A 110,760-nucleotide genomic window follows, 5' to 3' on the forward strand; every position below is an offset into this window, starting at 1 on the left:
GTTAAGTGCCGTAGCGCCGATGGTACTGCGTCTTAAGACGTGGGAGAGTAGGTCATCGCCAAACCTAATAAGTTCCTGATATTAAGTATCTCTCGACGATGAACAGAATAACAAAACCGCCGCAGCTTTAAAGCTGCGGCGGTTTTGCTTTGTAAAACTACTCTTTTTTCGAGTTGTTATGACGCCCGGTTACTGCGCCTGCGGCTTCCCATCCGCTTGACCCCGCCCAACGCCCTGTCACAGTGACGTCAAAGTCGGCGGCTGGGAGGCAGGACATGGATATTGAGACGCTTTTTGGGCTGGAGGGGAAAACCGCGCTGATCACTGGCGGCGCCACGGGCATCGGGCGCATGGCGGCTGAGGCATTGGTACGGGCGGGCGCGCGGGTTTTGCTGGCCAGCCGGACCGGAGAGGCCTGCCAAGCCGTCGCGGAGGAGTTGAATGCGCTAGGCGCCCGGGGCAGTGCCGAAGGTTTCGCCGGTGATGTCGGCAGCGAAGGGGGCGTTGACGCGCTTGTGGCCGAGGTTCAGGCGCGCGGCGACCGGCTGCATATTCTCATGAACAACGCGGGCGTGACATGGGGCGCGCCGCTGGGGCAATTCCCCTTCCGGGCATGGGAAAAGGTCATGGACGTGAATGTTGCCGGCCTTTTCGATTTGACGCAAAAGCTGCTGCCGCTGCTACGGTCCGGGGCCACGGCGGATGATCCGGCACGGGTCGTAAATGTAGGCTCGGTCATGGGCGAGCGCGAGATGGGCGACGGAGCCTATAGCTACGCCGCCTCCAAAGCGGCGGTGATCCACCTGAGTAAAATCCTCGCCAAGGAACTGGCCGGGGAGGGGATCACAGTGAACGCGCTGGCGCCCGGGCCATTTGTGTCGCGTATGACGGCCTTCGCCACCCAAGATGAGACCACACGAGAAGCCGTGGGCAATGATGTCCCGCTTGGCCGTGTCGGCCGCGATGAAGATATCGCGGGCTGTATGCTGTTTCTCTGCGGGCGCGGCGGGGCCTATGTCACCGGGGCGGTGATCCCGGTTAGCGGCGGCATCAACGTGATGTCAGGCCCCAATATTTTTGAAAGAGCATTGTCATGACCAATACGAAAGTTCAGACGGAGAGCGCCCATGCGTGACGATAGCCATTTACCCCAAGCCCTGCGCGGGCTGCGCCTGCCGCTGGTCGCCTCACCCATGTTCATCCTTTCGGGGCCTGAGTTGGTTATCGCACAGTGTAAGGCTGGGATCGTCGGGTCTTTCCCGGCATTGAATGCCCGCGAGGCCGAGGGCGAGCGGCCGCTGCTTGATGCGTGGTTGACCCAGATCACCGAGGCTTTGGACAAGCACAATCAAGAGAACCCGGACCGGCCTGCGGCGCCTTTTGCGGTGAACCAGATCGTGCACCGGTCTAACAGCCGGTTGGAGCGCGACCTTGAAATTTGCGTAAAGCATCGGGTGCCGATCTGGATCACCTCACTCGGCGCGCGGGTGGAGGTTAACGAGGCCGCGCATTCCTGTGGCGGCGTGGTCCTGCATGACATCATTAACAACCGCTTTGCCCGGAAGGCGATTGAGAAGGGCGCCGATGGGCTGATCGCCGTGGCCGCCGGGGCCGGGGGGCACGCGGGGCCACAGTCTCCCTTTGCGTTGATCCGCGAAATTCGCGAATGGTTCGATGGCCCGCTTCTGCTCTCGGGGGCTTTGGCCACGGGCGAGGGGCTCTTGGCCGCGCGCGCTATGGGGGCGGATTTGGGCTATATGGGCTCGGCCTTTATCGCCACGCGTGAGGCCAACGCCGTGCCGGGTTACAAAGACATGATCGTGGCTGGCGGCGCGGATGACATCGTGATCTCCTCGCTCTTCACCGGGGTCTCGGGCAACTATCTGCGGCCTTCGATTGAGGCGGCGGGGATGGACCCGGACAATCTGCCATCGGCGGATGCCTCTTCAATGGACTTCGGCTCCGGCTCCTCCAAGCCCAAAGCGTGGAAGGAGATTTGGGGCGCGGGGCAGGGCATCGGCGCGGTCAAGCAGATCGGCGGGGTGGCTGAACTGGTGGATCGGATCGAAGCGGAATACCGCGCCGCCGGTGCCCGGTTGGCCGCGGAGTTTGCGCAATGAGCACGGATACACAAACCTTGGATGAGGCGGCGGTCTGCCGCTGGTTGGAAGCAAACCTGCCGGGCTTTGCCGGGCCGCTTGAAGTGACCAAGTTTCAGGCGGGCCAATCGAACCCCACCTTCCTGCTCTCGACCCCTGCGCATGACTATGTTCTGCGCCGCAAGCCCCCGGGAACGCTGTTGAAATCTGCCCATGCAGTCGACAGGGAGTTTCGGGTGCAACGGGCATTGGCCGACAGTCAGGTGCCGGTCGCGCGGATGCATCTGCTCTGTGAGGATGAGAGCGTCATCGGCTCGATGTTCTATGTCATGGACCATGTTCCGGGCCGCAATTTCAACGATCCGACCCTGCCGGAACTCACCCCGGCGGAGCGCGGCGCGGTCGTGGATGAGATGAACGGGGTGCTGGCCGCCTTGCATGAGGTCGATATCGACGCGGTTGGCCTGTCGGACTACGGCCCGCCGGGCAACTATTTTGAGCGGCAGGTGGGGCGCTGGTCAAAGCAGTACCGCGCGTCCGAGACAGAGCCACAGCCCGATATGGATGCGCTGATGCAGCGCTTGAGCACGGAGGTGCCCGAGGATGACGGGCAGCGCACGCTGGTGCACGGGGACTACCGCATCGACAATATGATCTTTGATACCCATGGCACGGCCTGCCGCGCGGTTTTGGATTGGGAGCTTTCCACAATCGGTCACCCCTTTGCCGATCTCGCCGCCGTCATCATGCAATGGCAGATGCCCGTAGGGACCGAGGGGCGCGGCTTGGCCGGGGTGGACCGCAAGGCGCTTGGCCTGCCGGCCGATGCGGAGTTTATCGCCGCCTATTGCCGCAGGCGCGGGCTGAAGGGGATCGACAACTTCGGCTATCACCTCGCCTTTTGCTTTTTCCGCATGGCCGCCATCATCCAAGGCGTGCTGAAACGCGCGTTGGAAGGCAATGCCTCAAACCCCGAATATGGGCTGAAATTGGGGCAATATGTCCCGGTTTTTGCGCGCCACGGGCTAGAGGCGCTGGATCGCGATCGCTGACCGGGCAGCAAGGCTTTTGGTGCTTGAGCTTTGGGACGAAAACCTGTTGCTAGGGCCGGAACACCCGGCCTGAAAGGATGACCCATGACAAATGCTGCGCGGCAATTGCTTGATCTGTTGGATATCGAACAGCTTGAGGTCGATCTGTTTCGGGGCACGGGCGCGGGGGGCGAGACCTCGATGCGGATCTTTGGCGGCCATGTCATCGCGCAGGCGTTGATGGCCGCTTATCGCACGGTGCCCGAGCGCGCATGCCATTCGCTTCATGCCTATTTCATCCGGCCCGGGGATCCGAAGATACCGGTGATCTATCAGGTCGACCGCGCCCGGGATGGGGGTAGTTTCACGACCCGGCGGGTGGTGGCGATCCAGCATGGCAAGCAGATCCTGAACCTGTCGGCGTCTTTCCAGGTGGAGGAAGAGGGGTTTGACTGGCAGCATGAGATGCCGCAGGTTTCCGCCCCCGAAAACTGGCCGGACCGACCTGAGTTGCGCTCGGCTTTTGCCGAGAAGCTGCCCGAAAAATATCGTGGGGACTTTCTGCGCGAGCGACCCATCGAGATCCGGGAGGTCGAGCCACGCGATTTCATGACGCCCGAAAAGGTCGACGACCGCAACTACCTGTGGTTCCGCATGGCCGCGGCCGAAGGCCAGAACCCGGTCATGCAGCACGCGCTTTTGGCCTATGCCTCTGACATGAACCTGCTGGGCTCGTCGCTGCGACCCCATGGGCTGACGTGGTTTCAGGGCAAGGTGATGACGGCAAGTCTGGATCACGCCATGTGGTTTCATGCGCCGATCCGGTTCGATGAATGGCATCTTTACGCACTGGATGCGCCCTTTACCGGTGGGGCGCGCGGGTTCAATCGCGGGATGATCTACAATCAGAATGGTCAGCTGGTGGCGAGCGTGGCGCAAGAGGGGCTGCTGCGGCCGATACGGCCTAAGGGTGAAAGCTAAAAGCGGAGCGTTCTAGCCGTCGTTCGGTCCCCCGAACCGCCGGTTCAGCTTGCGCATTCCACCAATCCAGCGCTCATAGTCCTGCGCCTTTCCGCGCATATAGTCGCGGACCTGCGGATGCGGCAGCACCAGAAACACCTCATCGCGGATCGCCTGCACGCAGGCGTCGGCCACGGGTTCCGGCTCAAGCATGCCGTCGATCGCGGCGACATGATCCTCCAGCCCGCGCATCATTTCGGTCCGCACCGCCTGCGGGCAAAGCACAGAAACCTTGATCCCATCATCGCCATAAGTCATCGCCAACCATTCAGCGAGGCCAACGGCGGCGTGTTTCGTCACCCCGTAAGGCGCGGCCCCGACCTGATTGAGCAGACCCGCCGCCGAGGCGGTGTTAAGCAAATAGCCTCCGCCCCGCGCGCGCATCAGCGGCACCAAATGCCGCGCGGCGCGCACATGGCTCATCACGTTGAGCTCCCAGATGCGCTGCCAATCGGCATCCGGCACCTCGACCCCGCCCTCGACCGAGATGCCAGCGTTGGAGCAGAATAGATCAATCGGCCCGATGTCACGCTCAACGGTTTCGATCAGCTGGGCGATCTCGGCCTCGCGTGCGACATCGATGCGAAAGCCCGTGCCGCCAACCTCGGCCGCCGTCGCCTCGGCCCCCGGGCCATCGATATCCACACAGACCAGATGCGCTGGCGCCTCCTTGGCAAAGCGCAGGACCATGGCCCGCCCAATGCCGCTGGCCGCCCCGGTGATGACGATGACGCGTCCCTCGAGGTCCATATTAGCTGTCGCCGTCAGAGCCGCGCGTGTTCGACGCCTGAAACGCCTTCACCTCGGCCCGCGCGATGACCTGATGGTGCACCTCGTCCGGCCCATCGGCAAAGCGCAGAGCGCGCTGCCACGTGTACATGCCCGACAGCGGGCTCCACTGGCTCATCCCCGTGGCGCCATGCACCTGCATCGAGGCGTCGATGATCTCGCAGGCTTTTTCCGGCACCAGCGCCTTGATCATGCTGACCCAGATGCGGGCCTCTTTGTTGCCCAAGACATCCATCGCCTTGGCCGCTTTCAGCACCATCAGCCGCATCGCTTCGATGTCGATCCGCGCGCGGCTGATGGTTTCCATGTTCTTGCCAAGGTCGATGATTTTCTTGCCGAATGCCTCACGGCCCAGCCCGCGCTCAATCATCAGGTCCAGCGCTTTTTCCGCCGACCCGATGGAGCGCATGCAGTGGTGAATCCGCCCCGGTCCAAGCCGCACCTGACTGATCTCGAACCCGCGCCCTTCGCCCCAAAGCACGTTCTCACGCGGCACGCGCACATCGGTAAAGCGGATGTGCATATGCCCGTGCGGCGCATCGTCATGGCCAAAGACATGCATCGGGCCAAGGATCTCCACCCCCGGCGTGTCCATCGGCACGAGGATCTGGCTCTGCTGGCGGAAGGTTTCAGCCTCGGGCGAGGTTTTCACCATGACGATCATAATCTTACAGCGCGGATCGCCCGCACCGGAGATATAGAATTTCTCGCCATTGATGACCCAGTCGTCGCCATCCAAAACCGCGCTGGTCGAGATATTCCGTGCATCAGAGGAGGCCACATCAGGCTCTGTCATCGCAAAAGCAGAGCGGATTTCGCCCGCGAGCAGGGGCTTCAGCCATTGCTCTTTTTGCTCAGGCGTGCCGACACGCTCCAGCACCTCCATATTGCCGGTATCGGGCGCCGAGCAGTTCAGCGTTTCCGGGGCCAGCGGGCTTTTGCCCAGTTCAGCGGCGATATAGGCGTAATCAAGGTTCGCCAGCCCTTCGCCCGTCTCGGCATTGGGCAAAAAGAAGTTCCACAACCCCGCTTCTCGCGCCTTCTGCTTGGCCCCATCGAGCAATTCCAATTGACCCGGCGCATAGGACCAACGGTCGGCGCGGCCTTCGCCAAGGCGAAAAAACTCCTCGGTGATCGGATCGACATTCTCGCGGATGTGCTTGGTAACAGCGGCCAAAAGCGGCTTGGCCTTTTCCGACATTTCGAGATTGTTCATGTCCAAAGTCTGATCGATCATCCTATGCTCCCGGTGATGATGGTTCGCGGTGCCGCCCGGCTCCTCCGCTGGGCGTTCCTTTGGGGCGAGCCTATGCAATCGTTGCAGGCTTGCCAATCACGGGCAGGGGGCACCACGCTTTACGCCGCGTCATTACGGCGTTGAAACCCGCGCGCAGGCGCTTAAGTTCAGCATATGACAGATGCATTGATCAAAGACGTTCTCACCCGCACCCGCCGCATCGCGGTGGTCGGCGTATCCCCCAACCCGGCGCGGCCCAGCCACTATGTCGCTGAATATCTTGCACAAAAAGGGTATGATGTGGTGCCAGTGAACCCCGTGCACGCGGGCAAAGAAGTCTTCGGCAAGACCATCGTCGCGACATTGGCCGAGATTGATCCGCCGGTGCAGATGGTGGATATTTTCCGCCGGTCCGAGGATGTGCCCCCCGTCGTGGATGAGGCGCTCGCGGCGTTTCCCGATCTGGAAACGATCTGGATGCAAATGGGGATCACCAATGCCGAAGCCGCGGCCAAGGCCGAAGCCCGCGGCGTGGATGTGATTCAAGACCGCTGCCCCAAGGTTGAAATCCCGCGCCTGCTGGGCTGAGCCTAGTTTCGCGCGGCCTTTTCTGCGATGCCCGATGTCGACTGGCGCCGCGCCAGTTCGTCCAACACATCGCTAAGCGGCACATCACGCGCCGCCAGCATGACGAGCAGGTGATAGAGCACATCCGCCGCTTCCGAGGTGAGCCCCTTCGGATCGTTCTTTACCGCCTCGATGATCGCCTCAACCGCTTCTTCGCCAAACTTCTCGGCACATTTTTCGGGCCCTTTGGCCAGCAATTGCGCCGTCCAACTGCTTGAGGGATCAGCGCTTTTCCGGCTCAGGATGGTGGCGTAAAGGTCATCAAGCGTCATGAAAGCCTCATTGGAATGCCTGCTGCGGCCATATGCTGCTTGGCCTCATGCACGGTGTATTCGCCGAAATGAAAGATCGACGCCGCCAGCACCGCCGATGCGCCGCCTTCGATCACCCCATCAACGAGGTGATCCAGATTGCCGACCCCGCCCGAAGCAATCACTGGCACCGAAACCGCATCGGAAATGGCGCGGGTCAACGGCAGGTTGAAGCCCTGTTTGGTGCCATCGCGGTCCATGGATGTCAGCAGAATTTCCCCCGCGCCCTTGGCCGCCACGGTGTGCGCAAATTCGACCGCGTCGATGCCCGTGGACTTGCGCCCGCCATGGGTGAAAATCTCCCATTTGCCGGGGCTGACCGTCTTGGCATCAATGGCGCAGACGATGCACTGGCTGCCGAAATGATCCGCCGCTTCGGCAATCACATCCGGGTTCGCCACGGCGGCGGAGTTAAAGCTGACCTTGTCGGCCCCCGCCAAAAGCAGCGCCCGCACATCTGCCACGGTCCGCACACCACCGCCCACGGTCAGCGGGATGTAGCAATGCTCGGCCGTGCGGGTCACCAGATCGAACATCGTGCCGCGGTTTTCATGGGTGGCATGGATATCGAGGAAACAGAGCTCATCCGCACCCGCCGCATCATAGGCGATGGCGGCATCCACCGGATCGCCCGCATCGCGCAGGCCGACAAAGTTCACGCCCTTGACCACGCGCCCATCGGCCACGTCGAGACAGGGGATGATGCGGGTCTTCAGCATGGCTCAGCCCTTCAACATCTTCATGGCTTCGGTCAAATCGATCGCGCCGTCGTAAAGCGCCCGACCCGAGATCGCCCCCTCGATCACCCCGGTGTCGCGCAGCGCCGCTAGATCTTCGAGCGACGAGACCCCACCCGAGGCGATCACCGGGATCGAAACCGCCCGCGCCAGATCGGCCGTCGCCTCGACATTCGGCCCACCCATCGCGCCATCGCGCATGATATCGGTATAGATAATCGCGGCCACGCCCGCGTCTTCAAAGGATTTCGCGAGATCGGTGGCCATGACATCGGTCTCCGTCGCCCAGCCCTTGGTCGCAACCCGGCCGCCCCGTGCATCGATTCCCACGGCAACATGACCGGGGAAGGCGGCGGCGGCCTCGCGGACCAGTTCAGGGTTTTCTACAGCAACGGTGCCCAGAATAACCCGGGCCAAGCCCTTATCCAGCCAGCTTTCGATCGTCGCCATATCGCGAATGCCACCGCCCAATTGCGCAGGCACCTTGCAGGCTTTCAAAATTGCCTCGACCGGGGCGGCATTCACCGGTGTTCCGGCAAAGGCGCCATTAAGATCAACCAGATGCAGCCATTCGCAGCCCGCCTCGACAAAACTCAACGCCTGGGCGGCAGGGTCGTCATTGAAAACGGTGGCGCGGTCCATATCGCCATGCACGAGGCGCACGGCCTGACCGTCTTTGAGATCAATAGCGGGGTAGAGGATCATGGCCGGGCCCTTGTTTTGAACGTTGGCTTCCTTTTGCACGTCGCCAAGGATTTTGCAACGCGACCCTAGGTCAGTCTTGCCCGAAAGAACGTTGTGTCTAACACTAAACCCAGATCGGGAGGAGAGATCATGAAACAGTTTTTTGCAGCGGCCCTTTTGGGCCTTGGCCTGACAGGTGCCGCCCATGCGGCGGATCCAGCCGTCGGTACTTGGCAAACGCAGGTGGATGACGGCGCCTATGCCCATGTGAAAATGGCCCCCTGCGGCGGGGCGATCTGCGGCACCATCGCGCGCACGTTCAACGACAGCGGTGAGTATAAATCACCCAATATCGGCAAAACGCTTGTCATCGATATGAAGCCTCAGGGCGGCGGCAAATACGCCGGTAAAGTATGGCGCCCTTCGAACGGCAAAATCTATATCGGCAAGATGGACGTCTCGGGCAAATCGCTTAAACTTTCGGGCTGCGTCGCGGGCGGGCTGATCTGTTCGAAACAGACCTGGGCGCGCATTAAGTAAAGCCGCTGCATCAATACCTAAGTCAGAAGGCGCGAGGAACGATCTCCGCGCCTTCTTTGCGTTTTGCGGAAGGCAAGGGCAGCGCAGAGGTATTTGTAAAAGGATGAAGTTAAAGAGGGTCTTTCTTCAACTTCATCCTTTCTTAAATACCGTCCGACGCTTGAACAAGCGCGGCGCTGGTTAAGGCGTCCAGTTCAGAAAGTTCGAGATCAGCCGCAGGCCGGTGGTCTGGCTTTTTTCCGGGTGAAACTGCATGCCCAGCATCGTATCGCGGCCGATGACAGCGGTGACCTCGCCGCCGTAATCGACATGGGCCAGCCGTTCGGCAGGGTCTGCTACAGCCATGTGGTAGCTGTGCACGAAATAGGTGTGATCACCGGTGTGCAACCCGTTGAAGACCGCATGGTCATGATCGATCACCAAGTCGTTCCAGCCCATGTGGGGGACTTTGAGTTTCGGGTCCGCGGGGTTGATCTGGGTCACCTCTCCGCCGATCCAGCCCAATCCCGGGGTGTCTTTGTACTCGCGGCCCATGCTGGCCATCAGTTGCATACCGACACAGATGCCGAGGAAGGGCCGGCCCTTTTCTTCGACCGCTTCGACCATGGCGTCATAGAGGCCACCGGCGCCTTTCAGCGCTGCCATGCAGGCCGGGAAGGCGCCATCGCCGGGCAGCACCAGACGGTCGGCGCGGGCGACGACCTCGGCGTCTGAGGTCACGGTGACTTCGCCTGCGTCATTTTCACGGGCCATACGCTCAAAGGCTTTGTGGGCCGAGTGCAGGTTGCCGGATTCGTAGTCGATGATTGCTGTCAGCATTGGCTTACAAGGCGCCCTTCGTCGAGGGGATGGCATCCGCTTTGCACGGGTCGGTTTCAAGCGCCTCGCGCAGGGCGCGGGCGACGGATTTAAAGGCCGCTTCGGCGATGTGGTGGCTGTTGAACCCGTGCAGCGCGTCGACATGCAGGGTGATGCCGCCGTGGGTGCTGAGCGCTTGGAAGAACTCACGCACCAGTTCGGTGTCGAATGTGCCGATGCTGCTGGTGGGGAAATCCACGTTCCAGATCAGAAACGGCCGTGCAGAGAGGTCGAGCGCGCAGCGGATTTGCGCGTCGTCCATGGCCAGCAGGCAAGACCCGTAGCGGCGGATGCCGCGTTTGTCGCCGAGCGCTTGGGTCAGTGCTTGGCCCAGCGTGATGCCTACGTCTTCGACCGTGTGGTGATCATCGATGTGCAGATCGCCTTTGGCGCGCACGGTGATATCGATCAGCGAGTGGCGCGACAATTGGTCGAGCATATGGTCAAAGAAACCCACGCCGGTCTCATTGTCATAGCGGCCACTGCCGTCGAGATTGATCTCGACCGTGATGTCGGTTTCGGCGGTGGTGCGGGTCAGGGTGCTGCGACGCATGGGGCATCTCCGAAGGCAATTGCTGCGCCCTTATAGCAGGGCATGCCGCCGCGCCAAGCCCAAGCGGTGAAGCACCTTTAGCCGGGGCTGACGCGATCGGGGATTGCGGGGGCAGGGCCCATATGTCAGCTTGAACCAAATCCCAGAAAGAGGCGCGACATGACCACCTGCGTATTCATCCAGATCCGCTGCCGACCGGGCACGACCTATCGTGTGGCCGAGGAAATCGCCTTGCGCGAAATCCATTCCGAGCTTTATTCCACCTCTGGTGAATATGACCTGCTGATGAAGCTTTATATCCCCAAGGGGGAGGATGTGGGCGTTTACATCAACGACAACCTCTTGGACATCGAAGGCATTGAGCGATCCTTGACCACGATGACCTTCAAGGTCTTTTGAGGTGCCGCGCAGGTTCTCTCTAACGGCGGTTTCGGTTTTTGCTTTGTCCCTTGGCGCGCTGGCCCATCCCGGCATGGCGACAGCGGACACACGGATCTATGAGGGGCGCGAGGCCGCCGCTTTGCGCTGCGCCAACACGCTGGCCCTGACGGCTGTGGCGCTTTCTTCGGCGGAGCTGATCGGCGAGGGGGAGAAAAACGTGATGCTGGGCGTCACCGTGCGCATCCTTGACCGCCATGTTGAGGGCAGTTGGGCCCAGAAACGTGCGGCGATGGAGGTGATGCGCGACCGGCGCAGCGTACCGGACACATTGGAGGATTACCGCCGCATCGCCGAGCGTTGTCTGGTGCAATTCCCCATCAACTGAATGCAAAAACCCGCCGGTGAGGCGGGTTTTTATGAGGTCTCTTTTGGCTCAATGCGCGGCGGAGACGGAGGGTTTCTCGGGCGGGGCGGTGTCGAGTTTCACCTTCTGGCGCATTGCCACACGGCGAATGGCGCGGTCAAATGTCTTTCTGACCCGCTGGGTGCGGCTGGCATTGGGCTGGATCGGGCCGCCCACGGAAAGCATTACCGACAGCGGGCTGTTGTCATCATAGCGCAGGTCCATCCCGTCAAGCTCACCTTGAATGAGCACTTCGATCTCGGGCCATGCGGGCAGGCTGTCGCCGGTCACGATGCACAGCAGCGTGCCAGACCCATTGTGGGTCATCAGCAGTTGCGGGCAATCGACCACTCGCGCGATCGCTTGGGCGGCAGAGGTAACGGCGCGGGCGAATTCGCGGGTGTTGCAGGTCGCGTAAAGCTCATCGATATGTTCGATCTTCACGGCGAAGACCTGACAGATATCAAGGTGTTGGCGCGACAGTTGTGACAGGTAATTGCCCAAAGAGAAGGGCAGCACCAACTGCTCGACCCCGTTGATATGCACAGGATCGGCCAGCGCAAAATCATGGGCGCCGGGCTCTCCTGCTTCTTTCAGATGACGCGGGTCAAGGCGCGGGGCACGCTGGGTGTTTTCCAACATCCGCTCGGCGATATGCACGCGGGTTGCGATGTCTTTTACATCGAAAGGTTTGGTCACATAGTCGTTGGCCCCAGCGGCAAAAGCGCTTTCGATCGCGGTCGCGTCGGCGCGCGAGGTCACCATCAAGATCGGCGTGTCTTGATAAGTCTCTAGCACGCGGATGCGGCGGCACAGGGTGATGCCGTCCATTTCTGGCATTTCGATATCCAAGAGCAGACAATCAAAATGGTCTTTGGTGTTTTCGAGCAGTTCCAAAGCGGCAGCGCCTGACTCGGCCAGTGTCAGATAGGGATAATCAGCTTCGCGGAAAACGACGGGCAGCAATTCGCGAATGAAAGGGTCATCGTCAACGGCAAGAATTTTCATTTTTGGCACCTCTTTCGTGGGGCAGACGGGCAGTCCGGGTGTCTTAATAATCTGTTCACATTTAGTCGCATAAACCCGGCGAAATTGTGACGTTGCTGCACTAATAGCTTGTTCCGTTCCGTTAATTATTAACCATATTTTGAAGTTCCGCGAAACCATTGAATTTGCAGCCTGGGGCCGCCGCTCCCTCTTGTTTTCCCGCATCGCGGGAGGTGATTTGGCGGATACCGTGCGGAATTCTGGGCGCAGAGAGTCGGAATAAAGAGCCAAAACGGGGCGAGAATATGCGGTTCTTGTGATCCTGGGGGCTTTTGCGCTGCGACTCGCCTTCACGCTTGGGTGATCGAGAGAAACTTTATTGGATGTCGTGCGTTGCGCGCCGTTGCCGCCTACCGCCGCAGTCTGCTCGGCTGAGGCAGGAACCGTGAGGGGGGCCATGTTGATGCGCTTGCTGGGCGATATCTTGGCGGAATTTCTGCAAGCGCCGCGCTAGCTGCAGGCGAGCGACGTTTTCGTCATTCCCCCGGGGATGGTGGCGCACTTTGCCCACTGGTCGCCCGACCTCGAATTGATTGAAGCCGGGCTACGCGGCGATTTCTCGACACCTCTCTTAGCCTAAGCGCGCGGCGACCTCAGTCTGCACCTTTTCGGCAGCGGCCTCTTTCACAGGGCCGTAGCCGCGGATCTCCATCGGTGCGGAAAGTACCGCGAGCGCCTCGTCATGGGGCAGGGCCGGGGCCTTGGCCATGACCGCCTCGTACCAGTCGATCAGCCCGACCTCCAGCTTGCGATCAGCGCCATAGCTGAACGGGTCGGCCCATGTGCCGCGCAGGGGTTTCATCGCGGCCAATAGGTCAAAGGCACGCCCCATCCACGGGCCAAACTTGCGCTTGTTGGGGCGTCCGCGGCCATCGCGGCCGGTGGGCCATGCGGGCGGGGCGAGGTGGTAGTGCACCTTGTAGTCGCCCTCGAAACTATCGGCGATGCGATCCTCAAAACCGCTTTGGCGGTGCAGGCGGGCGACCTCGTATTCGTCCTTGTAGGCCATGAGTTTGAACAGCGATTTCGCCGCGGCGCGCAGCAGGTCGTCCGACCCCTGCGGCACCTTCGATGCCAGCGCGTCAAGCTTTTCCTTGTAGCGCTGGGCATAGGCAACGTTCTGGTAGCCGGTGAGGAACTCCATCCGCCGCGCGATCAAGCTGTCGACACTGTCATCGGGCGCGGGCGCCGGGGCAAAATGCGCCTCAATCGCCTCGGGGTTTGCGGCCATGACCCGGCCAAAGCCAAAGGCGGCGCGGTTCTTGTCGGGCACCACGCCATTCAACTCGATCGCCTGCTCCAACGCGGTGAGCGAGACCGGCACAAGCCCCTTCTGCCACGCATAGCCCAGCATCATCACATTGGCGAAGACCGCGTCGCCCATCAGCTTTTCGGCCATGGCGTTGGCGTCAAAGGCACTGAGGTTCTCAGCTCCCACAGCCTGCGCGATAACCGCTTCGCGGTCGTCGATGCGCAACTCCGCGTCGCGGTTGAGCACCAGATCGCCGGTCGGCATCTCGGCGCGGTTAAGCACGATCCGCGTGCCGCGCCGGTAGTGGGCCGAGGCTTTGGGCGCGGAGCTGACCACCATGTCGCAGCCGATAACCGCGTCGGCGCCGCCCTGATCGATGCGCACCTGATGCACGTCCTCGGGGGTTTGGGCGAGCCGCACATAGCCCAGCACGGTGCCGAATTTCTGTGCAAAGCCGGTGAAGTCCAGCACGCTGGAGCCCAGCCCTTCGAGATGCGCCGCCATGGTGATGAGCGCGCCCACGGTGACAACGCCGGTGCCGCCGACGCCGGTCACCAGCAGGTTAAAGGGCTGGTCGAGTTGGGGCAGTTCAGGCATCGGCAGCTGCGCCGAAAGGCCCGCCACGTCCAGCCCGGCCCCAGAGCGTTTGCGGCGGTTGCCGCCCTCGACGGTGACGAAAGAGGGGCAGAACCCATTGAGACAGGAGTAATCCTTGTTACAGGTCGATTGGTTGATCTGCCGCTTCGTGCCGAACTCAGTTTTCTTCGACTCAACGCTTAGGCAATTGGATTCCAACGAACAATCGCCGCAGCCCTCGCAGACCAGATCGTTGATCATGACGAATTTCTTAGGGTCGTCCATCAACCCGCGCTTGCGCTTGCGGCGTTTCTCGGTGGCGCAGGTCTGCTCGTAGATCAGCACTGTGACGCCCGGAATATCGCGCAGCTCGCGCTGTACGCGGTCAAGCGCGCTGCGGTGATCAAATGTAGTGCCGGCAGGGAAATCACCCTTCTGCAACAGTTCGGGCCGGTCCGAGACCAGCGCGATCCGCGCCACGCCTTCTGCGCGGCAGGCCTGCGCGATGGCGGCGACAGAGACAGGGCCATCGACAGGCTGCCCGCCGGTCATGGCAACGGCGTCGTTGTAGAGGATCTTGTAGGTGATGTTCGTCTTTGCCGCGACCGCTTGGCGGATGGCGAGCGAGCCGGAGTGGTACCAAGTGCCCTCGCCAAGGTTTTGGAACACGTGTTTGCCTCCGTTGAACATCGAGGTTGCGATCCACGGCACGCCTTCGCCGCCCATCTGGGCAAAACCGGCCGTCTCGCGGTCCATCCACGAGGCCATGACATGGCAGCCGATGCCGGAGTTGGCCTTTGACCCTTCGGGCAGTTTGGTCGAGGAGTTATGTGGGCAGCCCGAACAGAAGTAAGGCGTGCGGGTGGCGCCGGGGACGTTTAGCAGCACGGGCGGCTGGTCAGTCAGGGCACGGGCCTTTTCCAGCAGGTTCTCTTCGGGGAAGAAGGCATTGAGCCGCGCGGCAATAATCGGCAGCAGTTTGAGCGGCGACAGCTCGCCAGTCCAAGGCACTAACTCCTCAAGGTTTTCGTCATGTTTGCCCGCCATCCGCGCGGGTTTGGAGCCGGGCCAGTCATAGAATGCCTCCTTGAACTGGCTTTCGATGATGCCGCGTTTCTCTTCAATCACAAGCACTTCGCGCTTGCCCTTCACGAAGTCGAGCGCATCGTCCAGCGCCAGCGGCCAGACCATGCCGATCTTGTAGATGTCGATGCCGAGGCGGCGGCAGGCAGCCTGATCAAGGCCCAGAAGCCGCAGCGCTTCCATCGTGTCGAGGTGGCCCTTGCCGGTGGTCACGATGCCGAAAGAGGCGTCCTGCGTGTCGTAGATATGCCGGTCAATGGGATTGGCGCGCATGAAGGCCTGCACCGCGTCGAGCTTGTGGTGCAGCCGCGTCTCGATCTCGGGGGAGGGGAGATCGCCCAACCGCACATGCAGCCCGCCCGGAGGCGCGGTGTAGTCAGGCTGGTTGAACACGCGGTCGGGCGTCAGCGTCACCGATGCGCCGCTTTCCACGGTTTCCGAGATTGCCTTGAAACCCACCCAAGTGCCCGAGAAGCGTGAAAGCGCGATGCCGTATTCGCCGAACGCCTGATATTCGGCCACGCTTGCTGGGTTCAGCGTTGGCATGAACCACGACATGAAGCCCACGTCGGACTGATGTGGCATGGAGGACGAGACGCAGCCGTGATCGTCGCCCGCCACCACCAAAACGCCGCCCTTGGGCGCGGAGCCGTAAGCGTTGCCATGTTTCAGCGCGTCGCCCGAACGGTCCACCCCCGGCCCCTTGCCGTACCACATGGAAAAGACGCCCTCGACCTCCGCCTGTGGGTCGAGGTGGGCCTGTTGCGCCCCCAAGACCGCGGTGGCACCGAGGTCTTCGTTCACTGCGGGCAGGAACTTCACCCCCGCCTTGGCCACCCGGTCTTTGATGCGCCAGTATTCCAGATCGAGCCCGCCCAAGGGGGAGCCGCGGTAACCTGAAACGAAACCGGCGGTGTTCAGCCCCGCCTCGCGATCACGGCGGGCCTGATCCAGCATGATGCGCACCAACGCCTGCGTCCCGGTCAGGAAAACGCGGCCTTCGGTCTGATCATAGCGGTCGTCGAGTTTATAAGTGGTAAATTCGCGCGGTTGGTCTGTCATGGGGGTCTCCTCACTTGGGAGTATACCGCAGGGGGTCCGAATTTTGGCTCCGGTTTTGCTGGAGAAATGGGTGAAATCCGGGTAATTTATCCATCAAAGTTCCGTTTGGTGAGGGAATTAACCAATGAGTGAAATGGATGCGACAGACCGCCAGCTTGTGTTTCTGCTCCAGCAGGATTCGCGGCTGCCCAATGCGCAACTTGCCGAAAAGCTGAATATTTCCGCCTCTGCCTGCTGGCGGCGGGTCAAGGCGTTGGAGCAGGCGGGGGTGATCAAACGCTATGCCGCGGTGGTCGATCCAAAGGCGATGGGGCTGGGGTTTGAAGCGATGGTGCATGTGCATCTGACCCGGCATGATGCCTCGGCTCTTGCCAGTTTCATCCGTGCGATCCAAAGCCGGACGGAGGTGACGGAGTGTTTCGCCACCACGGGCCAAGCGGATTATCACCTGCGCGTTCTTTGCCGCGATATCGACGCCTATAACGCCTTTTTGGAAAGCTTTTTGTTCCTGCACCCGGCGGTCAATTCGGCCACCACCAATGTGATCTTGCGGCAGATCAAATCCGACGCGCCGATCACCGGCTGAAATGAACGCCGCGTGCCCCATTGGCGAAACGCGCGTGAAGCTGCGGTGTCTTTCTGAAATGGACATTTGACGCCTGCGTGCTCCATATAGACCCAAGTGATTAACCTCGAAGGAGAGACCCATGATGAGAACCCGTGCCGCCGTTGCCGTGGAAGCTGGCAAACCGCTTGAAATCATGGAGGTGAACCTTGAAGGGCCGAAACGCGGCGAGGTCTTGGTTGAGATCAAGGCAACCGGCCTGTGCCACACCGATGAATTCACCCGCTCGGGCGACGACCCCGAAGGCATCTTCCCCGCGATCCTCGGCCACGAAGGCGCGGGCGTGGTGTTGGAAGTCGGCGAAGGCGTGACCACGCTGGAGCCGGGCGACCATGTGATCCCGCTCTACACACCCGAGTGCCGCGAATGCGAATACTGCCTGTCGGGCAAAACCAACCTGTGCCAAAAAATCCGCGTGACCCAAGGCCAAGGCCTGCTGCCCGACGGCACAACGCGGTTTTCGATGCTCGATGGCACGCCGATCCACCACTATATGGGCTGCTCAACCTTTGCCAACCACACCGTGGTGCCGGAAATCGCGCTGGCCAAGGTCCGCAAAGACGCGCCCTTTGATAAAATTTGCTACATCGGTTGCGGCGTGACCACGGGCATCGGTGCGGTGATCAACACGGCCAAGGTCGAACTGGGCGCGCGCTGCGTGGTCTTTGGGCTGGGCGGCATCGGGTTGAACGTGATCCAAGGGCTGCGGATGGCAGGTGCGGATCAGATCGTCGGTGTTGATCTTAACGACGACAAGGAAGAGGTCGGGCGCTATTTCGGGATGACCGATTTCGTGAATCCCAAGAGCGTCGAGGGCGATCTGGTGGCGCATCTGGTCGAGGTGACCAAAGGCGGCGCGGATTATTCCTTTGACGCGACCGGCAACACCAAAGTCATGCGCGACGCGCTGGAATGCGCCCACAAGGGCTGGGGCGAAAGCATCATCATCGGCGTGGCACCTGCGGGGGCCGAGATTTCGACGCGGCCATTCCAATTGGTGACGGGCCGGGTTTGGCGCGGGACCGCCTTTGGCGGGGCCAAGGGGCGGACGGATGTGCCCAAGATCGTTGATTGGTACATGAGCGGCAAAATCGAAATCGACCCGATGATCACGCACAAGCTGACGCTGGATCAGATCAACGAAGGCTTTGAACTGATGCACAAAGGTGAATCGATCCGCGCGGTCGTCGAGTTCTAAACGATGGGCTGGAGGGCTGCGCGCTCTCCAGCCTAAACCTCTGCCGCGAGGGAGAGGAACTGGTCGACATTCATATAGGTCTCGACATGATCGGCCAGCGCGTCGAGCGCATCCTCCACGCCGTTTTCAAAGTCCAGCGACGAGGTCACGCCGAAACCGCTGAGATAGGCGCGGCGAAAGGCGTCTGAGCTGAAAATTCCATGCATATAGCAGCCCTGCACCCGGCCAGAGGGGGAGGCCGCGCCCTCAGCCGTGCCGTCGAAGGTGAGCCAAGCGCGGACGCAATCGGGGCCTGTGGTTTCGCCGATGTGGATTTCATAGCCCGTGAGATCGGTGCCACTGGCGGGGTGCTGGCCGGATTTTTCAGCCAAATGTTTCAGTGGGGCCATCGTCGTCTCAACGTCCAGATGCCCCAGCCCCGCCACCCGCGCTGCCGGGCCTTCAATGCCCTGCGGGTCGGTGATGGTCTTGCCCAACATCTGATAGCCACCGCACAGCCCCAGCACGTGGCCGCCCCGCCGGATATGCGCGGCAAGGTCGATGTCCCACCCCTCAGCTCGGAAAGCTTCGAGGTCGGAGATGGTTGATTTGCTGCCGACCATCAGCACCAGATCGGCGTCGGCGGGCAGGGGGCTGCCGGGCATGATCATCCGCAGGTCAACGCCGGGCTCGGCGGCCAATGGGTCGAGGTCATCGAAATTGGCGATGCGCGGCAGACGGGGCACGGCGATCACACAGCCTGAGCCACCGGAGCGGGCGCGGGCGGGCAGGTCCATCACATCTTCGGCGGGCAGGCGGTGCGCGGCGTCGAACCACGGGATCACGCCAAGGCTGGGCCAGCCGGTGCGCGCGGCGATGTCGTCGCGACCTGCATCAAAAAGGCTCCGGTCGCCGCGGAATTTATTGACGGCAAAGCCCCGGATCAGCGCGTTGTCTTCGGCATTAAGCACCGCCTGCGTCCCGACGATCTGCGCGATCACCCCGCCACGGTCGATGTCGCCCATCAGCACCACCGACACCCCGGCGGCGCGGGCAAAGCCCATGTTGGCGATATCGCCCGCGCGTAGATTGGTCTCTGCCGGAGAACCTGCGCCTTCGATCACGATTAGATCGCAGTTTTCGGCCAAGCGGTGAAAGGATTGCAGCACGGCGGGCATCAGACTGGCTTTGTTACGCCCAAACTCTCGCGCCTCTTGCTGGCCTGCGATCTGGCCTTGCACCACGACCTGCGCACCCGTGGCGCTTTGGGGTTTCAATAGCACCGGATTCATGTCCGTATGCGGCCCCACGCCAGCGGCGCGGGCTTGCAGCGCCTGCGCACGGCCAATCTCGCCCCCGTCTTCGGTGACGGCGGCGTTGTTGGACATGTTCTGCGGTTTGAACGGGCGCACGCGCAGCCCGCGACGGGTGCAGGCGCGGATCAATCCGGCAACGATCATCGACTTGCCGACATTGCTGCCGGTGCCCTGTATCATGATGGCTTTGGTCATGTCATTCTGCCCCTGTTTCGCGCAAACTGGCCCAAAATGAGCGAAGGGGAAAGAGCCGCGATGAACACGCCTGCACATTTGCTTTTGGGCGCTGCCGTGATGGGGCGGGAAGGGGCCAAGCCGTTGATCTGGGCGGCGCTCGCCGGAGCGTTGCTGCCGGACTTGTCGCTCTATCTGATGGCGGGCTTTGCGCTCTATGTCCAAGGGCTGCCGGGGAGTGTGGTCTTTGGGGAGCTTTACTATTCCAATCTCTGGCAGACGATTTTTTCGATAGATAATTCATTCATCGTCTGGGGCGCACTATTGGCGCTGGCAGTCTGGCGGGAGGCGGGCTGGGCCGTGGCGCTGACGGGGGCGGCGCTGCTGCATCTGATGTTCGACCTGCCGCTGCACCACGATGACGGGCGGGCGCATTTCTGGCCACTAACGGGGTGGATATTCGAAAGCCCGGTCAGTTATTGGGATGTGCGTCACGGCGCGGGCTGGGTCGCTCCGATTGAGGCGCTGGTCAGCACCCTTGCCGCCATTACGCTGTGGTGGCGCAGGCCCGGCTGGGTGCTCTCTTGCCTGACGTTGGCGCTGCTGCTGGCCGAGGGGCTGGCCCTGCGCAACTGGATCTTCTTTTTCGGAGCAGACTGACCGCGAGCGAAACAGCAGACACAAAAAAACGCAGCCCGAAGGCTGCGTCAATTGCTCCGCTTGGCGGATATTCTCAGGCGGCTTCGGCCTGCAGCGCGGCATTGCGGCGCTCGGACTCTTCGCGCGACAGGGCGACGGAGGTCCGCACGCCTTTGCCGACAAATTCCATCAGGCCTTCGACGACCCGCTCATTGGGGTCGATCCCGGCGCAGCTCAGCACTTCGCGGCCATCGCGCGAACGGGCCCAGCGGGCGATCTGTTCTGGGCCGTTGCCATATTTCTTGTCGTCGGCAATTGCGTCATCCAAAGCAGCAAGCACCACAGCAGCAAAGAGCTTGCGTGCGCGGTTGCCTTGCTCGTTGTTGAAAGCGGTGCCATCAACGAAATCTTTCATCTCGTCGTCCTTTCGATTATTCTTGCTCTTGTCATTCGGGCGTGGAGGCCCTTATGACGGATATCCTTTGATTCGGATACCTCTATTTAGCATACCTCCCATGCAGCTTGCGCATATCTAGTTGCCGCAGCGACGCCCGGATATCGCCCGCTTGCAGGGGACCATCCCTCCCGATATAGAGCCGGTCATCTTATCATCAACCTTATGTCGTGGTTTTGTCACATGCCCAAGATTAACGGAAACGAGATCCGCCCCGGAAACGTCCTTGAACATAACGGTGGCCTTTGGGCGGCCGTGAAGGTCGATCACGTGAAGCCCGGCAAGGGCGGTGCCTTTGCCCAAGTCGAAATGCGCAACCTGCGCAACGGCTCCAAATTGAACGAACGCTTCCGCTCTGCGGACAAGGTCGAGCGCGTGCGTCTGGAGCAAAAAGACCAGCAATTTCTGTATGAAGACGACGGTATGCTGGTGGTAATGGACACCGAAACCTATGAGCAGGTGCAGCTTGACGCCGAGCTTCTGGGCGACACGCGCCCCTTCCTGCAAGACGGCATGATGATCGTGGTCGAGTACCATGAGGCCGAGGCGCTGAACGCCCGTCTGCCGCAAAAAGTGGTCTGCAACATTGCCGAGACCGAGCCGGTCGTCAAAGGCCAGACAGCAGCGAATTCCTTCAAGCCGGCCATTCTGGAAAACGGAGTGAAGATCTCTGTTCCGCCCTTCGTGGGGCAGGACGAAGCGATCGTGGTGAACACCGAAACCATGGAATATGTCGAACGCGCTTGACGCAACGTCATCCAACGTAAGCTAGATCAGCCCCGGTTTTGCCGGGGCTTTTTCTTGTTTTGGGGCGCTCAGGTGGCAGGGCCGGGCCAAGTGACCTGCGCCTCATCCGCCTGCATCGGCCCTTTGGCGCGGTCAAACCGCAGATGCGCCAGCGCTTGGTTCCCCGCTTGAGTGAACAGCGTGCCGGCCGGTTTGCCATCTGCCGTGATCGCCGTGCCCGGCGCGGCGGTGCCGCTAACCTCGACCCGCGTCAGCCCCTTGCGCAATTCGGTCTTGTGCTTCATCCGCGCCGTGACCTCTTGGCCGACATAGCAGCCCTTGCGGAAGTCGAGCCCGTTGATCCGATCGAGCCCGGCTTCGAGGATAAACGTATCCGGGGTCAGTTCCACGCCAGTTTCAGGGATCAGATGCGCCACGCGCAGGGCGTTCCAATCGGTCGTGTCATCTGTCTGCGGTGTGTCGCGATAGGCGCGCCAACCCATTTCCGGGTGACGCGGGTCGGCCACAGCATCTTCGGGTGCGGGGCCGGTGCCACGGTGCAGGTGCAGATCGGTCGGCTCAATCGTCACCTTGGCGCGCAGCTTATACATCGACAGCCGTTGGCTCAGCATGTCGCCAAGGCTTTCGTCCACATCAAGGAGAACGCTATCGCCGTCAGCGATCAGAAAGAAATCAGCCATATATTTGCCCTGCGGCGTCAGCAGGGCGGCATAGACCGGGCCTTGGTCCAGTTTGCCAACGTCATTGGTCACGATGCCTTGCAGGAAGTCGCGGGTGTCGGGGCCGGAGAGGCGCAGAATGCGGCGCGTGGTCATGCGGTTGTCCTTTGATTGCTGGCCATGACATATAACCTGTCAAACCCATCCAAAAGGGGCAACCATGCGCGCGCCGATCTCTGTCGTCATTCCCAGTCTCAATGCAGCCGCCGCGCTGCCTGCCTGCCTTGCTGCGCTTGTCGAAGGCTTGCAGGCCGGGCTGATCCGCGAGGTGATCCTAAGCGATTGCGGGTCGTCAGATGGCACGCCTCAGCTGGCCGAAGGCTGGGGGGCCGAGGTGATCTCAGGCGCGCCCTCCCGCGGCGGGCAGTTGCGGCGCGGATGCGAGGCGGCGCAGGGGGAGTGGCTCTTGGTGCTGCACGCCGACACGGTGCTGGCGCCGGGGTGGACCGATGCGGTGCAGGATCACATGGCCCGCGGGCCAGGGGCTGCGGGGTGGTTTCGTCTGCGGTTCGATCAGCGCGGGCTGGCGCCGCGGTTGGTCGCGGGCTGGGCGAACCTGCGCAGCGCTTGTGGCTTGCCCTATGGCGATCAGGGGCTGCTGCTGCCGCGCGCGCTTTATGACGCGGTCGGCGGTTACCCCGATCAGCTGCTGATGGAGGATGTCGCACTGGCCCGCGCCCTGCGGGGCCGTTTGGCGCGGCTCGAAGGCATTGCCGTGACCAGTGCCGAGAAATACCGCCGTCAGGGCTGGCTGCGCCGCGGCGGGCGCAACCTTTGGACGCTGATGCGCTATGCAATGGGCGCCAGCCCCAACGCCCTTGCGGAAAGCTATCGGCGGTCGTGAAAAAGGGCGCGGGTTGCCCCCACGCCCCTGCTCTCAGTTAAAGAACACCGCCCCGATCCGTTGGAGCAGATTGGGCTGGCGCGCCCTTTCGCGGCGCTTTTTCGCAGAGAGGGCGCTGAGGCCGCGTGCATCCGACACCGTCTTTCCGTCGCGGAATTGCAGGCGGTAAAGGTCGGCATAGATGCCGCCGCGCTCCATCAATTCGTCGTGGGTGCCTTCATCGGTAACTTGGCCACGGTCCATCACCACGATCTTATCCGCGCTGCGGATGGTCGAGAGCCGATGCGCGATGACGATGGTGGTGCGCCCCTTGGCGAGCCGATCAAGCGCGTCCTGCACAACCTGTTCAGATTGCGCATCCAAGGCGCTGGTGGCCTCGTCCAACAGCAGGATAGGCGTGTCGCGCAGCAGGGCGCGGGCGATCACCACACGCTGACGCTGCCCGCCCGACAGGGCTGAGCCGCGCGGGCCGACGCGGGTCTCTAGCCCCTGTTCAAGCTGCGGCAGGAAATCGGCCACATGGGCGGCTTTCAGCACCCGGTCGAGTTCTTCGTCGCTGACGTTTTCGCGGCCCAGCACGATATTCTCGCGCAGGGTCTCATCAAACAACAGCGCCTCTTGCGTCACGACAGAAAACAGGCCGCGCAGGTCCGGGATGGTCATCGACGTGGTGTCGACCCCGCCGATCTGAACCGTGCCGCTTTGTGGATCGACCAACCGCGTGAGCAGGTTGAAAATGGTCGATTTCCCCGCGCCCGAGGCGCCGACAAGGGCGGTCGTATGGCCCGCTTGCGCGGTCAGGTTCAACGCATTCAGCACCTTCGTATCACCGTAGGAGAGCGAAACATCCGCCAAGGCAACGTCAGGCGGACCATCGGGCGCGGCCACGGGCTTGGCCGGGCTGCGCAGGTGCAAGGGCGCGTCGAGCAGCTCCTTGATCCGCTCCAGCGCGGCGGCGGCCATCTGCCACAGGCCGCTGATCGCGCCGAGACGGCGCAGGGGGGAGAACATGAACCCGAGCGAGGTAAAGAAAGTCATGAACTCGCCAATGGTCTTGTTGCCCGCGATGATCTCGGACCCGCCATAGACGATCACGGCCATGAACCCGATGCCTGACATGATGTCGATCATCGCCGGGATCGCGGAATTGCCAAAGGCGGCGCGAACTTCGGTGCGAATAAAAGTGCGCGTCAACTCGCGGTATTGTCGGGCTTGATAGTCTTCCAGCGCGTTGAGTTTGATCTGCACGATGCCGTGAAAGACCTCGTCCAGACGTGTCGACAGGCTGGCGCCGATGTCGCGCGCCTCACGCGAGCGGGCGCGGACGAAGCGCTGGGCGATGGCGGCAGGCAGCACCATCAGCGGCACACCGACCATCGCCAGAAGTGCCCAGATCGGATCAATCGCAATGGCGACACCCATTAGGATCACCAGCCCCACCAGATCGCGCCCCGCGCCGGTGATCACCGCGCGCCAGACATCGCTGACCGCGTTCACATCCGATTGCACGCGCTGCACAAGAAAACCGGGCGGGTGGTTCTGGTGAAATGCACCATCCTGCTGCATCATCCGGTCCAACAGGTCGATGCGCAGATCCGCCGCCGTGCGTTGCGCCACGCGGGTCAGCAGTACCTTCTGCACCACCGTGGCCAGCGCGCGCAGCGCAAAGATCGCCACCAGCACCAGCCCCACCCAGACCAGCGCACCTTGGTCGCCGCCAACAAAGACACGGTCGAACATCGGCTCCATCAGCTTGGCCAGCACGCCCAAGGTCGAGCCTTCAATGATCATGAAGATCACCGCGATGGCCATCAGGCCGGTGTGTTTCTTTAGATAGTCATGCCAAAGCCAACGCATCAACTGCGCGGAGGTGTAACTGTCATCATTCATGCCGGTGCCTGATCCTTTTGGGCAGTCGGATCCCGTGTACGAAAGCAGGGGAGGCAGGGCAAGCCGTAGCGCGGGCTGCGCCAAGCGCAGATCGGGAGGGTTCCTCGCCAGTGGGAGACCTTCACGGGCGCGGCTTACCTGGCGTCCGATCGCGTGTTGACCCCGGCCCGGCGGGCAGTAAGCTGCGCCCGACCGCAGCCCGGTCGCGCATTTTCAATACGGCAGCCAATATCATGACAAAGCAGAATAAACTCGTCCAAGGTCGTTCATACCTTGCCATTCCCGGCCCCTCGGTCATGCCCGACGCGGTGCTGAGCGCGATGCACCGCGCCGCCCCCAATATCTATGAGGGTGAGTTGGTTGAGATGATGCCGGCACTGGCGGCTGATTTGAAACGTGTGGCGCGTACAGATCGTCATGTGGCGATGTATATCAGCAACGGCCACGGCGCTTGGGAGGCCGCGCTGAGCAATGTCATAGCACCGGGCGACCGCGTGCTGGTCTTGGCCACGGGGCGTTTCGGCCATGGCTGGGCCGAGATGGCAACGGGGCTGGGGGCGGAGGTGGATATCCTCGACTTTGGCCGCAACGCGCCGGTCGATCTGGCGCAGGTGGCGGAGCGTTTGAAGGCCGACACGGGCCACCAGATCAAGGCGGTGATGGCGGTGCACGTCGACACGTCAAGCTCGGTGCGCAACGATGTCCCCGGCCTGCGCCGTCTGTTGGATGAAGTGGACCATCCCGCGCTTTTGATGGCCGATTGCATCGCCTCGCTCGGGTGCGAGCGGTTCGAGATGGACGCTTGGGGCGTCGATGTCATGGTCACGGCCTCGCAGAAGGGGCTGATGGTGCCGCCGGGCATGGCGTTTGTTTTCTTCAACGATCGGGCCGAGGAAGCCCGCGCACGACTGCCGCGGGTGAGCCGCTATTGGGATTGGTCGCCGCGCGCCCATGCAGAGGAGTTCTATCAATACCACGGCGGCACCGCGCCCACGCATCACCTTTATGGTCTGCGGGCCGCCCTTGACATGATCCATGAAGAGGGGATCGAGCAGGTCTGGCAGCGCCATGCCACCTTGGCCCGCGCGGTTTGGGCGGCCTGCGAGGCATGGTCGGCCGAAGGCAGCCTGCGGTTCAACATCGAAGACCGCGCCCTGCGCAGTCATGCCGTCACCGCCCTGCGGCTGCAGGCGCCCCATGCGACAGAGTTGCGCGATTGGGTGCAGAGCAATCTGGGGCTGACACTGGGCGTGGGGCTGGGCATGGCCCTGCCCGGACAGCCTGCGTGGCATGGTTTTTTCCGCCTTGGCCATATGGGCCATGTGAACGGCCATATGATCATGGGCCTGCTCGGCGGGATCGAAGCCGGGCTTTCGGCGCTAAAGATCAACCACGGGCCCGGCGCGCTGCAGGCGGCGGCGGAGGTGATCGGCGGGGCCTAGGCCCCGCGCGCTTCGGACAAAGCGCTGGGCAATGCGGCGGCGAAGTGATCCAGTTCCTCAGCCGTGCTGCAACTGATGCGGATGCAGCGGTTTTGCGGCGCGGCAAAGGGCATCCGCACAAAGATGCCCCGCGCCACTAGGGCATCCAGCACCGCCTTGGCGAAGGCGCCATCGCCGCCACAGTCGATCGCGACGAAATTGGCCGCGGAGGGCAGGGTGCTCAGCCCGTTCTTTTCAGCGATTTGAGCGATCCTGTCGCGGGCTTCGGCGATCTGGGTCTGAACTCGCTTAAGGTAGTCTTGATCCTGCACCGCCGCCAAGGCACCCGCTTGCGCCGCGCGGTTCAGGCCAAAGTGATTGCGAACCTTGTGAAAGGCCGTGATCAACTCGGTCGCTGCAATCGCATAGCCGATCCGCGCCCCGGCGAGGCCATAGGCTTTGGAGAAGGTCCGCATCCGGATCACCCGCGGGTCATCGGCGGAAAGCTGGGGTGCTGTGCCCTCAGGTGCGCATTCGATATAGGCCTCGTCCAGCAAAAGCAGGCTGCCTTGGGGCAGATCGTCAAGCGCGCGTTGCAGTACTGCACCCTCATGCCAAGTGCCCATCGGATTGTCGGGATTGGCGAGGTAGACGAGCTTGGCGTCAACCTCTGCCGCCTTGGCGAAAAGCGCCGCCGGGTCTTCGTGATCGTCGCGGTAGGGCACTTTGTGCAGCACGCCGCCAAAGCCCGCAACATGGTAGTTAAAGGTTGGGTAAGCGCCTTCCGAGGTCACCACCGCATCGCCTTCGTCCACCAGCAGACGGACGAGATAGCCCAGCAGCCCGTCGATGCCTTCGCCAACGATGATATTGTCGGGCGTGATGCCGTGCAGCTCGGCCAGTGCCGCGCGCAGCTCCACGCTTTCGGAATCGCCGTATTTCCACATCTCCGTCTCAGCCATGGCTGCGATGGCGCGGGGCGAAGGGCCAAAGACGTTTTCATTGGCACCGAGCCGCGCTTTGAAGGGGCGGCCTAGGCTGCGCTCTTGCGCTTCGGGGCCCACGAAGGGGACGTTGGCGGGCAGGCGTTCGGCGAGGGGGGTGAGGCGTGCATATGTCATGCGCCAAGGTGTAGGGTTGCGCCGTTGGGAGGGCAAGGGTCGCAGCGCCTGCCGCCACGTTTTGCTGGTGCCGCGCGTTGATCTGCGCTGAACTGCGCCAAACATTCAGGAGAACAGCCATGCCCCGCGTCACCACCCGGATCGAAGACCATATCGCCCATGTGATCCTCACCCGTGCCGACAAGATGAATGCCGTGGATGATGAGATGATCGAAGCGATCATCGCGGCAGGGCAGGAGGTTGCGGCTTCGGATGCCCGCGTGGTGGTGTTGTCGGGCGAGGGCAAAGGTTTTTGCGCGGGCATCGATATTGGCGGGCTCTCGGGGATGCTGGGGCAGGACGTCGAGGCGTTGATCATGCCGCGCACCCACGGGGAGGGGACGACGAACAAGTGGCAAGAAGTCTCGATGGTGTGGCACCGGCTGGAGATCCCGGTGATCGCGGCGCTGCATGGGGTGGTCTATGGGGCCGGAATGCAATTGGCGCTGGGCGCGGATATTCGCATTGCCGCGCCGGGTACCAAGCTCGCGGTGATGGAGATGAAATGGGGCATTGTGCCGGATATGGGCGGCATGGTGTTGCTGCCGCGGTTGGTGCGCTCGGATGTGCTGCGGCGGTTGACCTATACAGCGGTTCCGGTGGATGCGGCGCAGGCGGAACGCTGGGGGCTGGTGACCGAACTCGCCGATGATCCGCAGGCAGCGGCTTTGGAACTGGCGCAGGTGATTGCGGGGAAGGGGCCGAATGCCGTGCGTGCCGCCAAGCGGTTGATTGGATACGCGGAATCCGGGGCTTCGGATGTGGATGTACTGGAGGCGGAGTCGCGCGAGCAGGCGGCATTGTTGGGCAAGCCAGAGCAGATGGAGGTGATCGCGGCGGAGTTTGGCAAGCGGCCTGCGGTGTTTAAGTAGGCTGGCAAGCGCGGCGTTAGCATCGCGCACCACAGCCCGGAATCAAGGCCGTAAGGCCGCCGGGCAGCGCCAGACCGCCCGGACGGGCTGGCGCTTTTGCAATCGCGGCGATGTCCTGAAAGCTGATCATATGAGCGGCAGGGATAAACTGCCCCACTGAGAAGTGGCGAGCGCCATCCCGCGGTCTGGCGCTGCCCGGCTCGCGTGACGTTTTTGGCGTGGCAGCTAAACCGCCACGCCCTCAACCTCAGCCCAGTTCAGCCAGCCGGTCCAGTGCCGCCTGCAACTGATCCGCCTCTTCCTGACGCGCGTCCAGATTGGCCTGCGCCTCTGCGACGACCTCTTCTGGGGCGGAGGCTGCGAATTTAGGGTTGTTCAATCGCCCCTTCAGCCCGCCGATTTCTTTGCCCAGCTTATCGAGCGACTTTTGCAGACGCGCCTTCTCGGCGTCGATGTCGATCAACCCGGCCAGTGGCAGGCCAAAGCTGGCCCCCGGTGCCGCAATCGACACGGTGCCTTTGGGGAAGCTCTCGGCACGCTCAATGCTCTCGACCCGCGCGAGACGTTTGATCATTACCTCGTTGCGGTCCCATGCGCCTTGGGCGGCGTCGTCCATCTCTGTCACCAGCATCGGCACCTTCAGCCCGGCGGGCACATGCATCTGCTGACGCGCAGAGCGGATGCTTTCGATCAGGCCGATCACCCAGTTCAGTTCCCGGTCTGCCTCTGCGTCCAGCAGATCGGCGGTGGTGTAGGTCGGCCAATCGGTCAGGGCGAGCAGTTGGTCGCGCTTGGTGGTGGTCTGCCACAGCTCTTCGGTAATGAAGGGCATGATCGGGTGCAGCAGCACCAGACATTGCTCCAACACCCAAGCCATCGTCGCGCGGGTCTCTTCGGCCTCGGGCGCGTCGTCTTGCAACAGCGGCTTGGAAAGCTCCACATACCAGTCGCAGACCTTGCCCCAGACAAAGGCATAAAGCGCATTGGCCGCGTCGTTGAAACGGAAGTTTCCAAGCGCCACGTCGACCTCTTCGCGGATGCGGGCGGTCTCGCCCACGATCCATTTGTTCAGCGTGGCCTGCGGCTGCGGCATCGCGGCGGGCATGCTGTCGAAGACGTTGTTCATCTCGGCAAAGCGGTGGGCGTTCCAGAGTTTAGTGCCGAAATTGCGATAGCCCGCGATGCGCTGGGTGCTGAGCTTCAGGTCACGCCCCATGGCGGCCATGGAGGTCAGCGTGAAGCGCACAGCGTCCGCGCCGTAATCGTCGATTAACTCCAGCGGGTCGAGCACGTTGCCCAAGCTTTTCGACATCTTCTTGCCCTTCTCGTCGCGCACCAGCGCGTGGACATAGACGGTGTCGAAGGGCTTTTGATCGACCACGGCGTATTGCATCATCATCATTCGGGCGACCCAGAAGAAGATGATGTCAAAGCCGGTGACCAGCACGGAGGTGGGGAAGTATTTTTCCAGCTCCGATGTCTGCTCGGGCCAGCCCAGCGTGCCGATGGGCCAGAGGCCGGAGGAGAACCAGGTGTCGAGCACGTCGGGGTCGCGGCGCAGGGTCTTGCCGGGTGCCATCGCTTGCGCTTCGGCCTCGGTCGGTGCGCAGTATTCGTTGCCTTCGTCGTCGAACCACACCGGGATCTGATGCCCCCACCACAGTTGACGCGAGATGCACCAGGGCTCGATGTTCTCTAGCCAGTGGAAATATACCTTGCGGTCCTGCTCGGGCAGAATCGTGACTTCGCCAGAGCGCACCGCGTCGATGGCGGGCTGCACGATCTTGTCGGTGGCGACGAACCACTGGTCGGTCAGCATCGGTTCGATCACCACTTTGGAGCGGTCGCCGAAGGGCTGCATGATCTTCTTGGCCTCCACCAGCGGCACGAGGTTCTCTTCCTCGGTGCGCATCTCGCCGCCCTCGCCGGGCTCAACGGGGGCTTTCTTGGCGGCACGGCCAAGTCGGGGGTCGGTTGCCTCGGTCATCACGGCGAGGCCCTCGGCGGTCACGTCCTCGACCACGCGCTTGCGGGCCTCGAAACGGTCGAGACCGCGATAGGCGTCCGGCACGAGGTTGATCTCGGTCGCGTCCTCGGGGGCGGTTTCCGACCCGTCGGCAAACGCCTGGGCGCGGGCGGCGGCCTGATCGTAGGGCAAGCCATCGGCGCGCATCTGGCCTTGGGTGTCCATCAGGGCATAAAGCGGGATGCCGTTGCGCTTGGCGACCCCGTAGTCGTTGAAGTCATGTGCACCGGTGATCTTTACCGCACCGGAGCCGAAGTTTTTGTCCGGGTATTCGTCGGTGATGATCGGGATCAGGCGGCGTTGCTCTTTCGGGCCAACGGGTATTTCGCAGAGTTTTCCGACGATTGAGGCATAACGCTCATCCGATGGATGAACTGCGACCGCGCCGTCGCCCAGCATGGTTTCGGGCCGTGTGGTGGCGATGGAGATATAGTCGCGGGTTTCTTCGAACAGCACGTTTCCGTCCTCGTCCTTCTCGACGTAGGTATAGGTCGCACCACCCGCGAGGGGGTATTTGAAGTGCCACATGTGGCCGTCAACCTCGGTGCTTTCCACCTCAAGGTCCGAGATCGCGGTCTCGAAATGCGGGTCCCAGTTGACCAGCCGCTTGCCGCGGTAGATCAGCCCCTTGTTGTACATATCCACGAAGACCTTGATGACGGCATCGTGGAAATTGCCCTCTTCGCCTTCGGGCGCACCCGGCGCGCCGGACATGGTGAAGGCGTTGCGCGACCAGTCGCAGGAGGCACCAAGACGGCGCAGCTGGTCGATGATCGTGCCGCCAGATTTCTGCTTCTGCTCCCAGACCTTGGCAGTAAACGCCTCACGGCCCAACTCGCGGCGGCCGGGCTGGCCTGTGGCGGCCAGTTCACGCTCCACTACCATCTGCGTGGCGATGCCCGCGTGGTCTTGGCCCGGCTGCCAGAGGGTGTCGAACCCCTGCATCCGGTGCCAGCGCACCAAAATATCCTGCAGCGTGTTGTTAAAAGCATGCCCCATGTGCAGCGAGCCGGTGACATTCGGCGGCGGGATCATCACCGAGAAATGCTCGTCACGTTGCGCATTTGCGCCCGCTTTGAACGCGCCCTTGGTCTCCCAATCGGCGTAGATGCGGCTTTCCGCCTCGGCGGCGTTGAAGGTCTTTTCGAGTGCCATGGTCATGATCCCTTTTGTTGCGCCCCGTTTAGCGGTCTGGTGCGGTGAGGGAAAGACCCCTGACAGAAGGCTGTGGGCGACGCGGGGTAGGGTCAGCCGCGCCTGTCGATCTTGGTACTGAGGTGAATGAGGCTTTCGCTGCCCTTCACGCCGCGCGTCTCGCCGATCCGGTCGAGGGTTTCGTCCAGTTCCTGAGTGGTCTGGGCTGCGATCTGCACCAGCAAGTCAAAGCGGCCCGAAGTGGTGTGGACGACCTGCACGCCGGGCAGGCTGCGCAACCGGGCCAACACGGCGGGACCGGCGCGCAGTTCGATGTTGACCAGAGCCGTGGCATGAAGCGGGGCGCGGGCGGCTTCACCCAATCGCAGGGTGTAGCCGACGATGGCACCGCTGCGCTCTAGCCGCTCAAGCCGGGCCTGAACGGTGGTGCGGGCAAGCCCGAGACTACGGGCAAGATCAGCGACCGGCAGGCGGGCGTTGGATTGAAGTGCCGCGATCAAAGCGCGATCTGTATCGTCAAGTTGATGTGCCATGTCGTCATTCTGCCTGAAGTTTCTGTCACTCTAGGCGGTTTGACACGATGAATCGACCAAAATTCGCGGTTCACTGGGGAAAAGCAAACAAGAGGCCATCATGCAGCATACCGCCCCCCTTTCAGCTACGCCCGCCGCCTATCTGGCGAAACACAGTCCCGACTCGCCGGTGCTGTTCCTTGCCCCTTCGGTGCTGCAAGCCACGGCGCGGCGATTTCAGGCGGACTTCGACGGGTTGGTGACCTATGCGGTCAAAGCCAATGACCGACCCGAGGTGCTGTCGAACCTCGTGGCGGCGGGCATCACCAGTTTCGATGTGGCGTCCCCGGCCGAGATGGCGGCAGTCCGCGCGGTCTGCCCGAAAGCGGTGCTGCATTACAACAACCCTGTCCGCTCGGCGGCAGAGGTTCAGGCCGGGATCGCGGCGGGCGTCTATAGCTGGTCAATCGACGATATGTCGGAACTGGCCAAGCTGCGCGACGTGCCGCGCTACAATGAAGTGGCGGTGCGCTTTGCCTTGCCGGTAAAGGGTGCGGCCTATGATTTCGGGTCGAAATTCGGCGCGGCCCCTGAGCAGGCGGCGGAGCTGTTGCGCGCGGTGGCTGAGATGGGGTTCACTCCGTCCATGTGTTTCCACCCCGGCACGCAGTGCAATGATCCGCAGGCTTGGGTGCAATATGTCCATGCGGCGGCGGATATTCTGCGGATGGCGGGTGTCTCGATCAAACGGATGAACATCGGCGGTGGTTTTGCCGTAGACCGTGGATTTGACGCGCCGGATCACCGGGCGGTTTTTGCCGCGGTGAAGGCGGCGCTTGCCGAGAGTTTTGGCACGGATGCGCCCTCGCTTCTTTGCGAGCCGGGGCGGGCGATGGTTGCCGATGCCGCCGTGCTGGCGACCCGTATCAAGGGGATGCGCAACGCTGGGCGGACCTTGTTCTTGAATGACGGTATCTATGGCGGTCTGCCCGATCTGCGGGACATGGGCCTGTCTGGGCTGGTGGATGTGGTCGGCCCTGAGGGGGCGCTGCGCCAAGGGGCGCCGACACCGCGCGTGGTCTTTGGCCCGACTTGCGATTCGTTGGACCGTTTGCCCGACGGCCTGCCATTGCCTGAGGATGCGCAGACCGGGGATTATCTGCTGTTCGGCGGAATGGGGGCATATTCCATCGCCATGTCGACCGCCTTTAATGGCTATGGGCTGGCGGGCATCACGCTTGTTTCTGACCTTGGGGCCGCGCCCAAACGCAAGGCGGCCTGAGCCTCTGGACACTGGCGGTTCGCCCGCTACTGTTGGGCTGGAATAGGCAGGGCAGCAGGGGCAGCGTCAGATGGAAAAGTTCGGGAAAAGCCAGCCGGTCAAACGGGTGGAAGACCACCGTTTCCTGACCGGCGAGGGCCGCTATGTCGATGACATCGCACCCCGGGACGCACTGCAGGGCGTCTTTTTCCGCGCGCCCGTGGCCCATGGGGTGATCACCGAATTGGACGTGAGCGATGCCCGCGAAGCGGAGGGCGTGCATCTGGTGCTGACCTGCGCCGATCTAGAAGCGGCGGGAATGAACATCGCTTTGCCCCATACGGTTGTTGATAACCGCGACGGCAGCAAAGGGGCCGCACCTTTGCGGCCAATCCTCGCGAAAGACCGGGTGCGCTATGTTGGCGAACCGGTGGCGTTGATTGTGGCCGAAACCCTGCAACAGGCGCGCGACGCTGCCGAGTTGATCCTATTCGACGCAGATGACCTGCCTGCCAAGATGGACATCGCCCCCGGTGGCGAGACATTGCACGCCGAGGCCCCCGACAACCGCGCCTTTGACTGGGGCATGGGAGATGAGGCCAAGGTTGAGGCGGCATTTGCCAAGGCTGCGCGCCGCGTCAAGCTGGAGGTCGGCGACAACCGCATCATCGTCAATTCGATGGAACCACGCGGATGCTATGCGGAATGGGCCGATGGCCGGTTGCATGTGGCGCTGGGCGGGCAAGGGGTCTGGGCGCATAAGAACTTCTTTGTCAAAGCCTTTGGCCTCGGCGAAGACAACGTGCGCGTGACCAATCCCGATGTCGGCGGCGGCTTTGGCATGAAGGCGATGACGTACCCTGAGTATTTTTGCATCGCCCAAGCCGCACGGGCGCTGGGCCGTCCGGTGCGCTGGATGTCGGAGCGGACTGAGGCGATGCTGACCGACAATGGCGGGCGCGATCTGGTGTCATGGGCCGAATTCGCCTTTGACGAAAACCACAAGATTACTGCCTACCGTGTCGACACGCGCTGCAACCTCGGGGCCTATAACAGCCAGTTTGGCCAGCCGATCCAGTCGACGCTGTTCTCTAAGGTTTTGATGGGCGTTTATGACGTGCAAGACACCTATCTGCATGTCGAGGGCTATTACACCAACACTGTGCAGGTCGACGCCTATCGCGGTGCAGGGCGACCCGAGGCGATCTATGTGCTGGAGCGTCTGATGGACCGCGCGGCCCGAGAGTTGGGCGTCGATCCGTGGGAACTGCGGCGGATCAACTTCATCAAACCGGATCAGTTTCCCTATACCACCGCCACCGGAGAGCTTTACGACGTGGGCGATTTCGCGCGCTTGCTGACCCGCGCGGGCGAAGAGGCCGACCGCGCGGGGTTCACCGCCCGCCGTACTGCGGACGCCAAACGCGGCCTGCTGCGGGGGCAGGGTTTGTGTTACTATATCGAAAGCATTCTAGGCGATCCTTCCGAAGGGGCCAAAGTGGTCTTTGAGGAGGATGGCAGCGTGGCGATCTATGTCGGCACCCAAAGCAACGGACAGGGGCATGAAACGGTCTATGCGCAGTTTCTGTCGGATCAGACTGGGATTCCGGCGGAGCGGATCCGCGTTGTGCAGGGCGATAGTGACTTGATTAAAAAGGGCGGCGGCACGGGCGGCTCTCGTTCGGTTACCACGCAGAACACGGCGACCTTAACGACCGTGGCGAAAATTACAGAAGTGTTTACGGCGTTCTTGGCCGATGAGCTGGGGGTGGACGCGGGCGATATTTCCTTCGACGACGAACGCTTCCGCGCCGAAGGGTCAAACGTCACGCCCACAATGCTGGAAGTGGCCGAGATGGCCCGTGCCAAGGGCCGGGATGATCTGCTGACCCATGATGAACGCGCCAGCCTGCCGGGGCGCAGCTACCCTAATGGGGCGCATGTGGCCGAGGTGGTGATTGATCCTGAGACGGGCGTGGTCACACTCGACCGCTACACGGTGGTCGACGATTTTGGCAATCTGATCAACCCGATGCTTGCCGAAGGGCAGGTACATGGCGGGGTCGCTCAAGGCATCGGCCAAGCGGTGCAAGAACGGGTGGTCTATGACCAAGACGGCCAGCTGTTGACCGCCTCCTTCATGGATTACGCCATGCCCCGCGCCGCCGACCTGCCGATGATCTCTTTCACGTCTGAGCCTGTTCCCTCGACCGCCAATGCCATGGGCATGAAGGGCTGCGGCGAGGCTGGGACTGTGGGCGCGCTGGCGGCGGTGTCGAACGCGGTGCAGGATGCGCTTTGGGAACGCGGTGTGCGGCAGGCGGATATGCCTTTCACCCCGCATAGGGTCTGGGAGATGCTGCAAGGTGCCGCAATCGCAGCCGAGTAAAAGCCTGTTCCAACGGCTCTTTGGGCGTTTATGGCGACGGCCTGAAAGTGACTTCGGCCCGCGCCGGGGGGCGGTGACCCATGTCATTATCCTTGATGGGACCATGTCTTCGCTCGAACTGGGGCGAGAGACCAACGCTGGCATCGCCTATAGCCTGTGCCGCGAGATGGGCAGTGCCCTGTCGATCTACTACGAGCCGGGTCTGCAATGGCGCGATTGGCGCAGCGCGCGCGATGTGATCATGGGGCGCGGGATCAATCGCCAGATCCGCCGCGCCTATGGCTATCTCGCCTCGCGCTATCGGCCCGGAGACCGGATTTTCCTGATGGGTTATTCGCGTGGCGGCTATGCCGTGCGTTCGCTCGCCGGGGTGATCGACCGGGTGGGCCTTCTGCGCGCCGAGGTCGCGACAGAGCGTAACATTCGCGATGTCTACCGCCATTACGAGGCGCATCATCTGAGCAAGGCGGGCGAATTGTTTGCGCGGGCCAACTGCCACCCCGAGGTAGAGATCGAGGCGATCGGCGTTTGGGATACGGTCAAATCGCTGGGCCTGAACGCGCCGCTGTTCTGGCGGTTCTCGCAGCCGCTGCACATGTTCCACAACCACGATCTGAGCCGCAATGTGAAGAACGGCTTTCAGGCGCTGGCGCTGAACGAAACCCGTGTCGCCTATGCCCCGGTGATGTGGACCACGCCCGAGGGCTATGCCGGGCGGCTTGAGCAGGTTTGGTTTCCGGGAACCCACGGCGATGTCGGCGGGCAGTTGGGCGGTGATGAGGCCGCGCGTCCCTTGGCAAATATCCCGCTGGTCTGGCTGTTGTCGCGGATGGAAGACAGTGGTCTGCCGCTCCCCGACGGCTGGGCCACACGCTTTGATCAAGACCCCGCTGCGCCCTCCATCGGGCGCTGGCGCGGCTATGGCAAAATGCTTGTCACCCGCCGCCGCCGTCTGGTGGGCGCGGACCCGTCAGAGCGGCTGCACGAAAGCGTGGACCAGCGCCGTGCCCACGCCGAGCCGCAGCCGGGGCTTCTGGCGCGGATGCAGGGGGTGATCTCCAGCCTTTAGCTGCCCTTGCGGTCCGAGGGGTGATTGACCCCGTCGCTATAGGGCAGCGGCTCCATCTCCCAAGGCAAGACCCCTTCGATTGCGCCGAGGTTCACGCCGCATTCATCAGGGTTCGAGCGGCGGCGGTGGTGGGTATAGATGCCACAGGTCTTGCAGAAGTAATGCTGCGCCGTATGGGTGCCCCATGTATAAAGCGTGAGGTTCTCGGCGCCTTTCAACAGGGTCACAGTCTCGGCCAGTGCCGTCACCGTGGCCGCCGCGCGACGGCGACAGAACGTACAGGTGCAGCGCGAGGCCGAGGCCAGACCGCGCGGGAACAAAGCTTCGATCAGCACCGCCCCACAATGGCAGGAGGCGCGGCGGGTTTCTGAGGTTTCGGTCATTTGCGTCTCACTTTCGGGATGCGACTTTCGCTGAGGTCATAGTCGGCGGCGGCATGGGGCGGGTGGCCGTCGGTCTGTCGCCAAAAGGCGAAACCGCCGCGGCGTAGCCAAAGCGGCAGGGTCAGAACCAGCCCCGCGATAAACCCGCCTGCATGGGCCCAATAGGCCACGCCGCCGGTGCCCGGTGTGGCACCGATGCCGCCGATAAATTGCATACCGAACCACAGGCCCAGCATGATCCAAGCCGGGATCGCGAAGATGCGGAAAAACACGATTAGGATCACCAGAATATCCACTTTGGCACGGGGGAACAGCAGCAAATAGCCCCCCATGACCCCCGCAATCGCGCCTGAGGCGCCGACCATGGGCACCCATGAGAGCGGCTCTGTCACGACTTGGCCCAGCCCCGCCGCGATGCCGCAGGCAAGGTAGAACAGCAGGTAGCGCCCGTGGCCCATCTCATCCTCGACATTGTCGCCGAAGATCCACAGAAACAGCATGTTGCCGGCCAGATGCATCCAACCGCCATGCAGAAATTGCGAGGTGATGAGGCCGAAATACCCCTCTCCATGGCTCAGCCGCGCGGGCAGCAGGGCGTAGGTGTAATAGAACTCCCCCAAGGCACGCTCATCCGCCATCAGCGACAGGGAAGACAGGAATACCCCGATGTTCACCGCCATCAGCGCATAGGTGACATAGGGTGTGCGGCCCGAGGGGTTATGATCGCGGATCGGGAACATGCGGGCCAGCCTTTGCCAAGTCGCGCGCAGCGTCAAGCGGCACGGGGGGAACTTGCATGTTTAGCTGCGCCCGCCGGGGCGTCTGTCAAGCAGAACCGAGCAAATCCCGCGCGATCCGCTCAAAAATACCCGCGCCGATAGGGATCAGATCATCGGGGAAATCGTAATCGGGATTGTGCAGCGCGGCATAATCCTCTCCCAGGCCAAGGCAGAGCATCGCTGCTTTTGCATCGCGGCCGAACAGGCCGAAATCCTCAGAAGCGCGCATCGGCAGGTTTCTCTGCCCGTGCGACACGCCAAGCGCGTTCATCGCCGTGGCGGCGATGTCATAGGCTTCGGGGTGATTGATTGAGGCGGCGAAGTGGTCGGACTCTGCGAATTCCGCCTTCAGCCCATGGGCCTTTGCGCTGCGGGTGACCTCGGCGCGCAGGGCGGCTTCGATCTCGGCCAGCGCGTCGTCACGGGTGCTGCGCAGCGTGGCGTAGAGCACCGCTTCGCCGGGGGCGATGCCAAAGGTCGGCTCGCCCATGCGCAGGTGGGTGAGGGTGACAAGGCGGAAGTCATCGTCGAGCGGTCCGCCGGGGCCGAGGGCTTGCAGCGCCGGGATCAACTTGGCCAGCGCCACGGCGGGCGATCTGCCGTCCTCGGGGCTGGCGGCATGGGCGGTCTTGCCGCTGAGAGTCAGGGCGATGCCCTTGGAGGCGCAATTGATCAGGGCGGGGGCTGTATCCACATGGCCAAAGGGGCGGCCCGGCTCCACATGGATGGCAAAGGCATAATCGGCGGCGATCTCGGCATAGGCCGGGTCGTTGACCACGGCGCGTGCGCCGCTGCCGTCTTCTTCGGCGGGTTGAAACATCAGCACCACGCGGCCCTTTGCAACCGGTTGCCGCGCGACCAATCGCCCAAGCGCCAGCAGCATGGTCATATGCCCGTCATGCCCGCAGACATGGCTTTTGCCCGGCACTTTCGACACCCATGGGATGTCATGTTCTTCGGGGATCGGCAGGGCGTCTAGCTCAGCGCGAAACAGCACCGTGGGGCCGGGCGTGCCGCTGTCAAAGACCGCTGCAACACCATGCCCGCCCAGACCCGTCAGAATGCGGGTCGGGGCGAGTTTCTTCAATTCCGCCGCAATGGTCCTTGCGGTCTCAATCTCTTCGCCCGAGATTTCGGGGTATTGGTGGAGCGCCCTGCGAAACTGCGTCAGGTCTTCAATGTCGCTGTTCGTCAGCATGGCGCTCCTCCATTTTCGCGTCTTATCTTAGGCCATCATGCCCAAGAGCTGTGCATTGCCGCCCGAAGCGGTGGTGTCAACACAGACGTGACGCTCGGCCCGGACTCGCGCGGTGTCGGGCAGGCCGCGCAGCAGTGGGATGATTGCGCCGTCCCGGGCCGCGAGTGCTTGGTCAATCTGCCGTGCGGTGGCGTCATCACCCCACCAGAGCACGCCGCCATAGGCTGGGCCGGTGGTCAGCGCATCGGGATTGATCCGGCCCGAGGCCGTGACCGCGACACCACCAAGCGCGCGCACGGCTTTGGCTTGCGCGGCAGCCGTTTCTGCCCCCGGTCCCATGCACAACAGCGCGGGGCGGGGCAGGGTCGAGAGGCGATTGCTCTCCCCGGTCGGACCGGGCATCGATTGGGTTTCCAGCACAGTCGGCTGATGCGCGGGAAGGGCGGGGAGCTTGGCCTCTGCGCTGTCCCATGTGCCAGCGGCGTCCTGATGGTCAGGTGCCGAGAAACGCGGCAGATAGTTCGGCCCGCCCGCCTTTGGTCCGGTGCCCGAAAGCCCCTCGCCGCCGAAGGGCTGGCTGCCGACGATGGCGCCAATCTGGTTGCGGTTGACGTAGATGTTGCCCGCCTCGATCCGTTCCGAGACATGCTGCACCCGGTCGTCGATGCGGGTGTGCAGACCAAAGGTGAGCCCGTAGCCTGTGGCATTGATCGCGTCGATCACGGCGTCGAGTTCGTGGCTTTTGAAGGTCGCGACATGCAGCACGGGGCCGAAAATCTCGCGTTTCATCTCGCTGATGCTGCCCACCCGCAGGATCGCCGGGCCGACGAAAGTGCCGCCCTCGGGGGCCGTCATCTCGGCGATCAGCCGCCCCTCGGCGCGGGCCGCTTCGATATGATCCACGATTGTCTTGCGCGCCTGCGCGTCGATCACCGGGCCGACATCGGTCGACAGGTGCCACGGATCGCCCATGTTCAGCGCCTGCATGGCCCCCGTCAGCATACGGATCAGATCGTCGGCGATATCCTCTTGCACATAGAGGCAGCGCACGGCGGAACAGCGTTGGCCCGCGGATTGAAAAGCGCTTTCGACGATGGCCTGAACGGCCTGCTCGGGCAGAGCGGTGCTGTCGACGATCATCGCGTTGAGGCCACCGGTCTCGGCAATCAATGGGGTGCCGGGGGCGCAGTGTTCGGCCATATTGGCGCGGATGCGCAGGGCAGTGGCGGTGGAGCCGGTGAAGGCCACACCATTCACGCGGGCATCGCCGGTCAGCGCCGCGCCGACCTTGCCGCCACCCGGCAGGAGTTGCAGCGCGGAACGCGGCACACCGGCGTCATGCAGCACTTCGACAGCGAGCTTGGCGATCAGCGGGGTTTGCTCCGCTGGTTTGGCCAGCACGGCATTGCCAGCCGCCAGCGCCGCCGTGACCTGCCCGCAGAAGATCGCCAGCGGGAAGTTCCACGGGGAGATGCAGGTGAAGATGCCCGCGGGCGGGGTGTTGGTGGCTTGGCCCGCGTAGTAGCGCAGGAAGTCCACCGCCTCGCGCAGTTCGGCCACGCAGTCGGGCATGCCTTTCCCGGCCTCACGGGCGAGGATGGCGAAGATCTCGCCGTAGCGGTCCTCCAGCATATCGGCGGCTCGCAAAAGCGCTGCGCGGCGCGAGTCGAGCGGGGCGTCCCAAAGCGCGGCATTGTCCAGCGCCGTGGCGACATCGGCCTCAGATGCCGGTTGCACCGTGCCGGGGGAGGTTCCGCCGGTCGGGTTGCTAACGGTCTCTTCCGCCTCTGGATTGGCCTCGCCTGCAAGGATCGGGGCAGCGTTCCATGTGGCATCGGCGAAGGGGGCGCGGGCCTCTTCGATGGCGGCAAGCGTCGGGGTGTGGGCCAGATCGAAACCCCGCGCATTGGCGCGTTGTGGCTGGAACACGTCCGGGCCTTTCGGGATGGTCGGCGCGCTGTCTTGCAACTGGTCAAACGGGTCGGCGGCCACCACTTCGGGCGGCACGTTTTCGTCAACGATCTGGTTCACGAAGCTGGAGTTCGCGCCGTTCTCAAGCAAACGCCGCACCAGATAGGCCAGCAGATCGCGGTGCGCGCCCACGGGGGCATAGATACGGCAGCGGGTGCCGTGTTTCTCCATCACGATGTCATGCAGGGTCTCGCCCATGCCGTGCAGGCGCTGGAATTCATAGGCCTCGGGATCGTCGGCCATATGCAGCACGGCGGCGACAGTATGGGCGTTGTGCGTGGCGAATTGCGGGTAGATGCGGTCGGTCATGTTCAGCAGTTTGCGGGCGTTGGCGATATAGCTCACATCGGTCGCCGCCTTGCGGGTGAAGACCGGGAAACCGTCGATGCCTTCGACTTGCGCCTGCTTGATCTCGGTGTCCCAATAGGCGCCCTTGACCAGACGGACCATGATGCGCCGATCGTGACGTTTGGCCATGTCATAAAGCGTGTCGAGCACCACGCCCGCGCGCGGGCCATAGGCCTGCACCACGATGCCGAAGCCGTCCCAACCCGCCAGCGCAGGCTCAGCCATGACCGTGTCGATCACTTCGAGCGAGAGCGCGAGGCGATCGGCTTCTTCGGCGTCGATGTTCAGGCCCATGCCCGCGGATTTCGCCAAGAGCGCCAGCGCCCGCAGACGCGGCACCAGATCACGCATCACCGCCTTTTCCTGCGCCAATTCATAGCGTGGGTGCAGGGCCGAGAGCTTGACCGAGATGCCGGGGTTCTTGCGGATATCATCATGGGTGCAGGCATCAGCAATGGCCGAGATCGCACGGGAATAGCTGAGGTGATAGCGTTTCGCGTCCGCCTCGGTCCGGGCCGCTTCGCCCAGCATGTCGTAGCTGTAAGTGAAACCCTTTTTCTCCATCCCCTTGGCGCGTTTCATTGCCGCCTGAATGTCTTCGCCCAAGACGAACTGACGGCCCATCTCGCGCATGGCGCGGCTGACGGCGGTGCGGATCACCGGCTCGCCCAGACGTTTGATCGCGGCACGCAAATGGCGCACCGGGCCGGGCTGGTCATCATCAAGCACGCGGCCCGTCAGCATCAGCGCCCATGTGGAGGCATTCACCAAGCTGGAGGTCGAATGCCCCATGTGGCGGCCCCAGTCCGAAGGGGCGATTTTGTCTTCAATCAGCGCGTCGATGGTCTCTGCATCCGGCACCCGCAGCAGCGCCTCGGCGAGACACATCAGCGCCACGCCTTCGTCGGTGCTGAGACCGTATTCAGCGAGGAAGACCTCCATCATCCCCGGCGCGGAGGTGCCGCGAATGTCACGGACAAGACCCGCCGCATAGGCGGTGATCTGGGCGCGATCTTCGGCAGAGAGATTGGCCTGCGCCTTGAGCTCGGTCAGCAGCGCATCCGGGTCGGCATAGGTGCGCGCGTCGATGGTTTGGCGAAGGGCGGGGGCGTGATCGAGGGGCATGGCAAGCTCCAGTTGATGTTTGACCCAGAATACCCGATGATCGGCGGGATATTCGACTGAAGGTATTCCATAACTCGGTCGATCCGACTGAAGTATGGGGTGATCACATGGCAAATGAACTTTTCGATCTGGACCGGTTCGACAGCGCGATTCTATCGGTGCTGGCCGAGGATGGCCGCATCAGCATCACCGACCTTGCCCGCCGCATTGGCCTGTCGAAATCACCCACCCAAGCGCGCCTGCGCCGGTTGGAGGAAAGCGGCGTGATCCTCGGCTACCGCGCGCTTTTGGATCCGATCCGGCTGGGGCTCGATCATGTGGCCTTTGTCGAGGTCCGGTTGAACGACACGCGCGAGGCGGCGCTGCGGGCCTTCAACGTCGCCGTCGCCAAGGTGCCAGAGATCGAACAGGCGCATATGATCGCCAGCCATTTCGATTATCTGATCAAGATTCGCACACGGAACATGTCGGAATATCGCCGCTTTCTGGGGGAGGTCATCTCAACCCTGCCGCATGTGGCCAGCACCTCGACCTATGTGGCGATGGAGGCGGTGAAAGAAACCATGCTGGCCGATACGGCCTAAACCGTGGGCCGGGGCATTCCCCCATTTACACCGCTCACGTGATGCTTATTGTGCGCCCCGATGCGGGCGTGATGGAATGGTAGACATACCAGACTTAAAATCTGTTGGGGCGTAGCCCCGTGTGGGTTCGAGTCCCACCGCCCGCACCACTTTTTTCAAAGGCTTAGCTTGCTCGGGCCAGCGTCGCAGGTTCCGCCATCTGCGTGGCGCCGGGGATGAAAACGGTAAAGATCGTGCCCTGACCGAGCGTGCTTTTAACCGTAATGTCCCCGCCATGCGCGAGCGCCAGTTTCTTGCAGATCGCCAGTCCCAGACCTGTGCCGCCTTCGGCGCGGTCGTCGGCGTCTTCGATCTGGGTGAAGGCTTCGAAAATGCGGTCGAAGTCCTGCGCGGCGATGCCGACGCCATTGTCTTCGACCTCAAAAATGAACCCGCCTGCCTGCATCCGGGCGCGTAGGTAGATGTCACGTGCCTTGGAGAATTTCAGTGCATTGCCGACGATATGGCCGAACAGTTGCAGGCAGCGGCGGCGGTCGGCGGTAACGGTGAGCGGGGGGGTGTCGATATGCAGCGTGGCCGTCTTGTCATGCGCCGCCCCATGGTGCTGCTCGACCACTTCCACCAGCAAGATGCGCGCATCAAAGGGGGCTTTATCCAGCGCGAGGTCGTTCAACTCCATATTCGTGTAATCGAGGATGTCGTTGATAATGGTCAGCAATTGACCGCCCGCGAATTTGATGCGCTGACCGTAGAGTTCCGCCTGATCGCCCATCTTGGTGAAATGCTCTGATGCCGGTTTCTCCTCCGGTTCGAGCTTAGCAAGGTTGTGACGCTTGAGTTCCGACAGGAAGCTGGCATAGCCGATGACGATGGTCAGCGGGGTGCGCAATTCGTGGCTGAGCACGCTCATGAATTCCGATTTCGCGCGGCTGGCGCTTTCGGCGGCATCGCGGGCCTGACGCAGTTCCTCGACACTTTCGTTGCGGGTCCGGTTTTCGACCACATAGCTGAAAAGCGCGGCCAGCGCGATGATGGCGGCGGTTCCGGCGATAATCAGCGCGATGAGCCGGTATTCGACAGGATTGGCATAGAGAGGCTGCGCGGCGAGCGGCGTCACCTGAAAGGCGGCCATGCCTGTGAAATGCAATAGGATAATGGCCAAGGCCAAGAGCCCGGTCATCCATAGCACGCTGCCCTTTCCGCCACGGCCGGCGGCCCCGAGCGCAAGGGTGGCGAGAATCACCGCGATGATCACAGAGGCGGCCAGATAGCCCATGTCCCATTGGATGGTGCCCTGCACGCGATAGGCGATCATACCGGTGTAATGCATGGCCGAGATTGCCAGTCCGAAGATCGTCCCCCCCAAAACCGTGGCGCGGCGTGATTTTAACAAGCCTGCGATGACGACACCCAAGATCGATCCAACAATGGCGATGATCAGGGACAGGAAAGTCAGGGAGAAATGGAAGGTTGCTGGTGCGTCAAGCTGATAGGCGAGGATCGCGATGAAATGGGTGCACCAGATCGTGACCCCGGCAGTCATCGCGGTCAAATAGCACCAGATCATTGCCTGAGCACGCGGCTGCTCAAGCACATGCTGATAAAGCCGCGACACCACCCAGCTGCCAAAAATGCAAAGCAGCGCCGCCAGCAGGACGAGTCCGAGGTCGTGATCATGATGAATAGTGTGGGCGACCCGGAACATCTTAATCCTATCAAATACTAAGATTTAGTTAAATGCTGGCCGAATAAGGCCAAAATAAGGCCCTCGCAAGTTCACACTGTGCTGACGTTTTAACCCGCTCTTAAGAGCATGGCGCTAAGTCTCGGTCCTGATGGGAATTGGAACGGGCTGAGGAAAAGGCGGGGGTATGTTCGGATTAAAGGAGCGGGTGAGGTCGTCTAACCCCTTGCGTCGATTTGTTTTTCGGCTGCGGCACCGTGTCGGGGAGTTGATTGGTCGGGCGCAGCAGCGTCCTGCGTTTGGGCGGGGGAGGCAGTGCGAGAGCAAGCAGGTTTCGCGCAAGGACATAACGGGTTCTGACGGGGGGCTTACCTCGGGGCAATTCCCGCTTATCTCCATCGTTTTCGCGGCGGAGCGGCGCATGTTTAGGCACGATCCCGATGGCCTCGCAGGCCGGGCAGCGTCCAAGGCGCGGCGTTGCGGGGGGCTTTTCACATCTTTCGGTCATGTTACGCCGACGGGGGCTGAAGGTGCGCGCATCCTTTCCAACGTCAAAGTCGATATGGCTGAAATCGAAGTGGACTTTGCGCCGGACGGGCGCGTGCGCCACGCGAATGGGGCGGCCTGCGGCGTCACCTACGGGCTGGGGGATTGTCTGAACGGGCAGCATATCTACGATCTCTTTGGCCCAAGGCTTTGCGATGGGGCTGAGATCGGCAAGCTTTGGACGCAGGTCCTGCGGGGGCAGTGTCCGCGGGGGCGTTTTCAGATGCACCCGGGAGAGGACACGGCCCGGATCGTCGACGGACAGTTCAGCGCGGCGTGCGGCCCGGACGGGCGCGTTCAAACCATCCGGTTTCGGGGCTTGGAAGCAGCGGCGAACGATGTAGGACCGGTGCGGGCGTTGGGGAAGGGGGCTTCGCGGCGCGCCATGGGCAGCTAGCCACGAATGCTCAATAGCCCAATAAGAAACAGCGGCGACCTATGCGGCGCCGCTGATCCGTTGATTTTGATTAATCCCGCTTGCCGGCGAAGCGTTCAGACCAGCTTTCACGGTCCTCATCGCTGATTTTGGCAAAAAGCACCTCTGGCACGTCAAAGCCATGACCGGGGGCTAGTTTGCCGAAGGCCGCTGGCACATCATCGGGCCAAGGCATGTCTTCGACCTTCATCGCGTCGAGCATCGAGGCCGAAGCCGCAGGGATGAAGGGGGCCGATAGCACCGCGTAGAGCGGGATCAGGTTCAGCGCCAGCCGCACCTGTGCCGCCGCTTTGTCGGGGTCGGTCTTGAAGGTGGTCCAAGGTGCTTGGGCCTGCAGGTATTCGTTGCCCGCCGCCCAGATACCGCGCAGTTCGGCGGCGGATTTACGGACTTCCATTGCCTCCATCAGCGCCTCGTAACGCGCGACGCGGGCGGTGATGTCTTCGATCAGGGCGTGCTCTGCCTCGCCGTATTCCCCAGCCTCTGGAACGGCTTCGCCAAATTTGGAGCGGCAGAATTTGGTGATGCGGCTGACGAAATTGCCCAGCACGTCTGCCAAGTCTTTGTTCACCGAGGCTTGGAAGTTTTCCCAAGTGAATTCGGCATCCGACGTCTCGGGCGCGTGGCTGAGCAGCCACCAGCGCCAATAATCCGCGGGTAGGATCTCCAACGCCTGATCCATAAAGACCCCGCGCCCGCGCGAGGTAGAGAACTGACCGCCGTCGTAATTCAAATAGTTGAAGGATTTGATGTAATCCACCAGCTTCCACGGCTCGCCCGAGCCCTTGATCGTGGCCGGAAAGCTGAGCGTGTGGAAGGGTACGTTGTCCTTGCCCATGAACTGGGTATAGCGCACGTCGTCTGCGCCCTTGTCGGTGCGCCACCAGCTTTCCCAGTCAGACCCTTTGCCCGTATCGACCCATTCCTGCGCGCAGGCGATATATTCGATGGGCGCGTCGAACCAGACGTAGAAGACCTTGCCTTCCATGCCCGGCCAATCCTCATCGCCGCGCTTCACCGGAACGCCCCAGCTCAGGTCGCGGGTGATGCCACGGTCCTGCAGCCCATCGCCGTCATGCAGCCATTTCTTGGCGATGGAGGTGGTCAGCACGGGCCAATCGGTCTTGGAATTGATCCAGTCGTCCAGCTCATCCTTCAGCTTGCTCTGGCGCAGGAACAGATGCTTGGTCTCGCGCATTTCCAGATCGGTCGCGCCCGAGATGGTGGAGCGCGGATTGATCAGGTCTTCTGGGTCAAGCTGCTTGGTGCAGTTGTCACATTGATCGCCGCGCGCGTCCTCGAACCCGCAGTTGGGGCAGGTGCCCTCGACATAGCGGTCGGGCAGGAAGCGGCCATCGGTGGGGGAGTAAATCTGGCGCTGCGAGACTTCTTCGATCAGCCCCTGATCCGCCAGTGCGCCCGCGAAATGCTGGGTCAGCTTCCGGTTTTGCGGGCTGGAAGAACGGCCAAAGTGGTCAAACGACAGGCCAAAGCCTTCGGCGATGCGGGCCTGTGTTTCATACATCTCGGCGCAGTATTCCTCGACCGGTTTGCCCGCTTTGGCGGCGGCGAGTTCGGCAGGGGTGCCGTGTTCGTCGGTGGCGCAGAGGAACAGAACATCCTGCCCCCGGCCACGCTGGTAGCGCGCATAGAGGTCGGCAGGCAGCTGGCTGCCCACAAGGTTACCCAGATGTTTGATCCCGTTGATATAGGGGATGGCGGAGGTGATGAGGTGGCGTGTCATATCAATATTCCCGGTGCTTGGCGCAGCCTTATCGCAAGGGCTGCGCTGTTGCCAGCAAAAGACGGGATCGGCTAGTCGCGGTCTCGGGTGCGGCCCAGCAAGCGCCCGATAAGGAAGGTGGTCCGGGGGGCATAGACATAGGGCGTACGCTCTGTGCGTGTGGGCCGGGCGCGCATCCGGGCAAGGCCGAAGATCACCAAAACCCCATGCGCCGCCGCGATCATCGCAAATAGCGCCGATGCGCCAAAGCCGTCAATCAGCACAGAGGCGAGGTAGGGCGCGCCGATGGCCCCCACGGCAAAGAAAAACATCAATGCGGCCGAAAGTTCGACCCGTTCGTCGGAACTGGCAAAGTCGTGCGCATGCGCGGCAGAGACGGAATAGATCGGAAAGGTCGTGGCCCCGAACAACCCTGCTGAGATCATGATCCCCTGTGTGCCATAGCCCGCGCCCATCACCGTGATCGCGCAGCCTGCCATGGACGCCACCGACAACCAGATCAACACCCAGCGGCGGTCGTATTTGTCGGCGAGAATCCCCATCGGATATTGCGCCAGCGCGCCGCCAAGCACGAAAGCGGCAAGGAACCAAGCGATCTGTGGGGCGCTAAGGCCCACCTCTTGCCCGTAGATCGGCCCGACCATCCGGAACGACGCGCTTGAGACCGCCGCCACCACAACCCCCGCCGCCGCCAAGGGCGAACGGTCAAAGGCGAGCCGGGGCCGAAGCCTTGGTTGGTTGGGTGTCTCTGGCGGGCGGACTTTGGTCAGCGTCAGGGGCAAAAGTGCGGCACAGCAGCCGATGGCGAGCAGATTATACGAGACATATGACGCCGGGGCGAGCACGCCGACGATCAACTGCGCGGCGAGCGAACCGCTCATGTCGACCACCCGGTAAACCCCCATGGTGCGCCCGCGCGTCTCATTGGTGACCTTGGCCTGCATCCACGCCTCGATCACCGTATAGCAACCCGCCACGCACATCCCCGAAGCCACCCGCATCAGCCCCCATGCGTAGGGGTCCACCACCATCATATGCGCCATCAACCCGATCGACCCGGCGGCGGTGAAGGCGGCAAAGGCGCGGCTGTGGCCGACGCTGCCCATCAGCCGCGGGGCCCACCAGCAGCCGATGAAAAACCCCAGAAAATGCGCTGAGCCGAGCATGCCGATTTCCTGACGGCTAAACCCAAGCTGCACGCCAGAAAGCACGTCGATAGGCCCCACACCCCCGGTGGAGAGTTGCAAAAGGATGACCGAGAAAAACAGGGCGGCGAAGGAAATGAGCAGGCGCATGAGGGCACATTGCGTCCATTGCTGCCCGAACGGAAGCGCGAATGCGCCGGGTCCGCATTTTTGCCGGGGCCGTGGGATTGGCGCTTGGCAATTGCCCTTGCGAAGGCCGGGCAGGCGGCTAGGTTGCGGGCAAATCAAAAGCGAGGACCAGACGATGAAGATGAACAAGCTCGGCTCAAGCGATATCGAGGTCTCGCATTTCTGTCTGGGCTCCATGACATGGGGCACCCAGAACACCGCCGAAGAGGGCCACGCGCAGATCGACCGCGCGCTCGACGCCGGGATCAACTTCATCGACACGGCCGAGATGTACCCCGTAAACCCGATCAGCGCCGAGACGATTGGCCGGACGGAAGAGATCATCGGCCAGTGGTTTGCCCGCGACAAGCGCCGCGATGAGGTGGTCTTGGCCAGCAAACATTCCGGCGAGGGGATGCAACATGCCCGCAATGGTGCTCCGATTTCATCCGACACGATCCCCGGTGCCATCGAAGGGTCGCTGAAGCGGTTGCAGACGGATTACATCGACCTCTACCAATTCCACTGGCCCAACCGCGGTAGCTATATGTTCCGCAAGAACTGGACCTTTGACCCGTCCGGTCAGAACCGGGCCGAGACCATTGCTCATATGGAAGATGCCCTCGGCGCGCTCCAGCGCGAGGTCGAGCGCGGCACGATCCGCGCCTTTGGTTTGAGCAACGAAAGCGCCTGGGGGCTGACGCAATGGGCTGCCGTGGCTGAGCGCACGGGCGGGCCGCGCCCGATCTCGGTGCAGAACGAATATTCGCTGATGTGCCGTTTGGCGGATACGGATGTGTCGGAAACATGTGTGAACGAACAGATCGACATGCTGTCTTTCTCGCCGCTCGCCGCCGGGTTGCTGACCGGGAAATATCAGGGTGGCAAAGTGCCCGCCGGATCGCGCCTCTCGCTGAACGAAGATTTGGGGGGCCGCGTCACACCCCGCGCCTTTGAGGCGGTTGCCGCCTACCTTGATGTGGCGCAGAAACATGGGCTCGACCCGGTGCAGATGGCGCTGGCGTGGTGCGCGACGCGGCCCTTCATGGGCTCGGTGATCTTTGGCGCGACCAGCCTTGCGCAGCTTGATGTGGCGCTTGGCGGGGCCGACCTGACCCTGAGCGATGAGGTGATGGCCGATCTCGATGCGGCGCATAAATCCCATCCGATGCCCTATTGATGGGCCGTTTCGCATCTTCTGGGGCGCGCCGTGTCGCTGTGCTGGTGTTGCTTGGCGCACTGGCCGCCTGCAACCGCAGCGCACCGCCGCCCGCGCAGACCGGCTTTCGCAATGCCGAGGCGCTGATCGGGGCCACCAGCCGCTATGACGCGGCGCGATTTGGCGGTGATTGGCAGGTCCGGGCGGCCTTTCCCAATGATGCCAATCTGCGCGCGGTGACCTTTGCGCCGCAGGGGCCAACGCTGATCGAGCACCGCCAATCCTGTGATGCTGCTGGAATCTGCACCGACCGCCGTGATCTCTGGGCGCTGAGCGAAGAGGGTCCGGCGCGCTATACCATGCGCGCCGCCGTGGGCGGGGCCGAACGTGCGTTCTGGGTGCTTTGGGTCGATGAGGGGTTCCGCACCGCCGTCATCGGCAGCCCCGAGGGGGGGTACGGCTGGATCCTTGACCGTCGGGCGACAGGCGGCGAAGACCGGATCACCGCGGCGCAAGAGATTTTAGATTTCAACGGCTACGACCTCAGTGCGCTGCAAATGAGGCGCTGACCACGACGGCGCTGGCACTGCCGCCCGGCTTCGGCCTATAGGCTGTTATGGACAGTATTTTCGCGCCCGATCTGTGGGTCCTCGTCACCCTTGCCGCCGCCACGTTTCAAACCGGGCGCTTCATGCTGCAAAAGCATTTGGCGACCGATACGCTGTCGGCGGGCGGGGCGACGTTTTCGCGGTTTCTCTACTCTGCGCCCTTCATCGCGCTGCTGTTGCCACTCTATCTGGGCCTTAGCGGGCAGGCGCTGCCGGCGCTAGGGCCGGGGTTCTGGCTTTACGGAGCGATGGGCGGCACGGCGCAGATCTTGGCGACGGTCTGCGTGGTGCTGCTGTTCAAGCAACGCAACTTTGCCGTCGGCATCACCTTTAAGAAGACCGAAGTGATCCAGACTGTGTTGGTGGGCTGGATCGTGCTGGGCGAAGGTGTCTCGGGCGCGGGGTTTGCCGCCATTGCACTTGGCGTGGTGGGGCTGCTGCTTCTGTCCGGCGGAGCCGAGGCCAAGGGGCTGCGGTTGGCCGATCTGCGCAACCGCGCGGCGGGGCTGGGGATCGCTTCGGGTTTTTTGTTCGCCATCTCGGCGGTTTGCTATCGCGGCGCATCGCTGGCCGTGGTCTCTGACGATCCGCTGCTGCGCGCGGGCGTGACGCTGGCGGCGGTGGTGCTGATGCAGACGCTGATCATGGCCGTCTGGCTGCGGCTGCGCGAACCGGGACAGATGCGCCGGGTTTGGGCGGCGCGGCGGGTGGCGGTCTGGATTGGGCTGACCTCGATGGGTGGCTCGCTGTGCTGGTTCATCGCCTTCACCCTGCAAAACGCGGCCTATGTGAAGGCTTTGGGGCAGGTGGAGCTGATGTTGAGTATCGCGGCCTCGACCCTGTTCTTCCGCGAAAGAATCTCGCGCAGGGAATGGGCGGGGATGGCCGTGCTGGCGCTGTCGATCCTAGTGCTGGTGCTGGCGACTTAACCCGTCATCGGGCGGCCATGCAGACGCAGGAACAGGCTCTCTTCGTCATTGTTTTTGAAAAACGGGACCGAGGCGGGCGGATTGGTATCGCGTGCGCGCGCGGCGACTTCGGCCAGCACGACCTCGGTGATGAAGGGCATGTCAAACGACCGCGCCTGGCTGAGCGGCACCCATTGCAGATGCGAAAGCTCATCACAGGCGGCGTCGAAATCATCCGGATCGCTGGCAATATCTTCGGCATCGACCAAAAAGAACCGCGCATCAAAGCGGCGCGGACGGCCCGGAGGCGTCAGCGCGCGAAACACGAATTGCAGGGCAGAGGCGTCGGGCAGATGGCCGGTGGCGGCAAAGGTCTGCCAATCGGGGGGCACGTCGCCACCCCACGCGCCCTTACGGCCCAGCACCAGACCGGTCTCTTCCCACAACTCACGAATGGCGGCGACGGCGATGGCATGGGCCAAGGACGGTTCGGCATCGTCGCAGAGCCTGCCGTGACAGAGCGCGTTCACCGGCGCGGCCAGCGGCACCTGCGCATCGGTCGCATCGACTGCACCGCCGGGAAAAACGAACTTATTGGGCATGAACGCCGCCTTCGCGCCACGTTGCCCCATCAGGATATGCGGGGTCACATGGCGGTCACGCAGCACGATCACTGTGGCGGCGTTGCGGATTTTGGTCTTGTCTATGGTCATGCGGCGATGCTCCGGCGGTCAGGGGCCGAAGGGCGGGCCGCGCTAGGTGGTGGCGCCGAAGCCGCCCATCCTTTTGGCCCATTGAAAGCCGATCATGGCCCCCTTCAGTCTAGGCAGAAGGTAGAGGGACAGCGCCGTGCAGCCAACCGCAAAAATGGTGAACAGGGTCAAAGGCTCGGGTCGCCAGACCACAAAGGCGATGTGCAGCCCCGGTGCCAGCAGGTGACCGACCAGCAGAATGGTCAGATAGGCCGGGCCATCATCGGCGCGGTGGTGATGAAACTCTTGGCGGCAGACCGCACAGTCGTCGTTCACCTTAAGATAGCCGTGCAACAGTTGCCCGCCCCCGCAAGAGGGGCATTTGCCACGCCAGCCGCGCAGCATGGCGGGCAGGCGGGGCCGCTCTTCGCTGTCTTGCGTTTCGGCAGTGTCGGGGGCCAATTGCTGGGTCTGTGACATGGGGGTGATCCTTTGGTTAAGGGGTAGATGCAGGCTGGGGCGTGAAAAGAAAAGACTTGAGGCTGCCGTTGCGGCGCCATGTCGCGCAGGGGGCGGGGCATTGCCGACTTTTTCAAAAAACTTCGGGTTCGAGCGACGGAAGTTCTGGCGCCAGCCGTTTGACCCTGTGATCGCGGCGCAAAAGCGTGAGACGGTCTTTAAAAAACGAGGAGTATCAAGATGACCATTCGTACCAATATGAAGATCGCAGCCCTCAGCGGATTGTTGGCCATCGGAGCCGTCGCCGCCACCGCGCAGCCAAGCGGGCAGGACCGGTTCCAGCAGCTTGACAGCGACGGCAACGGCGAGATCACACAGGCAGAATTTCAGGCCCACGCCGAGGCGCGTTTCGCCAAGGTTGACGCCGATGGCGACGGTTTCGTGACCAGCGAAGAGCTGAAAGCCGCAGGCGAGGCACGCAAGGCCGAGCGTTCGGCCAAGATGCTGGAGCGGTTCGACACCGATGGCAACGGCAGCCTTGACGCCTCTGAACTGGAAGCCATGGGCGACAAACGCGGTGACAAGCGCGACGGCAAAAAGGACGGCAAGCGCGGTCACAAAGGCGGCGAGCACATGATCGAGCGTATGGACGCCAATGACGACGGCAAGCTGTCGATGGAAGAGATGACGCAGCGCCACGACTCCGCCAAGATGTTCGAGCGTCTGGACAAGGACGAAAACGGCAGCATCAGCGCCGAAGAGTTTGAAGCGGCGAAGAAAATGCATGGCAAGCGGCACGGCAAGGGCCACAAGATGGACCATGACAAGCCGCAGCGCGACTAAATGATGCGCCGGGCGCGCTTGATCAAGGCGCGCCCGGGCCTTAGCGATGGACGGGATGCAGGATTTGTCCGACGAGCAGCACGATGCGGATGCCGAGTTGTTGCAGCGCTACGCCAGTGGCGATGCGGCGGCGGCGCGGCTGTTGACGGCCCGGCTGGTGCCGCGCATTCACGGCCATGCGCTGCGGGTGCTCGGCGACCGGGCCGAGGCCGAAGACGTGGCCCAAGAAGCGATGCTGCGGCTGTGGCGTCAGGCGCCAAAGTGGCGCGCAGGTGAGGCCAAGGTCACCACATGGCTTTACCGCGTCGTGGCCAACCTTTGCACTGACCGTCTGCGCCGCCGTGGCGCGGGGGCGGCAGGGCTTGATGATGTGGCCGAGCCGGTCGATCCGACGCCGGGTGCCGCACAGAAGATGCAGCAGGCCGCCCGTGTAGACGCGCTGCAACAGGCGCTGGCCAGCCTGCCCGACCGGCAGCGTCAGGCGGTGGTGCTGCGCCACATTGACGGTATGGCAAACCCCGAAATTGCCGAAGTCTTGGGCATTGGGGTCGAAGCGGTGGAGAGCCTGACCGCACGGGGCAAACGGGCGTTGGCCGCGCAGCTATCTGCGCAACGGGACGCATTGGGGTTTGAAAATGAATGACTTTGACGACGCATTGAGTGATGGGGCACTGGAAAATTTCTTTGCCGCAGCCCGGGCCAATCCGCCACAGGTCTCTGCCGATCTGCAAGCACGGGTTCTGGCCGATGCCGAAACGCATATGCCCAAAGCAGCGCGCCAGCCGTGGCACCAAGCACTTTGGCAGCTTTTGGGCGGCGCGGCGGGGCTAAGCGGTCTTGCCACTGCCGCGGCGGTTGGGGTTTGGGTCGGCGTTGCCCCGCCGGAGGGCATGCCGGATCTCGCCGGGCAATTCGTCTCCGGCACATGGACCGCCGAGGCATTGGACACGGGCGAAGCCGATACAGGCACAGAACTGGGTGGTTTTGGCTGGGACATGGAGGAAAGTTGAGATGACACAGGTTCCCACACCACGGCGCAAGCGACTGATGCGCTTGGCGCTTGGTCTGTCGCTGGCGCTGAACGTAATGATCCTCGGCGCGCTTGGCGGTGCGATGTGGCGTCATGGCGGGCCGGGGCCGCGCGGCGATGGCGATCTGCCGGGGCTGCGCAGCTATGCTTCGCCCTATGTGCAGGCGCTGCCGCCCGAAGCGCGGCGCGATCTGCACGGCAAGATGCGCAGCAGCGGCAAGGCGCATCACCTCGACCGGGCGGCACGGCGTGCGCTTTATGACGAGATGCTTGCCGCGCTGCGGGCAGAGCCGTTTCAGGCGGATGTGGCCGCGGCGGTGCTCGCCGCGCAAGGAGAGGCGGCGGCCAGTGTTCAAACGGTAGCCCATAACGCATGGCTGGCCGAGGTCAGCGCGATGGATGCCGCCGCCCGCAAGGCCTATGCCGACAAGCTGCAAGAGCGGTTGCAAGCCGGGCACGCCCGCAAAAAAGACAAGCGCGAGGGCAAGGCTGAGCGTTAATCGGGGCAGGGTGCCCCCGGGCGCGCGGTCTTGCCCTTTGCGGGACGGCGGGCTAGGCCGAGGGCGAATGAAATCGGCAGGCGGCGGCAGGCAAGCGGCCCCATTGCCCCTCAGAAAGCCCGGCCGATGACCGATACCCCCCAGACGATGCACAGTGGCGCGGAAACCGTGCTGGCCAGGGCCAAAGCCTCTCCGGCGCGGCGCGGGGTGGGGCTTTTGTCGCTGGCGGGGCTGGGGCTGTTGCTGATCTATTCCGCGCTCACCCGCTCGCCCGATCCGGGGTGGCAGATCGCGCTGGTGCTGGTGGGGCTGGGGTTCATCGGCATTGCCGAATTGATGCGCCGTTCAACCGCCAGCGGCGTGGAGCTCACCAATGAGGCGCTGCGCGATGCCGATGGCCGGGTGATCGTCCGCATCGACGAAATCGCCCGCATCGATCAAGGGGCTTTCGCGGTCAAACCCTCAAACGGTTTCCTGCTCAAGACCAACCGCCGCGTGGCGCGGGGCTGGCGCTTGGGCCTGTGGTGGAGCCTTGGCCGCCGTATTGGTGTTGGTGGCATGACCCCGGCCAATGAGACCAAGCTGATCGCCGAGATCATCCGCGCCAAATTGGCCGAGCGTGACGCAGCTTAACCGTCCGACCAAACCGTGCGCGGCGCATAGCGCGGACGGGTGAAGACGAAGTTATAGATATCGCGGCGCTCCAGCCCGGTTTTGAACAGTGGCTCGAAATCGCGCCATGTTTCGACCAAGGTGACACGTTCGTTGTTGGGCATCACCGGCAACTTGTCATGCCAATCGCGCACGTCATCGCTGGTCAGAGGGGTGGGGGTGCCGCGCACCTGCGACCAATCCGTATGGTAGCGGTTGTTGGCCTCATCATACCAAATCGAGCTGACCCGCATGTCGGTCTGTCCTGTGCCACGGGTGAGATATTCGAAAAGCTGCTGCATTCCTTGCAGGTAGGCTGGGTCAATCGCCTGCGTCTCTCGCGAGATGGCATCGCCCACGGTATAGGCCGCCGTCTGGTTGAGGTTGTACATGCGGAAGGTGTCAAAGGTCGAATACATGGCCAGATAGGCCCAAAACATCAGCGGCAGCATGATCACCGTTTCAACGGCGATCGAGCCGTCTTCGCGCCCTTTGAACCGGGCCAGCAGAGAGATGAGCGCACGCATCAGTTCGGCTCCTGTACGAAGGCCGCGCTTGAGACCATGGAAACACGGCCCGCGCCGTCTTTCTCAAGGGCATAGCCTAGGCCGGTGGTCGGAAAGAATGGTTTAAAACGGGCGCAGGCGCGCAGCAGCATCAGCTGATGCTCCACCCCGAGGGACCAGCCGCGCACCGGTTTGGGGTCTTCAGAGGTGTCGACGCAATCGGGTGACTGGTCGAAACTTGCAAAATTGCGCGGGTCCACTCGGATCATCTCAAGGCGCAGAGTGTCGCTGCAGTCTTCCAAAAAAATCGCCGATTCACAGATCTTGTCCTTGATGGTCTGATGCGTCATCGGCGTGTTAGTGTTCAGCCGGACATAGCGCACCGTCATGTCCAAGCCCCGATCAAGAAGCATGTGGCGGATGGCGTAAAAGCTCATTTCGACCGACATGAGCAGACAGCCAAAGAGCAGCGGCGACAGGATGGCGAATTCAATCAGCATCGCCGATCCGTCCTCATCGCCGCGAAACCGGCGCCATGCTTTGATGCTGCGTTGTATCATTGCGTCAGCCTCAACTGGTTGATTTGCCGGGCGATAGCCTCAAAAGCACTGACGATCTCGACCCCTTCGACGCGGAAGAAATGGCTGTCGGAAGAGGCGCAGTTTTTCATGACCGACGCGCCGTGGTCGGTCACTTCAAAGCCGATCGACCAGATCACGATGCCCTTGGCCTTGGCCGCGTCGCAGATGTTGTCCAGCAGGGTGTCGGCCCGCGAGGCGGTGTATTTGGTGTAATACCAGCGGTATTGCTCGCTTGAGCGGACATTGCGGTTGAGCCACCAATAAAAGGGGTAATCGCTCCAGTGGCGGTAGTGGTCCATGTTGGCATAGACCTGCGGGTTGATCCGGCGGGTGGTCACGTTCACGCCGTCAGTCATCAGGATCACTGTCTTAAGCGTCTCGATATCATCATAGGCCGCCGGGCGATCTTGAAATGCAGCCTCGCCGCCAATGGCCTGATTGATCGCCCGGAAGGACGGGTCAAGCAGGGCCACGCCCCATTTCATCCCCAGATGGATGGCAGTATTCGCGCGGGGCTGGAAATTTGAGATACGGGCCTTCAGCGCGGCGGCGTTCTGCGAGAAGGCGGCCACCTCTTCATAGCTTTGTTTCGGGCAGCCGGGATTATAGATGTTGTCATAGCGCCCGGTGTTCTCGCGGTCATAGCCGTTCCAGCTATATCCCGCCTCGAAGTGCTGCATATGCTCATAGCTGCGGGTCTGGCTGATGGCGGTAAGGTCAAATTCGCTGTCGTCAAAGTCGACGCAGTGCGAAAAGGTGTGCAGTTGGGTGACATTCAGTTCATTCATGATGTCCTGCCCGACGTTCACCTGCGCGGTATAGGGCACCACCGAGATTGAGATCAGATCGGCGTTTTCGGGTTTGATCACCGTGTCGATGAAGGCATCGCTTGCATCGTGGAGGTTGGCCATTTTGCCGTTCTCCCGCATGGAGCCGGAGATATCGAGCACCATGGAAATCTCGACCTTGTTCACCTTTTCCTCGGCTTGGGATTTGGCGGGGACCCTCAGGCTGTCTTGGCCGAATTTGCTCATGAACATGGTGTTCAGGGTGTGGGAGGCATCGACCGTAACGCGGCGGTAGTTCAGCCCTTCTTCGACCGTGACGCTTGAGACATATTCGGCCAGCCCTGCCTTGTCGAAATAGTCGCGGGCCACAGCTTCAGGGCTGAGCGTCTGATCAAGGTCCGCTGCCGCCAGCACGGCGCGATCGGCCACGGCCTGCACCCGAGAGCGTTCACGTTCGTGGCGCATCAGGTCCACCCCGACACCGCCCAAAAGGATCATCAACAGGATCATCAGAATGGCGAAAAGCGTGACCAACCCGTCTTCTTCCCGCGCAAACCGCCAAAGCAGCGCGGCCAGGGGCCGCGGGGAACGTTCCGAACTGTGAGATGTTTCGCGCATCGTCATCAACCTTTCTTCCTGTGGCGTCCTGCGGGCACCAAAGGGAATGGGCGGCATTTGCCTTGCTCTTGTTGTGCTGCGGGAAAGTGTCCAGAGTTTGGCGCATCTGGGGCAATAGGCAGCGTTCGGGGCAGGTTTTCATGGAAATGACCCCCCTAATGTTGGCTGATTTCCACCGAACGGGGAGGGCGTGTTTCCCGGCCCTACCCACGGTTGATAAAGTTTTGCAAATCGCGCTGAATTAGGTCGCACCCTGTCATGAGGCGTCCTACGGTGCGGCAGCATGCCCCTAGGGCAGCCAGATGAGTCGCGCCCCGCAACAGAGGTAACGCGGCCAGACAAGAAGAGGAGAGACCGATGAATCCAGCCAATGAGCCGAGTTTCCGCGACAGTGTGGACCTGATGTTCAACCGCGCGGTCGCGCTGATGGATTTGCCACCCGGTCTTGAAGAGAAAATCCGCGTCTGCAACGCCACCTACACGGTGCGTTTCGGCGTCCGCCTGCGGGGCCGTATGCATACTTTCACCGGCTACCGCTCGGTGCATTCGGAACATATGGAGCCCGTGAAGGGCGGCATTCGCTACTCCATGGCCGTGAACCAGAACGAGGTCGAAGCGCTGGCGGCGCTGATGACCTATAAATGCGCCTTGGTCGAAGCGCCCTTTGGCGGCTCCAAGGGCGGGCTCTGCATTGATCCGCGCGACTACGACGAGCATGAGCTAGAGCTGATCACCCGGCGTTTTGCCTATGAGCTGATCAAACGCGACATGATCAATCCCGCGCAGAACGTGCCCGCCCCCGACATGGGCACTGGCGAGCGTGAGATGGCGTGGATCGCGGATCAATACAAACGCATGAACACCACCGACATCAACGGTGTCGCCTGTGTCACCGGCAAGCCGATCAACGCGGGCGGCATCCAAGGCCGGACCGAGGCGACGGGCCGGGGCGTGCAATATGCGTTGCAAGCCTTCTTCCGTGATCCCGAGGGCCTGAAGAAAGCCGGTCTGAGCGGTAAGCTTGAGGGCAAGCGGGTCATCATTCAGGGTCTCGGCAATGTGGGCTATCACGCCGCCAAGTTCCTGAGCGAAGAGGATGGCGCAAAGATCACCGCGATCATCGAACGCGATGGCGCGCTGCACAGCGAGGACGGGCTGAACGTCGAAGCCGTGCACAAGTGGATCGAAAAGCACGGCAGCATCAAAGGCTACGCTGACGCGAAGTTTGAGGAAGATGGCGCCAAGTTTCTGGAAGCGGAATGCGATATCTTGATCCCTGCCGCGCTTGAAGGTGTCATCAACCTCAGCAATGCCGAGCGTATCCAAGCGCCGCTGATCATCGAGGCCGCCAATGGCCCTGTGACCGCCGGAGCGGATGAGGTGCTGCGCAAGAAGGGCACGGTCATCGTGCCGGATATGTATGCCAACGCGGGCGGTGTGACGGTCTCGTATTTCGAGTGGGTCAAGAACCTTAGCCACATCCGCTTTGGCCGTATGCAGCGCCGCGCCGAGGAATCGCGTCACCAACTGGTGGTGGATGAGCTTGAGCGGCTGAGCGCGGACAAGCAACTGGGGTGGACCCTAAGCCCGAACTTCAAAGAGAAGTACCTGCGCGGCGCGGGCGAGTTGGAGCTGGTCCGCTCTGGCTTGGACGACACGATGCGCACGGCCTATGAGGCGATGGCGCATGTCTGGCACAGCCGCGACGATGTCGATGACCTGCGCACGGCCGCCTATCTGGTCTCGATTGAAAAGGTCGCGGCAAGCTATCACGCCAAGGGGCTTTGAGGGGGCTTGTTTCCCTTTAAGTGAACGAAAAGGGGCGCAGTGCGCCCCTTTTTGCTGAGCGGGCCCACGATGGGGGCGGAGGGCGTTTTCGGTCATTGATACTTGCGCCCCAAGTTGCTTGACTGCGGCAAGACCGGGGGAGGCGAATGATGCGATTTTCAGGACTGCGGGTGTTGCGCGAAGGTTTGACCGGCAATCGCGGTTGGACAGCGCAGTGGCGCGATCCAGAGCCGCAGGCGGAATATGACGCGGTGATCATCGGGGGCGGCGGCCATGGGCTGAGCACGGCCTATTACCTCGCCAAGAACCACGGGATGACGAATATCGCGGTGCTTGAAAAAGGCTACCTCGGCGGGGGGAACGTGGGGCGCAACACGACCGTGGTGCGGGGCAATTACTTTTTGCCGGGCAATTCCGAGTTCTACAGCCATTCGCTGAAGCTCTGGGAGGGGCTGTCGGAAGAGTTGAACTATAACGTCATGTTCAGCCAGCGCGGCGTGATCACCCTGTTTCACTCCGACGCGCAGCGCGATGCTTCGGCCCGGCGGGGCAATGCGATTATCAATCAAGGCGACGATGCGGAATTGCTCGACCGCGACGGCCTGCGCAAACTGCTGCCCTATCTGGATTACGACAATGGCCGCTTTCCGATCCATGGCGGGCTGCTGCACCGGCGTGGCGGCACCGCACGGCATGATGCAGTGGCGTGGGGCTATGCCCGTGGCGCGGACCAGCGCGGCGTCGATCTGATCCAGCAATGCGAGGTCACCGGCATCGACATTAAGAACGGCAAGGTGCGCGGCGTGCAAACCACCCGCGGGCCGATACGGGCCAAGAAGGTGGCGATCGTCACAGCGGGGCGCTCGGGCCAAGTCGCCGCGATGGCCGGGATGCGCCTGCCGATTGAAAGCCATGTCTTGCAGGCCTTCGTGACCGAAGGGTTAAAGCCGGTGATTGACCACGTGGTGAGCTTCGGCATGGGGCATTTCTATATCAGCCAATCGGACAAGGGCGGTTTGGTCTTTGGCGGCGATCTGGATTTCTACGCCTCCTATGCGCAACGGGGCAATCTGCCGATGATGGAGCATGTGATGGAGGCGGGGATGACCCTGATGCCGATGCTCGGCAAGGCCCGCGTGCTGCGTTCTTGGGGTGGGATCATGGACATGACCCCCGATGGCAGCCCGATCATCGACAAGACCGATACGCAAGGTTTGTTCATCGATTGCGGCTGGTGTTACGGCGGCTTCAAAGCGGTGCCCGCCTCGGGCTATGCGCTGGCGCATTTGATGGCGACCGGCCAGCCCCATGAGACGGCGGCGGGCTTTAGGCTCGACCGCTTCCGCTCGGGCGAAGGTCTGATGGATGAAGAGGCCACCGGGTCTCAGCATAACTTGCATTGAGGGAGGGCGACCATGCGGATTGAATGCCCCATTTGCGGCAGCCGGGACCGGCGAGAGTTCTATTATCGCGGCGACGCCATCGCCTTGGCGCGGCCAGCACCCGAGGCCGGGGATGATCTCTGGGACGGCTACCTCCACCTGCGCGACAACCCGGCAGGGCAGACGCGCGACCTGTGGCAGCATGAGAGCGGTTGCGGCGCGTGGCTGGTCGTCACCCGCAATACGGTGACCCATGTGGTGCAGGCCGTGGAACTGGCATCGGATGTGAAAAGGGCCATGGCATGAGGATCGCAGGGCGCGGATTGATCGACCGAAACAAGCCGGTCAGTTTCACCTTCGACGGGCGGCGCTATGACGGCTTTGCGGGCGATACGGTCGCCTCGGCCATGCTGGCGAACGGGCAGCGGCTGATGGGGCGGTCGTTCAAATGCCACCGCCTGCGCGGGGTACTCAGTGCGGGCAGCGAAGAGCCGAACGCGCTGGTGACCACAGGTGTCGGTCCCGCGTCAGAGCCCAACGTCCGCGCTACGATGCAAGAGATTTACGAGGGGCTGGCGGTGCGCAGCCAGAACGCTTGGCCGAGCCTTGATTTTGATATGATGGCGGTAAACGACCTTGGCGCGCCTTTTCTGGGGGCGGGGTTCTATTACAAGACCTTCATGTGGCCGCGCAGGTTCTGGCGGCGCGTTTATGAGCCGGTGATCCGCCGTGCTGCGGGGCATGGTCGGCTGAGCGGTCAACCCAATGCCGACGCCTATGAGAAAGCCTATGGCTTTTGCGACCTCTTGGTCATCGGCGCGGGGCCAGCTGGTCTGATGGCGGCGCTGACGGCTGCGCGGTCCGGGGCAGATGTGATCCTCGCGGATGAGGATGCGCTGATGGGCGGGCGGCTTAACTGTGAGAGCGAGAGCATCGACGGCCAGCCGGGTCACGCTTGGGCCGCAGGCGTAGTTGCGGAACTTGCAGCGATGGACAACGTCCGCCTGATGCCGCGCACCACGGTCACCGGGGCCTATGACGGCGGCATGTTCGGCGCGCTCGAACGGGTCAACCAACACCGCGCGCGGCGGGGCGAAGGTGCACCACTGGAGTGTTTCTGGCGCATCGCGGCCAAGCAATCCATCCTCGCGACGGGCGCGTTAGAGCGCCCCGTGGCCTTCGCCAACAACGACCGCCCCGGCATCATGACGGCCGGTGCCGTGCGGGCCTATCTGAATCGCTGGGGCGTGGCACCGGGCAAGCAAGTGGCGGTTTTCGGCAACAACGACGACGCGCATCGCACCGCCTGCGATCTGGCTGCGGCGGGGGTGCATGTCGCCGCATTGATCGACAGCCGCGAGGGGGTCAGCGTCGATGGCGCGGATTTCCCGGTGCTGCGCGGGGCCGTGGTCTGCAACGCTTCGGGCCGCAAGGAATTGGAGGCCGTGACCATCCGCACGGCGGGCGGAGAGCACAAGATACAGGCCGACTGTCTGGCCATGTCGGGGGGCTGGAATCCTTCGGTGCATCTGACCTGTCATCTGAGCGGGCGGCCGACGTGGGAACCAGCGATCCACGCCTTCGTGCCAACCCCCGGCGCGGTGCCGGGGATGCATGTGGCGGGGGCGTGCAATGGTACCTTCTCGACTCACGGCTGCCTTGCAGCGGGTGTGGCAGCGGCCGGGGACGCGCTGGAGGCGTTGAGCCGCAAAGCAGAGGCCGTGGACCTTCCACGGGCCGATGATGCGCCATACACTCTCAAACCCCTCTGGGCGGTGCCGAGCAAGGGCCGGGCGTGGCTCGATTTTCAGAACGATGTCTGCGTGAAAGACGTGCAGCAGGCGGCGGCGGAGAACTTTCGCTCGGTTGAGCATATGAAGCGCTACACGACGCAGGGCATGGCGCCGGATCAGGGCAAAAGCTCCAACGTCGCGGCGCTGGCGGTGCTGGCCGATGCGACGGGGCGTGGGATTGCCGAGACGGGCACGACCACCTTCCGCCCGCCCTATACCCCGGTTGCGATTGCAGCGATGGGCGCGGGCGGGCAGGGCAAGGGCTTTGCGCCTGAGCGGCTGACCACCAGCCATGCCGCCAGCCTCGCGATGAACGCGCCAATGGTGGAGGCGGGGCTGTGGTACCGCCCCAGCTATTTCCCGCGCGGGCAGGAACGCAACTGGCGGCAGTCCTGTGACCGCGAGGTTGGATTTGTGCGTAAGGCGGTTGGGGTCTGCGATGTCTCGACCTTGGGCAAGATCGACATTCAGGGGCCGGATGCGGCCAAGCTGCTGGATCTGGTTTATGCCAATACCTTCAGCACATTGAAGGTCGGTAAGGTGCGCTATGGGCTGATGCTGCGTGAGGACGGTTTCGTCATGGATGATGGCACCTGCGCGCGTTTGGGCGAAGCGCATTTCCTGATGACCACCACCACGGGTGCAGCAGGCGAAGTGATGCGGCATCTGGAATTCGTCACCCAATGTCTGCACCCCGAGTGGCAGGTGAAACTGACCTCGGTCACTGAACATTGGGCGCAGTTCGCTGTGGCAGGACCGAAGTCGCGCGAATTGCTGAATGGGCTGCTGGAGCAGCAGGTCGACAACGAGAGCTTTCCCTTTATGGCCTGCGGCGATGTGCGGCTCGGCGGGGTTGAGGCGCGGCTGTTTCGCATCTCGTTCTCCGGTGAACATGCCTATGAAATCGCGGTGCCCGCGCGCTTTGGTGCGGCGCTGTTCGATCTGCTGGTGGCGCGGGCCGAGGCGCTGGAGGGCGGCGCCTACGGGATGGAGGCGCTCAACGTGTTGCGGCTGGAAAAGGGCCATATCACCCATGCCGAGATCGATGGCCGCGCCACGGCGGGCGACATCGGCATGGAGCGGATGGTGTCGGACGCGAAGGATTGTATCGGCAAGACCATGTCGGAACGCCCCGGCCTGCGCGATCCGGAGCGGGGGCAGTTGGTGGGGCTGCGGCCCGTGGGCGCGGTGAAACAGTTGACGGCTGGGGCGTTTTTGTTTGAGGCCGGAGCCGAGGCAAGCCGCGAGAATGCGCAGGGGCATACGACCTCGGTCGGCTTTTCACCGGATATCGGCACCTTTATCGGGCTGGGCTTGGTCACACGGGGCCGCCAGCGGCACGGTGAAGTGATGCGCATGGTCGATCACCTGCGCGAGATAGAGGCCGAAGTGGAGATCTGCGCCCCGGTCTTTGTCGACCCCGAAGGAGGGCGCGCCCGTGGTTGAATTGAAACCGCAATCGCCCTTTGGCGACCTGCTCCCGTTAAAGATTGGCGGCATGACGGTGGCGGCCTGTGACATGGGTCAGTTGACCGTCTTGGGCGCGTTCGATCGCGCGGGCCTGTCAGAGGCGCTTGAAGCGGCCCATGGCCTCGCCTTGCCGGACCCGCTACGCAGCACCGCCAAGGGCGATGCCCGCTGCCTGTGGTTTGGTCGGGACGAAGCGCTGCTCGTCGGTGTTGCGCCGGGCGAGGCGCTGATGAAACATGCAGCGCTCGTCGATGTCTCAGACGGCTGGGCGGTGGCGGAATTGCAGGGGCCGGGGGCCGAGGATGTGCTGGCGCGGTTGGTCCCTGTCGATCTGCGCAGTGCGACGTTCAAACCCGGCCAAACCCTGCGCAGCCAGTTGCGCGAGATACCCGCCTCAATCACCCGCACCGACACCGGGTTTCTATTGTTGGTCTATCGGTCGATGGCTGCCACTTTGGTGCAGGAGTTGCGCCGCGCTATGGAAGCGGTGGCGTCGCGGCGCTAGGTTGTCCGGCGGGGGCCCGAATCCCCGTTTGGCAAACAACGGAGCATAGACATGAACAGAACGATTTTGGCCGCATTGGCCGCGATGAGCATGGCGGTCTCGGGCCCGGCGCTGGCAGCCTCGAAAAAAGAAGACAGCTGTATGCATCAGGCCGCCGTGGTCGCCGCCGTGCAGCAGGCGCGGCTTGACCGGGTGAAGGAACGCGAAGTGCCCGCCGCCGTGAAGGCCAAGGCGACATGGCCCGAGAGCTTTAACACCGCGATCCCGCTGGTGACTCCTTGGGTTTATGAAATGAAAATGCGCGACGTGAAAAAGAACGATCTCTCCGCCGCGTGGAAAGAAATGTGCCTCGCGCAGTAAGTTAACAAAGACCATGCCGGGCAGGGGCGCTGCTCGGCATGGAAGGGCGCTTTGCCGCCCGTGGCTGACCTGCCTCCTCTGGACTCTGATCCGCCCCGCCCGGTATATGAAGTCATGAGCCTGCCCCCTGGATTTTTGGAAGAACTGCGTGACCGCGCCAGCCTGTCTCAGGTGGTGGGGCGCAAGGTCATATGGGACAACCGAAAGTCCAATCAGGGCAAGGGCGACATGTGGGCGCCATGCCCTTTCCATCAGGAAAAATCCGCCAGCTTTCACGTCGATGACCGCAAGGGTTTCTACTATTGCTTTGGTTGTCACGCGAAGGGGGATGCGATCTCTTTCGTGCGCGAAACCGAGAATGTGAGCTTTATGGAGGCGGTAGAGATCATCGCCCGTGAAGTCGGCATGCCGGTGCCCAAGCAAGACCCGCGCGCGCAGGCCAAGGCCGACAAACGCACGCAATTGGCTGAGGTGATGGAGCAGGCAGTGCAGTGGTTCCGCATGCAATTGCGCACCGGCGCGGCGGGGGCAGCGCGGGATTATCTGGCCAAGCGCGGTCTCTCGGAACAGGCGCAGGCGCATTGGGAGATCGGCTTTGCGCCGAACGGTTGGCAGGGGCTTTGGGATGCGCTCAAATCCAAGGGTGTCGCGGATGAGTTGATCCTCGGGGCGGGGCTGGCCAAGCCGTCGTCCAAGGGGGGCAAACCCTATGACACTTTCCGGGGCCGGATCATGTTCCCGATCCGCGATGCCCGGGGCCGGGCGATTGCTTTTGGCGGTCGCGCGATGGACCCGGAGGATAAGGCGAAATACCTTAACTCGCCTGAGACGGAACTCTTCGACAAGGGCCGCAGCCTTTACAACGTGAAAGACGCCCGCGCCGCTGCAGGTCGGGGACAGCCGCTGATCGTGGCCGAAGGCTATATGGATGTGATTGCCCTGCACGGGGCGGGGTTCGAGGGGGCCGTGGCCCCGCTTGGCACTGCGATTACCGAGAACCAGTTGCAGATGCTTTGGCGGATCGCGCCTGAGCCGATCATCACGCTGGATGGCGACGCGGCGGGCCAGCGTGCGGCGCTTCGGCTGATCGATCTGGCGCTTCCGCTGCTAGAGGCCGGGCAAAGTCTGCGTTTCGCGGTGATGCCCGAGGGGCAAGACCCCGACGATCTGCTGCGGGCCCAAGGGGCCGGGGCCCTGCAAAAGCTTTTGGACAGCGCCCTGCCCATGGTGCGCCTGCTGTGGCAGCGCGAGACCGAGGGCAAGGTCTTTGACAGCCCCGAACGAAAAGCGGCGCTGGATAAAAGTCTGCGTGAAAAGATTAAACTTATCCGCGATCCGTCGATCCGCAGCCACTATGGGCAAGAGATCAAAGACCTGCGGTGGGACCTCTTCCGCCCGCAAAAACAGCGCCCTGATTTCCGCCCCGTGGGCGGCAGGGGCTCGGGCAAAGGCGGGGGCAAAGGGGGCAAGGGTGCTCCATGGGGCGCGCCGCTGGCGCCTTTGGCGAGTACGAAAGCCTCGGCCCTCGTGGCGATGAGCGATGAACAGGTGGGCATGCACCTGCGCGAGGCGGTGATCCTCGTGGCCCTCGTGGACTGCCCGCAATTGGTCGAGACATTCGAGACCGGGTTGGAGGCGATGCGCTGCGATGATCCCGACCACGCCCGGCTGCGCGATCTTCTGCTGCGCTTTGGCCACGCGGGCCAAGAGACGCTGCGCGATGAGATTTCCTATGCCATCGGCTGGGAGACACTTGAAAACATGAAGGGGCAACGCCACGTTGCCATCACGCCCTGCATTCGCAATCCCGGCAACGTGGACATGACCCGCCTGACCGTGGCCGAGGAACTGGCCAAGCTGGATGCCGCCCGTGGGCTGAACGAAGAGATTGCCGAAGCCGTCGAAGACCTCAGTGGCCCGGCGGACGAGGGGGTAACCTGGCGTCTGAGCGAAGCGGCCCGCGCCGCCGACCTTGCCCGCCGCAGCGCGCAGGAAGAAAGCAACGGGGAATTCGACGTGGGCGACAACGGCATGACCATGGACCGCGATGAACGCAGCGCACTGGATGCGCTCTTGGGAACGATTAAATATGAGAAGTCGAAGGGTCGCGGATGAGGCATCAGCGTGGCCCATTTGCAGGACTTTTTGAAAATGCTGGGCAACGGGTTTAAGAATCACCAATAACCCCGCATGATTCGGAAAACCGAATCGTCTGCGGATGATTCGCGCTGACGCGCTGAAGGAGCATGAGATGGCTGCCAAAGATACGAATGACGACGCAAAGAGCAACGATTCAGAGGCTGGCCACTCGCTCGACATGAGCCAAGCCGCCGTGAAGAAGATGATCGGTGAGGCCCGCGAGAAGGGCTATATCACCTATGATCAGCTCAACACGGTGCTGCCGCCCGATCAGGTAAGCTCGGAACAGATCGAAGACGTGATGTCGATGCTGTCGGAAATGGGCATCAACATCATCGAAGACGAAGAGGCCGAAGAGGAAGAGAACAAAGGCTCGACCGAAGTCACGACCACCGAGTCCAACCGTGATGTGGCGCTGTCCTCTGGCACCTCTGAAAAGCTCGACCGCACCGATGACCCGGTCCGCATGTACCTGCGCGAGATGGGCAGCGTTGAGTTGCTTAGCCGTGAGGGCGAGATCGCCATCGCCAAGCGGATCGAGGCCGGCCGTAACACGATGATCGCGGGGCTTTGCGAAAGCCCGCTGACGTTTCAGGCGATCACCATCTGGCGCGACGAACTTCTGTCCGAAGACATTCTGCTGCGCGACGTGATCGACCTTGAGGCGACTTTTGGCACGCAGATGGGCGATGAGGAAGAAACCACGCCGGTCGTGGCCCCTGCCGCCGGGACCGAGACCAAGAGCGAAGAAGCCAAGCCCGAGTACGACGCCGACGGCAACCCGATCTCATCCGACGACGACGACGATGAGGACGAACAGGCCAACATGAGCCTTGCGGCCATGGAAGCGGCGCTGAAGCCTCAGGTTCTCGAAGCGCTCGACATCATCGCCGACGACTACGAAAAGCTCAGCGCGATGCAGGACAGCCGTATCTCGGCCACGCTGAACGAAGACGGGTCTTTCACCAAAGATCAGGAAGCGATGTACCAAAAGCTGCGGTCCGAGATCGTGCTGTTGGTGAATGAACTGCACCTGCACAACAACCGTATCGAAGCCCTGATCGACCAGCTTTACGGCATCAACCGCCGCATCATGCAGATCGACAGCGCGATGGTGAAGCTCGCCGACCAAGCGCGCATCAACCGCAAGGAGTTCGTCGACAACTACCGCGGCTACGAGCTTGATCCCAACTGGATGGAGCGGATGGCCGAAAAGTCCGGTCGCGGCTGGCAGATGTTCATCGAACGCTCCTCCGACAAGGTCGAAGAATTGCGCGCTGACATGGCGCAGGTCGGTCAGTATGTCGGTCTTGATATCTCTGAATTCCGCCGCATCGTGCAGCAGGTCCAGAAGGGCGAAAAAGAAGCCCGTCAGGCCAAGAAGGAAATGGTCGAAGCGAACCTGCGCCTCGTCATCTCCATCGCCAAGAAGTACACGAACCGCGGCTTGCAATTCCTTGATCTCATTCAGGAAGGTAACATCGGCCTGATGAAGGCCGTGGATAAGTTCGAGTACCGCCGCGGCTACAAGTTCTCCACCTATGCAACGTGGTGGATCCGGCAGGCGATCACCCGTTCGATCGCGGATCAGGCGCGCACCATCCGTATTCCGGTGCATATGATCGAGACGATCAACAAGCTGGTTCGGACGGGTCGCCAGATGCTGCACGAAATCGGCCGCGAGCCGACGCCGGAAGAACTGGCCGAGAAGCTGCAGATGCCGCTCGAAAAGGTCCGCAAGGTGATGAAGATCGCCAAGGAGCCGATCTCGCTCGAGACGCCCATCGGCGATGAGGAAGACAGCCAACTGGGCGATTTCATCGAGGACAAGAATGCCGTGCTGCCGCTCGACAGCGCAATTCAGGAAAACCTCAAAGAGACCACGACACGCGTGCTGTCCTCGCTCACCCCGCGGGAGGAGAGGGTTTTGCGGATGCGGTTTGGCATCGGCATGAACACCGACCACACGCTTGAAGAAGTCGGTCAGCAGTTCTCGGTCACCCGCGAACGTATTCGCCAGATCGAAGCCAAGGCATTGCGCAAGCTCAAACATCCGAGCCGCTCGCGCAAGCTGCGCAGCTTCCTTGATCAATAATGCAAAACGCGGCCCCGGTGGCCGCGTTTTCTTTTGTGGGGGCAGGGCCTTTGACCCGCTGCCCGTGCCGCTTACATCAAGAGGGTATCCCAAGAAGGTTCCCATGATGCGCAAAACTGTCCTCACCCTTCTGTGCTTGGTGCTGCCGCTCCAAGCTGCCGCACAGGCTCACCGAGCCGAGAACCGGCTGATCGTCGTGCCCCTCACCGCGCAGGAGTTCGAGGTGATCGAAGACCACGGCGCAGGCGCGCGTCACATCTGGTGCGCCGCGGCGGAGTTTGCGCAGGACGTTCTGGGCCTCCCGCGGGGGGAGCGGCTCTATATCAAAACACCCCGCGGCCCGTCGGTGAGCGGCGTGGGCCGCTCTGGCGTCGTTTACACCACCAATCCTGAGCGGGTGAGCGGCGACAGGGGGCAGTCCTATTCCGTCACGATCAACCGCGCCGGAGAGAACCTGCCCAGCCACCATGCGCGCCAGTTCTGTTTGGACCACCTGATCGAGTTAGAAGATTTCTAAAGCCACCCTCTGACCCAGACCGTTGCCTACGCGGCACCTCGGGCCTATCCTGCGGGGGATGTTGCGGTGGATCAATCTCATGCGTCTCGTTCTTGCCAGCCTGTTTTTGACCCTCGGCGTTGGCCAAGCCGCTGCCCATTGCGGCGCGGGCAGCACCACGGTTTTGAGCTGTACGACCGGCAGGGGCACCAAGCAATTGGATGTCTGTATCACCGGGGATCGCGTAACCTATCGCTTTGGCCCTCACACCGCACCTGACCTGAGGTTGAGCGCATCGATTAAGGAGGTCGCGCATCAGCCTTGGCCGGGGATTGGTCGCGCCATTTGGGAGAGCACGACCTTTCGCAACGGCGCGTTTTCCTATGAGGTCTACGGCGCATACGACAAGATTGATCAAACCAGCAATGGCGGTGTGACAGTGACCGAGCAGGGCCGCGAGATCGCAGCGCTTACCTGCGATAGCGGCACGGCGGAACTGGGGCTCTTTGCGCTCAGCGACGCGAAACAGGCGGCGGGCCGATGCTGGGATGCCGACGCGCAAAAATGGGGAGCCTGCTAAGATGCAGACTGTATTTACCGTCGAAACGCGCGGTCAGGCGCTCTACGAATTCACCGATGAGGTCGCCCGCTGGCTTGCCGGGCAGGGCGATGGGCTGCTGACGCTGCTCGTGCGGCACACCTCTGCCTCGCTGTTGATCCAAGAGAACGCCGATCCGGATGTGCAGCGCGACCTTCTGGCCTATTTCGCGCGGCTGGTGCCGCCTGCGGATGCGCCGCAAATGGGCTATCTCACGCATTTGTTGGAAGGGCCGGATGACATGCCTGCGCATATCAAAGCCTCGGTGCTGCCTGTCAGCCTCAGCATCCCCGTGGCGCGGGGGCGGATGATGTTGGGGACATGGCAGGGCATCTATCTGTTCGAGCACCGCAACGCCCCGCATCAGCGGCAGATCGCGGCGCATTTCCGGCCCGACTGACGCCGGACCGGACCGGGCTTAGCCCGTCGGCATCAGATGGATTTCACGCACCGCCGCCCGCGCAGGGGCGTCGAGGGCATGCATCACGGCATTTGCCACGTCCTCGGGTTGCAGCTTGTCGGGCTTGGCCTCATCGAAAAAGGCGGTATCGACCATGCCGGGGGATACGACCATGCAACGGCCACCCCATTCGGCCATCTCATCCGCCAGATTGCCCGCGAAACCGTGGATGAACCATTTGGTGGCGCTATAAATCGAGCCTTGGATATGGCGCCGTCCTGCGGCAGAGCCGGTGACGACATATTGCCCGGTCGTTTTGCGCAGATGCGGCATGGCGGCATGAGCGGTATAGAGCGCGCCCATGATATTGAGGTCCACCATCGCCTTCCAATCCTGCGGATCGCCTTTTTCGGTCCCTGCAGGGCTGGTGCCACGTCCGGCATTGGCGAATGCCGCATCGACCCCGCCAAAGTGATCGGCGAGCTTGTCGAGCGCCTGTTTCTGCGCGTCGTAATCGGTGGCGTCGCCCACGAGCACCAGCGCCTGATCGCCAATCTCATCGGCGAGGGCGTTTAGTTTCTCTTCGCTGCGGGCGAATAGGCCGATGTTCCAGCCCGCCTTCGCTGCGGCTCGCGCGGTGGCCGCGCCGATCCCGCTGGAGGCACCGGTGAGGAAAAGTGTCTTGGTCATAGCATGCTCCGTTTATGTCCTTGGCTGACCAACGCCCGGGCATGGCGTTGGGTCCATGACACATTTTTGAACGCAACATCTAGCTGTGGAAATCTTCTCTACCCAAAACCTCGCGGCTCCCCTATAAGTTTTGACAAGAGGGCCGCGCGCCCCACAAGTGAGGCAGGATTAAGAGGGGGACGGCCCATGCGCTGCCCGTTTTGCGGAAATATCGACACTCAAGTGAAAGACAGCCGCCCGGCCGAGGATCACGTCTCGATCCGGCGCAGACGGTTCTGCCCGGCCTGCGGGGGGCGCTTTACCACTTATGAACGGGTACAACTGCGCGATCTTGTGGTGATCAAGACCTCCGGCAAACGCGAAGACTTTGACCGCGACAAGCTGGAACGCTCGATCCGCATCTCCATGCAAAAGCGCCCCATCGATCCCGAACGTATCGATCAGATGATCTCTGGCATCGTGCGGCGGTTGGAAAGCATGGGCGAGACCGACATCAGCTCGAAACATATCGGCGAGATCGTGATGGAGGCGCTGGCTCGGATCGACACGGTCGCCTATGTGCGTTTTGCCTCTGTTTACAAGAACTTCCAAGCCGCGGATGATTTCGATAAATTCGTTCAAGAACTGCGGCCCGACGCCCTGCCGGAAGAGTGACCGGCGATCGGGTGAGCGACGCGCGGTTCATGGCGCTGGCGCTGTCCTTGGGGCGGCGCGGGCAGGGCAATGTTTGGCCCAACCCGGCGGTCGGCTGTGTGATTGCGCAAGGCACCCGGATCGTTGGGCGCGGCTGGACCCAGCCCGGCGGGCGCCCCCATGCAGAGCCGCAGGCGTTGGTGCAGGCGGGCGCTGCGGCACGCGGGGCGACGGTCTATGTCACGCTTGAGCCCTGTTCCCACCATGGCAAAACACCGCCCTGCGCACAGGCGCTGATCGACGCGGGCGTGGCGCGGGTGGTGATCGCGACGCAGGACGATGACGCGCGGGTGAACGGACGCGGCATCGCGATGTTGCGCGCGGCGGGGATCGAGGTTTCGGTAGGTCTGCACGAAGACGCGGCCCGTGCGGATAACGCCGGTTTTTTCTGCCGCACCGATTTGGGCCGCCCGATGCTGACGCTGAAGCTGGCCAATTCCTTTGACGGGCGCATCGCCACCGGCACGGGCGAGAGCCAGTGGATCACCGACGCCCCGGCGCGGCGGCTAACCCATGCCATGCGCGCGCGACACGACGCGGTGATGGTCGGGGCAGGCACCGCGCGCAAGGACGATCCAAGCCTCACGGTGCGCGGTCTTGGTGTCGCCCAGCAACCGGCCCGCGTCGTCGTCTCGCGCAGGCTTGATCTGCCGCTGATGGGGCAATTGGCGCGGACGGCGGCAGAGGTGCCGTTGATCCTCTGCCATGGCACGGATGCCGATCCGGCCTTGGTGAAAGCGTGGTCCGATCTGGGGGCCACGATGCTGCCCTGCGCCGCGCGGGGGGCGCAATTGAACCCCAGCGACATGTTGCGGCAACTGGCAAGCCACGGGCTCACCCGTATCTTCTGCGAGGGCGGCAGCGCCTTGGCCGCGTCCTTGATTGAGGCGGATTTGGTCGACCGGCTGGTGGGCTTTACCGCCGGGCTGGTGATCGGCGCCGAAGGTCTGCCGGGGATCGGAGCGCTTGGCCTCTCGCGGCTGGCCGAGGCGCCGCGCTTTGCCCTGCAATCGAGCCAGCAGATCGGCCCGGACTTGCTGCACGTTTGGCGTCGGAACGCGGCCGACTAAACGCTACCGCCGCCAGAGGTGGCTCTGACTGGCAAAGGCCCCTTGAAGTTTCGACAGCAGCCGATTGCCCAGCCCGGCGCGGGGCAGGCTGCCAGAGGCCAGCCGTTCGACCACCACTTCGACGGGGCAGGGCAGGCCGCTTAGCGGATCGCGGTAGCGCGGGTAATCAATGAGGGCGGCATGAACCAGCCCTTCCAAGGTCGGTTGCGCCCGGCGGCGGGGCGGCACATCGCCCCGGTCTTCGGTCAGCCCCCAGCCTGCGTAGAAAGGCGCGCCGAGGGTCACCACCGGCACGCGCCGCAGCAGGGCTTCGAACCCCAAGAGCGAGGTCATGGTCCAAACCGCATCGACTTGGCCCAAAAGCGCCATCGGGTCGGCGTTGTGGAGGATAAGATCGGCGTCATGCGCCTCGGTCGCGCCCTTGCGCAGGCCCGCTTCGACATCGGGGTGGGGTTTGTAGAGGATCACGGCATCCGGGTTGGCGGCACGGGCGGCGGCCAACAAGGCCGCGTTGCTGCGCACGGCTTCGGTGCCCGTGAGGATCGAAGCGTCATCTTCCACCTGTCCAGGCACAAGGATCCGGCGGCCCGGGGGCAGGTCGGGTGCGGCGCCGCCAAGGTTGTATTTGCTCAGCCCCGCGCCGGTGAGCCTGTCGATCAGCGCGCGGGCGCGGGCCAGTTGATCGGGGCGCAGCTCAGCGCGTTTCCCGATCCATTTCTCCAGACGGCTTGGCCCTTGGGGGTCGTAGTAGATGCCCAGATCATCGCAGACCAGCGACAGCGGCGGGACCAGTTCGGCCCCCAGCCCGCGTGAGCGCAGAAACCCGTCTTCGACCCGCATGGCACCCTGGGGCGCGGTCTCTGCCTTGCTGGCCCAGACCATGGCGCGGCGGGGCGGCTCGGGGGCTTCTGCCGCGCCTTTGCGAAAGCGAAGCGGCGTTGACGCGCCAAAGAATTGCTGCAGCGGACGGCGCTTCCACAGGCGCATGCCCCAAGCGTCCCAACCAGGGTGATCCTCCCGCCACGCGCGGGCCTGAGCTGTGATCGCGGCAAGGGCGGTCTCGAAACTGCCGAGCCGGTCGCGGTAGGGGTCGTACCACGTGGGATAGAGGATCATCGCCGCCGCAAAGAGTTGCGCGCGGCTAAGGCGGCGCTGGCGGCGTTGGACGGGGAATTCATCTTCCGTCAGCCCCCAACCGGCATAGAAGGGCTGGCCGAAGACGCGCGGCCTGTGACCGGCAAAGATCGCCTCGAACCCCATTTGAGAGGACACAGTATAGACGCCGACAGCGCCTTCGAACAACGCCCAAGGGCTGATGGGATCGGTCAGCAGGGTGATCCGGTCGTTGGTATCCTCGGGGCCGAAATGCCCGGCGCGATAACCCTGCGCCGTTTCAGGGTGGCTTTTGATGATGACCCGCGCGCCGGGATGCTCTTCTTGCGCGAAGACGAGCATTTCCAGAAACCGGGCGCGATCCGCGCCCGAAGCGGTGACCGAAGCGTCGCCGCGGGTCTGGTCGATCACCAGCACATAGCCCGGTTCAGGGGCAGGGGTGCCGAGGTCAAAGCCCGCGTATTTGGTCAGATGCGCCTCGGCCATCTGCGCCATACCGCCCCGCGCGCGGTCCAGTAGGGCGGTGTTGTCCAGCGGATGATGGGCCAGCAGGTCTTCAAGGTCAGAGGGCTGGGCAGGGTCGAAATGCGCGCCCCGGCTGTCGATCAGCAGGCCCAAGGGAGGCTCTCCGGCGCGGCCGGGGTGGAGGGAGCGCAGCCAAGCGTCCTCCACACGGATCACCGGCACGCCGCGTTTTGCCGCCATGGCCAAACCGCGATGCGCGGTGGGGGAGTTGCCCCAGACTGCCACGGCATCATCGGGGCCGGGCAGGCCGATGCGCAGGGAATGGCCCGACAGATGCAGGATGCGGCGCAGACGGCGCTGCGTCAGAAATCCGCCGTTATATACGAAAAGCCGCCGGCTCCTTTCGGGACCGGCGGCGGGGTATGGGTCAGCTTCAAAGGCCACCGGGGTGGATCATTCAGAAAGTGAGGTGATGCTGTCCGCCGACCCTGCCGTGCCTGTGATGGCCGAGATCACCTTGCTCCACTGGGTGAAGGGCGCTTCGGTGACATAGATCGTGTCACCGTCGCGGATTACAAAGTCACGGGCCATGAACATGCCGTTGGGTTTGGTCAGATCGGTCACATAGACCAAACGCTGCGCGCCGGTCAGATCACTGCGGCCCAACACCTGCTCGGCGACCTCTTCAGGCTCATTGCGGAAGACGAAAACGCCGGTGGGATCAGCCGAGATCGGGCTCAGCCCGCCAACCTGCGCGATGCCTTCCAAAAGCGAGAGGTTCTGCGATTCAAAGGGCACGCGGGCCTGACCGCCGGTGGCGCCAAGGGCGGTGAAAGAACGTGTGTCTTCCTCGACCAGAATGCGGTCGCCGGGGCGCAGTGCGATATCAAGCTCGGGGTGGTCATAGAGGTCTTGGAACCAGATTTTGCCGCGCTGCCCGCCGCGGATCACGGTGACTTGCGCGATTTCGGGAATGATGGTCACACCGCCTGCGCGGGCCAACATGGCGGCCAGCGTACGGGTGGGGCGCTCGATCGGATAGACGCCCTGCGCGCCGATGGAGCCAATCAGCGACACGGTTGAGCCATCGCCAGCCGCGCGGCGCACTTCGACCTGTGGGTCGGGGGTCTGTTCGCCCAATTTTTGGGTAATGATGCGGCGGATGGCCTCGGGTGTGTTGCCCGCAGCACGGATGCGGCCCGCGTAGGGAATAAAGATAAAGCCTGCGCCATCGACCTGCACTTCTTCGAGCAGGGTGGCAGGCGCGCCTTCGACGCCGAGAAGCGGATCATCCACGTTCTCGTACACGGTGATGCCAAGGATGTCGCCCGGTTGGATCGTGTCAGAGCCGACCCGACCTGCGTTTTTAAAGCTTTCGGAAAAGCCAAGCGCGGGGGCCACGGCGGTGGCACGGGTAACGCGGTCGTTCACGCTGACGACAAAGGCGTCGCCCTCGCGTTGAACGGAGCCTGCATAGATTTGCCGCTTGTTCGGCCCGACCTGCGGCAAACCGCAAGATGAGATGACGGCCACTGCCGCCAGTGCTGCGACGGGACGCGCCCACCGGAAAGATACGGATTTCACTGCCCGGTCTCCTCGACCTGAAATATCTGCCTCGAAATCGCCAATTGTTTTGGCGTATTACTTTACAACTTAGCGCAGCCTAACGAAAAAATCTACAGGCCGGAATGGGTTAACTCAGGTGACGACCCGCAACTGTTGCCGAGGGGCCGCGGTGCCCTGTTCCAGTGCGTCATATGGATCGTCGGGCGCGAGCATCATATCGACCACTTGGCGCAGCAACTGACGTCGCCCACGCGCGGCATAGAACCCGCCGGGAACCTGAGAAGTTTCAAGGAGATAGCGGCGGTAGTCCTTATAGGCGAGGTTGTCGGGGCGGCTGGCCGCGGCAAAGAAATCCGGCAAAGGCTGGTCCGACACGAACTCTGGCTGGGAATAAACCGCCCGGCCAAAGACCTTGAGGGGGATGCCACGCCAAAGCACCTGTTGCCCGGCGGTAGAGTTCACTGTCACAGCACTGCGCGTGTCATTCAAAAGCTGTGCCAGCTTGCCGCCGCGGACGAAATGCACCCGGTCTGAAACGCCGAAGGCACGCGCCAGCCGTTTGACATCGCGCCGCATGGGCACGCGGCCATCTTCCAGCGGATGCGCCTTGATGACGAGGTGGTGGTGCTGCGGCGCGCCCTTGGCAAAGCCTTCGATCACCAGCTCTAGGAAATCGGCCATCGTGTCGAAGGGCGAGTGCTTCTGGAAAGAGGAATCATGCTCTAGTTGCAGCAACGCCAGATGATAGGGAAACCCGCCCAGCCGGATTTTGAGCGTAGACAGCAGGCGGTCAGCGGCCAGCACCGGCATCAGCAGCAGGCGCTTGAGGTAGAGGCGGAATTCCTTGGTCACCGGCAGGCTGCGGTGCGGTTTGAAATTGCGGTAATCGCCATTTCGGAACATCACGAACCAATGGTAAAGCGCGCCGTAAAAGATGTGGTGCCGCATGTCGCCCCAGTGGCCGGGGGGCAGGGGGGCTTCCATGTCCGAGCGTGCCAGCGCTGCCTGCATCTGCGGAATGGTCATCTCCATTAGGCGCGAATTGCCGTTTGAGCCGCCGCGCTCATAGGTGACCCAATAGGGCCGCATATAGCCTTCCTCGAAAACATGCACGGTGATGCCGCGGCGCTTGGCCTCGGCCACGGCTTCGGCGTGGATCGGACGGGTGTCGCCATAAAGCACGATGTCGGTGACCTGTTTTTGCTCCAACAGGGTGGCGAAAACGCTAGGCCAGTCCTCTACCGTGCCGCGATAGGGGATGTAGGTCGACGGATGAAACCAAAAGGCCCGGTCGCCCGCGTTGAAGCCCACACGCCAAACTTCGGCCCCCGCCCGGCGCAGCATCTTGCCCAGACTGTTAAAGAAAGGCCCATGCGGGCCTTGCAGGAACAGGAAGGTGCGGGCGGGTGCAGCGGTCACGGTCATACGGGTCCTAAGTCGGCATGGTTTACCCTTAACCACCATATAATAGGGGCGACAATGTGGCGTCACCCGCTCTTGCCTGTGGCGGTGCGCGGGTTTACCACTGCGCCAAACTGCAAAGGAGCCTATCCATGTTCACCGGCATTATCACAGACGTTGGCAGCGTGACCAAGCTGGAGCAGGAAGGCGACCTGCGCGCGCGCATTCAGACCGGCTATGACACCAGCAGCATCGACATGGGCGCGTCAATCGCCAGCGACGGGGTCTGCCTGACGGTCGTGGGGCTGGGCGACGATTGGTACGAGGTGCAGATCAGCGCCGAGACGGTGGCCAAGACCAACCTTGGCCAGCATTGGGCCGAGGGGCGCCGCGTGAACCTTGAGCGCGCGCTGAAGGTGGGCGATGAGTTGGGCGGGCATATCGTGTCGGGCCATGTTGATGGCGTGGCCGAGATCATCGAGATGAAAGATGAGGGCGACAGCACCCGCGTGACACTTCGCGCGCCGAAAGAACTGGCGCGGTTTATCGCGCAAAAGGGCTCGGTCGCGTTAAATGGTACATCGCTCACGGTAAATGACGTCGACGGCTGTGATTTTGGTATCAACTTCATTCCGCATACCAAGGAAGTCACCACTTGGGGCGATGCCAAGGTCGGCGATCTGGTCAACCTCGAAATCGACACGCTGGCGCGGTATGTGGCACGTCTGAACGAGATGTAACGCAGCGCCCTTCGGGGCACGCTCTGGCCAAGCGGCGCAGGTCAGGCTATGAGCCGGGCAACAGATAGATGGAAAGCAGCCGATGCAATTTGACAAACCTGGACCGGTCGAGACAGGGCTGAGCGACGCGATTTCTCCGATTGAAGACATCATCGAAGACGCGCGCCAAGGCCGCATGTTCATTCTGGTGGACCATGAGGACCGCGAGAATGAAGGTGATTTGGTGATCCCGGCGCAGTTTGCCGATGCCGCGGCGATCAATTTTATGGCGACCCACGGACGCGGGCTGATTTGCTTGCCGATGACCTCGGCGCGGGTCGATCATCTGGGCTTGCCGATGATGGCGGTGAACAACTCCTCGCGGCATGAAACGGCCTTTACCGTCAGCATCGAAGCGCGCGAAGGCGTGAGCACGGGTATTTCTGCGGCAGACCGTGCGTTGACCGTGGCGGTGGCGATCTCTGAGCAAGCAGGCTCGGCAGATATTGCCACCCCCGGCCATGTCTTCCCGCTGCGCGCCCGCGATGGTGGCGTGCTGGTGCGGGCAGGGCATACCGAAGCAGCCGTGGATATTTCGCGGCTTGCTGGCCTGCATCCTTCGGGCGTGATCTGCGAGATCATGAAAGACGATGGCGAAATGGCCCGTCTGCCTGATTTGGTGGAATTTGCGGCTGAGCATGGCCTCAAAATCGGCACGATCAGCGACCTGATCACCTACCGCCACAAACATGACAACCTGCTGGTGGAGCGTGACAGCCGCACCGTGACCTCGGCCTATGGCGGCGACTGGCAAATGCGTGTTTTCTCTGACGAAATCACGGGCACTGATCACGTGGTGCTGACCAAGGGCGATATCTCGACCCCCGAGCCGGTGCTGATCCGGACCCATGCGATCAACGCGCTGGAAGATATCCTCGGTCTTGGCCCCAGCCCGGCGGATGAATTGCCCCGCGCGATGCAGATCATCGCCGATGAAGGGCGCGGCGCTGTCGTGCTGTTCCGGGATCCCTATCCGCGCCTGCGGCTGGATGCCGAAGATGACGAGCGTCCGCGCACCATCAAACGCACCGGGCTGGGCGCGCAGATCCTGTCGTCGATGGGCCTGCATGAGCTTGTCCTGCTGACCGACAATCCCGACACGCGCTATCTGGGCCTTGATGCCTATGCGCTGGAAATCGTGGGCACCCGACCCATCACCACGGAGTAAGACCATGGCTTCCGCTGAAGAACACACTATCCTGCCGCGCCCCGCGTTCGACGAACCGGTTAAGCTGCTGATCGTCGTTTCGCCCTATTATTCGGACATCGCGAATGGCATGTTGACCGGCGCCAAGGCCGAGCTTGAGGCCGCAGGTGCCACCTATGAGGTCGTTGAGATGCCCGGCGCGCTGGAGATCCCCACCGCCATCGGCATCTCCGACCGGGGCAGCAATTTCGACGGCTATGTCGCTTTGGGGTGCGTGATCCGGGGCGAGACCACACACTACGAGACCGTCTGCAACGACAGCAGCCGCGCCTTGCAACTGCTTGGCCTGCAAGGGCTTTGCATCGGCAATGGCATCCTGACGGTCGAGAACAAGAAACAAGCCGAAGTCCGCGCCGACCCTGCGGGGCAAAACAAAGGTGGCGGTGCGGCGGCTGCGGCCTTGCATCTTATCGCGCTCGCTCGTAAATGGGGCCGCCAGAGCAAGGGCATCGGGTTCAAGCCATTCGGGCAGGACACCTTGATGGCCGGCGACACGGACGGATCAAACATCGCATGACCAGCAACGCGCTTTCGGGCAATCAGAAACGTAAGATGAAGTCGGCCTCGCGGCTCTATGCCGTGCAGGCGCTGTTCCAGATGGAACATTCCGCGCAGACGGTCGATGTCGTGCGTCACGAGTTCATCGACCACCGTTTTGGTGCTGTCTATGAGGGCGACGAAATGCAGGAGGGGGATGTGGATCACTTCTCTCGCGTGCTGGAAGATGCGGTGAACTATCAGGCTCCGATCGACCAGATGGCCAACCGTGCCATCGTCGCCAAATGGGCCATCGCCCGGATCGACCCGACCCTGCGCGCGCTGTTCCGCGCCGCGGGTGCCGAGCTCCGCCATGACGATACGCCGCCGCGCGTGGTGATCAAGGAATACGTCGACGTGGCCCATTCGTTCTTCCCCGAAGGGCGCGAGCCGAGCTTTGTGAACGCGGTGCTCGACCATATGGCCCGAGAGGCCCGTCCCGAAGCGTTTTAAGCGCAAGGGAAAGTGGCCCCGAGGGGCCATCAACCACATCATTATCTTGGGAAAAGTGACGGGAACCGCGCCTGCCGCTGCTGTTTTATATTCCCGAGGACCTGTATGTACAGGTGGGCGCCAGGTAACCGAACCAGGGCTCGGACAGAGCCAGCTCCCTCGGATTTGCTTAAGGCCACTGGAATGTAACGTTCACGAACAGGGCAGAACCCGTCGACCCCCGATGTAGGGTCCATGGGGGGCTGCGGCAAGGGGGCGAAGGTGGATTTGCGAAACTTCTGCGCTCCGCTCAGTCCTCAGAAGGGATAAAGCCATAGCGGCGCAACTCTTCCGGCAGCAGTACGTAGATTTCATCGGGCGGGGTGACCAGCGCATGTTGCATCACCAGCGGGTCTACCCCCATGTCATCCAGATAGCGCATCACCTCGCCTTGGCCGCGCTGGATATCCTCCACGGCGACAAAGGCAGGCAGAATCGTGCTTTCGCCGAAGTAATGCTGGTGCACCCCGACCGAGGCGCTGTCGGGGACCCTGCGTGCCTCGCCTGCGGCCAGCAGGTAGGGGCAGGCGGAATAGCAGATGTCGCCCTCACGCAGCGCGGTGTCGAACCCTTCGCGGCGCAGGTAGCGGCCCAGTTCCAGCGCATCGCGGACCGACCCGCCGGGGGAGTTGAGATAGATTTCCTCGGGCGCGGGGGAAATCTCGGCCAGTTGCTTGGCGATCCGCTCTGCATCGCCTGCCTCGATGGCGCCTTCCAGCAATGCCGCGCGACCGCCAGAGACGGGCGTGAGGATCAGCCGGTCGGGCAGGGCGGTATCGGGCATCGGCTGGCCGGGATTTGGCGCGCGTTCAGGGCGAAAGCGGCGGGTCTGGTCGCCGGGGCGGATGGGCTCTGTCAGTTCCGGTGCACGCGTGCCAAAGCCGGGCAGGCGCAGCCCCTCGCCCAAATCGCCCCAGAACAGCAGCACCGCAAGGCCCAGTTGAAAGATCAGCACGCCGATTAGCACCCGCCCCACGATGGGCGGGCGGCGGGTGCCTTCCAGTTTCTCCGAAGTCTCCTCGCTCATGTGCTTTTGATCGGCGTGACATGGCCGGGGGCGTCTTCGCGCGCGCCCTCATCGGGTGCAGGAGCGGCTTCGGCGGCGGGGCGTTTGTGGGCGGGGCTTTCTTGCATCGCCACATCGACATCGCGCACGGCGGCCAGTGCTGCGCGCAGCTCGGCAAGGGTCAACGTGTCTTCGACCGCGGCCCCCTCGCGGCCAGAGCGGATAGCACCTTGGGTAATGGCGAGGATCATCACCAGCACGGCGGGCAATAGGTCAATCGCAATCGCTCCGGCCCAAGAAGGCACGAAGTTGCGCGCATAGAGGATCACCGCATCGGCGCTGGAAATCGGCGTATAGGTCGTGTCGGCGGCGGGTGGCATGGCCTGCACATCCTGCGCCGCGCGTTCCAATGTCGCCGCGCGCTGCGCCAGCACTTCGAGCACCGAGGTGATCGTTGCGCCCTGCGCGCCGCGCTGTTCTTCGTTGCTGCCGTCCAGTTCCGGCAGCACGACGGAGGCGGCCAGATCCTGCGCCGCGCGTTCAACCAGTGGTGCGACCGAGAGTTGCCGCAGACGGGTGATCAGACCGGCAAGGCGCACGGCCTGTTCGGAAAATTCGACCGAGCGTGCTTGAACCGGGCCGGGCTCAACGGTCAGCGCGCGCATCCGGCTGAGGATCTGGTTGCCCTCGGCGAAGGCGTCATTCACCAGCGGGGTCTGCGTGGCGATCTGCGCCTCTAGCCCTGCCAATTCCGCCGATTTCTGACGCAGGACGCGGAATACCGCGCCGCGCCCGGCAAGGCCCGAAAGGCTGCCTGCGGCCTCTTGTTCGCTCAGGTCCTCAAAACTCTGTCTGACCCGCGCCACGTCACGCTCAAGCCCTTGGGCAGAAAGGGCGATTTCATGGGTGCGCTCTAGCGCGCCTTGGTAGTCTTGCACCGTCTCGGCGAGATGCTGTTCGACCGCCGCCGACCCAGCCAGCGCCGCGGCGTTCAGCCAACTCGACATCGCGATGATCGCCACGGAGCCGAGGCCCATGGCCCCCAAAAGCCCCATCCGCGCCCGTGTCGTGCGCACGGCGGGGAAGAGCCGCAGCAGATAGGACCAAAAGACGAAGATACCGACCGAAACCGCCACGGAATAGGCGATCGCGGCAAAGGCCGACATGGCGCCGTTGTCATCGAGCAGCGAGGACACGCCAAGGTAGGTGTAGATACCCGAGGCCACGGCCAAAACGCCAAGCGCCGTGCCAGAGAATGTGTCGAGCCATGTCAAATGGCCCTCCAACTCACGGGCATAGCGCACCCCGCGCGCCTGTGTCTCACTCATCGGTTCGCGTTGTGCCATGGGCCCCCCTCGCTTTGCTTGTTTGAAGATAGGGGGTTGTGGGGAAAATACCAAACTTTCCGGTTCGGGCTCTTGCGAATGTTCACTAAATGTTCATATTTGTCCCTATGATGGAAAACGAGATACGACAGTTCCAACCCGGTCAGCTTCTGGCGCGGGGGGTGATGCGGCATTTGGCCGATCTGGGTTTCGCCTCTGTTGAGGAACTGGTGCCAAGGCGCGGCCTGCGGGTGGACGTGATGGCACTTGGCCCCAAGGGGGAGATTTGGATCGTCGAATGTAAATCCTGCCGCGCCGATTTTATGGGTGATGCAAAATGGGAGGGCTATTTGGAATGGGGGGACCGGTTCTTTTGGGCCGTCGACAGTGATTTTCCGGTCGAGCTGCTGCCAGAGAAAAGCGGCCTTATCATCGGTGACGCCTATGGGGCCGAGATTGTTCGGATGAGCGATGAGACCAAGCTTGCGCCCGCCCGGCGCAAGGTGATGGTGCAAAAGTTCGCGACCCATGCCGCCCGGCGCCTGCACCGGCTGCGCGATCCAGATATGGCGCCGAACTGGTCTTGATTGTGGGGCCGGGCGCTGTTCGTGCTTCGAAAGTAGTGCCTTGGCAGAGCGCTGGAATGACGCAATGCTCTGCGGCTACCGCTCCCTCAAAGGGGCTTAACGCCCTTTTTTGTCCGCGCGGTTCGCAGCGGCCATGATTTCTTCGGCGATTTCGCGGGCTTCTTCGGGCGTGAAATCCATCGGGATTTCAACGCCGTCCCCTTCGACAAATAGGCGGACCATGCCTTTGTCGGTCGGGCCGATTTGCAGGTTTGCTTCGATGTCGCGTTCGGTGTCGATGCCCATGGGAGCCTCCGGTTTGGTGGGGCTTATCGCTAGCGCGGCGTGCCGGAAAAGGCAAGAGATCTTGCGGTGTTGCGGGGCTTTGGGGGGCGGGATTCCGCGAGGTGCCGATGCGTGTAGGAAACGCTGACCCACTATGCCGCGCGTGGTGGGCTACACTGTCGTCTTCTGGCCCACCTCTGAACTGAAACGACTGAACAAGGCGCGGTGCAAGGGCAGGGGCGCAAGAACCCGCGGACAGCCACCGAAGTTTCCCCCGGAAAAGGCGACGATCGGGATGGCGCAAAAATTCTGCCGAAAACCGATCATTCTTCTGTCCCTGAGGTCTTGCATTCCTCCGCCACGGGCGCTAAATCCGCCCCAGTGCCGCCTTAGCTCAGTTGGTTAGAGCGCTTGATTGTGGATCAAGAGGTCCCTGGTTCGAGACCAGGAGGTGGTACCACCCCCCCCCTTCTTAGTACTTCGGTCACCCCGTCCGGTGAAGCTGATCCTTGGTTGTGAAGGCTGGCAGCGCAGTGCCGCGCTGGCGTTTCCACCTTAACCCATAGTTAATTTTAGCTTTTTCTGGAACGTTCTCCCTGATCTTTCGTTGTGACTACAGCAATGAACGAAAGAGGAGATAGACATGAAAACGCTCACAGCCAGCACCCTTGCCCTGACACTCGCAGGGACCGCCGCTTTCGCCGAGACCCATATGGTCGACCATTCCAACCTCGACAGCACGGCGATGAACGAGATGCGCGGCGATCTGATCCGCTCGCGCGATATCACCGGTGGCGAGATCTATACCATCAACGAAGCCAGCGACGAATGGAGCCCCAACACGGCATATTCCGAAATTGGCGCCGACTGGAACGAGATCGGTGAGATCGAAGACATCGTGCTGTCCAAAAACGGCCAGATGGTCGGTATCGTAGCCGAAGTCGGTGGTTTCCTCGATATCGGTGACAAACATGTCATGATTTCGACGCCCGACGTGAACCTCGTGGCGGTGGACGATCAAACCTATGCCTATGTTACCCGCCTGAGCGAAGAAGAACTGGAGGCGCTGCCCAGCGTTGACGAAGGTTTCTGGGACTGATTTGACCGGTTAACTTTTTAAGGTAAGAGTACTGACCCCGGCGTGGCACTGTCCACGCCGGGGTTTTTTGTGAATGGGATTAGCCTAGCTTCATCACGATGCAGGTGGTTGAGCCAGTGGCATAGAGTTTGCCATCCTCGACCCCGCGTATTTCTCCATGCGCCACACCGGTGGAGCGGCCTACGTGATCGGTCACGCCGATGCAGTCGATCTCCATCCCCAAGGGCAGGCCGCGCAGGATATTAATCTTGTATTCCAAAGTGGTATAGACCGAGCCGCGTGGGACTTTTGTCATCACCGCGCAGGCCATCGCCGAATCGAGCAGCGTGCCGTACCAGCCACCATGCACAGTGCCCATCGGATTGGTCATGGCGAAGCTCGGCGCGCCGCGAAAAACGATGCGGCCTTCTTCGACCGAATGCAGCGCATAGCCCATGGTCTGGCCGATGGGCGGGCCGGGGTTGGTGCCGTCGAGGATGGCCTGCATGAACTCCAGCCCCGACAGTTTCAGGGCCTCGGATTGGGACAAAAGGTCAGCAGGGCTTTGGGCGATGCGGGGCATGGTCTTCTCCGGCAGATGAATTTTGCCGGAGGATACGCCCGAGGGGGGCAGGGGCAAGCCCCTGCGCCCGAGGTGCTAAGTTTACGCGACGTCCGACAGACCAACCTGCGGTGTCACACCGATGGCGCGGCAAACATCGCGGGTCAGTTCGGCGCGGTTGAGCGTGTAGAAATGCAGTGCGTCCACGCCTTCATCGATCAACTCGCTGCACAGTTCGGTGCACATGGCTTGGGCCAGCAGGTCATGACGGTCATCGCGGATCGCCGCTTCATAGGCTTGGTCGACCCATTCCGGGATGGGCGTGCCACATTTGACGGCGAATTTGCGGGCCGAGGTCCAGTTGACCACTGGCAGGATGCCCGGCGTGATCGGCTTGTCGATGCCCGCTTTGACGCAGGCGTCGCGGAAGCGCAGGAAGGTTTCGGCCTCAAAGAAGAACTGGGTCAGCGCCTCGTCCGCGCCCGCGTCGAACTTGCGTTTCAGCCAATCGATATTGGCCTGCTGGTCCGCCGCTTCGGGGTGCGGGTCGGGGTAGGCGCCCACGCGGATGGTGAATTTGCCGGTTTTTGCCAGCGCCTCAATCAACTCGCAGCTATCGGCAAAACCTTCTGGATGCGGCTCGAACTTGTCGCTGCCCGCCTGCGGATCGCCGCGCAGGGCGACGATGTCTTTGATGCCCGCTTCGGCGAATTTATCGGCGACGTCCATGGTTTCCGCGCGGCTGGCCCCCACGCAGGTCAAATGCCCGGCGACCGGCAGGCCGGAGGTACGGTGCAGCACATGTGCCGAATCATGGGTCAGATCCCGGGTCGTGCCACCCGCGCCATAGGTAACCGAGAAGAAACGCGGCGCCAGTGGGGCCAGCGCCTGAGCTGCATCCCACAGTTTGAACGCCGCGCCGACGGTGCGGGGCGGGAAGACTTCGAAGGAAACGGCAGGCGTGGTCATGGAGAGATCCTTTTGGCGGTTTCACGTCTTGTCTCACATCTAGCCTTGTGAGACAAACTCATAACATTCATCTTGAACATGAGTAATGCCTCACATGCATATTGAGTTCCGTCACCTGCGCACAATCAAGGCCATTCACGAAGCGGGCGGGCTGGCCCGCGCGGCGGATCAGATGAATATCACGCAATCGGCGTTAAGTCATCAGGTGAAGGGCTTGGAGGATCAGGCCGGGGTTGAGTTGTTTGTCCGGCGCTCAAAACCGTTGAAGCTGTCGCCCGCCGGGCAGAGGCTTTTGAAGCTGGCGCAGCAGGTCTTGCCGCAGGTCGAAGCCTTGCAAGATGAATTCTCGGGGCTGCGGGCAGGCAGCACGGGGCGGATGCATATTGCCATTGAATGCCACGCCTGTTTCGAGTGGCTTTTCCCGGTGTTGGAGCAGTTCCGGCGGCATTGGCAGGATGTGGATGTCGATATCCGCCCCGGTCTGGCCTTTGACGCGCTGCCCGCTCTGCTGCGCGAAGAGGTTGATCTGGTGGTGTCGTCCGATCCCGAAGAACTGCCGGGGGTCGAGTTTGTCGAACTCTTTGATTACAATCCGGTTTTCGTGGCGTCGCAAAGCCACCCTCTGGCTGAGAAACCCTTTGTCGAGGCGGCTGATTTTCGGGGTGAGACGCTCATTACCTATCCGGTGGAACGGACGCGACTGGATGTGTTCAGCCAGTTGTTGATCCCCGCCAAGGTCGAGCCTGCGGCGATCCGGCAGGTCGAGCTAACGGCAGTGATCTTGCTGCTGGTGGCGTCCAATCGCGGGGTGTCGGTCCTGCCCGATTGGGTGGTGCGCGAGGTGAAATATTCATCGGATTATGTCACGCGGCCTTTGACGGCACAGGGCATAACGCGGCGGCTTTATGCGGCGGTGCGCAAGGATGATCTGGGCAAACCGTTTATGGATGAGTTGTTGAAACTGGCCGGGCAAGAGGCGCGGAAGTTGCAGCGGGCCTAGGCGGCGTTCTGAGGGGCAGCGCCTCCCCGGAGGGGGGCGGGAAGGCGATGGCCCGGCGCCTGCGGCTTGATTCCGGGCCAAAGGTAGGCGCAAGGCTTACTTCACCTTAACGATAGCCTTGCCAGTATTGCCGCCATTCAGCATGTCGATGAACGCCTGCGGCGCATTCTCCAGCCCCTCGGTGATGTCCTCTTTCACCTTTACACGTCCATCCGCGACCATCGGGGCCACCTCGCGGTGGAACTCCGGCATGCGGTTCCAGTGGTTCGAGATGATGAAGCCGCGCACAGTGAGGAAATTCACCAAAATTGTCCGCCACAGCCGCGGCGCGGTGAGGCCAGCCCCTTCGGCGTCGGCACCAAGCCCGCCTGCGTTATACCACGCGATCATGCCGCAAAGCGGGATACGGCCATGCGGGTTCATCAGCGGCAGTACTGCATCAAGCACTTTGCCACCGACGTTTTCGTAATAGATATCAATGCCATCCGGCGCGGCTTCTTTCAGCGCGGCGCGCAGGGATTTGGCGTCGGCATAGGCGCGGTGGTCAAGGCAGACGTCAAAGCCGAAGTCGCGCGTGGCGATTTCGCATTTCTCGGCCCCGCCCGCGATGCCGACGGTGCGCAGCCCTTTGGCCTTGGCCAATTGTCCCACGATCGACCCGACAGGCCCGGTGGCCGCCGCGACGACAAGCGTCTCACCCTCTTTCGGCTGGCCGATTTCGTTCAAACCATACCACCCCGTCAGCCCGGGCATCCCCAGCACACCAAGCGAGGCGGTGATCGGTACGGCTTCGGCGTCGACTTTTTGACACTGTTTGGCCGGGGCAACGCCGTGGGTCGCCCAGCCAAAGGCACCAAAGGCAAAATCGCCGACGTTAAAGCTCGGATCATTGGAGGCGACCACCTTGCCGACGCTGCCGCCCTCCATGAGCCCGCCAATAGGCACCGGCTGCGCATAGGATTTCGCATCATCCATGCGGCCCCGCATATAGGGATCAAGCGACATGTAGTGCACTTCGACCAAGATTTCCCCGTCGCCCGGCTGGGGCATATCCGCGCTTTCTAGGCGGAAGTTCTCAGGAGTGGGCGCGCCGTCAGGGCGGCTGGCGAGGACGATTTTTTGCATCTGGTCGGACATGGGATTTCCTTCGGGCTGATTGCTTTGGGTCCAAGGTGTCACCTTGTGCTTTTAAAACAACCCGCACGCTGCGTAAGAATGCCCCAGCGGCCTAGGTTTCTGCCCCCTTGGCAATTGCGCTCTTGCGCCCTATACGTCCCGCCTTATCCATCAAAGGGCGCGAACAATGATCGGCAGTGCGAATCTTAACATCATGATCAAAGCAGCACGCAAAGCGGGGCGTGCACTGGTCAAGGATTTCCGCGAGGTCGAGAACCTTCAGGTCTCGGTCAAAGGCGCGGGCGATTTCGTGACCAAAGCCGACATTGGCGCCGAGAAGATCATCAAAGACGACCTGATGGGCGCGCGCCCGACCTACGGCTGGCTGGCCGAAGAGGGGGGCGAGGAAGAGGGTCAAGACCCCACGCGCCGTTGGATCGTCGACCCGCTGGATGGCACGACCAACTTCTTGCACGGCCTGCCGCATTGGGCCGTCTCCATCGCGTTGGAGCATAAGGGCGAAATCGTTGCCGGCGTGGTTTTCGACCCCGCTAAGGATGAAATGTTCTTTGCCGAAAAAGGCACCGGCGCTTGGATGAACGAAGGCCGTCTGCGGGTCTCGGGCCGTCACCGCATGATTGAATCGATCTTTGCCACGGGACTGCCTTTCGGCGGTCGCGCCGATCTGCCCGAAACGCTGAAAGATCTGGGCCGTCTTCTGCCCGTTTGCGCCGGTGTGCGCCGCTGGGGTGCGGCTTCGCTTGATCTGGCTTACGTCGCTTCGGGCCGCTACGATGGGTTCTGGGAACGTCGTTTGAAGCCGTGGGACGTGGCCGCAGGCATGTTGATCGTCAAAGAGGCCGGTGGCCTTGTTGAGGCGATCCGTCCCGAGCGCAATATCCTGCAGCACGGCGAGATTATCTGCTCCAACGAGCCGATCTATTCGACCTTCGCCAAAACGATCCGCGGCTGATTATTCGATCGCTACCGTCTGGCGCAATTCGCCGGTCAATTGGTCAAAGATCAGGATCTCGTCCGCCTCTGTCACCACCGCATACCAGCCGCGCCCTTGCGTAAATGCTTGGGCGCTGCTGCCATCGGGCAGGGTGATGCTGCGCGGCATGGTCGGGCCTTGATCGCTCAGGCGGGTGACAAGCACGAAGATCAGCACTAGAACCCCGCCAATCATCACGACGGTCAAGACCGTCACCATCCGCCGCAGAAACCGCAGGTTCGCCGGTTCATCAGGGTTGTCCGTGTCCATGTCTCACCGCCGCATTGATTTCATTCTGGGCGATAGCCCGCCCGCCCGTCTTGATAAGGCGCTGGCCCGCGATGTGCCAGAGGAAGCGAACCTGTCACGCACGCGATTGGGCCGGTTGATCGCCGACGGGGCCGTGACGCTGGACGGTGTCAAAGTCCAAGACCCCCGCGCCAAAGTGGCCGAAGGGCAGGCGGTGCAGATTACGGTCGAGGAAGCGGCAGAGAGCCACATCCTGCCCGAAGATATCCCCTTGTCGGTGGTGTTCGAAGATGACGACCTGATCGTGATCGACAAACCAGCGGGCATGGTGGTGCATCCCGCCCCGGGGTCGCCTTCCGGCACGCTGGTTAACGCCTTATTAGCACACTGCGGCGATGATCTCTCGGGCGTGGGCGGGATGAAGCGGCCCGGCATCGTGCACCGGATTGATAAGGACACCACGGGGTTGCTGGTTGTGGCCAAATCCGACGCGGCGCATCACGGGCTGGCGGCGCAGTTCGAAAAACATACCGTAGAGCGGTATTATCAAACCCTCGTCTACGGGGTGCCCGATGCCAACGACCCGCGTCTCCGTGGCGTCAAAGGCGCGTCCTTTGAGGCGGGGAATATCCTGCGCATGACCACGCAATTGGCGCGGCACAAGACCGACCGCCAGCGGCAGGCGGTGCTGTTCCAAGGCGGCCGCCACGCCGTAACCCGCGCCCGCACGGTCGAGCGCTTCGGCACGCCACCCGTTCTGGCACTGCTGGAATGCTGGCTGGACACGGGGCGCACGCACCAGATCCGCGTGCATATGTCTCACGCAGGCCACGGTTTGGTGGGGGATGCGACCTATGGCGGGCGGCGCAAGCTGGCCAAAGCGGCCTTGCCCGAGGCCACCGCCGACGCCATCCGCGCCTTCCCCCGCCAAGCGCTGCATGCCGCTGTTTTGGGGTTTGAGCATCCAGTGACGGGCGAAAGCCTGCGTTTTGAAGCGCCATTGCCGTCCGATATGGCAGCGCTGTTGCAATTGCTTCGTGAGGGGCCAGCAACCCCGTCGGCGTGACCCCGCCACCTCAGGGAACCGCCCTGGGATTGGTTACGTTTTGTTCACAGAAGCTGTGCAATCATGAACAAAAGCGTGAAGGCTTCTGTCTTGAAAGCACGAAGGGGGCCGCCCATATTGCATGTTAAGCGAAATAACATAGGCCCCGATCAAACTGGGGAAAGGGACAAGACATGGCAAATTATGCAAATCTGCCCGCACCGACACCAGAAGGCGGGCTGAACCGCTATATGCAAGAGATCCGCAAGTTCCCGCTGTTGGAGCCTGAGGAAGAATACATGCTGGCCAAACGTTGGGTCGAGGAACAAGATACCGAAGCCGCGCACCGGATGGTCACGTCGCACCTGCGTCTCGCCGCGAAAATCGCCATGGGCTACCGGGGCTATGGCTTGCCGCAGTCCGAGGTAATCTCGGAGGCGAATGTCGGCCTGATGCAAGCGGTCAAACGTTTCGATCCGGAGAAGGGCTTCCGCCTTGCCACCTACGCGATGTGGTGGATCCGTGCTTCAATTCAGGAGTACATCCTGCGGTCGTGGTCGCTGGTGAAACTTGGCACGACTTCGGGTCAGAAGAAGCTGTTTTTCAACCTGCGTAAGGCGAAGAACAAAATTGGTGCCTTGGAAGAAGGCGATCTGCGCCCCGAGAATGTGACAGAGATCGCGACCCAACTGGGCGTGACCGAAGCTGAAGTCGTTTCGATGAACCGGCGGATGTCGGGCGGGGATGCCTCGCTCAACGCCACCGTCGGGTCCGAAGGCGAAGGCACGATGCAGTGGCAAGATTGGTTGGAGGACGAAGACGCCGACCAAGCGGGCGACTATGCCGAACGCGATGAGCTGGAAACCCGGCGTGAGATGTTGGCCGAAGCCTTGGATGTGTTGAACGACCGGGAAAAGGACATTCTGACTCAACGCCGCCTGTCGGACGAAACGGTCACTTTGGAAGACCTGTCGTCGCAATATGATGTCAGCCGCGAACGTATTCGCCAAATCGAAGTGCGTGCTTTTGAAAAGTTGCAGAAGCGGATGCGCGACTTGGCGAAAGAAAAAGGCATGATGGCGGTCAGCTAATTCTCGGCCAACTTAACACAGATGGCCCCGCTCGCAGGAGCGGGGCTTTTTTACGTCTGGCTCGGTTCGGCAAGCCTGCCTTCGATTTCGGCAATCTGTTCAAAGCAGGCGGCGAGGGTGCCGCTCTTCGTCGCGCGGGCCGCGGTTTGCAACACTTCACGCAGATGCGCAATCTGGGCCTGTTGCTGGGTTTCAAAATCCCGCAGGGACCACCTGATCAGACGCCAATAGGCGGCGCGAAAGGCATCGCTAAGGATTGGGTTCTCAATCATCTCGGACAGAGCGTTCAAAAACTGAGCGCGGACTTCAAAAAACGCCTCGGCTTGGTCAAGGTCGCTAATGTCCATCATCCCCAAAAGCCCGGCCAGCGACATGAATTGCGCAGGGGGCGCGAGGCTGGAGGGCGCGCATTTGGCTGCGGCCTCGATAATCGCCACTGCCGCGCAGATATCGTCTGCGCGCATCGATTCCTCCAAGGGCGTCACGACAGAACCCACACCGGATTTCACCGCGATCATTCGCTCATAGGCCAAGCGTTGCAGCGCCTGTCGGATGGGCGTGCGGGAGACCCCGAAACGCTGTGCCAAGGCCACCTCATGAAGCATACCATCCGCGATGTCGCGATCCAGGCAAATATCCGCCCGAAGCCTATCTGCAATTGCAGCACTGGATTTAATTTGGTTGAGCATCGCTGGCGTCCTTCGGTCTGTTCACATCTTGCCTGATTAACATGTATACAGGTGCTGCCGCGCTTACTCAAATTTTATGGATGCTGTTATGTCTGTCGATCTGCCTTATTTCGATCCCGAAGCGACCTCGATACGCGCTGTCATTCCCACCCCGCGTGGGGGGCATCTGGCGATGACCGGCTTTCCAGGGCTGCTGACCCATGTCGATGGCTCGGCCTATCTGGACCCGCATGAAATGGCCGAAACCTTGAAAGGGTTGCGCGCGACCGGCGCGCGTCAATTGCTCATCCTGACAGAGGAAACAGAGCTTCCCGCGGGGGCATTCCCTTTGATTTCCCAAGTTTCTCAACCCCTTGGCCTAAAACTTTCCTTCGCGGCGATCCAAGATTTCAACGTGCCCGGCGACGCCTTCCTAGCGCAATGGCCAGAGCGACGGGCCGATTTTGAGCAGGCATTGGATGCGGGGGAGACGGTGGCTCTGTCGTGCCAATACGGGGCGGGTCGCAGCGGACTTATTGCGGCTTGGTTGCTGATGGGGGCCGGGCTTCCGGCAGGCGATGCCATTGCCCTGGTGCGGGATCACTTCGCTGAGGCTATTGAAAACAGCCTTCAGGAGACCTGGCTCCTAGAGGTCGAAAAGGCGGGTTAACCGCCCCATTAGCATAGATCGTGTGAAAAAAGATTGCCCAATTATACGATCGCCGCATTTTCGGCAAGTTGTTGCCCCATTCTTGCCACAATTGGATCGGACAACATGTATACAGGTTGGGCAAACGGCGGAACCTCCTGAGGGAACGCAACAGCCCACAGAAAGGGAAGACTAACGAACAGACGAGTAGAAAGAGGATTAGACATGCAAAGCCGCTCCATCGCGCCAGAAACATCCGGCCCCATCGCGTCCCTCAATGCAGGTGACATTATCCGCCGTAGGCGCAGCTATGAACCCGTTACCGTCTGTCATCCTTCTGATGAATTTCCCGCTGTCCTAAACATTTGCAGCGCGCGTTTCCATAGTGTCCACCACGACCGCGATTTCGGCAGGGTGGAGGCGGTGGTCGAGGTGACCTATACGCACCATCCGCGCGCCATGCCGCAGACCGTGTACCTGCGCACTAACGTGCCGCTGCGCCCCGCCGGGCAGCGCCAAGAGCTTCGCCAACGGCTTATCCAAAGTGCCGTTACCCTGTCCGTCCTGATCAATCGTCAAAATGGAGGAGATACGACCCTGCGTGCTGCCTGACTCACAGCCCAATGCCTAGCAACTGCACCCCCTGTTGGGGGTGTTTTTCTATGTCAGGCAGGCGGTGCGGTCGCGTTTCGCGCAATTATCCCCCGGCGCAAGGGCTCGGCCTGTGAACCTTGTATATTCGCGCAGGCCCCCCATTTGTTACACTCTGATGAGGGCAGCGAGGGCTCGGCATAGATGTCGGGCGCAGATCCGTGACATGCGGCCCACGGGCCCCATATCAATGATGAGCATAGCAACAGGAGGGCGTGCCATGGCAGGCGGATGGGCGCGTGATGGCGCGGTAAGCGAACAGATCGAAGCATCCATATCGGACGAATTGGCACGGCTGAAAGCCCGCCGCGCGCCGGTGGGTGAGAGCCTGACCCATTGCGCGGAATGCGAAGAGCCTATCCCCGAAGCACGACGCATCGCTCTGCCGGGGGTGAAACTTTGCATTGATTGCGTGCGCGACCGGGACGGGCAGGCGCAGATGCGCGGCGGGATTAACCGGCGCGGGTCGAAAGACAGCCAGTTGAAGTGAAGTCAGGGGCGCATTGCTCGGCGCCGACGCCGAAGAGAGCGCCAGCGCCGATACAACTGCAGATCCATCGCCGCCACCATGAAACCAAGCGGCAGCATCCAAAAGCCGAGGATCGGCAAGAACCCAAGGATGCCGCCGCAGATCAGCAGCAGGCCGAGCGCAAACCTGAGCCCGGGCGGAACCCGCCTTTGGACCCAAGCAAAGAACGGCGCGAACCTGTCCTTCATGCGCTCGGCGAGGGACATCAGTCCTCCATCGCTTCCAATTCGTCGATCATGTCAGAGATCATCGACAGCCCCTTGTCCCAAAAGGCGGGGTCAGAGGCATCAAGCCCGAAGGGGGCCAGAAGCTCCTTGTGGTGTTTCGAGCCGCCTGCTTTCAGCATGTCGAAATACTTCTCTTCAAAGCCTTCCTCGCCCTCGGCGTAGACCGCGTAGAGCGCGTTCACCAGCCCGTCGCCAAAGGCATAGGCATAGACGTAGAAGGGCGAATGCACAAAATGCGGGATATAGGCCCAGAAGGTCTCGTAGCCGTCCATATACTCGAATGCTGGTCCAAGGCTCTCGGCCTGAACGCTCATCCATAGCGCGTTGATGTCGTCGGGCGTTAGCTCCCCGCCGCGGCGCGCCTCGTGCAATTTGCACTCGAAATCATAAAAGGCGATCTGGCGCACGACCGTGTTGATCATGTCCTCGACCTTGCCTGCCAGCAGCACCTTACGTTCTGACTGCGTCTTGGCCTTGTCGAGCATTTTGCGGAAGGTGAGCATTTCGCCAAAGACCGAGGCCGTTTCGGCCAATGTCAGCGGGGTCGAGGACAGCATCTCGCCCTGATCGGCGGCCAGCACTTGGTGCACGCCATGGCCCAACTCATGCGCCAGCGTCATCACGTCGCGCGGTTTGCCGAGGTAGTTCAGCATCACATAGGGATGCACGTCGGTCACGGTGGGATGCGCGAAGGCGCCCGGTGCCTTGCCGGGCTTCACGCCCGCGTCGATCCAACCCTTGGTGAAGAACGGCTTGGCCAATTCGCCCATGCGCGGATCAAAGGCGGTATAGGCTTCCATCACGGTCGCTTCGGCCTGCGCCCAGTCCACCACCTTGGGGTCTTCCATCGGCAGCGGCGCGTTGCGGTCCCAGACCTGCATCACATCAAGGCCGAGCCACTTGCGCTTCAGCTCATAGTAGCGGTGGCTCAGCTTCGGATAGGCTTCGACCACGGCGTTGCGCAGCGCTTCGACCACCTCGGGCTCGACATGGTTGCTGAGGTGCCGCCCGGTCTGCGGTGTCTCCATACCGCGCCAGCGGTCGATGACCTCCTTCTCTTTCACCTGCGTGTTATGGACGCGGGCGAAGGTGCGGATGTTGCGGCCCAGCACGTCGGCCAGCTCTCGCGCGCCCGCCTCGCGCTTGCTGCGGTCGGGGTCGGTCAAGAGGTTCAGCGTGCCTTCGATGTTGAGTGTTTCGCCGTCGACTTCGAATTCCAGTCCGGCGATTGTCTCATCGAACATCCGCTCCCAAGCGTCGCCGACCACGCCGAGGTCGTGCAGGAACTTCTCCATCTCATCCGACAGTTGGTAGGGCTTCATGGCGCGGATGCGGTCGAAGACGGGTTTGTAGCGTGCCAGATCCGGGTTCTCGTCCAAAAGCTTGGCAAGGTGATCGTCGGGCAGCTTGTTCAGTTCCAGCGTGAAAAAGACCAGCGGCGTGGTGTAATCGGTGATTTTCTCTTGGCAGTCAGACATGAACTTGGCGCGGCCTGAGTCCGTTGTCTGCTGGTAATAGCGCAGGCCCGCGTAGGACATGATGCGCCCCGCGACCTGATTGATCTTTTCGTTGCGCAACACACAGTCGAGCAGTCCTTTGGCATCGAGCGCGGCCAGATTACCTTGGTAATCAGTGGCAAAACGCGCGCAGGCTTCCTCTAGCCAGTCGAGGTCGCGCTTCAATTCGGGCGCGTCTTCGGCGGTGTAAAGGTCGCTCAGATCCCATTCCGGCAGATCGCCGAGGTTTTTGCCCCCGGCGCTGGCGTTGGCATCGTGAAGCGGGAAGGGAAGCTGAAACATCGGTGTACCTCATTTGCGTTTCGTCACATCTATGCCTCCGGACGGGCCGGAACAACCTATCCGTAGATGCGCAGCATTTCTTTCAGATCGTCGAGGGTATTGGCCTCTTGCAATGGCTTGTCCTTGCGCCAGCGCAACATGCGCGGAAACCGCAGGGCGACGCCGGATTTATGGCGCGGGCTGGGCTGGATGCCTTCAAAGGCGATCTCGAATACATGATGCGGCGTGACCTGCCGCACGGGGCCAAAGCGTTGCTGCGTGTTCTTGCGCACCCAAGCGGTGATCTGGCGGAATTCGGCATCCGTCAGGCCGGAATAGGCCTTGGTGAAGGGGACCAGATCATTGCCGTTCCAGACTGCAAAGGTGAAATCGGTAAAGAGGTTCGCGCGGCGGCCCGAGCCCGATTGCGCATAGATCATCACCGCGTCGATGGTCAGCGGGTCCAGCTTCCATTTCCACCAGTCGCCCTTTTTGCGGCCCGAGAGATAGGGGCTGTCGGCGCGTTTCAGCATCAACCCCTCGGCCTGCGCCTCACGCGCGGTGTCGCGCAGGGTGGCCAGTTCGGCCCAATCGGTGAATTGATGCTGCGGCGATAGGCGCACGGGCGCGTCGGCGGGCAGGTCGGCTGCGGCCTGCTCCAGCAGCGCGCGGCGCTCGGCAAAGGGGCGGTCGCGGATGTCCTCGCCCTGCCATTCCAGCAGGTCGTAGGCGTGCAGCACCACGGGCGCTTCCTTTAGCAGCTTTTTGGGCACCGTCTTGCGGCCGATACGGGCCTGCAAAGCGTTGAAGGATGAGGGGAATTCAGCCCCCGGCTGCCAGACCAGCAACTCGCCGTCGAGCACCGTGCCCGGCGGCAGGTGATCGACGGTGCGGGCAAGCTCGGGGAAGCGGTCGGTCATCAGTTCTTCGCCGCGTGACCAGACGAAGTAGTCGCCGTCGCGCAGGATAAGCTGGCCGCGGATGCCGTCCCATTTCCATTCCGCGCGCCAGTCTTCGGGACTGCCGAGGGCCTCCGGCCCGTCTTCCAGCGCATAGGCGAGGTAGAAAGGGTAGGGGCGCGAGGCGTCTGCGCTGGCGTCTTCGGCTTCGATCAGGCTGTGCCATGTCACGTCATCGGGGTGCCAGTTGCCCATCAGGCGGTGCGCCATTTCCGGCTCGGGGCGGCCACTGGCGCGGGACAGGGCGCGGGTCATCAGCTTTTGGCTGATGCCGATGCGAAAACCGCCGGTGATAAGTTTGTTGAACAGGAACCGCTCGGTGCCGCCAAGCTGTTGCCATGCCGAGAGGACGAAAGCCTTGCGCGCCGCGTCGTCTCCGTCTTTCAGCCCGCGCAGGGCGTTGATCCATGAGGTCAGCGTGCCGGTGTCGTCGTTCTCCACCGGGGGGAGGACCAGCGCGATGGTCTCGGCCAGATCGCCGACGATGGCGTAGCTGTCCTCGAACAGCCACAGCGGCACACCGGACGCCTCTGAGGCCCATTCGCGGAGCTTGGTCGTGGTGACGGCGCGTTTCGGGCGGCGGCCCGAGAAAAGCGCCACGGTCCAAAGACGGTCGTCTTCGGCCGCGGTGGTGAAATACTCGGCCAAGGCGGCGACCTTTACCGTGGTTTTGGTGGTCTGGTCGACGGCATTGAATAGAGCGGCAAAGTCCTTCATTCGCTGTCGCCTCCATCGCTGTCGAACTGGGTCGGGACGACCTGCGCGTTCCAGCCCTCGTCGTTAAGGTAACGCGTGAAGATATCGGTGTAACCATGGGTTACGTATATATTTTCCGCGCCAGTCTCACGGATGGCCCAAAGCAGCCCATGCCAATCCGCATGGTCCGAGATGACAAGTCCACGATCCCCCGCGCGCCGTCTGCGCACCCCGCGCAGCGCCATCCAGCCCGAGGCAAAGGCGCTCTCCTGCGGTCCAAAGCGCCGCGCCCATTGGCTGCCCAAGGCCGAGGGCGGCGCCAGCACCAACGCGCCGGGATGCTCCTTTGGCACCAACTCGGGCGTCACAAGCGTGGTCTCGGGCAGGGTGATGCCCTGTGCGCGCAGCACCGCATTGGTATTTTCCACCGCCGTATGGGTCAGGATCGGTCCGATCGCGGGATCGAGCATCGACAGGAGCCGCTGCGCCTTGCCCAGCGAATAGGCCCCCAGAAAAGCCGTCTTGCCAGCGGCCTTGCAGCCTGCCCACCAGTCGTTAATCTGGCCTGCCACCTCGGCCTGCGGCGCCCAGCGAAAGACCGGCAAGCCAAAGGTGCTCTCGGTAATGAAATGGTGGCACTGGACCGGCTCAAAGGGCTCTGACATGCCATCGTCGATCACCTTGTAATCGCCCGAAGCGACCCAGACCTCGCCCGCGACCTCGACCCGGATCTGCGCGCTGCCGGGCACATGGCCCGCCGGGTGGAAAGACACCATCGCCCCGCCAATCTGACACGTTTCGCCATAGGCGATACCCTCAATAATGATATCTCCCAGACGATGGCGCATGACGGGCAGGGCAGCGTGGGTGGCGAGGTAACTGCCCATCCCGTCGCGGGCATGGTCGGCATGGCCATGGGTGATCAACGCCCGGTCAACCGGGCGCCAAGGGTCGATGTGAAAGTCACCGGCGGGGCAATAGATGCCGTTTTCGGTAAAGGTAAGGACGGGTTCACGTGTCATCCCAAGCAATCTAGGCGGCGCGGGCCGATTGCACAGAAAAATGACGCCTGAGGGGGCTTAACCGGTGATATTGCCCAGATAGAGCTTTTCCAAACCGTCGAAGATCGGCTTGCGCAGTTCGGGGGTCTCCAGCAGCACCTCATGTTCGCCGCCCGGCACAATCTCCAGCCGCCCGCCTTTCCACTGCGCCATGCGCCTGTGGATGCGGTCGGTTGCGACGATCCGCTCGTTGCTGCCAAGGTAGGTAACGCAGGGAATGTTGGGCGCGGACCGCCCGGCGAGGTGTTTGGTCTCGGCCAGCGCCTCGCGCAGCCAGACAAAGCTGGGGCCGCCAAGGCTAAGCTCAGGGTGGGCGGCCAGTTGATCGCGCATCATGTCGTACATCTGCGGGTCGGAGGTCAGCAGGTTGTCCTCGAAAGGAGCGATGGCGGGGTAGGCTTCGATCTTGGTGCCCGGCGGCAAGCGGTGGCCCTGTCCGACACGGGGCATGAACTGCGCCAAGGACCAAGCAACGGCCCGCAGATGCGGGACGACATAGATGCCCCACATCGGGCCCGTGAAAGCGACGGCCTGCACCGGCAGCCCCTCCATCACGGCGCGCAGCCCGATGCAGCCCCCCATGGAGTGCGCCAGCAGGAAATAGGGCCGCGGCAGGTTCAGGCTGCGCGCGGCGCGCAGCATGGCGGCAACGTCTTTTTGATAGTCGCTGAAAACATTGACATGGCCGATGCGTGCATCTGGCAGCAGCCGGTCCGACAGACCCTGACCGCGCCAGTCAATCGCCATGGTGGCAAGGCCGCGCCGCGCGAAGTCGGCGGCGCAAAGCCCGTATTTTTCAATGTATTCGGTACGCCCGGGGAACAGTAGCACCGTGCCGCGCGCCCCGGCGCAGGGCCAGTGACCCAGCCTGATCCGCTTGCCATCCGATGTCTCGGCCCAATGGGCTTGGCCCCCTTCGGGGCCGGGGGCGATATCGGTAAAAAGCGGGGCCGGGTCCAGCTGCATCAGCCGAGCACAGCGGCGAGCTTCATCGCCATGCCCATGTCGCCGTCGATCTTGAGCTTACCGGTCATGAAAGCAGAGGTCGGGTTGGTGTCGCCTTCGAGGATCGACTGGAAGGTCTCCGCATCGGCGCTGAGCGTCACATCCGCTTCTTCATCGGCAGCGCGTGCGCCGTTTTCGTCCATCATCACGGTGCCTTCGCCTTCAATGTCGAACTTGGCTGTGCCGTCAAAATCGCTACCGGCCAGCTTTTCGTTCAGCACTACAACCGCTTCGTTCACAATATCGCTCATCGCTCGCCCTTTTTTGGCATTTGGCTCCGCTACGTCTGGAATTGCGGCGGCAGCCTGTTACATTCAGTTTTGTTATGCGCATCATACCCGTCAACCTCAAACATACCGTTGCGGCAGTTGGTGGCTTTGTGTTGCTTGCGGGCATGGCCGTGGCCGAGGGGGCGCTGCCTGAGCTTATGCAAAAGCTGCGCGAGGCCCCGGCGGCCGAAGCCCCCAGAATCGCCCATGAGATCGAAGCGCATTGGCAGCGGTCCGGCTCTGCTTCGATGGATTTGCTGCTGTCGCGAGGGCGCGAAGCGATGGCAAATGGCGACAGCCGGTTGGCGATAGAGCATTTGACCGCGCTGACCGATCACGCCCCCGACTTTGCCGAAGGGTTTCACACGCGGGCGCAGGCCTATTATGCGGCCAACCTTTATGGTCCCGCGCTGGATGATCTGGAACGGACGCTGGCGCTGAACCCCAGTAATTACAACGCGATCTTCGGGCTTGCCGTGATGATACAGGAGTTCGGAGATCTGGGCCGCGCGGCGGAGCTGTACCGCAAGGCGCTCGCCCTCAACCCGCATCACGAAGACGCCCGGTCTGCCCTTGAGGGGCTGCGCCGGGACGGCATCGGACGCGAGCTTTAATTCAAGGATAAACAGGTGGCAGGCAACAAGCGCGTCGTGGCCGTTCTCGGCCCGACAAATACCGGCAAGACGACCTATGCAATCGAGCGGATGCTGGCGCATCGGACCGGGGTGATCGGCCTGCCTTTGCGGCTGTTGGCGCGTGAGGTTTATGACCGGATCGTCAAAGCGCGTGGCCCGTCGGTTGTGGCCTTGGTCACCGGCGAAGAGCGGATCGTGCCGCCGCGCACGCAATACTGGGTCTGCACCGTTGAGGCGATGCCGCAAGAGATGGGTGCGGATTTCGTGGCCATCGACGAGATCCAGCTCTGCGCCGACCCTGAGCGCGGCCATGTGTTCACCGACCGCTTGCTGCGGGCGCGTGGCCTGCATGAGACGCTGTTCATGGGCGCCGACACCATGCGCGGGACGATTGCCGCACTGGTGCCGGGGGTCGATTTCATGCGCCGTGACCGGATGAGCGAATTGATCTATTCTGGTCAGAAAAAGATAAGCCGGATGAAGCCGCGCAGCGCGATCGTCGGGTTCTCGGTTGAGAATGTATATGCCATCGCCGAGTTGATCCGTCGCCAAAAGGGCGGTGCCGCGGTGGTGATGGGGGCGCTTTCCCCGCGCACGCGCAATGCGCAGGTAGAGATGTACCAAAACGGAGAAGTCGACTATTTGGTCGCCACCGATGCGATCGGGATGGGGCTTAACCTTGATGTCGATCATGTTGCCTTCTCGGCGCTCAGCAAATTCGACGGGCGGCGGATGCGCCCCTTAGCTCCGAATGAGCTGGCGCAGATTGCGGGCCGGGCAGGGCGCGGGTTCAAGTCGGGCACCTTTGGCACCACCGGCGATGCGCCAGCACTTGATGACGGGGTGGCGCGGGCGATTATGGATCATAATTTCACGCCACAGAACAAGGTAAACTGGCGCAATCACGCGCTGCAATTCGGCAGCATCGACCGACTAATCCAGACGCTGGAAATGCCGCCCGAGGATGAGCGGCTGGTGCGGGCGCGTGAATCCGATGATCTGCGGGCCTTGAAAGCGCTGGCGCAGGTCGACGAAGTTTTTGCCCGCGCCACAGATGGCGCTTCGGTGCGCCTGCTCTGGGATGTTTGCCGCATTCCCGACTTTCGCGGCATCAGCCACGCGGAACATGCGGGGCTGTTGGAGACCATTTTCAACGACCTGCACCAGCGCGGATATATCCCCGACGACTGGCTCGCACGACAAATCAAGAGAATTGATCGAACCGATGGCGACATTGATGCGTTGTCCAAACGACTCGCGTTTATTCGCACATGGACCTACGTTGCGCAGCGCAAAGGCTGGACAAAGGACGAAAGCCATTGGCGCGACACGACGCGTGTCGTAGAAGACCGCTTGTCGGATGCTCTGCATGAGCGTCTGACTCAAAGATTTGTAGATCGGCGCACATCCGTATTGCTGCGCCGGCTTGGACAGAAGGAAGCCATGGTGGCCGATGTAAACGAGACCGGTGAAGTCACCGTTGAAGGTGAATTTGTAGGCAAGCTGGACGGGTTCCGCTTTCGGGTGGACAAGGGCGCGGGCGCGGCCGAGGACAAGACGGTGAAAACCGCCGCATTGCAGGCCTTGGCTCCGCAGTTCCATCTGCGTGCCGACCGGTTCTACAACGCACCCGATACCGAGATTGATTTCACCGAACAGGGCGGCCTGATGTGGGGCAGCGCTGCGGTTGGGAAACTGACCGCTGGCAGCGACGCGCTGAAGCCGCAGGTCGAGGTTTTCGTCGATGATATCGCCGGTCCCGAAGTGGCGGAGAAGGTGAAGCGCCGTCTGCAGCACTTCATCGACCGCAAGGTTGCCGCATTGTTCGAGCCGCTGCTGGGGCTGAGCAAGGATGAGACGCTGACTGGCTTGGCACGTGGCTTTGCCTTCCAACTGGTTGAGAATTTCGGCATTCTGCCGCGCGCTCAGGTGGCCGAGGACGTGAAAGCGTTGGATCAAGACGCCCGTGGCGCATTGCGTAAACATGGCATCCGCTTTGGCCAGTTCACCATCTTTATGCCGCTGATGCTCAAACCCGCGCCGACCCGTCTGCGCTTGGTGCTATGGTCGCTCAGCAAGGGCCTGAACGAGTTCCCGGAATCGCCCCCTCCTGGCCTGGTGACCATTCCGGTCGAAACCGGCGCGCCCGAAGGGGCCGACACCATGTCGGGCTACCGCAATGCAGGCAAACGCGCGATCCGCATCGATATGCTGGAGCGTTTGGCCGACATGCTGCGTGCCGAGGATTCCCGTGGTGGGTTCGAAGCCAAGCCAGATATGCTGTCGATCACCGGCATGACGCTTGAGCAGTTTGCCGACCTGATGGAAGGTCTGGGCTATAAGGCGGAAAAAGACGAGCGGACCAAGGTGAAACCCGTTGATGTCGTGATGCCGAAAGACGGCAGCCATGATGCGATGGACCCCTCCGCCGATACGAATGTGCCCGAAAAGCTCGACAGCGATCTGCCCGGCGATGACGCAGCAGACAAGCCAATCATGGATGTCGCCGCCGAAGAGCCCGCAGGCGGTATCATCGAAACCCCATCGGATGAGACCAACCCCGACGACCGCCCGGCGGACGTGGCGCAGATGCCCGACGATGGCATTGCGCCCATGGCCGATGTGGCGGCGGAAGACCCCGAGGTCGATACCAACATCCCGGAAGTGCCAGCCGAAGAAATTCCGCAGGGCACCGCACCCGACGCCGATGTCGCCGGGCCGGAATTGGAGACCTATTATATCTTCACCTGGGCGCGCAGCCCACGCGGCAATGCTGGTGGCAACCGCCGCGGAGGGGACCGTCCTCAGGGGCAGGGCAAGCCGCGTGGCAAACCCGCCAAGGGCAAGGGACGTAAGCCCGGTGGTGACAAGGGTGGCAAATCGCAAAACTTCTCTGCGCGTCCGCCGCGCAAGGAAAAGCAGATCGACCCCGACAACCCCTTTGCCGCAGCACTTATGGGGCTGAAGGGCGACAAGTAAGTGGAGGCGGGCGCGAAACTGCGGCTGGACAAATGGCTGTGGCACGCCCGCTTTTTCAAGACTCGTTCGCTCGCGGCCACTCAGGTGGCGGGCGGCGCGGTTCGGATCAACGGCACTCCCACTCAGAAACGCGCCAGCAACGTCGGCCCCGGCGATGTGCTGACCTTCAGCCAGGGCGATCACGTTCGTGTCATCCGGATCGAGGCAATAGGCCAGCGGCGGGGGCCGGCCCCTGATGCGCAGGCGCTTTATACCGATCTGTCCCCACCGCAGCCAAAACCAAAGGACAGACAGCCCGAAAATCCCGGTTTTGAGGGAAAGGGCCGCCCGACAAAGCGCGACCGCAGGCAGCTTGATCTTTCTAAGGCACGCCACCTTGAATGATCCCGCGCCCCGGTTTAGCTAGTCCCTCACATACCCAGCCAGAGTTTCCCGCATGACCTATATCGTGAATGACGCCTGCATCGCCTGCAAATACACCGACTGCGTCGAAGTATGCCCGGTGGATTGCTTCTATGAAGGCGAGAACATGCTGGTGATCCACCCCGATGAATGCATCGACTGCGGCGTCTGCGAGCCTGAGTGCCCCGCCGATGCGATCCGCCCGGACACCGAGCCGGACATGGAAAAATGGGTGGAGTTCAACCGCAAGTATTCCGAGCTTTGGCCCGTCATCATCACCAAGAAAGACCCGCTGCCCGAGGCAGAGAAGATGGACGGCAAAGAGGGCAAGATGGAGCTCTTTTCGGAAAAGCCGGGCGAGGGCGGCTGAGGCCCAGCCGATTCGCGCTTTGTTGCGGCTTTGTGACCTCAAGATTTCGGGTTAAACCGCTGGAATGACCGGGAAACCGCCAAGTGGGACTTGGTGTAGCTTTCGGACGGCGTGATTCTGTGCTATGATGTCTTCAAGCTGTAACACACGAGCCTGATAATGTTTCGACCCTGCTGCCAAGGTTGACCTCACATTTCTAAATTAAACGCACCCGATCGCAGGCCGCTCAGGCTGCGCGTCGCATGCGTTTTACGTGCTGTTCAGGTGTCTGAGTTAATGGCGGGGCTTCCCCCGCGCGCCAAGGAGCGACCTATATGACCAAATCGAAAAAGCTTGATTTCCGCCCCAATGAATTCGTCGTTTATCCTGCGCATGGCGTGGGGCAGATCGTCTCGATTGAGGAGCAGGAAGTTGCCGGCATCGCGCTGGAGCTGTTCGTGATTTCCTTTGAGAAAGACAAGATGACCCTGCGGGTGCCGACCCATAAGGCGACCGAAATCGGCGTGCGTGCGCTGTCCACGCCCGACGTGATCAACCACGCGATGAAGACCCTCAAGGGCAAGGCCAAGGTCAAGCGTGCCATGTGGTCCCGCCGCGCGCAGGAGTATGAGCAAAAGATCAACTCCGGCGATCTGATTGCCATTGCGGAGGTCGTGCGCGACCTGCACCGCACCGACGACCAGCGCGAGCAGAGCTATTCCGAGCGTCAGCTCTATGAAGCGGCCCTTGAGCGTCTGACCCGCGAAGTGGCCGCCGTTTCGGGGGGCGACGAACTCGCCGCCGCGAAACAGGTGGGCGATGTGCTGGAAAGCCGCGTCGCCGCTTAAGAGCGCCGCAGGTTGAGATCATGCCGCGTCCCCTAGGGGCGCGGTTTTTTCGTTAGGGGATGGCCTGCCAGCCGTAGGCCATCATCTGACAGCCTGTTAGCAGGGCAATCTCTGTCACCTGTTGAGTCGCGCCCAGCACATCGCCGGTCTGCCCGCCGATCTTGCGTTTGGCGATCTGCCGCACCACCAGCGCCCCGAGCAGCCCCAAAAGCGCCAAGCGCCATGCTGAATAGTCCGGCGCCACCACGATCACCACCACCCCGATCAGCACCGCCACCGCCGTCGCCAATTCGCCGGGGCGGCCGGTGCGATCTGACAGCCCATTGCGGCGCACCGTCGGCAGGCTGTCCATCACCCAGACCATCGCGGCGCGCGAGCCACAGGAGGCGATGACAAGCGCCCAGACAAGCGCACCGTCGGTGATCAATTCGCTAATAAGATACCACCGCAGCAACAGCGACAGCACCAGAGCGACAACGCCGTAGGTGCCGATCACGCTGTCTTTCATGATGCGCAGCCGTTTCTCTGCCGTCCAAGCGCCCCAGAACCCATCGGCGCAGTCAGCAAGGCCGTCTTCATGCATCGCCCCGCTCAGCATCACCAAGGCGAGCAGCACGAAAGCCGCTGTCAGCGGCGGGGTTGCCCCCATCCGCGTTAACGCCAGCCCCACGGCCCCCGCGATCAGCGCCAGTACAATGCCTACCAGCGGATAGGCCCAGGCGCTGCGGGCCGGGGGGCGCTGCGGCTCGGTGGGGAAGTGGAAATGCGGCAGGGGCAGGCGGGTCAGCAGGGCAAAGGCCACCGCGATGTCACGGGCGCGAAAGACCTGCCTAAGGGTGGTGATGTCGGGAATGGCCATTATTTCGCCCCTTCGGCACTTTCAGCGCCGACAGGCTAAGGCTAGAAACGATTGAATATCAATCCGCAAAGGGCCGCATATGAACACGTCTTTCGCCAGTCTTTCCGAATTTCGCAGCCTTCTGCGCGCGATGCCCGCCTGCGACAGCGCCGCGATGGAAGAGGCGCGCGCCCATGATAGCATCCTCACGAAACCTCCCGGTGCGCTAGGCCGGTTAGAGGACCTGGCGATCTGGTACCGAGGCTGGCGCAGCGGTGCCCGGGCCGAGATTGCAGCGCCTCAGATCATCGTTTTTGCGGGCAACCACGGGGTTGCCGCGCGGGGTGTTTCGGCCTTTCCGGCAGAGGTGACCGCGCAGATGGTGGCGAACTTTCAGCACGGGGGGGCGGCGATCAACCAAATCGCGCGGGTGAATGGGGCGAGCCTTGATGTGGTCCCGCTGTCATTGGACAAGCCGACCAAGGATTTCACTGTTGAGCCCGCGATGGACGAGGATGAATTCCTCGAAGCGCTGCGCGCAGGTTGGGAGGCGGTGAACTCCGAGGCCGATCTTTTGGTCGTGGGCGAAATGGGCATCGCCAACACCACCTCTGCCGCTGCCCTTGCCAGCGCGATCTTGGGCGGCGGGGCCGAATTCTGGACCGGGCGGGGCACTGGGGTGGATGATGCGGGCCTGTCGCTTAAAACCGAAGTCGTCGCTGAGGGCGTTGCCCTGCACGCGGACAAGGGCGACGGTTTGGAGAGCTTGCGGCGCCTTGGTGGCCGCGAACTGGCCGCGATGGCCGGGGCCATGGCGCGGGCGCGGCAGCTGCGCATCCCGGTGATCCTCGATGGTTTCATCTGCTGCGCCGCCGCGCTTGGCCTCGCGCGCACCACACCGGGCGCGCTGGATCACTGCGTTGCGGGCCACCTCAGCGCCGAAAGCGGTCACCGGCGTCTGCTGGGAGCGATGGACAAGGAGCCGCTGCTGGAGTTGAACCTGCGGCTCGGCGAAGGCTCTGGCGCGGGCTTGGCGATCGGTATCCTCAAGACCGCCCTTGCCTGCCATGCGGGCATGGCCACCTTTGCCGAAGCGGGCGTGAGCGACGCATAGCGCGGTGCCGGGCAGCCCCCCGGAAAGGGGGGCTAGCTGCCCGGTTCAGGCGCTTTCCTTGCCCTTGCTTTCACCCAGATTGAGAAAGGCCGTTTCCAAGTCTTTCTGCAATTCTTTCGCCCGGGCGACATAGGCGGCGTTCTGCGAAGGGGGCACATCCGGGCGCCAGAGGGCCGCCAATTCGCGAACCGAGTCCCGGTCATGGGCATAGAATAGCTTTTGCGCCTCATTCGCTTCGAAATCTGTTAGCCCCATGTTTTCCAACACATAGCGCCCGGCTCTGAGGGAGCTGTCGAACATCTCGCGCACGATGTCATTCGACCCGGCCTGATAGTGGCGATAGACCTCCTCACGGTCGCGGGCACGGCTAACGATATGCAGATTCGGGTTCTCCTTTCGGGCGTAAGAGATCAGAGAGACCGCCGATTTTGGATCATCAAGCGCCACCACCAGCACGCTGGCCTCTTGCAAACCCGCCTTGCGCAGGATGTCGGGCCGCGTCGGATCCCCCAAAAACCCTTTGAAGCCAAAGCGCCGCATAACGGCGATGGTCTCGGGGTTGTGGTCCAACACGACGGTTTGAAAGCCGCTGGCCTGCACCATCCGGTTCACCATCTGCCCAAAGCGCCCCACGCCCGCGATGATCACCGGACCGCTGCTGTCGATCTCATCGGCGATAACGGGGGCGCTGTCGTCAAGGCGTCGGCTGATCAGGTCGTGCAGGATAAACAGCAGCGGCGTGATCAGCATGGTCAGCGCCACCACCAGCAAAAGCGTCTCGCCAATCGGGTCGGGCATGACACCGGTGGCGAGGGAGAAGCTGACCAGGACAAAGCCAAACTCCCCAGCCTGTGCGAGCGACAGCGTGAACAGCCAGCCGTCGCGTCCTTTCAGGCGGAACAGGCGGCCCAGCAGCATGAGAATCAGCGCTTTGACGATGATCACCAAAAGCGCCATGCAGATCAGGATCAGCGGTTTTTCGAACAGCAGGACAAAGTTTATGCCCGCCCCGACGGTGATGAAAAACAGCCCCAAGAGCAGCCCTTTGAAGGGCTCTAGGTCGGTTTCTAGCTCGTGGCGAAACTCGCTGCTGGCCAAGACCACACCGGCGAGGAAGGCACCAAGCGCGGGCGAGAGCCCGACCACCGTCATCAGCGAGGAAATCCCCACCACGATCAGCAGCGCCAGCGCCGTGTACATCTCGCGCAGTTTGGCGAGGTGAATGTAGCGGAAGACCGGCCGGGTCAGGTAGATGCCGACGAGGATGATCGCCGCGACGGCCCCAATGGTCACCAGCGTCACGCCCCAGCCGGGCAGGCTTTGAACAAAGGTCTGGGCGGCATGGGCGGCGTCATTGCCGTGGCTGGCCTCTGCGCTCAGATGGGCGTTCTCAACCTCTTGCGGATTAAGTGAAATGGCCCCGTTAGGCATGATCCCCCCGGCAAGCCCCGTTGCCAGCAGCGGCAGGAAAGCGAGGATCGGGATCACCGCGATATCTTGGGTCAACAGCACCGAGAAAACGGATCTGCCCCCTTGCGTCCGCATCAATCCCTTTTCCGAAAGGGTCTGCAACACGATCGCCGTGGAAGAGAGCGCGAGCGTCAGACCAATCGCCAGCGCCACGCGCCATGGCTGATCATAGGCCATGGCGATGGCCATCAGGGCCGCCGTCGACAGCAGCACCTGCAATCCGCCCATGCCCAACAACCTATGCCGCATGTCCCACAGCGCGCGGGGTTCCAGCTCTAGCCCGATGAGGAACAGCATCATCACCACGCCGAATTCCGCGAAATGCTGCACGTCCTTCGTTTCGGACCCGACCAGCCCCAACACCGGACCGATCAGAATGCCCGCGGCAAGATAGCCCAGCACCGACCCCAGACCCAAACGCGCCGCAATCGGCACGGCGATCACGGCGGCGGCAAGATAGACGGAGGCTTGGAACAGGAAACCTTCCATTGCGGTCCTTTCTCAGGGTCAGGTGGGCAGCGGCCCGTCCTGTTTCAGTTGGTCCATGACGATCTGACTATGCACCCGGCTAACGGCCTGATGCGGCAGAAGAACGTCGTGAATGAGCCTGTTAAGGCTTGGCAGATCGTCACAATAGACCCTCAACAGATAGTCCGCATCCCCTGTCATCGTCCAGACGCTCACAATCTCGGGACGGGTGGCCATAAGCCGGGCAAAGCTGGCTGAATGCTCTGGCCCGTGGGTACCCAGATGCACTTGTACGAAGCCCTGCACATTGAGCCCCATGCGCACCGGATCGAGCCGCGCATGATAGCCGCGAATATAGCCCTCTGCTTCCAATCGCTGCCGTCTGCGCCCGGCTTGGCTGGAGGATAGGTTGAGCTCTTGGCCCAGTTCCTGCGCCGTGAGGTGGGCGTTCTTTTGCAGCGCCGTCAGCAGCCGCCGATCTGTTTCATCCAACATGATGCGTATGTCCCGCATGATTTCCTGATAATATGCGCCACCTGCGCGAAAATTGCCAGAACCATGCCGTGAAACGCGCAAACAACGCAGGGCGGGCATCGTATCATGGGCAAAATCCCAAAAAGCAGAGGAGACTGACATGGGCCCTTTC

Annotated in this window: 110 protein-coding genes, 2 tRNA genes and 1 other RNA gene (1 of these 113 only partly in view); 63 read left to right on the plus strand and 50 right to left on the minus strand. The window is 62.3% G+C overall.

Annotated features, from left to right (window positions below):
* Positions 1-275: 275 nt before the first annotated feature.
* The 4 genes from J3456_RS08145 (at position 276) to J3456_RS08160 (ending at position 4,111) form a co-directional block, all read left to right on the plus strand.
* On the plus strand, positions 276-1,097 hold the full coding sequence (locus J3456_RS08145) for an SDR family oxidoreductase (protein ID WP_349579708.1): 822 nt from the start codon (positions 276-278) through the stop codon (positions 1,095-1,097).
* A gap of 30 nt (positions 1,098-1,127) precedes the next feature.
* Positions 1,128-2,120 (plus strand): NAD(P)H-dependent flavin oxidoreductase, encoded by a 993-nt coding sequence (locus J3456_RS08150; RefSeq protein WP_349579709.1) that lies wholly within the window; start codon positions 1,128-1,130, stop codon positions 2,118-2,120.
* Positions 2,117-3,151 (plus strand): phosphotransferase family protein, encoded by a 1,035-nt coding sequence (locus J3456_RS08155; RefSeq protein WP_349579710.1) that lies wholly within the window; start codon positions 2,117-2,119, stop codon positions 3,149-3,151. Before J3456_RS08150 ends, J3456_RS08155 begins: the two co-directional genes overlap by 4 nt.
* Positions 3,152-3,235: 84 nt before the next feature.
* Complete coding sequence (locus tag J3456_RS08160) at positions 3,236-4,111, plus strand: acyl-CoA thioesterase (protein WP_349579711.1); 876 nt, start codon at positions 3,236-3,238, stop codon at positions 4,109-4,111.
* A gap of 12 nt (positions 4,112-4,123) precedes the next feature.
* Here J3456_RS08160 and J3456_RS08165 read toward each other — a convergent pair whose 3' ends face one another.
* Both J3456_RS08165 and J3456_RS08170 read right to left on the minus strand, forming a co-directional pair.
* Entirely contained in the window at positions 4,124-4,900 is a 777-nt protein-coding gene (locus J3456_RS08165; RefSeq protein ID WP_349579712.1) for an SDR family oxidoreductase, read from the minus strand.
* Between the two features lies 1 nt (position 4,901).
* Positions 4,902-6,176, minus strand: a complete 1,275-nt coding sequence (locus tag J3456_RS08170; protein ID WP_502989497.1) for an acyl-CoA dehydrogenase family protein — start codon at positions 6,174-6,176, stop codon at positions 4,902-4,904.
* Between the two features lie 174 nt (positions 6,177-6,350).
* On the opposite strand from J3456_RS08170, the gene J3456_RS08175 reads away from it, so the two are divergent.
* The gene (locus J3456_RS08175) at positions 6,351-6,764 is read left to right on the plus strand and encodes a CoA-binding protein (protein ID WP_349579713.1); all 414 of its coding nucleotides are present in this window, start codon (positions 6,351-6,353) and stop codon (positions 6,762-6,764) included.
* A 2-nt stretch (positions 6,765-6,766) separates the two neighbouring features.
* Here the strand turns inward: J3456_RS08175 and J3456_RS08180 are convergent, their stop codons facing one another.
* The 3 genes from J3456_RS08180 to hisA are packed head-to-tail and all read right to left on the minus strand — an operon-like array spanning position 6,767 to position 8,556.
* A complete protein-coding gene (locus tag J3456_RS08180) occupies positions 6,767-7,075 on the minus strand; it encodes a phosphoribosyl-ATP diphosphatase (RefSeq protein ID WP_259948764.1) in 309 nt (102 codons plus the stop codon).
* A complete protein-coding gene (gene hisF / locus J3456_RS08185) occupies positions 7,072-7,833 on the minus strand; it encodes an imidazole glycerol phosphate synthase subunit HisF (protein ID WP_349579714.1) in 762 nt (253 codons plus the stop codon). Before hisF ends, J3456_RS08180 begins: the two co-directional genes overlap by 4 nt.
* Positions 7,834-7,836: 3 nt before the next feature.
* A complete protein-coding gene (hisA, locus tag J3456_RS08190; protein WP_120350628.1) occupies positions 7,837-8,556 on the minus strand; it encodes a 1-(5-phosphoribosyl)-5-[(5-phosphoribosylamino)methylideneamino]imidazole-4-carboxamide isomerase in 720 nt (239 codons plus the stop codon).
* A gap of 129 nt (positions 8,557-8,685) precedes the next feature.
* On the opposite strand from hisA, the gene J3456_RS08195 reads away from it, so the two are divergent.
* Positions 8,686-9,075, plus strand: a complete 390-nt coding sequence (locus tag J3456_RS08195; RefSeq protein WP_120350629.1) for a DUF2147 domain-containing protein — start codon at positions 8,686-8,688, stop codon at positions 9,073-9,075.
* Positions 9,076-9,255: 180 nt separating this feature from the next.
* Here J3456_RS08195 and hisH read toward each other — a convergent pair whose 3' ends face one another.
* Together hisH and hisB are read right to left on the minus strand one after the other, a co-directional pair.
* Positions 9,256-9,894 (minus strand): imidazole glycerol phosphate synthase subunit HisH, encoded by a 639-nt coding sequence (hisH, locus tag J3456_RS08200; protein WP_349579715.1) that lies wholly within the window; start codon positions 9,892-9,894, stop codon positions 9,256-9,258.
* 4 nt (positions 9,895-9,898) lie between these two features.
* On the minus strand, positions 9,899-10,486 hold the full coding sequence (hisB, locus tag J3456_RS08205; RefSeq protein WP_349579716.1) for an imidazoleglycerol-phosphate dehydratase HisB: 588 nt from the start codon (positions 10,484-10,486) through the stop codon (positions 9,899-9,901).
* Between the two features lie 159 nt (positions 10,487-10,645).
* Between hisB and J3456_RS08210 the strand changes: the two genes are divergently transcribed.
* Together J3456_RS08210 and J3456_RS08215 are read left to right on the plus strand one after the other, a co-directional pair.
* Positions 10,646-10,885: an Lrp/AsnC family transcriptional regulator gene (locus J3456_RS08210; RefSeq protein WP_007120503.1), complete on the plus strand. Its 240-nt coding sequence runs from the start codon at positions 10,646-10,648 to the stop codon at positions 10,883-10,885.
* 1 nt (position 10,886) lies between these two features.
* Entirely contained in the window at positions 10,887-11,252 is a 366-nt protein-coding gene (locus J3456_RS08215) for a hypothetical protein (protein WP_349579717.1), read from the plus strand.
* A gap of 48 nt (positions 11,253-11,300) precedes the next feature.
* On the opposite strand, the gene J3456_RS08220 is transcribed toward J3456_RS08215, so the two are convergent.
* The gene (locus tag J3456_RS08220) at positions 11,301-12,278 is read right to left on the minus strand and encodes a response regulator (protein ID WP_349579718.1); all 978 of its coding nucleotides are present in this window, start codon (positions 12,276-12,278) and stop codon (positions 11,301-11,303) included.
* Between the two features lie 610 nt (positions 12,279-12,888).
* Positions 12,889-16,290: an indolepyruvate ferredoxin oxidoreductase family protein gene (locus tag J3456_RS08225; RefSeq protein ID WP_349579719.1), complete on the minus strand. Its 3,402-nt coding sequence runs from the start codon at positions 16,288-16,290 to the stop codon at positions 12,889-12,891.
* A 124-nt stretch (positions 16,291-16,414) separates the two neighbouring features.
* Here J3456_RS08225 and J3456_RS08230 point away from each other — a divergent pair, with 124 nt between their 5' ends.
* Together J3456_RS08230 and J3456_RS08235 are read left to right on the plus strand one after the other, a co-directional pair.
* Positions 16,415-16,876 carry an Lrp/AsnC family transcriptional regulator gene (locus J3456_RS08230; protein WP_067629340.1) on the plus strand — a complete coding sequence of 154 codons (462 nt, stop codon included), beginning with the start codon at positions 16,415-16,417 and terminating at the stop codon, positions 16,874-16,876.
* 124 nt (positions 16,877-17,000) lie between these two features.
* Positions 17,001-18,113: an S-(hydroxymethyl)glutathione dehydrogenase/class III alcohol dehydrogenase gene (locus J3456_RS08235; protein ID WP_349580020.1), complete on the plus strand. Its 1,113-nt coding sequence runs from the start codon at positions 17,001-17,003 to the stop codon at positions 18,111-18,113.
* A 32-nt stretch (positions 18,114-18,145) separates the two neighbouring features.
* Here the strand turns inward: J3456_RS08235 and J3456_RS08240 are convergent, their stop codons facing one another.
* The gene (locus J3456_RS08240; protein WP_349579720.1) at positions 18,146-19,603 is read right to left on the minus strand and encodes a cobyric acid synthase; all 1,458 of its coding nucleotides are present in this window, start codon (positions 19,601-19,603) and stop codon (positions 18,146-18,148) included.
* A 60-nt stretch (positions 19,604-19,663) separates the two neighbouring features.
* On the opposite strand from J3456_RS08240, the gene J3456_RS08245 reads away from it, so the two are divergent.
* Positions 19,664-20,242, plus strand: a complete 579-nt coding sequence (locus J3456_RS08245; RefSeq protein ID WP_349579721.1) for a cobalamin biosynthesis protein CobQ — start codon at positions 19,664-19,666, stop codon at positions 20,240-20,242.
* Between the two features lie 73 nt (positions 20,243-20,315).
* On the opposite strand, the gene J3456_RS08250 is transcribed toward J3456_RS08245, so the two are convergent.
* Positions 20,316-20,636, minus strand: coding sequence for a DUF6280 family protein (locus J3456_RS08250; RefSeq protein WP_007120494.1), 321 nt, complete (start codon positions 20,634-20,636; stop codon positions 20,316-20,318).
* 222 nt (positions 20,637-20,858) lie between these two features.
* Here J3456_RS08250 and efp point away from each other — a divergent pair, with 222 nt between their 5' ends.
* Positions 20,859-21,422, plus strand: coding sequence for an elongation factor P (efp, locus tag J3456_RS08255; protein WP_093740442.1), 564 nt, complete (start codon positions 20,859-20,861; stop codon positions 21,420-21,422).
* 68 nt (positions 21,423-21,490) lie between these two features.
* On the opposite strand, the gene ygfZ is transcribed toward efp, so the two are convergent.
* Positions 21,491-22,237: a CAF17-like 4Fe-4S cluster assembly/insertion protein YgfZ gene (gene ygfZ / locus J3456_RS08260; RefSeq protein WP_349579722.1), complete on the minus strand. Its 747-nt coding sequence runs from the start codon at positions 22,235-22,237 to the stop codon at positions 21,491-21,493.
* A 64-nt stretch (positions 22,238-22,301) separates the two neighbouring features.
* On the opposite strand from ygfZ, the gene J3456_RS08265 reads away from it, so the two are divergent.
* The gene (locus J3456_RS08265; RefSeq protein WP_349579723.1) at positions 22,302-22,985 is read left to right on the plus strand and encodes a TIGR04283 family arsenosugar biosynthesis glycosyltransferase; all 684 of its coding nucleotides are present in this window, start codon (positions 22,302-22,304) and stop codon (positions 22,983-22,985) included.
* 33 nt (positions 22,986-23,018) lie between these two features.
* Here the strand turns inward: J3456_RS08265 and J3456_RS08270 are convergent, their stop codons facing one another.
* Entirely contained in the window at positions 23,019-24,875 is a 1,857-nt protein-coding gene (locus J3456_RS08270) for an ABC transporter ATP-binding protein (protein ID WP_349579724.1), read from the minus strand.
* Between the two features lie 233 nt (positions 24,876-25,108).
* Between J3456_RS08270 and J3456_RS08275 the strand changes: the two genes are divergently transcribed.
* Positions 25,109-26,317, plus strand: coding sequence for a pyridoxal-phosphate-dependent aminotransferase family protein (locus J3456_RS08275; RefSeq protein WP_349579725.1), 1,209 nt, complete (start codon positions 25,109-25,111; stop codon positions 26,315-26,317).
* On the opposite strand, the gene J3456_RS08280 is transcribed toward J3456_RS08275, so the two are convergent.
* Entirely contained in the window at positions 26,314-27,417 is a 1,104-nt protein-coding gene (locus J3456_RS08280) for a pyridoxal phosphate-dependent aminotransferase (RefSeq protein WP_349579726.1), read from the minus strand. The genes J3456_RS08275 and J3456_RS08280 overlap by 4 nt on opposite strands.
* 119 nt (positions 27,418-27,536) lie before the next feature.
* On the opposite strand from J3456_RS08280, the gene J3456_RS08285 reads away from it, so the two are divergent.
* The gene (locus J3456_RS08285) at positions 27,537-28,328 is read left to right on the plus strand and encodes a crotonase/enoyl-CoA hydratase family protein (protein ID WP_349579727.1); all 792 of its coding nucleotides are present in this window, start codon (positions 27,537-27,539) and stop codon (positions 28,326-28,328) included.
* Positions 28,329-28,575: 247 nt separating this feature from the next.
* Here J3456_RS08285 and J3456_RS08290 read toward each other — a convergent pair whose 3' ends face one another.
* Positions 28,576-31,509: a valine--tRNA ligase gene (locus tag J3456_RS08290; RefSeq protein WP_349579728.1), complete on the minus strand. Its 2,934-nt coding sequence runs from the start codon at positions 31,507-31,509 to the stop codon at positions 28,576-28,578.
* 92 nt (positions 31,510-31,601) lie between these two features.
* Positions 31,602-32,042 (minus strand): Lrp/AsnC family transcriptional regulator, encoded by a 441-nt coding sequence (locus tag J3456_RS08295; protein ID WP_349579729.1) that lies wholly within the window; start codon positions 32,040-32,042, stop codon positions 31,602-31,604.
* A gap of 100 nt (positions 32,043-32,142) precedes the next feature.
* Between J3456_RS08295 and J3456_RS08300 the strand changes: the two genes are divergently transcribed.
* The 3 genes from J3456_RS08300 (at position 32,143) to J3456_RS08310 (ending at position 36,740) form a co-directional block, all read left to right on the plus strand.
* Entirely contained in the window at positions 32,143-33,303 is a 1,161-nt protein-coding gene (locus J3456_RS08300) for a type III PLP-dependent enzyme (RefSeq protein WP_349579730.1), read from the plus strand.
* Between the two features lie 70 nt (positions 33,304-33,373).
* The gene (locus J3456_RS08305; RefSeq protein WP_349579731.1) at positions 33,374-35,671 is read left to right on the plus strand and encodes a xanthine dehydrogenase family protein molybdopterin-binding subunit; all 2,298 of its coding nucleotides are present in this window, start codon (positions 33,374-33,376) and stop codon (positions 35,669-35,671) included.
* Entirely contained in the window at positions 35,649-36,740 is a 1,092-nt protein-coding gene (locus J3456_RS08310; RefSeq protein ID WP_502989498.1) for a T6SS phospholipase effector Tle1-like catalytic domain-containing protein, read from the plus strand. The genes J3456_RS08305 and J3456_RS08310 overlap by 23 nt, the downstream gene beginning before the upstream one ends.
* Here J3456_RS08310 and J3456_RS08315 read toward each other — a convergent pair.
* The 4 genes from J3456_RS08315 to putA form a co-directional block, all read right to left on the minus strand.
* Positions 36,737-37,123: a GFA family protein gene (locus tag J3456_RS08315; protein ID WP_349579733.1), complete on the minus strand. Its 387-nt coding sequence runs from the start codon at positions 37,121-37,123 to the stop codon at positions 36,737-36,739. The genes J3456_RS08310 and J3456_RS08315 overlap by 4 nt on opposite strands.
* On the minus strand, positions 37,120-37,863 hold the full coding sequence (locus J3456_RS08320; protein ID WP_349579734.1) for a rhomboid family intramembrane serine protease: 744 nt from the start codon (positions 37,861-37,863) through the stop codon (positions 37,120-37,122). The genes J3456_RS08315 and J3456_RS08320 overlap by 4 nt, the downstream gene beginning before the upstream one ends.
* Positions 37,864-37,948: 85 nt before the next feature.
* The gene (locus J3456_RS08325; RefSeq protein WP_349579735.1) at positions 37,949-39,100 is read right to left on the minus strand and encodes an amidohydrolase; all 1,152 of its coding nucleotides are present in this window, start codon (positions 39,098-39,100) and stop codon (positions 37,949-37,951) included.
* Between the two features lie 27 nt (positions 39,101-39,127).
* On the minus strand, positions 39,128-42,544 hold the full coding sequence (gene putA, locus J3456_RS08330; RefSeq protein ID WP_349579736.1) for a bifunctional proline dehydrogenase/L-glutamate gamma-semialdehyde dehydrogenase PutA: 3,417 nt from the start codon (positions 42,542-42,544) through the stop codon (positions 39,128-39,130).
* 107 nt (positions 42,545-42,651) lie between these two features.
* Here putA and J3456_RS08335 point away from each other — a divergent pair, with 107 nt between their 5' ends.
* Together J3456_RS08335 and J3456_RS08340 are read left to right on the plus strand one after the other, a co-directional pair.
* Positions 42,652-43,128: an Lrp/AsnC family transcriptional regulator gene (locus J3456_RS08335; protein ID WP_067622609.1), complete on the plus strand. Its 477-nt coding sequence runs from the start codon at positions 42,652-42,654 to the stop codon at positions 43,126-43,128.
* A 62-nt stretch (positions 43,129-43,190) separates the two neighbouring features.
* A tRNA-Leu gene (locus tag J3456_RS08340) sits at positions 43,191-43,277 on the plus strand.
* Between the two features lie 14 nt (positions 43,278-43,291).
* Here the strand turns inward: J3456_RS08340 and J3456_RS08345 are convergent.
* Complete coding sequence (locus J3456_RS08345; RefSeq protein ID WP_349579738.1) at positions 43,292-44,833, minus strand: MHYT domain-containing protein; 1,542 nt, start codon at positions 44,831-44,833, stop codon at positions 43,292-43,294.
* A 400-nt stretch (positions 44,834-45,233) separates the two neighbouring features.
* Between J3456_RS08345 and J3456_RS08350 the strand changes: the two genes are divergently transcribed.
* On the plus strand, positions 45,234-45,755 hold the full coding sequence (locus J3456_RS08350) for a PAS domain-containing protein (protein ID WP_349579739.1): 522 nt from the start codon (positions 45,234-45,236) through the stop codon (positions 45,753-45,755).
* A gap of 70 nt (positions 45,756-45,825) precedes the next feature.
* Here the strand turns inward: J3456_RS08350 and metG are convergent, their stop codons facing one another.
* On the minus strand, positions 45,826-47,538 hold the full coding sequence (gene metG / locus J3456_RS08355; protein ID WP_349579740.1) for a methionine--tRNA ligase: 1,713 nt from the start codon (positions 47,536-47,538) through the stop codon (positions 45,826-45,828).
* 71 nt (positions 47,539-47,609) lie between these two features.
* A complete protein-coding gene (locus J3456_RS08360; protein ID WP_349579741.1) occupies positions 47,610-48,833 on the minus strand; it encodes an MFS transporter in 1,224 nt (407 codons plus the stop codon).
* Between the two features lie 154 nt (positions 48,834-48,987).
* Between J3456_RS08360 and J3456_RS08365 the strand changes: the two genes are divergently transcribed.
* From J3456_RS08365 to J3456_RS08375, 3 genes are read left to right on the plus strand one after another with little or no spacing between them, the layout of a single operon-like run.
* Positions 48,988-50,031, plus strand: a complete 1,044-nt coding sequence (locus tag J3456_RS08365; protein WP_349579742.1) for an aldo/keto reductase — start codon at positions 48,988-48,990, stop codon at positions 50,029-50,031.
* Positions 50,031-50,579, plus strand: a complete 549-nt coding sequence (locus J3456_RS08370; protein ID WP_349579743.1) for a lipocalin family protein — start codon at positions 50,031-50,033, stop codon at positions 50,577-50,579. The genes J3456_RS08365 and J3456_RS08370 overlap by 1 nt, the downstream gene beginning before the upstream one ends.
* A gap of 47 nt (positions 50,580-50,626) precedes the next feature.
* Positions 50,627-51,547, plus strand: coding sequence for an EamA family transporter (locus tag J3456_RS08375; RefSeq protein WP_349579744.1), 921 nt, complete (start codon positions 50,627-50,629; stop codon positions 51,545-51,547).
* Here the strand turns inward: J3456_RS08375 and J3456_RS08380 are convergent.
* Together J3456_RS08380 and J3456_RS08385 are read right to left on the minus strand one after the other, a co-directional pair.
* Positions 51,544-52,239 carry an NUDIX hydrolase gene (locus tag J3456_RS08380; protein WP_349579745.1) on the minus strand — a complete coding sequence of 232 codons (696 nt, stop codon included), beginning with the start codon at positions 52,237-52,239 and terminating at the stop codon, positions 51,544-51,546. The genes J3456_RS08375 and J3456_RS08380 overlap by 4 nt on opposite strands.
* A gap of 42 nt (positions 52,240-52,281) precedes the next feature.
* Positions 52,282-52,698 carry a DUF983 domain-containing protein gene (locus J3456_RS08385; RefSeq protein WP_349579746.1) on the minus strand — a complete coding sequence of 139 codons (417 nt, stop codon included), beginning with the start codon at positions 52,696-52,698 and terminating at the stop codon, positions 52,282-52,284.
* A 219-nt stretch (positions 52,699-52,917) separates the two neighbouring features.
* On the opposite strand from J3456_RS08385, the gene J3456_RS08390 reads away from it, so the two are divergent.
* From J3456_RS08390 to J3456_RS08410, 5 genes are all read left to right on the plus strand, one after another.
* Positions 52,918-53,520 carry a calcium sensor EFh gene (locus J3456_RS08390; protein ID WP_349579747.1) on the plus strand — a complete coding sequence of 201 codons (603 nt, stop codon included), beginning with the start codon at positions 52,918-52,920 and terminating at the stop codon, positions 53,518-53,520.
* 46 nt (positions 53,521-53,566) lie between these two features.
* Positions 53,567-54,163, plus strand: coding sequence for an RNA polymerase sigma factor (locus tag J3456_RS08395; RefSeq protein ID WP_067626641.1), 597 nt, complete (start codon positions 53,567-53,569; stop codon positions 54,161-54,163).
* The gene (locus J3456_RS08400) at positions 54,156-54,530 is read left to right on the plus strand and encodes a hypothetical protein (protein WP_349579749.1); all 375 of its coding nucleotides are present in this window, start codon (positions 54,156-54,158) and stop codon (positions 54,528-54,530) included. Before J3456_RS08395 ends, J3456_RS08400 begins: the two co-directional genes overlap by 8 nt.
* Position 54,531: 1 nt before the next feature.
* Positions 54,532-55,050, plus strand: a complete 519-nt coding sequence (locus J3456_RS08405) for a periplasmic heavy metal sensor (RefSeq protein WP_259948911.1) — start codon at positions 54,532-54,534, stop codon at positions 55,048-55,050.
* A 126-nt stretch (positions 55,051-55,176) separates the two neighbouring features.
* The gene (locus J3456_RS08410) at positions 55,177-55,683 is read left to right on the plus strand and encodes a hypothetical protein (RefSeq protein ID WP_349579750.1); all 507 of its coding nucleotides are present in this window, start codon (positions 55,177-55,179) and stop codon (positions 55,681-55,683) included.
* Here J3456_RS08410 and J3456_RS08415 read toward each other — a convergent pair.
* The 3 genes from J3456_RS08415 to J3456_RS08425 are packed head-to-tail and all read right to left on the minus strand — an operon-like array spanning position 55,680 to position 58,194.
* Positions 55,680-56,228, minus strand: a complete 549-nt coding sequence (locus tag J3456_RS08415; protein ID WP_349579751.1) for a TadE/TadG family type IV pilus assembly protein — start codon at positions 56,226-56,228, stop codon at positions 55,680-55,682. The genes J3456_RS08410 and J3456_RS08415 overlap by 4 nt on opposite strands.
* The gene (locus J3456_RS08420) at positions 56,228-56,767 is read right to left on the minus strand and encodes a TadE/TadG family type IV pilus assembly protein (RefSeq protein WP_349579752.1); all 540 of its coding nucleotides are present in this window, start codon (positions 56,765-56,767) and stop codon (positions 56,228-56,230) included. Before J3456_RS08420 ends, J3456_RS08415 begins: the two co-directional genes overlap by 1 nt.
* Positions 56,764-58,194, minus strand: a complete 1,431-nt coding sequence (locus J3456_RS08425) for a pilus assembly protein TadG-related protein (RefSeq protein WP_349579753.1) — start codon at positions 58,192-58,194, stop codon at positions 56,764-56,766. The genes J3456_RS08420 and J3456_RS08425 overlap by 4 nt, the downstream gene beginning before the upstream one ends.
* Positions 58,195-58,551: 357 nt before the next feature.
* Here J3456_RS08425 and J3456_RS08430 point away from each other — a divergent pair, with 357 nt between their 5' ends.
* The 11 genes from J3456_RS08430 to J3456_RS08480 all read left to right on the plus strand — a co-directional run bounded on the left by J3456_RS08430 (position 58,552) and on the right by J3456_RS08480 (position 71,220).
* Complete coding sequence (locus J3456_RS08430; RefSeq protein ID WP_120350664.1) at positions 58,552-59,982, plus strand: Glu/Leu/Phe/Val family dehydrogenase; 1,431 nt, start codon at positions 58,552-58,554, stop codon at positions 59,980-59,982.
* 149 nt (positions 59,983-60,131) lie between these two features.
* The gene (locus J3456_RS08435; RefSeq protein ID WP_349580023.1) at positions 60,132-61,385 is read left to right on the plus strand and encodes a sarcosine oxidase subunit beta family protein; all 1,254 of its coding nucleotides are present in this window, start codon (positions 60,132-60,134) and stop codon (positions 61,383-61,385) included.
* A gap of 12 nt (positions 61,386-61,397) precedes the next feature.
* Positions 61,398-61,670 carry a sarcosine oxidase subunit delta gene (locus tag J3456_RS08440; RefSeq protein WP_349579755.1) on the plus strand — a complete coding sequence of 91 codons (273 nt, stop codon included), beginning with the start codon at positions 61,398-61,400 and terminating at the stop codon, positions 61,668-61,670.
* The gene (locus J3456_RS08445) at positions 61,667-64,603 is read left to right on the plus strand and encodes a sarcosine oxidase subunit alpha family protein (RefSeq protein ID WP_349579756.1); all 2,937 of its coding nucleotides are present in this window, start codon (positions 61,667-61,669) and stop codon (positions 64,601-64,603) included. Before J3456_RS08440 ends, J3456_RS08445 begins: the two co-directional genes overlap by 4 nt.
* On the plus strand, positions 64,596-65,132 hold the full coding sequence (locus tag J3456_RS08450; protein WP_349579757.1) for a sarcosine oxidase subunit gamma: 537 nt from the start codon (positions 64,596-64,598) through the stop codon (positions 65,130-65,132). The genes J3456_RS08445 and J3456_RS08450 overlap by 8 nt, the downstream gene beginning before the upstream one ends.
* A 51-nt stretch (positions 65,133-65,183) precedes the next feature.
* Positions 65,184-65,492: a hypothetical protein gene (locus J3456_RS08455; RefSeq protein WP_259981781.1), complete on the plus strand. Its 309-nt coding sequence runs from the start codon at positions 65,184-65,186 to the stop codon at positions 65,490-65,492.
* Between the two features lie 114 nt (positions 65,493-65,606).
* The gene (dnaG, locus tag J3456_RS08460) at positions 65,607-67,607 is read left to right on the plus strand and encodes a DNA primase (protein ID WP_349579758.1); all 2,001 of its coding nucleotides are present in this window, start codon (positions 65,607-65,609) and stop codon (positions 67,605-67,607) included.
* Positions 67,608-67,743: 136 nt separating this feature from the next.
* Positions 67,744-69,726 (plus strand): RNA polymerase sigma factor RpoD, encoded by a 1,983-nt coding sequence (gene rpoD, locus J3456_RS08465; protein ID WP_120352171.1) that lies wholly within the window; start codon positions 67,744-67,746, stop codon positions 69,724-69,726.
* Between the two features lie 103 nt (positions 69,727-69,829).
* Positions 69,830-70,243 carry a hypothetical protein gene (locus J3456_RS08470; RefSeq protein WP_349579759.1) on the plus strand — a complete coding sequence of 138 codons (414 nt, stop codon included), beginning with the start codon at positions 69,830-69,832 and terminating at the stop codon, positions 70,241-70,243.
* A 79-nt stretch (positions 70,244-70,322) separates the two neighbouring features.
* Complete coding sequence (locus J3456_RS08475; protein WP_349579761.1) at positions 70,323-70,802, plus strand: hypothetical protein; 480 nt, start codon at positions 70,323-70,325, stop codon at positions 70,800-70,802.
* A 1-nt stretch (position 70,803) separates the two neighbouring features.
* Entirely contained in the window at positions 70,804-71,220 is a 417-nt protein-coding gene (locus J3456_RS08480) for a secondary thiamine-phosphate synthase enzyme YjbQ (protein WP_349579762.1), read from the plus strand.
* An 18-nt stretch (positions 71,221-71,238) separates the two neighbouring features.
* Here J3456_RS08480 and J3456_RS08485 read toward each other — a convergent pair whose 3' ends face one another.
* Complete coding sequence (locus tag J3456_RS08485) at positions 71,239-71,910, minus strand: SDR family oxidoreductase (protein ID WP_349579763.1); 672 nt, start codon at positions 71,908-71,910, stop codon at positions 71,239-71,241.
* A 186-nt stretch (positions 71,911-72,096) separates the two neighbouring features.
* Between J3456_RS08485 and nrdR the strand changes: the two genes are divergently transcribed.
* Positions 72,097-72,564, plus strand: a complete 468-nt coding sequence (gene nrdR / locus J3456_RS08490) for a transcriptional regulator NrdR (protein ID WP_067264800.1) — start codon at positions 72,097-72,099, stop codon at positions 72,562-72,564.
* A gap of 29 nt (positions 72,565-72,593) precedes the next feature.
* Positions 72,594-73,673, plus strand: a complete 1,080-nt coding sequence (gene ribD / locus J3456_RS08495; protein WP_349580025.1) for a bifunctional diaminohydroxyphosphoribosylaminopyrimidine deaminase/5-amino-6-(5-phosphoribosylamino)uracil reductase RibD — start codon at positions 72,594-72,596, stop codon at positions 73,671-73,673.
* Between the two features lie 3 nt (positions 73,674-73,676).
* On the opposite strand, the gene J3456_RS08500 is transcribed toward ribD, so the two are convergent.
* The 3 genes from J3456_RS08500 to J3456_RS08510 all read right to left on the minus strand — a co-directional run bounded on the left by J3456_RS08500 (position 73,677) and on the right by J3456_RS08510 (position 78,242).
* Positions 73,677-75,695: a capsule polysaccharide biogenesis protein gene (locus J3456_RS08500; protein ID WP_349579765.1), complete on the minus strand. Its 2,019-nt coding sequence runs from the start codon at positions 75,693-75,695 to the stop codon at positions 73,677-73,679.
* A 9-nt stretch (positions 75,696-75,704) separates the two neighbouring features.
* Complete coding sequence (locus tag J3456_RS08505) at positions 75,705-76,835, minus strand: polysaccharide biosynthesis/export family protein (RefSeq protein WP_269346189.1); 1,131 nt, start codon at positions 76,833-76,835, stop codon at positions 75,705-75,707.
* 114 nt (positions 76,836-76,949) lie between these two features.
* Positions 76,950-78,242, minus strand: coding sequence for a capsule polysaccharide biogenesis protein (locus J3456_RS08510; protein WP_349579767.1), 1,293 nt, complete (start codon positions 78,240-78,242; stop codon positions 76,950-76,952).
* Between the two features lie 128 nt (positions 78,243-78,370).
* On the opposite strand from J3456_RS08510, the gene J3456_RS08515 reads away from it, so the two are divergent.
* From J3456_RS08515 to nusB, 4 genes are all read left to right on the plus strand, one after another.
* Positions 78,371-78,958, plus strand: a complete 588-nt coding sequence (locus tag J3456_RS08515) for a riboflavin synthase (RefSeq protein ID WP_349579768.1) — start codon at positions 78,371-78,373, stop codon at positions 78,956-78,958.
* A gap of 82 nt (positions 78,959-79,040) precedes the next feature.
* Entirely contained in the window at positions 79,041-80,165 is a 1,125-nt protein-coding gene (gene ribB / locus J3456_RS08520) for a 3,4-dihydroxy-2-butanone-4-phosphate synthase (RefSeq protein ID WP_349579770.1), read from the plus strand.
* Between the two features lie 4 nt (positions 80,166-80,169).
* Positions 80,170-80,721, plus strand: coding sequence for a 6,7-dimethyl-8-ribityllumazine synthase (locus tag J3456_RS08525; RefSeq protein ID WP_349579772.1), 552 nt, complete (start codon positions 80,170-80,172; stop codon positions 80,719-80,721).
* A complete protein-coding gene (gene nusB, locus J3456_RS08530; RefSeq protein ID WP_120350678.1) occupies positions 80,718-81,194 on the plus strand; it encodes a transcription antitermination factor NusB in 477 nt (158 codons plus the stop codon). Before J3456_RS08525 ends, nusB begins: the two co-directional genes overlap by 4 nt.
* Positions 81,195-81,252: 58 nt before the next feature.
* Here the strand turns inward: nusB and ssrS are convergent.
* The 3 genes from ssrS to J3456_RS08545 all read right to left on the minus strand — a co-directional run bounded on the left by ssrS (position 81,253) and on the right by J3456_RS08545 (position 83,585).
* A non-coding RNA gene (ssrS, locus tag J3456_RS08535) (6S RNA) lies at positions 81,253-81,407 on the minus strand.
* 76 nt (positions 81,408-81,483) lie between these two features.
* Positions 81,484-82,260 (minus strand): COG3904 family protein, encoded by a 777-nt coding sequence (locus J3456_RS08540; protein ID WP_349579773.1) that lies wholly within the window; start codon positions 82,258-82,260, stop codon positions 81,484-81,486.
* Positions 82,257-83,585: a hypothetical protein gene (locus tag J3456_RS08545; RefSeq protein ID WP_349579774.1), complete on the minus strand. Its 1,329-nt coding sequence runs from the start codon at positions 83,583-83,585 to the stop codon at positions 82,257-82,259. Before J3456_RS08545 ends, J3456_RS08540 begins: the two co-directional genes overlap by 4 nt.
* An 89-nt stretch (positions 83,586-83,674) precedes the next feature.
* On the opposite strand from J3456_RS08545, the gene J3456_RS08550 reads away from it, so the two are divergent.
* The gene (locus J3456_RS08550) at positions 83,675-84,151 is read left to right on the plus strand and encodes an MmcB family DNA repair protein (protein ID WP_349579775.1); all 477 of its coding nucleotides are present in this window, start codon (positions 83,675-83,677) and stop codon (positions 84,149-84,151) included.
* Positions 84,152-84,247: 96 nt separating this feature from the next.
* On the opposite strand, the gene J3456_RS08555 is transcribed toward J3456_RS08550, so the two are convergent.
* The gene (locus J3456_RS08555) at positions 84,248-84,436 is read right to left on the minus strand and encodes a DUF6324 family protein (RefSeq protein ID WP_259948969.1); all 189 of its coding nucleotides are present in this window, start codon (positions 84,434-84,436) and stop codon (positions 84,248-84,250) included.
* A 362-nt stretch (positions 84,437-84,798) separates the two neighbouring features.
* Here J3456_RS08555 and J3456_RS08560 point away from each other — a divergent pair.
* Together J3456_RS08560 and J3456_RS08565 are read left to right on the plus strand one after the other, a co-directional pair.
* A tRNA-His gene (locus J3456_RS08560) sits at positions 84,799-84,875 on the plus strand.
* A 183-nt stretch (positions 84,876-85,058) separates the two neighbouring features.
* Positions 85,059-85,514 (plus strand): PRC-barrel domain-containing protein, encoded by a 456-nt coding sequence (locus J3456_RS08565; protein WP_349579776.1) that lies wholly within the window; start codon positions 85,059-85,061, stop codon positions 85,512-85,514.
* A gap of 79 nt (positions 85,515-85,593) precedes the next feature.
* Here J3456_RS08565 and J3456_RS08570 read toward each other — a convergent pair whose 3' ends face one another.
* Both J3456_RS08570 and metF read right to left on the minus strand, forming a co-directional pair.
* Positions 85,594-86,076 carry a PaaI family thioesterase gene (locus tag J3456_RS08570; protein WP_067624465.1) on the minus strand — a complete coding sequence of 161 codons (483 nt, stop codon included), beginning with the start codon at positions 86,074-86,076 and terminating at the stop codon, positions 85,594-85,596.
* A gap of 81 nt (positions 86,077-86,157) precedes the next feature.
* Positions 86,158-87,024 (minus strand): methylenetetrahydrofolate reductase [NAD(P)H], encoded by an 867-nt coding sequence (metF, locus tag J3456_RS08575; RefSeq protein ID WP_349579777.1) that lies wholly within the window; start codon positions 87,022-87,024, stop codon positions 86,158-86,160.
* Positions 87,025-87,118: 94 nt separating this feature from the next.
* Here metF and J3456_RS08580 point away from each other — a divergent pair, with 94 nt between their 5' ends.
* A complete protein-coding gene (locus J3456_RS08580) occupies positions 87,119-88,024 on the plus strand; it encodes a LysR family transcriptional regulator (RefSeq protein ID WP_259948981.1) in 906 nt (301 codons plus the stop codon).
* A gap of 96 nt (positions 88,025-88,120) precedes the next feature.
* Here the strand turns inward: J3456_RS08580 and curA are convergent, their stop codons facing one another.
* Positions 88,121-89,161, minus strand: a complete 1,041-nt coding sequence (gene curA, locus J3456_RS08585) for an NADPH-dependent curcumin/dihydrocurcumin reductase (protein WP_349579778.1) — start codon at positions 89,159-89,161, stop codon at positions 88,121-88,123.
* Between the two features lie 166 nt (positions 89,162-89,327).
* Between curA and J3456_RS08590 the strand changes: the two genes are divergently transcribed.
* Entirely contained in the window at positions 89,328-90,113 is a 786-nt protein-coding gene (locus J3456_RS08590; RefSeq protein ID WP_120350687.1) for an inositol monophosphatase family protein, read from the plus strand.
* Here J3456_RS08590 and J3456_RS08595 read toward each other — a convergent pair whose 3' ends face one another.
* Positions 90,114-90,404 (minus strand): DUF6476 family protein, encoded by a 291-nt coding sequence (locus J3456_RS08595; RefSeq protein ID WP_349579779.1) that lies wholly within the window; start codon positions 90,402-90,404, stop codon positions 90,114-90,116.
* Between J3456_RS08595 and J3456_RS08600 the strand changes: the two genes are divergently transcribed.
* Both J3456_RS08600 and rpoH read left to right on the plus strand, forming a co-directional pair.
* A complete protein-coding gene (locus J3456_RS08600; protein ID WP_349580027.1) occupies positions 90,403-91,449 on the plus strand; it encodes an RluA family pseudouridine synthase in 1,047 nt (348 codons plus the stop codon). The genes J3456_RS08595 and J3456_RS08600 overlap by 2 nt on opposite strands.
* A gap of 173 nt (positions 91,450-91,622) precedes the next feature.
* Positions 91,623-92,519 carry an RNA polymerase sigma factor RpoH gene (gene rpoH, locus J3456_RS08605; RefSeq protein ID WP_349579781.1) on the plus strand — a complete coding sequence of 299 codons (897 nt, stop codon included), beginning with the start codon at positions 91,623-91,625 and terminating at the stop codon, positions 92,517-92,519.
* Positions 92,520-92,569: 50 nt separating this feature from the next.
* On the opposite strand, the gene J3456_RS08610 is transcribed toward rpoH, so the two are convergent.
* Positions 92,570-93,208 carry a GntR family transcriptional regulator gene (locus tag J3456_RS08610; RefSeq protein ID WP_349579783.1) on the minus strand — a complete coding sequence of 213 codons (639 nt, stop codon included), beginning with the start codon at positions 93,206-93,208 and terminating at the stop codon, positions 92,570-92,572.
* Positions 93,209-93,296: 88 nt separating this feature from the next.
* Between J3456_RS08610 and J3456_RS08615 the strand changes: the two genes are divergently transcribed.
* The 3 genes from J3456_RS08615 (at position 93,297) to J3456_RS08625 (ending at position 94,977) form a co-directional block, all read left to right on the plus strand.
* Complete coding sequence (locus tag J3456_RS08615; protein WP_349579785.1) at positions 93,297-93,857, plus strand: protein-tyrosine phosphatase family protein; 561 nt, start codon at positions 93,297-93,299, stop codon at positions 93,855-93,857.
* Between the two features lie 204 nt (positions 93,858-94,061).
* Complete coding sequence (locus J3456_RS08620) at positions 94,062-94,448, plus strand: hypothetical protein (RefSeq protein WP_349579786.1); 387 nt, start codon at positions 94,062-94,064, stop codon at positions 94,446-94,448.
* 259 nt (positions 94,449-94,707) lie between these two features.
* Positions 94,708-94,977, plus strand: a complete 270-nt coding sequence (locus J3456_RS08625) for a DksA/TraR family C4-type zinc finger protein (protein ID WP_120350693.1) — start codon at positions 94,708-94,710, stop codon at positions 94,975-94,977.
* Positions 94,978-94,979: 2 nt separating this feature from the next.
* On the opposite strand, the gene J3456_RS08630 is transcribed toward J3456_RS08625, so the two are convergent.
* The 6 genes from J3456_RS08630 to J3456_RS08655 are packed head-to-tail and all read right to left on the minus strand — an operon-like array spanning position 94,980 to position 100,993.
* A complete protein-coding gene (locus tag J3456_RS08630) occupies positions 94,980-95,222 on the minus strand; it encodes a hypothetical protein (protein WP_349579787.1) in 243 nt (80 codons plus the stop codon).
* Positions 95,222-97,042, minus strand: a complete 1,821-nt coding sequence (locus J3456_RS08635) for a M3 family oligoendopeptidase (protein WP_349579789.1) — start codon at positions 97,040-97,042, stop codon at positions 95,222-95,224. Before J3456_RS08635 ends, J3456_RS08630 begins: the two co-directional genes overlap by 1 nt.
* A 56-nt stretch (positions 97,043-97,098) precedes the next feature.
* Positions 97,099-98,697, minus strand: coding sequence for an ATP-dependent DNA ligase (locus tag J3456_RS08640; RefSeq protein WP_349579791.1), 1,599 nt, complete (start codon positions 98,695-98,697; stop codon positions 97,099-97,101).
* Complete coding sequence (locus tag J3456_RS08645) at positions 98,694-99,698, minus strand: ligase-associated DNA damage response exonuclease (protein ID WP_349579792.1); 1,005 nt, start codon at positions 99,696-99,698, stop codon at positions 98,694-98,696. The genes J3456_RS08640 and J3456_RS08645 overlap by 4 nt, the downstream gene beginning before the upstream one ends.
* A gap of 57 nt (positions 99,699-99,755) precedes the next feature.
* Positions 99,756-100,703 (minus strand): alpha/beta fold hydrolase, encoded by a 948-nt coding sequence (locus J3456_RS08650; RefSeq protein ID WP_349579793.1) that lies wholly within the window; start codon positions 100,701-100,703, stop codon positions 99,756-99,758.
* Positions 100,703-100,993 carry an SCP2 sterol-binding domain-containing protein gene (locus tag J3456_RS08655; protein ID WP_067262473.1) on the minus strand — a complete coding sequence of 97 codons (291 nt, stop codon included), beginning with the start codon at positions 100,991-100,993 and terminating at the stop codon, positions 100,703-100,705. The genes J3456_RS08650 and J3456_RS08655 overlap by 1 nt, the downstream gene beginning before the upstream one ends.
* A gap of 74 nt (positions 100,994-101,067) precedes the next feature.
* Between J3456_RS08655 and J3456_RS08660 the strand changes: the two genes are divergently transcribed.
* The 5 genes from J3456_RS08660 (at position 101,068) to J3456_RS08680 (ending at position 106,224) form a co-directional block, all read left to right on the plus strand.
* On the plus strand, positions 101,068-101,625 hold the full coding sequence (locus J3456_RS08660) for a tetratricopeptide repeat protein (RefSeq protein WP_349579794.1): 558 nt from the start codon (positions 101,068-101,070) through the stop codon (positions 101,623-101,625).
* Positions 101,626-101,640: 15 nt separating this feature from the next.
* On the plus strand, positions 101,641-104,625 hold the full coding sequence (locus J3456_RS08665) for a helicase-related protein (protein ID WP_349579795.1): 2,985 nt from the start codon (positions 101,641-101,643) through the stop codon (positions 104,623-104,625).
* The gene (locus J3456_RS08670; RefSeq protein ID WP_349579797.1) at positions 104,626-105,009 is read left to right on the plus strand and encodes an RNA-binding S4 domain-containing protein; all 384 of its coding nucleotides are present in this window, start codon (positions 104,626-104,628) and stop codon (positions 105,007-105,009) included.
* A 52-nt stretch (positions 105,010-105,061) separates the two neighbouring features.
* Positions 105,062-105,397, plus strand: coding sequence for a ferredoxin FdxA (fdxA, locus tag J3456_RS08675; RefSeq protein ID WP_349579798.1), 336 nt, complete (start codon positions 105,062-105,064; stop codon positions 105,395-105,397).
* Positions 105,398-105,711: 314 nt separating this feature from the next.
* A complete protein-coding gene (locus J3456_RS08680; RefSeq protein WP_349579799.1) occupies positions 105,712-106,224 on the plus strand; it encodes a CarD family transcriptional regulator in 513 nt (170 codons plus the stop codon).
* A 52-nt stretch (positions 106,225-106,276) separates the two neighbouring features.
* Here the strand turns inward: J3456_RS08680 and cobS are convergent, their stop codons facing one another.
* Positions 106,277-107,083, minus strand: coding sequence for an adenosylcobinamide-GDP ribazoletransferase (gene cobS, locus J3456_RS08685; RefSeq protein ID WP_349579800.1), 807 nt, complete (start codon positions 107,081-107,083; stop codon positions 106,277-106,279).
* Positions 107,084-107,162: 79 nt separating this feature from the next.
* On the opposite strand from cobS, the gene cobT reads away from it, so the two are divergent.
* Entirely contained in the window at positions 107,163-108,176 is a 1,014-nt protein-coding gene (gene cobT, locus J3456_RS08690; protein ID WP_349579801.1) for a nicotinate-nucleotide--dimethylbenzimidazole phosphoribosyltransferase, read from the plus strand.
* Between the two features lie 45 nt (positions 108,177-108,221).
* On the opposite strand, the gene J3456_RS08695 is transcribed toward cobT, so the two are convergent.
* Positions 108,222-110,135, minus strand: a complete 1,914-nt coding sequence (locus J3456_RS08695; protein ID WP_349579802.1) for a monovalent cation:proton antiporter-2 (CPA2) family protein — start codon at positions 110,133-110,135, stop codon at positions 108,222-108,224.
* An 18-nt stretch (positions 110,136-110,153) separates the two neighbouring features.
* Positions 110,154-110,609, minus strand: coding sequence for an Lrp/AsnC family transcriptional regulator (locus J3456_RS08700; protein ID WP_067626139.1), 456 nt, complete (start codon positions 110,607-110,609; stop codon positions 110,154-110,156).
* Positions 110,610-110,748: 139 nt separating this feature from the next.
* On the opposite strand from J3456_RS08700, the gene hppD reads away from it, so the two are divergent.
* Positions 110,749-110,760: the 5' end (the start) of a 4-hydroxyphenylpyruvate dioxygenase gene (hppD, locus tag J3456_RS08705; protein WP_349579803.1), read on the plus strand. It continues 1,083 nt past the right edge of the window; 12 of the gene's 1,095 nt are visible here — the first part of the coding sequence; its start codon is at positions 110,749-110,751; the stop codon falls past the right edge of the window.

The organism is Sulfitobacter sp. NFXS29 (assembly GCF_040148765.1).
GTDB lineage: Bacteria > Pseudomonadota > Alphaproteobacteria > Rhodobacterales > Rhodobacteraceae > Sulfitobacter.

Excerpts from the sequence above, each read along its gene's own strand:
- J3456_RS08475 (WP_349579761.1), top strand. The coding sequence starts at position 70,323 with ATGCGTCTCGTTCTTGCCAGCCTGTTTTTGACCCTCGGCGTTGGCCAA.
- metF (WP_349579777.1), bottom strand. The coding sequence starts at position 87,024 with ATGACCACGCCTGCCGTTTCCTTCGAAGTCTTCCCGCCCCGCACCGTC.
- J3456_RS08555 (WP_259948969.1), bottom strand. The coding sequence starts at position 84,436 with ATGGGCATCGACACCGAACGCGACATCGAAGCAAACCTGCAAATCGGC.
- J3456_RS08165 (WP_349579712.1), bottom strand. The coding sequence starts at position 4,900 with ATGGACCTCGAGGGACGCGTCATCGTCATCACCGGGGCGGCCAGCGGC.
- J3456_RS08410 (WP_349579750.1), top strand. The coding sequence starts at position 55,177 with ATGACCGATACCCCCCAGACGATGCACAGTGGCGCGGAAACCGTGCTG.
- fdxA (WP_349579798.1), top strand. The coding sequence starts at position 105,062 with ATGACCTATATCGTGAATGACGCCTGCATCGCCTGCAAATACACCGAC.
- hisB (WP_349579716.1), bottom strand. The coding sequence starts at position 10,486 with ATGCGTCGCAGCACCCTGACCCGCACCACCGCCGAAACCGACATCACG.
- J3456_RS08265 (WP_349579723.1), top strand. The coding sequence starts at position 22,302 with ATGCGCGCGCCGATCTCTGTCGTCATTCCCAGTCTCAATGCAGCCGCC.
- J3456_RS08320 (WP_349579734.1), bottom strand. The coding sequence starts at position 37,863 with ATGTTCCCGATCCGCGATCATAACCCCTCGGGCCGCACACCCTATGTC.
- metG (WP_349579740.1), bottom strand. The coding sequence starts at position 47,538 with ATGACACGCCACCTCATCACCTCCGCCATCCCCTATATCAACGGGATC.
- J3456_RS08325 (WP_349579735.1), bottom strand. The coding sequence starts at position 39,100 with ATGCTGACGAACAGCGACATTGAAGACCTGACGCAGTTTCGCAGGGCG.
- J3456_RS08430 (WP_120350664.1), top strand. The coding sequence starts at position 58,552 with ATGAATCCAGCCAATGAGCCGAGTTTCCGCGACAGTGTGGACCTGATG.
- J3456_RS08440 (WP_349579755.1), top strand. The coding sequence starts at position 61,398 with ATGCGGATTGAATGCCCCATTTGCGGCAGCCGGGACCGGCGAGAGTTC.
- J3456_RS08515 (WP_349579768.1), top strand. The coding sequence starts at position 78,371 with ATGTTCACCGGCATTATCACAGACGTTGGCAGCGTGACCAAGCTGGAG.
- nrdR (WP_067264800.1), top strand. The coding sequence starts at position 72,097 with ATGCGCTGCCCGTTTTGCGGAAATATCGACACTCAAGTGAAAGACAGC.
- J3456_RS08395 (WP_067626641.1), top strand. The coding sequence starts at position 53,567 with ATGGACGGGATGCAGGATTTGTCCGACGAGCAGCACGATGCGGATGCC.
- J3456_RS08365 (WP_349579742.1), top strand. The coding sequence starts at position 48,988 with ATGAAGATGAACAAGCTCGGCTCAAGCGATATCGAGGTCTCGCATTTC.
- J3456_RS08545 (WP_349579774.1), bottom strand. The coding sequence starts at position 83,585 with ATGGCACAACGCGAACCGATGAGTGAGACACAGGCGCGCGGGGTGCGC.
- J3456_RS08380 (WP_349579745.1), bottom strand. The coding sequence starts at position 52,239 with ATGACCATAGACAAGACCAAAATCCGCAACGCCGCCACAGTGATCGTG.
- J3456_RS08280 (WP_349579726.1), bottom strand. The coding sequence starts at position 27,417 with ATGACATATGCACGCCTCACCCCCCTCGCCGAACGCCTGCCCGCCAAC.
- J3456_RS08540 (WP_349579773.1), bottom strand. The coding sequence starts at position 82,260 with ATGAGCGAGGAGACTTCGGAGAAACTGGAAGGCACCCGCCGCCCGCCC.
- efp (WP_093740442.1), top strand. The coding sequence starts at position 20,859 with ATGCCCAAGATTAACGGAAACGAGATCCGCCCCGGAAACGTCCTTGAA.
- J3456_RS08425 (WP_349579753.1), bottom strand. The coding sequence starts at position 58,194 with ATGCGCGAAACATCTCACAGTTCGGAACGTTCCCCGCGGCCCCTGGCC.
- J3456_RS08470 (WP_349579759.1), top strand. The coding sequence starts at position 69,830 with ATGATGCGCAAAACTGTCCTCACCCTTCTGTGCTTGGTGCTGCCGCTC.
- cobS (WP_349579800.1), bottom strand. The coding sequence starts at position 107,083 with ATGGCCATTCCCGACATCACCACCCTTAGGCAGGTCTTTCGCGCCCGT.
- ribB (WP_349579770.1), top strand. The coding sequence starts at position 79,041 with ATGCAATTTGACAAACCTGGACCGGTCGAGACAGGGCTGAGCGACGCG.
- J3456_RS08150 (WP_349579709.1), top strand. The coding sequence starts at position 1,128 with ATGCGTGACGATAGCCATTTACCCCAAGCCCTGCGCGGGCTGCGCCTG.
- J3456_RS08170 (WP_502989497.1), bottom strand. The coding sequence starts at position 6,176 with ATGATCGATCAGACTTTGGACATGAACAATCTCGAAATGTCGGAAAAG.
- J3456_RS08235 (WP_349580020.1), top strand. The coding sequence starts at position 17,001 with ATGAGAACCCGTGCCGCCGTTGCCGTGGAAGCTGGCAAACCGCTTGAA.
- J3456_RS08415 (WP_349579751.1), bottom strand. The coding sequence starts at position 56,228 with ATGCGTGCGCTCATCTCTCTGCTGGCCCGGTTCAAAGGGCGCGAAGAC.
- J3456_RS08155 (WP_349579710.1), top strand. The coding sequence starts at position 2,117 with ATGAGCACGGATACACAAACCTTGGATGAGGCGGCGGTCTGCCGCTGG.
- J3456_RS08620 (WP_349579786.1), top strand. The coding sequence starts at position 94,062 with ATGCAAAGCCGCTCCATCGCGCCAGAAACATCCGGCCCCATCGCGTCC.
- J3456_RS08630 (WP_349579787.1), bottom strand. The coding sequence starts at position 95,222 with ATGTCCCTCGCCGAGCGCATGAAGGACAGGTTCGCGCCGTTCTTTGCT.
- J3456_RS08660 (WP_349579794.1), top strand. The coding sequence starts at position 101,068 with ATGCGCATCATACCCGTCAACCTCAAACATACCGTTGCGGCAGTTGGT.
- nusB (WP_120350678.1), top strand. The coding sequence starts at position 80,718 with ATGACCAGCAACGCGCTTTCGGGCAATCAGAAACGTAAGATGAAGTCG.
- J3456_RS08285 (WP_349579727.1), top strand. The coding sequence starts at position 27,537 with ATGCCCCGCGTCACCACCCGGATCGAAGACCATATCGCCCATGTGATC.
- hisF (WP_349579714.1), bottom strand. The coding sequence starts at position 7,833 with ATGCTGAAGACCCGCATCATCCCCTGTCTCGACGTGGCCGATGGGCGC.
- J3456_RS08230 (WP_067629340.1), top strand. The coding sequence starts at position 16,415 with ATGAGTGAAATGGATGCGACAGACCGCCAGCTTGTGTTTCTGCTCCAG.
- J3456_RS08595 (WP_349579779.1), bottom strand. The coding sequence starts at position 90,404 with ATGGACACGGACAACCCTGATGAACCGGCGAACCTGCGGTTTCTGCGG.
- rpoH (WP_349579781.1), top strand. The coding sequence starts at position 91,623 with ATGGCAAATTATGCAAATCTGCCCGCACCGACACCAGAAGGCGGGCTG.
- J3456_RS08615 (WP_349579785.1), top strand. The coding sequence starts at position 93,297 with ATGTCTGTCGATCTGCCTTATTTCGATCCCGAAGCGACCTCGATACGC.
- J3456_RS08290 (WP_349579728.1), bottom strand. The coding sequence starts at position 31,509 with ATGGCACTCGAAAAGACCTTCAACGCCGCCGAGGCGGAAAGCCGCATC.
- J3456_RS08270 (WP_349579724.1), bottom strand. The coding sequence starts at position 24,875 with ATGAATGATGACAGTTACACCTCCGCGCAGTTGATGCGTTGGCTTTGG.
- J3456_RS08550 (WP_349579775.1), top strand. The coding sequence starts at position 83,675 with ATGTTCATATTTGTCCCTATGATGGAAAACGAGATACGACAGTTCCAA.
- J3456_RS08360 (WP_349579741.1), bottom strand. The coding sequence starts at position 48,833 with ATGCGCCTGCTCATTTCCTTCGCCGCCCTGTTTTTCTCGGTCATCCTT.
- putA (WP_349579736.1), bottom strand. The coding sequence starts at position 42,544 with ATGCCCCTCGATCACGCCCCCGCCCTTCGCCAAACCATCGACGCGCGC.
- J3456_RS08220 (WP_349579718.1), bottom strand. The coding sequence starts at position 12,278 with ATGAAAATTCTTGCCGTTGACGATGACCCTTTCATTCGCGAATTGCTG.
- J3456_RS08510 (WP_349579767.1), bottom strand. The coding sequence starts at position 78,242 with ATGACCGTGACCGCTGCACCCGCCCGCACCTTCCTGTTCCTGCAAGGC.
- J3456_RS08580 (WP_259948981.1), top strand. The coding sequence starts at position 87,119 with ATGCATATTGAGTTCCGTCACCTGCGCACAATCAAGGCCATTCACGAA.
- J3456_RS08345 (WP_349579738.1), bottom strand. The coding sequence starts at position 44,833 with ATGTTCCGGGTCGCCCACACTATTCATCATGATCACGACCTCGGACTC.
- J3456_RS08350 (WP_349579739.1), top strand. The coding sequence starts at position 45,234 with ATGTTTAGGCACGATCCCGATGGCCTCGCAGGCCGGGCAGCGTCCAAG.
- J3456_RS08695 (WP_349579802.1), bottom strand. The coding sequence starts at position 110,135 with ATGGAAGGTTTCCTGTTCCAAGCCTCCGTCTATCTTGCCGCCGCCGTG.
- J3456_RS08640 (WP_349579791.1), bottom strand. The coding sequence starts at position 98,697 with ATGAAGGACTTTGCCGCTCTATTCAATGCCGTCGACCAGACCACCAAA.
- J3456_RS08245 (WP_349579721.1), top strand. The coding sequence starts at position 19,664 with ATGAACACGCCTGCACATTTGCTTTTGGGCGCTGCCGTGATGGGGCGG.
- J3456_RS08375 (WP_349579744.1), top strand. The coding sequence starts at position 50,627 with ATGGACAGTATTTTCGCGCCCGATCTGTGGGTCCTCGTCACCCTTGCC.
- J3456_RS08485 (WP_349579763.1), bottom strand. The coding sequence starts at position 71,910 with ATGACCAAGACACTTTTCCTCACCGGTGCCTCCAGCGGGATCGGCGCG.
- J3456_RS08180 (WP_259948764.1), bottom strand. The coding sequence starts at position 7,075 with ATGACGCTTGATGACCTTTACGCCACCATCCTGAGCCGGAAAAGCGCT.
- J3456_RS08680 (WP_349579799.1), top strand. The coding sequence starts at position 105,712 with ATGACCAAATCGAAAAAGCTTGATTTCCGCCCCAATGAATTCGTCGTT.
- J3456_RS08300 (WP_349579730.1), top strand. The coding sequence starts at position 32,143 with ATGCAGCATACCGCCCCCCTTTCAGCTACGCCCGCCGCCTATCTGGCG.
- J3456_RS08225 (WP_349579719.1), bottom strand. The coding sequence starts at position 16,290 with ATGACAGACCAACCGCGCGAATTTACCACTTATAAACTCGACGACCGC.
- J3456_RS08565 (WP_349579776.1), top strand. The coding sequence starts at position 85,059 with ATGAAAACGCTCACAGCCAGCACCCTTGCCCTGACACTCGCAGGGACC.
- J3456_RS08210 (WP_007120503.1), top strand. The coding sequence starts at position 10,646 with ATGACCACCTGCGTATTCATCCAGATCCGCTGCCGACCGGGCACGACC.
- J3456_RS08635 (WP_349579789.1), bottom strand. The coding sequence starts at position 97,042 with ATGTTTCAGCTTCCCTTCCCGCTTCACGATGCCAACGCCAGCGCCGGG.
- ribD (WP_349580025.1), top strand. The coding sequence starts at position 72,594 with ATGGCGCTGGCGCTGTCCTTGGGGCGGCGCGGGCAGGGCAATGTTTGG.
- J3456_RS08305 (WP_349579731.1), top strand. The coding sequence starts at position 33,374 with ATGGAAAAGTTCGGGAAAAGCCAGCCGGTCAAACGGGTGGAAGACCAC.
- J3456_RS08145 (WP_349579708.1), top strand. The coding sequence starts at position 276 with ATGGATATTGAGACGCTTTTTGGGCTGGAGGGGAAAACCGCGCTGATC.
- J3456_RS08525 (WP_349579772.1), top strand. The coding sequence starts at position 80,170 with ATGGCTTCCGCTGAAGAACACACTATCCTGCCGCGCCCCGCGTTCGAC.
- J3456_RS08590 (WP_120350687.1), top strand. The coding sequence starts at position 89,328 with ATGATCGGCAGTGCGAATCTTAACATCATGATCAAAGCAGCACGCAAA.
- ygfZ (WP_349579722.1), bottom strand. The coding sequence starts at position 22,237 with ATGACCACGCGCCGCATTCTGCGCCTCTCCGGCCCCGACACCCGCGAC.
- J3456_RS08455 (WP_259981781.1), top strand. The coding sequence starts at position 65,184 with ATGAACAGAACGATTTTGGCCGCATTGGCCGCGATGAGCATGGCGGTC.
- J3456_RS08600 (WP_349580027.1), top strand. The coding sequence starts at position 90,403 with ATGTCTCACCGCCGCATTGATTTCATTCTGGGCGATAGCCCGCCCGCC.
- J3456_RS08195 (WP_120350629.1), top strand. The coding sequence starts at position 8,686 with ATGAAACAGTTTTTTGCAGCGGCCCTTTTGGGCCTTGGCCTGACAGGT.
- J3456_RS08370 (WP_349579743.1), top strand. The coding sequence starts at position 50,031 with ATGGGCCGTTTCGCATCTTCTGGGGCGCGCCGTGTCGCTGTGCTGGTG.
- J3456_RS08250 (WP_007120494.1), bottom strand. The coding sequence starts at position 20,636 with ATGAAAGATTTCGTTGATGGCACCGCTTTCAACAACGAGCAAGGCAAC.
- J3456_RS08610 (WP_349579783.1), bottom strand. The coding sequence starts at position 93,208 with ATGCTCAACCAAATTAAATCCAGTGCTGCAATTGCAGATAGGCTTCGG.
- curA (WP_349579778.1), bottom strand. The coding sequence starts at position 89,161 with ATGTCCGACCAGATGCAAAAAATCGTCCTCGCCAGCCGCCCTGACGGC.
- J3456_RS08625 (WP_120350693.1), top strand. The coding sequence starts at position 94,708 with ATGGCAGGCGGATGGGCGCGTGATGGCGCGGTAAGCGAACAGATCGAA.
- rpoD (WP_120352171.1), top strand. The coding sequence starts at position 67,744 with ATGGCTGCCAAAGATACGAATGACGACGCAAAGAGCAACGATTCAGAG.
- J3456_RS08650 (WP_349579793.1), bottom strand. The coding sequence starts at position 100,703 with ATGCAGCTGGACCCGGCCCCGCTTTTTACCGATATCGCCCCCGGCCCC.
- J3456_RS08655 (WP_067262473.1), bottom strand. The coding sequence starts at position 100,993 with ATGAGCGATATTGTGAACGAAGCGGTTGTAGTGCTGAACGAAAAGCTG.
- J3456_RS08160 (WP_349579711.1), top strand. The coding sequence starts at position 3,236 with ATGACAAATGCTGCGCGGCAATTGCTTGATCTGTTGGATATCGAACAG.
- J3456_RS08435 (WP_349580023.1), top strand. The coding sequence starts at position 60,132 with ATGCGATTTTCAGGACTGCGGGTGTTGCGCGAAGGTTTGACCGGCAAT.
- J3456_RS08295 (WP_349579729.1), bottom strand. The coding sequence starts at position 32,042 with ATGGCACATCAACTTGACGATACAGATCGCGCTTTGATCGCGGCACTT.
- J3456_RS08480 (WP_349579762.1), top strand. The coding sequence starts at position 70,804 with ATGCAGACTGTATTTACCGTCGAAACGCGCGGTCAGGCGCTCTACGAA.
- dnaG (WP_349579758.1), top strand. The coding sequence starts at position 65,607 with ATGAGCCTGCCCCCTGGATTTTTGGAAGAACTGCGTGACCGCGCCAGC.
- J3456_RS08275 (WP_349579725.1), top strand. The coding sequence starts at position 25,109 with ATGACAAAGCAGAATAAACTCGTCCAAGGTCGTTCATACCTTGCCATT.
- J3456_RS08335 (WP_067622609.1), top strand. The coding sequence starts at position 42,652 with ATGGCAAATGAACTTTTCGATCTGGACCGGTTCGACAGCGCGATTCTA.
- J3456_RS08385 (WP_349579746.1), bottom strand. The coding sequence starts at position 52,698 with ATGTCACAGACCCAGCAATTGGCCCCCGACACTGCCGAAACGCAAGAC.
- J3456_RS08400 (WP_349579749.1), top strand. The coding sequence starts at position 54,156 with ATGAATGACTTTGACGACGCATTGAGTGATGGGGCACTGGAAAATTTC.
- hisA (WP_120350628.1), bottom strand. The coding sequence starts at position 8,556 with ATGATCCTCTACCCCGCTATTGATCTCAAAGACGGTCAGGCCGTGCGC.
- cobT (WP_349579801.1), top strand. The coding sequence starts at position 107,163 with ATGAACACGTCTTTCGCCAGTCTTTCCGAATTTCGCAGCCTTCTGCGC.
- J3456_RS08570 (WP_067624465.1), bottom strand. The coding sequence starts at position 86,076 with ATGCCCCGCATCGCCCAAAGCCCTGCTGACCTTTTGTCCCAATCCGAG.
- J3456_RS08645 (WP_349579792.1), bottom strand. The coding sequence starts at position 99,698 with ATGACACGTGAACCCGTCCTTACCTTTACCGAAAACGGCATCTATTGC.
- J3456_RS08175 (WP_349579713.1), top strand. The coding sequence starts at position 6,351 with ATGACAGATGCATTGATCAAAGACGTTCTCACCCGCACCCGCCGCATC.
- J3456_RS08405 (WP_259948911.1), top strand. The coding sequence starts at position 54,532 with ATGACACAGGTTCCCACACCACGGCGCAAGCGACTGATGCGCTTGGCG.
- hisH (WP_349579715.1), bottom strand. The coding sequence starts at position 9,894 with ATGCTGACAGCAATCATCGACTACGAATCCGGCAACCTGCACTCGGCC.
- J3456_RS08240 (WP_349579720.1), bottom strand. The coding sequence starts at position 19,603 with ATGACCAAAGCCATCATGATACAGGGCACCGGCAGCAATGTCGGCAAG.
- J3456_RS08390 (WP_349579747.1), top strand. The coding sequence starts at position 52,918 with ATGACCATTCGTACCAATATGAAGATCGCAGCCCTCAGCGGATTGTTG.
- J3456_RS08700 (WP_067626139.1), bottom strand. The coding sequence starts at position 110,609 with ATGTTGGATGAAACAGATCGGCGGCTGCTGACGGCGCTGCAAAAGAAC.
- J3456_RS08315 (WP_349579733.1), bottom strand. The coding sequence starts at position 37,123 with ATGACCGAAACCTCAGAAACCCGCCGCGCCTCCTGCCATTGTGGGGCG.
- J3456_RS08445 (WP_349579756.1), top strand. The coding sequence starts at position 61,667 with ATGAGGATCGCAGGGCGCGGATTGATCGACCGAAACAAGCCGGTCAGT.
- J3456_RS08420 (WP_349579752.1), bottom strand. The coding sequence starts at position 56,767 with ATGATACAACGCAGCATCAAAGCATGGCGCCGGTTTCGCGGCGATGAG.